Here is a 111738-nt window from a genome sequence, read left to right as displayed (position 1 = left end):
CACGGCGTCGGATCACCGGCTCGCACACCTTGTCCATCTCGATCGCCGACTGCACGCGGGTCGGCACGCCAAGCTGCTCAAGCGCCGACTGCATTGCCAGCGCGTTCATCACCGTGGCGAGCATGCCCATGTAGTCAGCTTGGGCGCGATCCATGCCCTTGGCAGCGCCCGCCATGCCGCGGAAGATGTTGCCACCGCCGATCACCAGGCAGATCTCGAGGCCGCTGTCGCGCGCGTCCTTAACTTCCTGCGCCACGCGGGCGACATAGTCCGTGTCGATCCCGAACTGCTGTTCCCCCATCAGCACTTCGCCCGAGAGCTTCAGGAGGATGCGCTTGTAGCTGGGGACGCTCATGGATCGGATGCACTCGTAACCAAAGGGAAGTGGTCGCCCTTATAGCCCTGTGAAGGGGCCTGCCAAGGGCGCAGGCATAACAATCCCCGCACCGACGGACCAGATAACCGGTCCGTCCATGCGGGGATCGTTTGATACAGACTTACTTGATGCCGGCGGCAGCAGCCACTTCGGCAGCGAAGTCGGTCTCTTCCTTCTCAATGCCTTCGCCGAGCTGGAAGCGGACATAGTCCTTGAGCACGATCTTCGTGCCGGCTTCCTTGCCAGCGGCATCGACGACCTGCTGGATGGTCGACTTGTTGTCCATCACGAAGATCTGCGAAAGCAGCGCGTTTTCCTTGGCGTACTTGGCGACAGCGCCGTCGACCATCTTCGCCTGAACTTCGGCAGGCTTGCCGCTCTCGGCTGCCTTTTCAGCCGCGATCTTGCGCTCGCGGGCGATCAGTTCGGCGTCGAGCTGGTCGGCGGTCAGCGCCTGCGGGAAGGCAGCAGCGATGTGCATCGCGATCTGCTTGCCGAGTGCTTCGAGCTTGTCAGCCGCAGCTTCGGATTCGAGCGCAACGAGCACACCGATCTTGCCGAGGTTGGTGGCGGCCGCGTTGTGCATGTAAGGCACGACAACGCCGTTCGACACTTCAACGTGCTTGATGCGGCGCAGCTGCTGGTTTTCGCCGATGGTGGCGACGTTGTTGGTCAGCTTGTCGGCAACCGAACCACCGTCCGGATAGGCAGCAGCCTTCAGCGTCTCGACGTCAGAAGCGCCTGTGGTCAGCGCAACTTCGGTGGCCTTGCGCACGAAGTCCTGGAACTGATCGTTCTTGGCGACGAAGTCGGTTTCCGAGTTCACTTCGACAGCAACGCCCTTGGTGCCCGAAACGGCGACGCCAACGAGGCCTTCAGCCGCGGTACGGCTCGACTTCTTGGCAGCGGCAGCCAGACCCTTGGCGCGCAGCGCGTCCACGGCGGCTTCGAAGTCGCCGCCGGCTTCGTCGAGAGCCTTCTTGCAGTCCATCATGCCGGCGCCGGTGCGCTCGCGCAGGTTCTTCACGTCAGCGGCGGTGTAAGCCATTGCGTTGATCCTTTATCTTGAAAACACAGGAAGGCCGCAGCACTGCCGCGGCCCGTAAATCGCATCCGGGTCAGTTCGGTGACGGCCCGCCATTGCAAGCGGGCCGTCACTCGAAAAACCGGATCAGGCTTCAGCCGTAGCTTCTTCAGCCTGCGGCTCGGCCATGGCGCCGAGGTCGGCACCCGAAGCGATCGCAGCGTCACGGCCACCCTTGGTGGCGGCTGCGGCAACGGCTTCGCAGTACAGGCGGATGGCGCGGCTTGCGTCGTCGTTCGCCGGAACCGGGAACGCGATGCCGTCGGGCGAGACGTTCGAGTCGAGGATCGCGACGACCGGGATACCGAGGACGTTGGCTTCCTTGATCGCCAGCTCTTCCTTGTTGGCGTCGATCACGAACATAACGTCCGGAATGCCGCCCATGTCGCGGATGCCGCCCAGCGACAGCTCGAGCTTGTCGCGCTCACGGGTCAGCTGCAGGACTTCCTTCTTGGTCAGACCGGCAGTGTCGCCCGCCAGCTGCTCTTCAAGAGCCTTGAAACGCTTGATCGAGCCCGAGATGGTCTTCCAGTTGGTGAGCATGCCACCCAGCCAGCGGTGGTTGACGTAGTGCTGACCGGCAGCGCGCGCGGCCTGAGCGATCGGCTCCTGCGCCTGGCGCTTGGTGCCGACGAACAGGACCTTGCCGCCAGCCTGGACGGTCGCCGAGATGAACTCGAGCGCGCGGGCGAACAGCGGAACGGTCTGCGACAGGTCGAGGATGTGGATGCCGTTGCGGGCGCCGAAGATGTACGGCTTCATCCGCGGGTTCCAGCGGTGGGTCTGGTGGCCGAAGTGGGCCCCGGCTTCGATAAGCTGATGCATCGTGACGACTGGTGCCGCCATGGGTAATTCCTTTCCGGTTGTGCCTCCGGGACGCTGGAACCGCTGCGGAGCCCCCGCTGGCGGCACCGGTGAAAGTGCATCCCGTGTGGATTGTTCGCCTTGTTCTGCCAGCACCATGCCAGACAGCTTCAAGCGAACGCGCCGCCGTTAGAGGATGGCGGGGGAAAAATCCAGCATTGAATCGCTGACGCCTCCTCACGCACCGCACGATGCTTGATCGAGATTAATCCGCCCAGGAGGCAAAAAATACGCCCGTCAAATCAGGAAGTTGGTGGGACTCACGGCGAACTCGGGTGCAGCACGCCTGTTGCGGCTTGACGGAACAGAACAAAACAGGAACATTAGCTCCATATCCGAATCAGTCATCGGACAGTCAGGAACGATAGCTCAATCCACAGGTTATCCACAGGCGAATCGTAAAGAGATTCTTAACCAGGTGGATCTGGCAGAACGCAGGGAATGGTCCAATGCTCGCTCTTGTTTGCACAGTCGTCTTCGCAGCCGCAGCCACCTTCGCCGTGGGCGTGATCTTCATGACGATGCAGGGGCGCAAAGAGCAGATCGTTGCCCTTCTGGCTGAATATCGCTCGCTTGAGCGTGACCGCGAATTCCTCGTCCGCATCACCAGCCACGAAGCCGAATCGCCGCGTGCCTTTGCCGCCCCGCAACTGCGCCGCACTGCGCGCCGCGCATTCAAGCAGGCGGAAGCGGCTCGCTCCGCACGCTCGCTGCGCGCTGCCGCCTGACCCGGGCATAGCGCACTACACCAACCGGGATCAGCAGCAGGTAAACAATGCAGATCCCGGATAGCGTCAGCCAGGGTTCGCTCAACAGCGCCGCAATCACCAGGCCAAACAAGGCGATCAGTTCGAGCCGCACGCTGCGCCGCGGCCGAAGCGACGACCAGCTCAGCGTAGCCAGATTGGAAATCATCAGGAACGCGACGAGCACGAGCCATGGCCCGACCAGCAACGGCTCGCGGAACACTGGATTGTCAGTGGCGATCCACAGGTAGAGCGGCAGGAACGCCAGGCCTGCCCCTACCGGTGCCGGCACACCCGTCAGGAATCCAGCTGACTTGTGCGGTTGTTCCTCGATGTCGATGCGAGCATTGAATCGGGCCAGCCGAAGTGCGCAAGCGATCGCCACGGCAAGAGCTGCAAACCAGCCCACTCGCGGCGCCTCCTGCAAGGACCACAGGAAAAGAATCAACGCGGGCGCGACGCCAAACGAGACGTTGTCCGCCAGACTGTCGAGCTCTGCGCCAAAGCGCGATTGTGCGTTAAGCAGGCGGGCGATCCGGCCATCGATACCATCGAGCAGACCTGCGATAATGACAGCAGCAACAGCCTTGCGCCAATCGTCGGCAACCTGCAGCGGATCGGTGCCGGACGCTGCAGTAACCGCGAACCGTATGCCGGTAAGGCCCGAGCAAAGCGCCGCAGTGGTAATCGCATTCGGGGCCATGGCCCGCAGCGTAAGGCCGCCGGGCAGGCGCCCGCGACGGAGGCGAGCCGCCCTGCCCTCGTCGATCATTGGCCGATGCCTTCGATCATCGGAGCTTCGCCGATCTCGGCAAGGATCGTCTCCCCCGCCACGCACTTCTGGCCCATGAGCACTTTCGGCTCGGTCCCGGCCGGCAGATAGACATCAACGCGGCTGCCGAAGCGGATCAACCCCACGCGCTGTCCCACCGCCACGATGTCGCCGCCCTTCACGAACGGCACGATGCGGCGTGCTATCAGACCGGCGATCTGCGTAAAACCAATCTGCACCCCATCGCCGCGTTCAACGAGGAAGTGCTGGCGCTCGTTCTCTTCACTCGCCTTGTCGAGGTCTGCATTCACGAATTTGCCGGGGATATAGACCACCCGTCGGATCGTCCCGGCGATCGGAGAGCGATTGATGTGCACGTCGAACACCGACATGAAGATCGAAACGCGGGTGACCGGTTCCGGGTCCATGCCACGAACGCCCGAGCCATCGTCGGCGCAGAGTTCGCGCGGCGGCGGCACCTTCTGAATCAGGGTGATCAGGCCATCAGCGGGAGACACAACGAACTTGTCGTCCCTTGGCGTCACGCGCACGGGATCGCGGAAGAAAGCCAGCACGCCCAAGGTCAGGAAAGCGAGCGGCCAGGCAATCGTTTCCCAGGCCATGAACGCTGCACCAGCGCTCAAGGCTGCGGCAATCAGGCCAAACTTGCGACCTTCGGGATGGATGGATGGCCATGACCAACCGGCGGAACCGCGACCACGGTTATCGAGAATTTCTCCGGACATGCGTCCCATCTAGGCGTTGGCTCGCGCCAGAACAAGCAATCATCCCTGCTTCTGCCACGGGGCGGACACCCTTGGCGGCATGACCCGCCCGAGAAATGCAATGACCGCCTCGTTGAAAAGGTCGTTGCGATCGCCCGCGACCATATGCCCCGCACCGCCAATATCGGCCACTTCCAGATGAACGATCCGCTCTGCCAGATGGTCCACGCCTTCATCGGTGACGATGTCGGACTTCATGCCGCGCACCAGCAAGCTTGGGACCGACTGTGTCCAGTCCGCTGCGGCAATCATCTCTTCGAGGGAAATACCCGGGTTCCCGCCAGTCAGGAACTTTGGGTCCCAATGCCAGTAGAAGCGCCCATCGCTTCCCTCACGCAGATTCTTGCGGAGGCCGTCGAGCCGCGCCGGGCGCTTGCGATCCGGGTAGTAGGCAGAGATCGCATCAGCAGCCTCTTCCAGCGATGCAAAGCCGTTCGGATTGGCGGACATGAAGCCGACGATCCGGTCGACGCCCGATTCGGACAATCGCACCACGACATCGACAAGCACCAATGCCGCCGGAACCGTGCCATGGCAAGCCGCAGCCATTGACGACAGACCACCCAGCGATGCGCCTACGAAGGCAAACGGCCCTCGTGCACGCTTGGTAATTCTGGCGAGGTCGCCCGCCCGTCGCTGCAGCGAATAGTCACCGTCCGGCTCCCAGTCGCTCTCGCCATGACCGAGGAGGTCGTAGTTGATCACGTGATAACCGGCCGAAGCCAGTTCCTGACCGGCCCGATCCCAGCTGTGCCGGGTCTGCCCGCCGCCATGCCCAAGGATGACGGTCGGCGCATCGGGATCACCCAGCTCGTCTGCAACAATGGACAAGTTGCCTGAAACAGGGATGCGGATCTTCGTCATGCTGCGCAGCGTTGCGCAACTGCCATCGCAGCGCAACCACAATTAATTGGCCGATTAAGGCCCGGCTATATGGGGGGGCGCTCTCCAGCAGGAGCAAAGGGCTGGTGGTGGACAGGGCTAGATTCGAACTAGCGTACGCTTGCGCGGGCAGATTTACAGTCTGCTGCCTTTAACCACTCGGCCACCTGTCCACACCAGTGCTGCCGGTGCCGGTTCTTCCCGAAGAAAGACCCGATTTTCGAAGTCTCCGAGGAGACCGTCCGGCCGAGTGGCGGCCCCTTTGGCGAAGCTGGACTTGCCTGTCAATGGGCAGGCTGGCATGCGCGACACGAAATTTTTCAACAAGCTTGCAGAGAAGGTCTCCCGATGCCCCGCAATGACGATCAACCGAAGGGCCGTGCGCTGCGCGGCCGCGCCGGCCGCAACAGGGGTGGACGCGGCTCGGGCCGGGGCAGCGCGGGCTCGATCCGCCTGTGGGGTCGGCACGCCATCGAGGCTGCGCTGACCAATCCCAACCGCGATGCCAAGAAGCTGTGGGGCACGCGCGAGGCGATCCAGGCCATGCTCGACGATCACGACGCCGAATTGCCCGCCTCGCTTCCGGTGGAATATGCCCAGGCGGCAGACCTTGCGCGCCTTGTCGCCAAGGACGCACCACACCAGGGCCTCGTGCTCGATTGCGCCCCGCTCGACGATGTCGCGCTCGACGACGTTCTCGACGAATCCGAGGGCCGCACCATCGTCGTGCTCGATTCTGTCACCGATCCGCACAACGTCGGCGCGATTCTCCGCTCCTGCGCCGCCTTCAATGTCGCCGCACTCGTCACGCAGGACCGTCATGCGCCGCCCGAATCGGGCACGCTCGCCAAGTCGGCTTCGGGCGCGCTGGAGATCGTGCCGTGGGTCCGCGTTGTGAACCTGTCGCGCGCGCTCGAGCGGATGAGCGAGGAAGGCTACTGGCGCATCGGCCTCGACGGCGATGGCAAGGCAGTATTCCCCTCCGCCGTTCCCGCAGGCCCGGTCGCGCTCGTCCTTGGCGCCGAGGGCGAAGGGCTGCGCCACAACGTTGCCCAGCACTGCGACGCGATAGCGCGCCTGCCGATTGCTTCGGCCATCGAAAGCCTTAACGTGTCGAACGCCGCGGCCATCGCGCTCTATGCGGTCGCCACGCGCGAGGGATAAGCACGACAGGAGGGGCAGATGCGGCGTTATTGGGCTTTGGCGGCGGCAACGCTCGCCACACTGCTGCTGGCAGGCTGCCTGCTCCTCCCCGGCAAGTTCACCTCAGGCATAGACCTGCGCAAGGACGGCAGCTTCAGCTTCACCTACAAGGGCGAGATCCATGTCCTCGCCCTGTCGAAGCTCGCCGCCGAAGAGCGCAACCGCAAGAACGAGACCGCGACTTTCGAACCTTCGACCTGTTTCGATGACGAGAAGGGCGAGGAACGGACCTGCACCGCCGACGAAATCGCGGAGCAGAAAAGGGTCTGGGAGGAAGACGTTGCCGCCAGCAAGGCTGCAGCTGAGGAAAAGAAGAAATCCGACGAGCAGATGGCCAAGGCCATGCTCGGCGGCATCGACCCATCCGATCCACGCGCCGCGCAGGAGTTCGCCGAACGCTTGCGCCGTCAGAGGGGCTGGAAGTCGGTCATCGACAAGGGCGATGGCAAGTTCGAAGTCGAATACGCGATCACCGGCAAGCTGACCCATGATTTCAGCTTCCCGATGGTGGAAAAGCTGCCGATGGTAATGCCCTTCGTCACAATGATCCGTCGTGCTGATGGCAGCGTGCGCATCGATGCACCGGCATTTGCCTCGGGCGCGGCAAGCTCTCCGATCATGGGCATGGCCGCCATGGCCGCCGATGAAAAGAGCGGAAAGGCCGGTGGCGATGGCATGCCCGTGCTCGACGGCGTGCTGACGCTGACCACCGACGGCGAGATTCTAGCGAACAATACCGACGAGGGTCCTGCCATGTCGCCTTCGGGCAGGACGCTGCAGTGGAAGGTCAACGAACGCACCAAGGAAGCGCCGACCGCCCTCATCCGCATCGTCACATGAAAAAAGCCGCGCCGGTCTGGCTGACCGACGCGGCTCCAAAATTCCCCGGGCCTGAAGTCCCGGTCAGTCAGCGATCAGTTGACCGCGTCCTTGAGGCCCTTGCCAGCCTTGAACTTGGGTTGTGCCGAAGCCTTGATCGACATCGGCTCACCGGTACGCGGGTTGCGACCGGTCGATGCCTTGCGCTTGGCCACCGAGAAGGTGCCAAAACCGACCAGGCGCACTTCGTCGCCCTTGGCCAGGGCACCGGAGATCGATTCGAAAACGGCCTCGACGGCCTTGGTCGCATCGCCCTTCGACAGGCCGCTGACATCGGCGACGGCGCCGATCAGATCGTTCTTGTTCATTGCGGAACCCCCTAAGTCTTTTGTCTTGGGTTGAATGGAATTGAGTCGCCTTTCGGGTGCACGGAAACAAGCCGAGAAACAATCACCTGTCAAAGGCTATTCGGCTCTGCCCAGCCCGGAATCACCTCATTTTTAGCCACTTTTCAGAACAGGAAAGGGGTGCACGCAACAATTGTGCGCACACCCCTCCAGAACTTGCACTTAACAAAGGTTAGTGGGCAGTCGGCGCAGCCCCTGTCGCGCCGGCCGGTGCGGTCGGCTGCGAGGCAAGATCGTCAGCCTCGGTCCACTCGATCGCCTGCGGCACCGATGACAGCGCGCGGGCCAGCACCTCGTCGACATGGCTGACCGGCACGATTTCCAGACCTTCCTTGATGTTGGCCGGAATCTCGGCAAGATCCTTGCGGTTCTCCTCGGGGATCAGCACCGTCTTGATGCCGCCACGCAGCGCCGCAAGCAGCTTTTCCTTCAAGCCACCGATGGCCAGCACGCGGCCACGCAGCGTGACTTCACCGGTCATTGCCACTTCTGCGCGCACCGGAATACCGGTCAGCGTGGAGACCATGGCGGTGACCATGCCGATACCCGCGCTCGGCCCGTCCTTTGGCACGGCGCCCTCTGGCAAGTGGATGTGCAGGTCCTTGCGATTGAAGATCGAAGGCCGGATGCCATAGGCCGGGCTGCGTGCCTTGACGAAGCTGAACGCCATCTGGACGCTCTCGCTCATCACCTCGCCCAGCTTGCCGGTGGTCTTGACCGCGCCCTTGCCGGGCACTGTCACGCTTTCGATCGTCAGTAGTTCACCGCCCACCTCGGTCCAGGCGAGGCCCGTGACGGCGCCGACCTGATTCTCCTCGTCGGACACGCCGTGACGGAACTTGCGTACGCCGGCAAAGTCCGAAAGGTTTTCCGGCGTGATGGTGACCGACTTGGTCTTGCCTTCAAGGATCTGTCGCAGCGACTTGCGCGCAAGACGCGCCACTTCACGCTCCAGCGTGCGCACGCCAGCTTCGCGGGTGTAGTAGCGGATCAGGTCGCGCAGCGCTTCGGTCTCAAGCGTGAACTCGCCCTTCTTGAGGCCGTGCGCCTCAACCTGCTTGCGCACCAGATGGCGCTCGGCGATCTCGACCTTCTCGTCTTCCGTGTACCCCTCGAGCCGGATGATCTCCATGCGGTCCAGCAGCGGCTGCGGCAGGTTCAGGCTGTTCGCCGTGCAGACGAACATCACGTCCGAAAGGTCGAAATCGAGCTCCAGGTAGTGGTCCTGGAACTTCGCGTTCTGTTCGGGGTCGAGCACTTCCAGCAGCGCCGAGGCCGGATCGCCCCGGAAGTCCTGACCGAGCTTGTCGATCTCGTCGAGCAGGAACAGCGGGTTCGCAGTGCCAGCCTTCTTGAGGTTGGTCACGATCTTGCCCGGCAGCGAGCCGATGTAGGTGCGGCGGTGACCGCGGATCTCGGCCTCGTCGCGCACACCGCCGAGCGACTGGCGCACGAACTGGCGCCCTGTCGCCTTGGCGATCGACTTGCCGAGCGAGGTCTTGCCAACGCCCGGAGGCCCGACAAGGCACAGGATCGGCCCCTTCAGCTTGTTGGTGCGCGCCTGCACCGCAAGGTACTCGACGATGCGGTCCTTGACCTTGTCCAGCGCATAGTGATCCGCATCGAGCACGGCCTGTGCAGCCGGAATGTCCTTCTTCAGCTTGCTGCGCTTGCCCCACGGCAGGCCCAGCAGCACGTCGAGGTAGTTGCGGATGACGGTCGCCTCGGCGCTCATCGGCTGCATCGTCTTGAGCTTCTTCAGCTCAGCCGTCGCCTTGGCCTTGGCTTCCTTCGACAGCTTGAGAGTGTCGATCTTCTCCTGAAGCTCGGCAATCTCGTTGGCTTCCTCGCCATCGCCGCCACCCAGTTCCGACTGGATCGCCTTGAGCTGTTCATTCAGGTAGTATTCGCGCTGGGTCTTTTCCATCTGGCGCTTCACGCGGCCACGGATCTTGCGCTCCACCTGCAGCACGCCCAGCTCGCCCTCCATGAAGGAAAGCACCATCTCGAGCCGCTTCATCGGGTCGGATTCGGAAAGTACTGCCTGCTTGTCGGCCACCTTGGCTGCAAGGTTCGCCGCAACCGAATCCGCAAGCTTCCCGGCATCCTCGATATCGCCAAGCTGGCCGCCGGCATCCTGCGGCAGCTTCTTCGAAAGCTTCGCGTATTCGGCGAACTGATCGACGACCGAGCGCATCATCGCGGAAATCTCGGTACTCTCGGCCACCACGGCTTCCTGCGGCTCGACCTGCGCAACCAGCATCGCGCCATGCGTCGTCGTCTCTTCGCGCAGGCCTTCAAGGACCGCGCGATCACGCCCTTCGACGAGCACGCGCACCGTGCCGTCTGGCAGCTTCAGCAATTGCAGCACACTGGCGATTACGCCGGTATCGTAAAGATCGTCGCGATCCGGATCGTCGCAGCCCGGATCGAGCTGGGCGAGCAGGAAAATGTCCTTGTTGCCGGCCATGGCCGCTTCCAGCGCCGCTACCGATTTCTCGCGCCCGACAAAGAGGGGCACGACCATGCCGGGGAAGACGACGATGTCGCGAAGGGGAAGCAGGGGATAGAGATTCATGGGCACTTCGTTTCCGTCCTGCCGGGCACGCCGCCCGGCGCTTTCCCGGGATATGGGGAGCGCGCGCGTCTGTCGCAATGGCTTTTGCCATATCGGCTGTGGATCACGACAACTCCGGCGCAGTCTGATCCTCTTCCCGGCGAAAGCCGTAAACCGGATGTTAGGTATAAATACGCATTGGAAGTCGGGGACGGGAAAGGTTGCCACACCGGATGCTGCGTACACGAACAACACTGATCGTCGGCGCAGGCGCGAGCGCCGAACTGCAATTTCCGACCAACGCGGAACTTCTTGCCCGCATCATCCAGGGCTATGACTTCAAGCGCGCCAACTCGGAAACGTCGACGCGCGACGGCCAGTTGCTTCTGCGCAACATCTACAAGCTTGCGGAAAGGTTGAACAAAAAGGTCGGCGACGTTGCGGCGGCCGCCGAACGCCTGCGCAATGCCTGCCGCCTCGGTCGCTCGATCGATACCGTGCTCGAACAGTATGATCATGACCCCCTCGTCGTCGCCTGCGGCAAGCTGGCGATCACGTTCTTCATGGGTCAGGCCGAATCACGCAGCAACCTCAAGGACGCTCCCCGCGTCGAAGGGGAATTGCCGTTGCAGGGCAAGATCGCGGAATACTGGATCTATCAGCTCGGCCAGTTGATCACGTCGGGCGTGCCGCGCAGCAAGATTGGCCAGACGCTCGAACAGCTCACCATCATCAACTTCAACTACGACCGCTCGGTCGAGCATTTCCTGCCCTACGCGCTGGTCATGGCCTATGGGATAGAGCTCAAGGAAGCGCAGCAGGTCATTGCCGAAAAGCTCGACATCGTGCACCCGCATGGCTCCATTGGCCGCCTGCCATGGCAGAAGGGCGAAGCACCCCAGGCCGAATGGGGCGTTGAGCAGCCGTGGAACATCCACGCTATCGCTGCCCAGTTGAAATCGCTCAACGAACGCAGCACCGATCGCAATGCCTTGCGCGATATCCGCCTGTCCGTGGCCAGTGCGAAGCGCCTCGTGTTCCTGGGCTTTGGCTTCCAGCCCCAGAACGTCGACTTGCTGTTCGAGAATACGCTATCGCATAACCCCGAAGTGCTGATCTCCACTTACGGCATGAGCAGCGGCAATGCCGCAACCGTCGCCCAGATGATCCGCCGCCTTGCCGGGCTGGAAACCGCCGACCAGTTGATGATCTCGCCGAACAAGGCCTGGGAAGTCCTGCGGGATTTTTCGCTGCTGCTGGAGAGTTGAGGCCCCCGGCTGCACGGGGGAGCAATCTCAACGTGCGGAAGGCAGCGGCTGCACCACCGGTTCAGAGACGAATATCGGAGCGGGCGGCGCAGCAGAAACCGGCTCGCTGGCCGCAGCAGGCATCGCGGGCGGCGGTGTCGGCGTGATCGCCGGCAGGACTATCGACCCTTCCTTCTGGAAGTCCGCCTTGCCCTTCAGCGCGTCGATCTCGGCCTGCCGGGTCTTGAGGTAAAGCTCGCGATAAGACGCGTAAGGGTTCGATTCCTCGCGGATGCGCTTGAACAGTTCGTCGTTCGCCACACGCTCGTCTAGCGAGCGGATGACGAAGCTGCCGTAGACATAGCCCGGATTGCGCAACGGACCGCCGACGGCAAACGGCATCAGGAAACGATCAAGCCCAAGCCCGATCACGTCGCGAAGCGTCGTCGGGCCGACCAGCGGCAGGAACATGTAAGGTCCCGGCCCGATGCCATAATAGCCGAACGTATAGGCAAACCCGTTGCGACGATACGGCAGGTTGAAAGGCTTTTTCTTCGCAACGTCAATCACGCCGCCGACGCCGATCGTCGAATTGATCGCGAACCGGCCGACAGTCTCGGCGGCCTTCCCCGGTTTCAGTTGCAGAAGATAGTTCAGCGCGACGATCGGCTCGGTCAGGTTGCGCAGGAAGTTCCTGAGACCCATGCGGATCGGGCGCGGCACGCCCTTTTCGTAAACGTTGGCAACCGGCGCGATCACCGCGTCGTCCACCGCCTGCACCGCGTCGTAGCTCGCCTGATTGACCGCCTGCATCGGGTCCTGCTGCGGCGTCTTCTCGCCCGACACCACGATCGCCTGGTCATCCTGCTCGATCTGGTCGAGCGATGGGGCCGCGGCCTGCGGCAAGGCAACGGGTGTTGCGGGCTGTGGTTCAGTGGGTGTTTCGGCAGGAAGCGGCGTTGCTGCACCGGAAGCGGCGCCTTGTGCATCCTGCACCAGCGCGACCTCCGGTTCCGCTGGCCCATCCACCACGGGAACGGCAAGCAGGGCAGCGCTGGCAAGCAAGGTCACACTCAAGCAGGAATTCCTGTCCGGTTCTTCAGTTTACCGCACAGCCTTGGCCTGCCCCCAGCCATGCCGCAAGTCATCGAATCGCAATTCATCGCCAGCCCGCACCGGCCTGACTGGTCAAACCACTGGTCAGAACGGCAGCTTGAAGCCCGGCGGGATGCCCGCAGCCATCTGTACCTTCTGCATTTCCTCTGCGGCTGCGGCATCGGCCTTGCCGCGCGCGTCGTTGAACGCTGCCGCAACCAGGTCCTCGAGGATGCCCTTCTCGGAGGGTGCCAGCAGGCCCTCGTCAATGCTGACGCCGATCACCCGCCCCTTGGCCGAGGCCTTGATCTTCACCAGCCCACCGCCGGCCGCACCCTCGACTTCGATATTGTCGAGCTTGCCTTGAGCGTCTTCCATCTGCTTCTGGATGGTCTGCGCCGCCTTCTGGGCGGCCTGGATCATCTCTTCCATCGACTTCATGCGCGTTTGCTCCAGGGTCTCTTCTCGTGCTCTCGCGAGCTTTCCTCATCAATGATCACCGCGCCCGGAAAAGCTGCCAGCGCCGCCTTGACCAAAGGATCTTCCTTCATCGCCGCGTCCGCCGCTGCCACCTTCTCGGCCTTGGCTTCCTCGAGGCTCGGGCGGGCATCGCCCTCCCCGCGCTCGATGATCCACGCCTCGCCAGTCACGTGATTCAGCGCGCGCCGGATATCCGCCGCCGGATCGTTCGGCAATCCCGGTGCCAGCTGATAGCGCAGCAAACCCGGCTTCAGTTCCACCACCCGCACGCCCAGCCGCATCGTCGATCCAACCAGCGGCGAGACATGCTCGACCTGCTCGACCAGCGCCTCCCAGTCCATCGACGGCGCGGCAGGCGCCTGCGCCACGGGAGCCGAAGCAGCGCCGCCGTCAGCGGCCTGCGCCACCACGACGGGCCGCGAGGCGATCTCCTCCAGCTTTTTCACCAGCCCGCCCGGATCGGGCAGGTCCGCCGCGTGCATCACCCGCAGCAGCGCCATCTGCGCCGCCACCAGCGGATCGGGCGCGACCTTCACTTCCTCGTAACCCTTGAGCAGCAGCTGCCACAGCCGGTGCAACTGCCCTGCCGAAAGCGCCTTTGCCCAGCCTTCCAGCGCCTCGCGCTCCTCGGTCGAGCGCACATCCGGCCCCACGCCGCCGATCTGCGTCACCGTCACGCGGTGGACGACGTCCATCTGCGCCCGCATCATCGCGATCGGCTCGATCCCCAGCGCATACTGCTGCGCCACTTCGTCGAGCACCGTGGCGCCCTTTCCGGAAAGCACGGCATCAAGCAGGCGGCGCTGCATGGTCTTGTCGGCCAGGCCCAGCATCTGCCGCACCTGTTCCGCCGTCACCCGCGTCTTGCCGTCATCGCTGCCGACAAGATCGGCATGGCTGATCGCCTGGTCGAGGATCGAAAGGCCATCGCGCACCGATCCTTCGGCAGCAGCGGCGACCATCGCCAGCGCCTCGTCCTCGGCCTCGACACCTTCCTTGCCGCAGATCATGCCGAAGTGGCTGGCGAGCAGCGGGGCGGGAATGCGCTTCAGGTCGAACCGCTGGCAGCGCGACAGCACCGTCACCGGCAGCTTGTCGACTTCGGTTGTCGCAAAGAGGAACTTCACATGCGCCGGCGGTTCCTCAAGTGTCTTGAGCAAGGCGTTGAAAGCATTGCGCGACAGCATGTGGACTTCGTCGACGATGTAGATCTTGTAGCGCGCCGAAACCGCCGAATAGCGAACCGCCTCGATGATCTCGCGCACGTCATCGACGCCGGTATTCGACGCCGCGTCCATCTCGATCACGTCGATGTGGCGACCCTCGGCAATTGCCCGGCACGGCTCGCACACCCCGCAAGGATCAATCGTTGGCCCGCCCTGCCCGTCCGGGCCAATGCAGTTGAGCGCCTTGGCAATCAGGCGCGCGGTCGAGGTCTTGCCGACCCCGCGCACCCCGGTCATCAGGAAGGCATGGGCCAGCCGGTCACGCTTGATCGCGTTGGCCAGCGTCTGCACCATCGCGTTCTGCCCGATCAGTTCGGCAAAGGTCTGCGACCGATACTTGCGCGCCAGCACGCGATAGGGCTGCGCAGTTGGAGCGGTGGGGGGCGCGGGTTCAGGCTCCCGCGCAACAGGTTCGGCAACATGGGGTGGCGCTTCAGCCACCGGCGCAGGCGGCGCGGCAACCGGCGCCGGATCACCAAACATCGAGCTCTGCCCCGCCGCTTCGAGTTCGGCAGCGGAAGGCTTGTTCTCCTCCTCTTGCGGAGGATCGCCAAACATGTCGGTGGAATCGGCCATTGCTACCTTAGGTAAGCACTCGCAGCCCGAATGTCGAATGCCCGACAAACGGGAATCGGTGGATTGACTCATAAGTTGCAAAATGCAACCTTAAAGCCATGACAAAAGTGCTTCCAGGCCGCCTCACCGCCGATTTTGACCGCTCGCTGGTGGTCTTCGTCATCGGTATGCGCATCAACCACTTCCACAAGGTGGGCAAGTGGCTCCCCGTCGCCCGCGCCATGGGTCCGATGATCAGGGAATTGGCGGGCAACCCGCAAAGCGGCTTTCTTGGCGTCGAGACGATGCTGCGCGGACCACGCACGGTGGTGATGATGCAATACTGGCGCGATTTCGACAGCCTCGAAGCCTACGCCCGCGATCGTGACCAGAAGCACTGGCCAGCCTGGACCGCGTTCAACAAGGCCGTGGGCAGCGACGGCACGGTGGGCATCTTTCACGAGACCTATGCCGTCTCGGCCGGGGCCTATGAAACGATCTACGGCAACATGCCGCCGTTCGGCCTAGGCAAGGTAGCCGGGCTCATCCCCGCCACCGGCAAGCGCAACGAGGCGCGCTCGCGCATGAAAGCTGCAACTGAGGGGTGAAATAGGAGCCGGCCGACCCGCCGCAACCCGTTGTGGCTGCTTCCTTCCGGACCTGACCAGGTTGGCGGACGCAAGCGTCCGACCGACTCCCGGCGCGGCATATGGAGAGGAAGCAGGGGCTTGTCCAGCCCCCAAGTGCTGTTCAGCGGCAGCGGCCCGCTCCTCCGGCCCGGCTACCTGTCGAGGTATGCTTCGGGTGGCCGGGCCGGGGGAGCGGGCCGGTGCCGCAAGCCTTCCGCGGATGCGGAAGGCGCACCTGACTAACGAAAATTGTCCGCGTAGCTCTGCAGCTTCAGCTTGCGCGGCGGCGTCGGGATCACCCGCACCTCGATGCCGTAGCGATCAGCATAGGCCTGCGCTTCTTCCTGCGAATTGAACGCAAGCGTCACCTGGCTGTGCGTGTCGCCCGAACCGGCCCAGCCCATCAGCGGATCGGGGCGGCGTGCCTCGGCGGGTTCGAATTCGAGCAGCCAGTCGCTGGTCCGGGCCTTGCCGGACTGCATGGCGTTCTTCGGGCGCTGATAGATGCGTGCTGACATGGCTTCGCGCTTGCACACGAATCAGGCTGCAAATCAAGTCCGCTTTTGCGCGTTAAAGGCGTTCTTGGTCTTGAGGCTCGGGTCCTCGGCCCAAGGCTCGTCCGGCCAGCGATGCTTGGGGTAGCGGCCCTTCATGTCCTTGACCACATCGCGCCACGATCCGCGCCAGAATCCGGGCAGGTCGGCCGTCGTCTGGATCGGCTTGCCGCCGGGACTGGTCAGGCTGAGCAACAGCGGTCTTGGCGGTTGCCCCACGCAAGGATGCCGCTCCAGCCCGAACAGCGCCTGCACCCGCAATTCCACGCAAGGCCCGCCTTCATGACCATAGTCGATCGCGTGGCTGGTACCGGCAGGCGAGCGGAACTCGGCCGGGGCCAGCTTGTCGAGCGCCTGCCGCTCGTTCCAGTCGAGCCGGTTCAGCAGCGCTTCGTGCAGCTTGCCTGCGCCCACTTGCAGATCGCGTCGACCCGCCAATAGCGGACCCAGCCAGTCCTCTAGCCCGTCGAGCAGCGACTGTTCCGACAATGCCTCCAACCCCGCATACCCTGCCCGGACGATCAGCGCCTTCGCTGCGTCACCAAGTGGCAGCAATGACAGACCACCCTCGCGCACTACTTGAAGCAGCTTTGCCGCCACCGCATCGCCATCGGGCTTGGGATCAGGCACCCGCGCCAGCACGATCGCACCCAACCGTCGCTCGAGCCGCGCTTCCACCCGCCCGTCAGCGGCATTCCACGTCAGCGAATGCCGCTCCTCCATCCGGTGCGAGAGGTAGCGCGAGACCTCCTCGTCCTCCAATGCCACCGCCGCCGTGATCCGCGCACCCTTGGCCTCGCCCTGCGCATCGCCAATCACCAGCCACTTCGCTGTCGCCAACGGCGATGCCGGATCAAGACGATAGCCGCGTCCACCCGATGCTAGCCACTCCTCGCCCAAAGACCCCCGCGCCCGCGCAATCCTGTCCGGAAACGCCTCGGCCAGCAGCACGCCCGACGGGGTTTCCGCATCGTTCCCCCGAGCCACCAACTTGCTTGCCATGTGCGCCCACCGAGCCGCCAGCTTACGCGATCCCTCGGAGCGCGCCCCACGCTCACCAGCCCAGCGATCCAGTCGCCGCGCGAGATCCTCGCCGCGTCCGCCAAGGCCACGCTCCTGCAGCAACAGGGCAAGTCGCGCCGCCTCGTCCGCCTGCCCGCGCTCGGCTGCAAACAGCAGCATGTGCGCCAGCGCCGGCTCCATCGGCAGCCGCGCCATAGCACGCCCGTGCGCCGTGATCCGCCCCTCGCCGTCCAGCGCACCCAAAGCCTGCAAGGCTCCCCGCGCCGCCGCCATTGCCGCCACCGGTGGCGGATCAAGCCAAGCCATCGCCGCCACATCGCCAGCGCCCCATTGCGCCAGGGTCAGGGCCAGCGGCGCAAGGCCGCTCGTGACCACCTCGGGCGGATCAAACGCCGGTCGCCCCGCGTGTGCCGCCTCTTCCCACAGGCGATAGGCCACGCCCGGCCCCTGCCGCGCCGCACGCCCCGCCCGCTGCGCCGCCGAAGCCTGGCTCGCCCGCGTCGTCAGCAGCCGCGTCACCCCTGCGGCCTTGTCGAACTCCGCCCGCCGCGAAAGGCCCGCGTCGACCACCACTGATACGCCATCCAGCGTCAGCGAGGTCTCGGCAATGCTCGTCGCCAGCACGATCCGCCGCCGCCCTTGCGCATCACGCCGGATCGCCGCGCGCTGCCCTGCGGGCTCCACCTGCCCATGCAGCGGCAACACCAGCGCCTGCGGCAAGCGCTCAGCCAGCAGTTCTGCCGTCCGCTCGATCTGTGCGACGCCCGGCAGAAACGCGAGGATATCCCCCGTCTCCTCCCGCCACGCCGTCTGGATGGCAGAGGCCATCGCTGCCTCGATCTTGACATCGGGCCGCGCACCCAGCCACTTGACCGTCAGAGGATGCGCCTTGCCTTCGCTCTCCACCACCGGGGCATCGCCAAGCAACGCGGCGAACCGCGATCCGTCGATGGTCGCTGACATCACCACGATGCGCAAATCCTCGCGCAGCACCCCTTGCGCCTCCACCGCCAGCGCCAGCCCGAGGTCGCTGTCGAGGTGCCGCTCGTGCGCCTCGTCGAACAGCACGGCGGAAATGCCCTGCAATTCCGGATCGTTCAGGATGGTCGAGACGAAGATCGCCTCGGTCATCACGATCACCCGCGTTCGGGCAGAGCGCTTCGCATCGAGGCGCGTAACATAGCCAATCGTCTGCCCGGCCTCCTCGCCCAGCAGTTCCGCCATCCGCTCAGCCGCCGCGCGCGCCGCCACGCGCCGCGGCGACAGCACGATGACCTGTCCGCTGCACCACGTCTCGCCCAGCAAGGCTGGCGCAACCGCGGTCGTCTTGCCCGCCCCCGGCGGCGCGATCAGCACCGCGCTCGGCCCCGCGCGCAGGGCAGAAAGCAGGTCGGGCAGCACGGCGTGGATCGGCAGGTCGTTCACGCCATGCGCCTTAACGGCCTTTGCCCGCCCAAGGCAACGCTCCGGGAAACGCAGCCCCTTACAGATCGTTCATGGTCGATACCGAGCAAGCATGTTAGGGCCGGGAGAGATGAAGAGCACGCTGGAATTCGTCGTGGCGCTGACCACCGGCCTGCTGTTCAGCGGCGCGATGATCGGCGCCGTCATGCTTGGCGTCGGCGCTGTCTGCGGCGGCAGTTGCTACTGGTTGTGGCGGCGATTTGGCAGGCGCAAGTAACCTCAGCCCATGGGGTAAGGTATTTCGCGGCTAACCTTGTCGATTGCCTTCATCACATCGTCGCTCAGCACCAGATCGGCAGCGGCGAGGATCGCGTCGAGCTGACCTTCGGCCCCGACGCCGACGATGGTCGAAGCGACGAAGTCGTGTTGTTTGGACCAGGCCACGGCCATCGTCACCGGATCAAGCCCGGCCTCTGCGGCAACGCCCATGAATCGTTCGGTCGCGGCGATGCTGCGATCGTTGACGAAGCGCTTGCCCATCTGCGCCTGCCGCCCCTCCATCGCGAGATAGCGTGAGAACCGCGCGCCCTCGGGCCTTGCTCCACCGTTGTACTTACCCGAAAGCACCCCGCCAGCGATTGGCGAATAGGGGATCAGGCTTACGCCCTCCTTGCGGCACACCTGCGCCAATTCGTCCTCGAAGCGGCGGTTGTTAAGGCTGAAATTGTTCTGGATCGTCTGGTAGCGCACTGTGCCAAGCCGTTCGGCGGTGGCCAGCGACTTCATCAGGCCCCAGCTCGTCTCGTTCGAACAGCCGGTGATCCGCACCTTCCCCGCCTGCACCAGCTCGTGCAGCACTTCCATCGTCTCGTCATAGGGCGTGTCGTGGTCGGGCCAGTGGGTCTGGTACAGATCGATGTAATCGGTGCCGAGCTTATTCAGGCTCGCATCTATCGCCGTTTCGATGTTGCGCCGGTCGAGCGCAGTCATGCCGCTGCGGCAGGGTGAGCCGAACCACACGTGGCTCGGGCCGGAAACCTTGGTTGCCACCACGATGGCATCGCGCGGCTTGGTCTTGAGCCATTTGCCGACAATCTCTTCCGTCCGCCCCACCCACTTCACATCCGGCGGCACCGGATAGCCTTCGGCGGTATCGTAGAAGTTGATCCCCGCGTCATAGCAGCGATCGAGCACCCGCAGCGCTTCGGCCTCGTCCACCTGGCTGCCGAAGGTCATCGTCCCCATGCAGATGTCGGAAACGACAATGGCCGACCGGCCGAGGCGACGATGCTGCATCAGGCTCTCCCGTTATGTTTATGAAACTGGATCAGAATCTCCGCGCCACGGCGAAGAGCGCGGCTTCGGTCATGGCGACCTTGGCCGCACTGGCCGGGAAAGCGGCAATCGCATCGATCGCCCGCTGCGCATACATCCGCGCCCGCTCGCGCGTGGCGTTCACGGCATCGTGCCGGCGGATCAGCTCGATGGCGTGGGCAAGGTCTTCGTCCGAAGAGCGGTCGCCCGCAATCGCCTCCTGCCAGAACTTGCGCTCCTCGGCGTCGCCCCGCGCATAGGCGAGGATCACCGGCAGGGTCATCTTGCCCTCGCGGAAGTCGTCGCCCTGATCCTTGCCCATTTCGGCGACTTCGGAATCATAGTCGATCGCATCGTCGGCCAGCTGGAACGCGATGCCAAGGTTGCGCCCATAGGAATCGAGCGCCAGCTCGTCAGCCTCGTCACGCTCGGCCACCACCGCGGCGATCCGGCACGCCGCCGAGAACAGCGCAGCCGTCTTGGCCGCAATGATGTCGAGGTACATTTCCTCGGTCGTTTCGATCTGCCGCTGCGCCACCAGCTGGTCGACCTCGCCCTCGGATATCACCGCCGAAGCGTTCGAGAGGATGCGCAGCACCTTGAGGCTGCCGTCCTCGACCATCAGTTCGAAGCTGCGGCTGAACAGAAAGTCGCCCACCAACACCGTGGCCGGGTTGCCATAGACGATGTTCGCGGTCTTCTTGCCGCGCCGCATGTCCGAACCGTCGACCACGTCATCATGCAGCAGCGTTGCGGTGTGGATGAACTCCACCGCCGCCGCCAGCTTGTAGTGCCGCGATCCGCCGTATCCCAGCAGTGAGGCGCTGGCGAGCGTGAGCATCGGGCGCATGCGCTTTCCGCCACCGGCGATCAGGTGCCCGGCCAGGGTCGGGATCAGCGGAATGCGCGATTGCATCCGGTCGAGAATCACGGCGTTGACGCTGTTCATGCCCTCGGCAACGAGGGCCATCATCGGCGCCAGCGAAGGTTCGGCCTTGCGCGGCAGGGTGTGGACGGTGGCAGTCATCGGCTAGACCGCTTGGCGACAAGGCGGGCGCTTGGCAAGACGCAACTTGCACTGTAGCGGCGCGTTACGACCTTTGGACGGGGAATGGGAATGAGCGAAGATCCGGTTCTGGCAGGTTATCGCCAGTCCATCGACAACATCGACGCGGCGATGATCCACATCCTTGCCGAACGCTTCCGCATCACCCAGGCCGTCGGCGCCTACAAGGCTGCCAACAAGCTCCCTGCATCCGATCCGGGTCGTGAAGAGCGCCAGATCACGCGCCTGCGCAAGCTTGCCGAGGACGCCAAGCTCGATCCCGAGTTCTCGGAAAAGTTCCTGCGCTTCATCATCCAGGAAGTGATCCGCCACCACGAACGCGCGGCGTCTTCGTCTTGATCCGCCCCTGACATCCGTCAGGGACTTGCGGCACCGGCCCGCTCCCCCGCCCGGCCAACCACGAGAGTACCCTGAATGGGTGGCCGGGCGGGGGAGCGGGCCGGTGCCGAAAAGCTATCTGCGGATGCAGATAGCGTACTCAACAAAAGCCGCTTTCAATCCTCCAGCGGAACGCCCGGCACCTGCTTTGCGGTGCGGATCGTCAGCGAGGTCTTGACGCTCGCCACGTTGGGCGCAGGCGTCAGCTTGCTGGTCAGGAATTCCTGGAAGCTCTGCAGGTCGCGGCTGACGATCTTGAGGATGAAGTCGATCTCGCCATTGAGCATGTGGCATTCACGCACTTCGGGCAGCGTGCGCATGTGGTCTTCGAACTGGCGCAGCGATTCCTCGGCCTGGCTCTTGAGGCTGACCAGCGCGAAGACGGTGATCGCAAAACCCAGCTTCGAGGAATCAAGATCAGCGTGGTAACCGCGGATAACGCCGGCATCTTCCAGTGCGCGTACCCGGCGCAGGCAGGGCGGCGCGGTAAGTCCGACGCGCTGCGCCAGCTCTACGTTGGTCACCCGGCCCTCGGCCTGCAATTCGGCAAGCAGGCGCCGGTCGATACCATCAAGGGTTGCCATTCTTCGTGTTCGTCCGTTTCGTTTGACCCCGGTCGGGGAATTCGGAAAGAAGCGTGAGTCGCAACTTTCCGCACAAAATCTACCGTCCAAGATAATTTTATTGTTTCATACTGCAACCGTCCCACATTGCAACGCAGTGGATAGTCACCTTCACGCCACCGGCACGATTTGTTAGCCTTCTCCGGGCTAGTTCAGCGGACTAGCAACCTGTCCGGAGCTTCACGCTACGGTGCATGAAAGGCCACACGCGGAGCTCTGATGATCGTTGACGACCGCCTTGAGACCGTGCTGCGCACCCACGCGGCCGGCAAGACGGCAGCCAGAACGCAGCTGCGCCAGTTGGTCGATCTGCTCGGCCCGGTGCCGCTCGCCGCATGGAATCGGCAGCATGCGGGCGCGCTCCAGCGCATGGATTCGCTTTGCGCCATGTTGACCGACGAGGAATGCGCCGCCGTTCTTCGCTCAGCCCCGCACCGCTCTGCCGTCCTGGTTTACCATTTTGCCCAGGGCGGCCCCCGCACCGCAGCCGCCGCAGTATCGGCCGCGCGGCTGACCGACGAGGACTGGCTCGCCGTGATCCCGCGCCTGCCGGTGCAGGCACGTGGCTTCGTACGCCATCGCGCCGATCTGGGGGAGCCGGTTCGCCAGCTGCTCTCGCGCCTCGGCATCAACGATTTCCTCCTGCCCCAGCCGGAGGCGCCGGACGCAGTCGAACACGACCGCCCTAAAATCAAGGCCGCTCCGCTGCCCGAACCGGAAGCCCCCTCGCCGCTCCTGTCCGATGCCGCCCCGCCTTTGCCCGAACCCGTTTCGGCAGACGATGGCATCGGCGCAATCGTCCGCCGGATCGAAGCTTTCCGTCGCAAGCGCGAGGAACGCGAGGCCACCGCGCCTCAGGCCGCTCGCGGCGACGGGCTTGCCCCGCTCCTGCCATTCGGCGAGGAAAACGCCGCCCCGCGCAAGCCGGTCACTGCGATTGACCTGCGCACGGATGCGCTTGGGCTTGTCGTTCACGCAGGCATCGACCCGCCGGGGGTACTGCTTGGCAGCCACCTGTTCTGTGCCGACGCCACCGCGCCGATTCGGTGCGATGAAACCACTGCTCGTGCATTCCGGCAGCGCCAGCCGATCGAAGCAGGCTTGGTGTCGATCGAGGGGCCCGATCTGGTATCCGGCTCATGGCAGGCCGATGGCACCCCGATCTTCGCGCGCGATGGCGGGCGGTTTGCGGGCTACCACCTGCGCCTGCGCCGCCTTGTCGAAGCGTCGGCACCCGAACTGCCCCCCGCAGTGCCCGCCGCCGCGGTCGAAGCCGATCGCCTGCGCCAGCTACTGCACGAGCTGCGCACGCCGATCAACGCCATCCAGGGCTTTGCCGAGATGATCCAGAGCCAGGTCTTCGGCACCACCCCTCACCAATACCGCGCCATGGCCGCCAGCATCGCAGCCGACGCGGCACAGATGCTCGCCGGCTTCGAAGAGATCGAGCGTCTGGTTAAGCTGGAATCGCGCGCGCTGGAGATCGACACCGGGCTGGCCGATGCGGCAGCGCTGGTCGCAAGCCTGGTCGAACAGGTCTCCCCTGTTCTGTCTGCCCGCAACGTCCGCCTCGCCGTCAGCATGCCGCAAGGCCCGCTCGCCGTGGCATTCGCTGCCGATGAAATCGAACGCAGCGTGTGGCGCCTGCTTTCGGTCGTCGCCACCAGCGTCGCGCCGGGCGAGCGCATCACCATCGCGCTTGAACGGCACGAGCGCTTTGCCGCCTTGGCGGTAACGCTTCCCGCCGCGCTTGACCGGCTCGACGATGCTGCCCTCTTCGCGCCCGAAGCACCGGCTGGTGGCGGGGTGCTGGCCGCCTCGGCAATGCTCGGCAACGGCTTCGCCTTGCGCCTCGCGCGTGCAGAGTTCGAATCCGGCGGCGGAACCCTGCTGCGGGAGCGTTCGCAGTTCGTTGTCAGGATTCCGCTGGCAGACGAACCGCCGGGCGGTACCGTGCCGTTGCAGGCCCGCGCATGATCGCCTCTGCCTCTCCGGAAATCCTCCGCCTGCCATCGCCGGAGGACTTCGTCACCTTCGCACCCGAATTCGGCACCCGTTTTATCCTGACGGTCGATACGGAAGAGGAATTTGACTGGACCAAGCCGCTGGATCGCACCAGTCACGGCCTCGACCACATCCCACGCCTCGCCAAATTCCAGCAGTTCTGCGAGGGCCTGGGCGTTGTCCCGGTCTACCTTGTCGACTACCCTGTGGCGAGCGACCCACGCGCTGCCGAGGTCCTCGGCGCCGCCGTTTCCGCCGGGCGCGCCGAGATCGGCGTGCAGTTGCACCCCTGGGTCAACCCGCCCTATGATGAACTTGTCAATGTTCACAACAGCTTCGCCGGCAATCTTCCGGCTGATCTGGAACGTGCCAAGTTCCGCAAGCTGCGCGACACCATCGAGCAGGCCTTCGGGGTCGGCCCGCTGATCTACCGCGCCGGACGCTACGGTGTCGGCCCGAATACCGCAGCCGTCCTGTCCGATTGCGCCATCGCCATCGACACCTCGGTCCGCTCGCGCTTCGATTACAGCTCCACCGGCGGCCCCAACTTCCGCGATCACCCATTGCGCCCCTGGTGGATCGACCGTCGCAACGGTCTGATGGAAATGCCGCTCACCACGGTTTTCGCCGGGCACCTGCGCCGCCATGGTCCCGCGCTCTACCCATCGATGTGGCGCGTGCCACGCCTTCGCGGCGCACTCGCCCGGCTCGGCTTGCTCGATCGCATTCCGCTCACTCCCGAAGGCGTGACGCTCGAAGAGGCAGTGACCGGCATCGACATGGCTCTGGAAAACCAGCTGCCCCTGCTCGTGTTCTCCTTCCACAGCCCCTCGCTTCGACCGGGCTACACACCCTATGTCCGCAGCGAGGATGACCTCGACCAGTTCTATGATTGGTGGCGCGGCGTCTTCGCCCATCTCGCCCATAATCGCGTCCGTTCGACCTGCGTCCGCGAGATCATCGCCGCCGCGCAAGTCTGACGACCTTCGGCCGCAAGAAGCCCGCTCAAGTGCTTGCAAACCTCGCACCGCCCCGCTAGCGGAAATCGCGATGGGCCTGTAGCTCAGTTGGTTAGAGCTGGCCGCTCATAACGGCTAGGTCGCGGGTTCAAGTCCTGCCGGGCCCACCATCATCCTTAACGATCCTGTGGAAGTCATTCCCGCTGCGCGTGCGCGCGGATGAATTGCCTTGGCCGCAGGCCGCCTCCACCGTAGCATCCACCCCGGCAAATGGTTGGAGGGGGAGGCAGCACTGATGCGAATGCTTTTGGGGATTGTCCCCCTGCTCGTGGGGTTTGGCGCGAGTTCGGCAACCGCGCAACCGGCGGGCCTCGGCGAGGTGCTGGTCAGCGCCAGCCGCAATGACGCCCGCTTCTGGCAGAAGGACCGCCCGGTCGTCGGCCTGCGGCGCCAGGCAGATGGCATGGTCATGAACCTGACCATCGTCTCCGACACCCGCGACGCCGCTACCCGCCGCAGCGAGATCGACGCCGCACTGCTCGCTGCCATCGATCGCGCCGCCGCGTCGGGCTTCCAACTGGTGACCGGCTCCGTGCAGCTCGAACCCGTGACAAAAGCCAACTACCGCAGCCTGCCGCAATTGCCCGCCGGCCGGGTCGATACCAGCAAGGTCGAACTGATGGTCAGGGGCAAGCTCGAGGAATCGTCCCGCGCCACGCAGGACAAGCTCAATGCGTTCATCGCTTCGCTAAAAGGCAATGGCCGCGCGACGGTCGAGACGTCCGCCGTCACCTCGCTCAGCGTCGACAATCCTGACCAGTACCGCGAGAAGATCCTTGCCCTTGTCGCCCAGGATGCGCGCACCACTGCCGGCATCTTCGGGCCGGACTTCACGTTCAGCGTGACCGGTGTGGATGGGCAGGTGATCTGGACTCAGGCCAGCCCCAGCGATGTCTTCCTCTATATCCCATACCGCTACGCGATAACTCCGAGGCAGTTCGATGGGAGGACCGCGCCATGATCCCTCGCACCTTGTCACGCATTGTCGCGCTCGCAATGCTCGCCACACCCCTGCAAGTGTCAGCGCAGGAGGATGACAGCATGGGCGAAGTCATCGTTACGGCGCAAAAGCGCAGCGAGAGGCTGCCGTCGGTGATGACCAGCCTGCCCTATCTCGACCGACGCCCGGCCGTCGGCCTGCGCCGGACAGCAGACGGTGTCGTGCGCCGCATCGAGATCGGCTCGGATTCCCGCAGCGAGGACATGCGCCGAAGCGAAGTGCAGGCCATGCTGCTCGCCGCGCTTGACCGCGCCAGCCGCGATGGCCTCAGTCTTGTCACCGGCGAACTCGAGGTAAAGGAAGTCACGCGAGAGAACTGGCGCACCCTGTTCCCCGCCCTCGCCAGCCCTGCCACCACCTCTGATGACGAGGATGATGACGACAGCTATGACGATGACGAGGACGAAGGCAACGGCAAGGTCCAGCCGGGCTTCGAGGACGACGGCAGTACCGCCACCGCACGGCTGATGATCAAGGCCAAGCTCACCGGCACGATCGACGACGCCCAGCGCAAGGTCTCCGCCTTCGTCAAGGCCGTGCCCGCCACGGGCCGCTCCGAGATCCGCCAGCTCGGCACGATGGCACTGACAATCGTCAACCCGGAGCAGTACCGCGAGGAGATTAACGCCCGCATCGCCAGAAGCGCGCTTCAGGCTGCAAGCCCCTACGGCGCGGGTTACGGCGTCGAAGTCACCGGGCTCGATCGCGCCATCGCCTGGGCACAAGTCAGCAATACCGAGGTGTTTCTCTACATCCCGTATGCCTTTGCGGTGCGGAAGTGAGATAACCCGCCCGGCCTGATGGGTTTCAACTTCGCTTGCCTACACCGGGGGAGTGTGACAGGGACTCGCGCGCCCGAATTTCCCTGAATATCCGAAGCGGACGCGTCCTTTTTCCATGCTTACCATCAACGGCATCACCGTGCGCCTCGGCGGACGCGACATCATTTCCCGCGCCTCGGTCGCCGTGCCGCCACGCGCCCGCGTCGGTCTGGTCGGGCGCAACGGGGCGGGCAAGTCGACGCTGGTCAAGGCGATCATCGGCGAGATCGAGCCGGACGAAGGCGCGATCGAAATGCCGCGCCGCACGCGTCTCGGCTACCTCGCCCAGGAAGCACCCGCCGGAAGTGCCACGCCGTTCGAAACCGTGCTCGCCGCCGATGTCGAACGCACGCAGCTGCTGGCCGAGGCCGAGACCTGCACCGATCCCGACCGCTTGGGCGATGTCCACGACCGCCTGCTCGCGATCGACGCCTACTCCGCTGATGCCCGCGCGGCGCGTATCCTCATCGGCCTCGGCTTTGACGAGACCATGCAGGCCGCCCCGCTCGACAGTTTCTCTGGCGGCTGGCGCATGCGCGTTGCGCTCGCTTCGCTGCTGTTCTCCGCACCCGACGTGCTGCTGCTCGACGAGCCTTCGAACCACCTCGATCTCGAAGCGACGCTGTGGCTGGAGAACTTTCTCAAGGCCTATCCGGGCACGCTGCTGCTGATCAGCCACGAGCGCGACCTGCTCAACAACGTGGCGGACCACATCGTCCACCTCCACGCCGGCAAGCTTACGCTCTACCCCGGCGGCTATGACAGCTTCGAACGCCAGCGCAACGAGCGGCTGGCACAGCAGGCGGCGGCGCGTGCGGCGCAGGAAGCCCAGGCCGACCGGCTCCGCGACTACATCGCCCGCAATTCCGCCCGCGCATCGACCGCCAAGCAGGCGCAGTCGCGCGCCAAGATGCTGGCCAAGATGCAGCCGATCGCGGCAGTGGTCGAGGATCCCTCGCTCAGCTTCGACTTTCCCGACCCCGAGGAACTGCGCCCGCCGCTGATCACGCTCGACCTCGCTTCTGTCGGCTACACCCCCGGCAAGCCGGTGCTGCAGCGGCTCAACCTGCGCATCGATCCGGATGACCGCATCGCGCTGCTCGGACGCAACGGCAACGGCAAGACCACGCTGGCCCGCCTGCTCGCCGCGCAGCTCGCGCCGATGGACGGGGCGATGACGGCGACGGGGAAGATGCAGGTCGGGTACTTCACCCAGTACCAGGTCGAGGAGATCGCCGATGGCGGCACCCCGCTCGAACTGATGACGCGGGCGATGGAGGGCAAGAGCCCCGCTGCGGTCCGCGCGCAGCTCGGCCGCTTCGGCTTCTCGGGCAATCGCGCGACGAGCGCGGTCGGCACGCTGTCGGGCGGTGAGCGCGCGCGCCTTGCCCTCGCCCTCGTCACCCGCGACGCGCCGCACATGCTGGTGCTCGACGAACCGACCAACCACCTCGACATCGACGCGCGCGAGGCGCTGGTGCAGGCGCTCAATGCCTACAAGGGCGCGGTGATCCTGATCAGCCACGACCGGCACATGGCCGAACTGGTGGCTGACCGTCTGGTCCTCGTCGATGGCGGCACTGCCAAGCCGTTCGACGGCAGCATCGAGGACTACATCGACTTCATCCTCGGCCGCAACCAGCCCAACGCCGAGGGGGCGTCCGAACCGCAGGCCAAGGGTGGCAACGCTCAAGACCGCAAGGCAAGGGCGGCGGCGCGCGAGACGTACAAGGCGCTGCAGAAAGCGCAGACCGAAGCGGAAAAGCGCGTGGCCAAATTGCAGGCCGAGCTGGCACAGATCGACCGCGCGATGTTCGAACCGGCCAGCGCCGCGCCGGAATTCGCCAAGCTCACGATGGGCGACCTGTCGCAGCGGCGCGCCAAGGTTGCGCAGGCGCTGGAGGAAGCGGAAGCTGCGTGGCTTGAGGCTGGCGAGGCGCTTGAATCGGCCAACTGACCGTCGCGGTCACCAGCGCCGAGGGCGAGGTTCCGCACCTCAGCGCGCGCAAGGGTTTACGGGGTTTACACGGTTCAGGGGTGGTTTCCCCACTCCCCTCCCCGTCATCCCGGCGGAGGCCGGGATCCATTTCAGCGGTTGACCTCACGACGTCGGCGACATGGGCCCCGGCCTGCGCCGGGGCGACGGGGGTTAGGGTGGGTTCCTCTTCCTCTTCGGCGAACAGCGCGGCGAGGCGGGTTTCGGTTTCGGCGGTGCGGGTGGTCCAGGTCTGGCGGGCGAGTTCGGCGGCTTGCGCGATGTAGCGCTTGTGGGCTTCGTCCCAGTCGTCCCAGGCCTCGTCGGGTTCGTCGTCGGCGGGATAGGGGCAGGCGCGCTTGAAGTCCTGTTCGGCTTCGCGGGCGCAGCGGGCGAGGAAGCGTTCGCGCGCCGGGTCGGCGAGGCCGGTGGCGGCGGCGGTGTCCTCCCCTGCGGCGAGCGCGAGGAGCATGTGGTCGAAGTCCTCGGCGAGATGGTGGACGGCTTGCGGGGCTTGCGCGGCGCGGGCATCGAGCCGGGCGAGGTGCGCCAGCAGCAGGCGCGTATCGAAGCGCCGCCGCTCGCCCACCGCCTCGCCCCGGAACCAGATCGTCTCGGTGGTGCCGTGGAGCGCGCGGGTGGCGAGCACCTGCTCGGCCGCCTCGCGCGCATGGAGCAGCGCAGCGTCCCACGCGGCAGCAAAGGCCGGATCGCGGCGACGGCGGACATAAGCCGTCTGCTGTGACACCCCCGCCACCCGCGCCGCCGCGCGCACCTGCCCGTGACGGCTGAGGTGTTCGAGGAACTTCGCGATGCGAATGGGGGTGAACTGGTTGGGGTGGAGCAGTGATGCGCCGTTCTCCCCTCCCGCAGGCGGGAGGGAGTCCCTTGGTTTCTCCCCTCCCGCAGGCGGGAGGGGTCGGGGGTGGGCCCTTCCTTCTTCTGTGTAGAACCCAAGTTCGCCTGACGGCGAATGCCCACCCCTAACCCCTCCCGCCTGCGGGAGGGGGACGCGAGCATTGCGCCAGGAATCGCCGGGAAGCCCGATATCCCGGCTCGCGGGAATCCACCCGCGCCCAAAGGAGGACGGCTGATGAGGATCGGCGGCATGCGGCATGGGCGGCTCCCGTTTGGAACGAAACAGGAACTTCTAGGCGAGAATGGGTGGTGTAGGAAAATGGTTTTGTGGATTCACGTGGAGGCGTGAACAAGAAGGAAGGCGCAGGGACGTTCCTCTAGACCGTCATCCCGACCTTGCCCTGGGACGCCGCTTCTTACAGCAGGCCATCAGCGAAAGGGTAGGTCACCGGATCATGGCCGGGTGACGGCGGAATGGAGATTGGGCAATTAGTAAACCGTTACCGCTGTTCCCTGCAAAAATCTTAAGCACCGCGACTTGAACAGGCGCTTCTTACTGATAACATAAGATTATACATTCCTGATATCTAGATAAACGAAATTTAGATGGGAAAATATTCTAATCTAGAACAAGGACAAGCAAGTTGCCGGATGTCGTAACTCTAGACGCTATGATTCAGCGGGCAGATTTTGCCATTGGTACACCAGATTCCGCGGGAACGGAGCAAATTCAGACCTTATCAGTCGAGTCACTGTCATCACAATCCATGATTGTGGCAATGCTTAGAAAGCCTGACTTTCAGCGTGAAACTAACCAATGGACCCCCCCCCCAGCTTGTAACCTTTTTGAAGAGCTATCTCGATCTTGAGTTAATTCCCTCTGTCATTTTATGGCGATCACCTGCCCATGTGTTTGTGATTGACGGAGGCCACCGACTATCCGCGCTACGTGCGTGGATTGAGGACGACTATGGAGATGGGTCTATCTCGCGAAAGTATTATGGAAACGAGATTTCGGACGATCAAAAGCGAATAGCCGACCGAGTTCGCAGATTAGTGGAAAAAGAGATAGGTCGATACTCTCAAATAAAGGATGCGTTAGTTAACCCCGAATCATATGATGAAGCGTCTGTACAGCGAGCCAGAAATATGGCCACGCGGTCGCTTTCTTTACAATGGGTCGTAGGTGATGCAGAAAAAGCTGAAAGCTCCTTCTTTAAGATAAACACGCAAGGAACGCCACTGGATAGAACGGAAGAATTGCTTCTTAAAAACAGGAAAAGGCCTGTTGCGATAGCCGCGCGCTCGATACTTCGAGCTGGTACTGGTAATAAGTATTGGTCAAGATTTGATGAAGCTAGTTCTGAGGAGATCGTAAGTCATTCACGAAAGATCCACGAACTAATTTTTAAGCCATATCTGAAACAGCCAATTAAAACTCTGCATCTTCCACTTGGTGGCGGCGCATCTCCGCTGCTTGCTTTAGATTTGCTCATTAAGTTTACTACGCTATGCAACGCATCACAAACAAATCCTTACCCAAAGATCGAAAGTTTCGCAGTAGATATTGATGGCGAAAGCACGAAAGCTACACTTAAGAATTGCTTCAAGGTAGCCTCTTGGTTGACTGGTAATGATGCGTCTAGCTTGGGCTTGCACCCAGCAGTTTACTTTTATACCGACCAAGGTCGACATAGTGCCGATATGTTTCTTGCATTCACAAGTTTGGTAGCGAGGAAGTTGGCATTTAATCAGAAGGTATTCTTTAAGGATTTCACCGACCATCGCAAGAAAATCGAAGATTTCTTAATTCAGTTGAAGCCAATGCTCGCTTTATTAATCAATTCGGTCACAAGCAGCCGTAGGGTACAGAAGTTGTCCGAGTTCGTGGAAGCCGTAGTCGAACAAGCAAAATCGGGCCATGATCTGGAAATAAATTGGGCGATTGATCAGATTTCTCCTAATAGTCGTGCAAAAATATTGACTGCATCGGAGGAAATTACAACTTCAACCTTCACAAAAGATACAAAATCCGCAATCTACCTGCGAGATTCATTGTCAGCGGCAATAAAGTGCCCAATTTGCGGAGGATTTTTAGAGCCTGCTAATTCCGCCTCATATGATCATGAAAAACCTGTACGTGAAGGCGGACTCGGCTCGATTGACAATGGCAAACTCACCCATCCTTATTGCAACACCGGTATAAAATGCTGACTTGGTTCCAACGCTCTTCTGAGGATCAATTACGTTGGCGGCTTACTCAATCCCCAATTAGCCGTCCGCCTAGGCGTTGCCGAGGCACAGCGTGGGCGGGCGATCCTTCGACAGGCTCAGGATGAGCGGGGCTTGGGCTTTGGGGTGCTTTCCACTTGCTTCGTCATGCTGAACTTGGTTCAGGAACCATTTTGCCGATTGGGCCTCCGCATGTGGGGAGAGATGGACCCTGAGCCGCAGGGCAGCGCAGCGAAAGCGTTCAGGGTGACGGGGTTAGTGTTTCGAGGTTGCGCTGTTGCGATGGTGCCCCTCCACCATCCTGCGGATGGTCCCCCTCCCCGTGGCGGGGAGGAACTGGGTGCCCCTCCGTCAGCCGCTGGCGCGGCTGCCACCTCCCCGTTTGCACTTCGTGAAAACAGGGAGGATCTGGTGGCATCCGGCCCGTTTGCACTTCGTGAAAACAGGGAGGATCTGGTGGTGTCGGAGGCGTTTGCGCTTTGTTGAGGGTGCCCCTCCACCACCTTCGGTGGTCCCCCTCCCCCGATCGGGGAGGAAATTCCGGCACTTCCGTCTGCCGCTTCGCGGCCCCCTCTCCCAACCCTCTCCCCTCAAGGGGAGAGGGCTTTTGGGGTCAGCGCTTCAGCAGGGGGGCCATGTATTGGCCGGTGAAGCTGCGGGGGTTTTTAGCCACCTGCTCCGGAGTGCCTTCGGCGACGATTTCGCCGCCGCGGACGCCGCCTTCGGGGCCGAGGTCGATGATCCAGTCGGCGGTCTTGATCACGTCGAGGTTGTGTTCGATCACGACGACGCTGTTGCCCTGTTCGACGAGGCGGTGGAGGACTTCGAGGAGCTTGCGCACGTCTTCGAAATGGAGACCGGTGGTGGGCTCGTCGAGGATGTAGAGCGTCTGCCCGGTGCTGCGGCGGGCGAGTTCCTTGGCGAGCTTGACGCGCTGGGCTTCGCCGCCCGACAGCGTCGTCGCCTGCTGGCCGACCTTGACGTAGCCCAGGCCCACTTCGTTGAGCATGTGCATCCGGTCCCGGATCGGGGGCACGGCCTTGAAGAACTCTTCGGCGTCCTCGATCGTCATGTCGAGCACGTCGGCGATGGAGAGGCCCTTGAACTTCACCTCGAGCGTTTCGCGGTTGTAGCGCTTGCCGTCACACTCCTCGCACGTCACGTAGACGTCGGGCAGGAAGTGCATCTCGATCTTGATCAGGCCATCGCCCTGGCACTTCTCGCAGCGGCCGCCTTTCACATTGAAGCTGAAGCGGCCGGCCTTGTAGCCGCGCGCGGCGCTTTCGGGCAGGCCGGCGAACCAGTCACGGATCAGGGTGAAGGCGCCGGTGTAGGTCGCGGGGTTGGACCTGGGGGTGCGGCCGATGGGCGACTGGTCGATCTCGATCACCTTGTCGCAGTGTTCGAGGCCAGTGACCTTGTCGTGCGCACCGGCGATCACGCGCGCGCCATTGAGCGTGCGGGCGGCGACGGCGTGGAGCGTGTCGATGGTGAAGCTCGACTTGCCCGAGCCGGAGACGCCGGTGACGCAGGTGAAGGTGCCCAGCGGGATCTTCGCGCTGACGTTCTGGAGGTTGTTGGCGCGGGCGCCCTCGACGCTGATGAACAGGCCGTTGCCGGGGCGGCGGTGCTTGGGGACCTCGATCCTGCGCGCGCCGGTGAGGTACTGGCCGGTGAGGCTGTTGGGGTTATTGAGGATATCGTCGAGCGTGCCCTGCGCGACGATCTCGCCGCCGTGGACGCCCGCGCCGGGGCCGAGATCGACGACGTGGTCGGCGGTGCGGATGGCGTCCTCGTCATGCTCGACCACGATCACGGTGTTGCCGAGATCGCGCAGGCGCTTGAGGGTTTCCAAGAGGCGGTCGTTGTCGCGCTGGTGGAGGCCGATGGAAGGTTCGTCGAGCACGTAGAGCACGCCGGAGAGGCCCGAGCCGATCTGGCTGGCGAGGCGGATGCGTTGGCTCTCGCCGCCGGAGAGGGTGCCGGAAGTGCGATCGAGGTTGAGGTAATCGAGGCCGACGTTGTTGAGGAAGCCGAGACGCTCGTTGATTTCCTTGAGGATGGCGCGGGCGATCTGGCTCTGCTGGCTGGTGAGCTGGCTGTCGAGATTGGCGTACCATTCGACCGCGGCGGCGACGGAGAGGCGGGTGACCGAGGAAATATCGCGGCCCGCGACCTTGACCGACAGCGCCTCGGGCTTGAGGCGCTTGCCTTCGCAGGTTTCGCAGGGTTGCGCGGTCTGGAACTTGCCCAGCTCCTCGCGCATCCACGCAGATTCGGTTTGCAGCATACGGCGGTTGAGGTTGCCGATCACGCCTTCGAAGGCCTTGTTGACGGTGTAGCTCTTCTTCCCGTCGATGAAGGTCAAGGGCACGGCCTTGCCGGCGGTGCCATAGAGGATGACGATCTTGACCTCGGCCGGAAGCGCGTCCCACGGCGTATCGAGGCTGAAGCCGAAATGCGCGGCAAGGCTGGCGAGGACCTGCATGTAATAGGGCGACGGCGGGTTGCTCTTCGCCCAGGGGACGACGGCGCCCTGCTTGAGCGACAGGTTCTCGTTCGGGACGACGAGCTGGGGATCGAACAACAGCTTTTCGCCAAGGCCATCGCAGGCGGGGCACGCGCCCTGGGGAGCGTTGAACGAGAACAGGCGCGGTTCGATGGACTCGATGGTGAAGCCGCTGACCGGGCAGGCGAACTTTTCGGAGAAGACGATGCGGTTGGCGGGGAGGCCCGTCTTCTTCATTCCCGCCTTCTGGGCCGCTTTCTTGCCCGTGGCCTCCGCCTCGTCCTCACGCCCCGGAACGACGCCATCGGCGAGATCGACATAGGCGAGGCCATCGGCCAGCTTGAGCGCCTGCTCGAAACTGTCGGCCAGACGGGTCTGGATGCCGTCACGCACGGCGATACGATCGACCACCACCTCGATGTCGTGCTTCAATTTCTTGTCGAGCGCGGGGGCATCCTCGATCGGCATGATCTCGCCGTTGATGCGGACGCGGGTGTAGCCGGCCTTCTGCCACTCCGCGAGCTCGCGGCGGTATTCGCCCTTGCGGCCGCGCACGACGGGGGCGAGCAGATAGGCGCGGGTGCCTTCGGGCAGGGCCATGACGCGATCGACCATCTGGCTGACGGTCTGCGCGGAAATCGGCTCACCGGTGGCGGGGCTGTAGGGGATGCCGATGCGCGCCCAGAGCAGGCGCATGTAGTCATAGACTTCGGTCACCGTCGCCACGGTGGAGCGCGGGTTGCGGCTGGTGGTCTTCTGCTCGATCGAGATGGCGGGCGAGAGGCCGTCGATATGTTCGACATCGGGCTTCTGCATCATCTCAAGGAACTGGCGCGCATAGGCCGACAGCGATTCCACGTAGCGGCGCTGGCCCTCGGCATAGATCGTGTCGAACGCGAGGCTCGACTTGCCCGAGCCGGACAGGCCGGTGATGACGATCAGGCTGTCACGCGGGAGATCGACGTCGATCCCCTTGAGGTTGTGTTCACGGGCGCCGCGGACGGAAATGGTGGTCAAGGACATGCGCGGCGGTGTTCCATATTTGTTCGGTTTTCGCAAGGGATTCGGGCACGGGAGAAGGCCCGGCGATCCTGGCCATGTGGGGAGCGGGAGGACGCGGTGCAATATGGGCTTTGGGGGAGCCGCCCTACCCTGCCCCCACGGTGCCGCGATGAACCGCGCGAGCGCTGCGACCGGCCGCAAACGGTTCGGCGCAAGGTGGATTGTGGCAATGCGCGCGCAAGGCGATCAAGGCCGCAGAACATGAGGGTCAAGGCAATGGACGTACGGACGGTGTGCAGCGCGCTGGCGCTTGGGGTTGTGGCCTTGCCGGGCGTGGCGCTGGCGGATGATCCCTATGACCCGCAGATGCGCACGCAGGCGGCACGCGAACGCGACCGCGCGATCATCCGCAAATTGAACCAGCAGGAACTCGCCCGCGTGCGCGAACGCGATGCCCGCTATGCAGAAGGTTGGGCCGCGTGGCGCGAGCATGACGCCCGCAATGGCCGTTCAGGACGCGACACCGACCGCGCCTATGCGCAAGCCCAGGACGATTACGAGCAGCACATGGCCGAATGGCGCCGCGCCGTTGCAGCGTGCCGGGCGGGGCGCTACGAATACTGCGCGCGGTGAGCGTGGCTCGAGGCGTTCACGGCACGAGTTTGCCCACGACTACCCCCTGCGCCGACAGCACCGGATTGAAGCCGGACGAATCCTTGAAGTGAACGTCTGTGATGCGGAACTGGAACTGTCCGCCCAGTTCAACGCCATCCGGCCCATAAAAGAGCCCGGACATGGAGCCCACCTTCGCGTTGTTCTGAGAAAGATCCGACAGGAAGCTGCGGCCTGAAGCGAAGCCGCTTGTAAAGAGTATGGGATCGTATGCCAGTGATTGCCCGGAGGTGCGATTGATCAAGATCGGCAACATCGAGCCTTCGAAGGTGCTGGCATCAAAGTTCACGAGAAACGTGGCTGCCCCCCTCAAATCCTTCCGGACCTGAGGGCTTAGCCCGGCCATGGCATCGCCATATATCTGGGCATTGTAGGTTGCCTTGCCGTTCCGGGGGCTGTCGAGGATGGTAGGACCGGTAACGCCCATCACCGCGAAATACGATTGTTCGATCGTGCCCGCCCCGGACGCTATGGTCTTCAAGAAATTGCCGAAGGTCGTATAGGACAGCTTGATATCGGGATTGGCGCCACCGGGATTGAACAGCTTGAGCTGCTCTGTCCCATCAGCGACAATCTTGCGGTATATTGTGTAGCGCGCGTCAGACTCGGCCGAAACAATGTCCTTTGCAGCGAGGCTGACCTGTTCCGACGAGCCGGGCTTGTAGGTGTATGAGCCGTCTGCAACGCGGAACTGCACTTTGGCGCCCTGTGTCTCGAACAGCACATCGTAGGGAAGGTCTGGTATGAACCGGTAGAGTTCGGCTGTCGGTCCGGCTTTGCCAATCATGAAGCCGGCGAAAGCGGCGCGGCTGTCAGGCGACTGCCCGTAGAAAGTGGCCCCGACTTCGTTGCCGCTCGGGCCATAAAATGCGCCCTCCCATTTTGCTGAAACACCGCCAAGGGTGAAGTCGCCATCAAAGCTGCTTGATCCGGAACTGATGCGCGAACTACCGGCCCATTCGGGACCTTCCTGATCCGCATTATCGTAGACACGCGTCTGGCGAGCCAGCCCCTGCGTCCGGATCTGTCCTGTCGCAAAGTCAACAACGACGACGCCGGATCCCCTGAGCCGGTACGCCGTATCCGTGACCAGCGTGCCAAACAGGAAAGTGCCAAAAAGCGCCTTGCCGGTCGTCGGTACTTGCGATGGGCGCGATGGGTAGCCGTAAGTGAAGGCCAGATCGGTGGCAGACACTTGGCCAGAACCGTTTATCAGTTTCTCGTAAAGGCCGCCGCCAACATAACTGCAGCAAGTTCCGCCGGAGTTGCTTGTCAGGAACAGGCTTTCCGATGTGTTGCCCGTCTCCTTGCGAAACTCGACCTGACGAAGCCCGGAAGCGATCACATCCGATCGCGCGAAGGACTGGTTTACTCCGTCCCCAGAGATGCGATAGCCGCCGGTTGCTCCGTCGTATGAGATAGAAAGGGGCGTCTTGGCCGCGCTGGCCTGAGTAGTCTGGCCCGTGTCAGAACTCACCACGGTCTGCAACTTCGCCGCAACATTAGCGAACGATTCCGAAACCTTGAGATCGTTCAACGAGGTGTTTGCAGGCGTAGGTGTAGGGGTGGGTGTCGGGGTTGGGGCAGGCGTTGGCGTGGGTGTAGGTGTCGGCGTCGGAGTGGGTGTCGGAACCGGCGTTGGCGTGCTGCTCACACCGCCGCCACTACCGCCGCCGCACGAGGCCAGCAGGAGGGCAAGCGTCGTGGTGGCCGTTGCGGCGAAAATCTTGCGGTTCACGGTTGCCCCAGTTTCTGGTCCGAATCCCTGTATTCGAACACCAATTCGGATGAAGAAATAGCCGGAAGCGATGATAATCGCGAACGTCTATTTGGCTCAATTATGTAATCTTTGTCACATTCTCAAAGGCTTGTTGAGATGGAAACGGGGCCGAAGAACAAATGCCCACCCCCTGCCCCTCCCGCCTGCGGGAGGGGGGAAGTGGTCGTGCTCAGTTCTTCTTGCCGAAGAGGGCGCCCTGGACGCTGAGCGTGGTGTCGGTGGTGCCGTTTAGGAAGAAGGTGTAGCCGGCCTCGACCCCGCGCGGGCCGAAGAAGGCACCGCTGAACGCGCCCGATGCGTTGCTTCCCGACAGCGTGCCGGTGAAGCCCGGGCCGGAACTGCTGATCGTGCCGGTGCCGTCGTAGTTGCCGATCTGGGTCACGGTCGAACTGCCGGGCAGCTTTCCGGCAAGGGCGAGGCTGGTGTTGACCGAATTGCTGCCGAAGTTGGCCGAGAACGTGCCGGTGGACTCTCCAAACAGGACATAGGGTTGCCCGTTCCTGGCCGCGAGCCCTACGACTTGCGTGGAATAGGTGGCGCTGCCGCTGCGCGGAACGTCGGACGCCTGCGTGGGCACGCCGCCGACCAGACCGTAGCTCCGTTCTGCGCCCGGCTGGAAATGCGTCCAGTTTCCGAGCAGGGTATAGCTGAGCTTGACGCCGTTCACGCTGGGACTGGAGATGGACAGGACATCGAGGTTGCCGTTGCCGCTGGGCTTCTGCCAGGTGACCGTGGTATCGTTCTCCTGGGTCACGTTGGCCGGGGTGAATTCGACGACAAGGCCGCTGCCGTTGTTGAGATTATAGGTATCGGTCGCCGCGAAATACTTGATCTCCACGCCCTGGCCGAAAGCAAGCGTGCTTTCGTTCCTGAGTTCCGGGCCGACGGGTACACCGGTGATACCGCCCGACTGGAAGGTCTGGTCGCCGGTCAATTCAGCGAGCGTCTTGTAGGTGACCGGCGGAGGCGTGGATGCCATGCCGCCGCCATCGCCGCCACCGCATGAGGCCAGCAGGGTTGCGAGCGAAAGCGTGACGGTAGCGTTGCGCAGCGTTGTGATCATGTTGCCCTCTGTTGCTGCCCGAATCTCCATTCCGGGCAACCTGATGACAAGAACTAGAAGCAAACCCTTACGGGTGCGAACGTAAAGGCGGGGCAAACATGTGATTTTGATCACAATCCCTGCGTGCGCAAAGGTGCATGATGGTCATGCTGGGCCGAATTTCGTCGGTAAACTACGTAACTTTGTCGAAACCATACAATCGCGCGTGACGAAACTTTGCTACGGCCTGCTAACCAAAGTTAGGGTTTCAGGGCCACCAAGCATGAGCGCCGACACTACAGTTCCAGCCAATCCGCCTGCGCAGAGCCTGTTCTGCCGCAGCGCGAGCGCGCGCGAGGACCGCCCGGCAATTTCGATGCGGGTGCGGGAAAGCTTTGCAGCCTATTTCGCGGCCGACTTCGCAGCGGCAATGACCGAGCATCGGCACGAGAACGACCAGATCGCCCCAACGGCGGCGTAAGACCTTTCTACATCGCCAGCGCCATGTGGCCGGGCTCACCCAGCCAGCGTGCATCGAGATTCCAGACGCGGGCGATGACCTCTTGCGAGAGAGCATCTCGCGGCTTGCCCTGTGCGGCGACGCGGCCGCCATCGAGCACGACGACGTGATCGGCGTGGTTCATCGCCAGGGCGAGATCGTGGACGACGAGTACGACTCCCCGGCCCTCTTCCGCACGCCCGCGCAAGGTGCAGATCAAGGCCTGCTGGTGGGCAAGATCGAGCGCGGCCAGCGGTTCGTCCGCGAGAATCCAGTGCGGCTGCGTGGCAAGGACGCGGGCCAGCAAAGCGCGGGCGCGCTCGCCGCCTGACAGGGTGGAAAGCGCGCGATCGGCCAGCGGTTCGAGCTGCATGGTCGTGATGGCTTGCGCGACGGCTTCGGCATCCTCTGCAGGGCTGGCGCGGTGCGGCAAGCGGCCGAGGCTGACAAGCGTGCGGACCGCGAGGTTCCACGCAACCTCACCCGATTGCGGAAGGTAGCCGATGCGGCGCGCTCGCTCCTGCGCGAGCATCTGCGCAAGCGGCTGGCTGGCAAGGGTGACGGTGCCGGTGGCAGGCTCGATCAGGCCGGCAAGCGCGGCGAGCAGCGTGGACTTGCCTGCGCCGTTCGGGCCGACAATGGCAGTGACACCGCCTGCGCGCAGTTGCGCGGTCACGCCATGCAGGCGGTGCGGGATAGAGACACCGAGTGCTTCGAGCATCATGCCAGTTCCCGCCGCAGCTTGAGGAGCAGGCGCAGGAAGAACGGGGCGCCGGCAAGGCTGAGCGCGATGCCGAGCCGCAACTCCCCGCCTTGCAGCGGAAACACCCGGCACAGGCAATCGGCGACGAGCAGCAGCAGCGCTCCGGCAAGGGCCGATGGGAGCAGGGTCGCCGAAGGGCGCTGGTCGGTGAGCGGGCGGACGAAGTGCGGGACCATCAGGCCGACGAAACCGATCATGCCGGCAACCGCGACGCCGCTGCCGACGATCAGGCCGATGGCGACGATCATCACGCCAAGCAGGCGCACAGGCTCGACCCCGAGCGAGCGGGCGGCGGCCTCACCGAGCGCCAATGCATCGAGCGCGGGGGCGGCGCGCCAGAGGGCGGCGAGGCCCAGCACGGTGAGCGGCGCGGCAAGCCGCAATTCGTGCCAGCCGCGATCGGCCAGAGCGCCCATCAGCCAGGTGACGATCTCGGACAGGGCGAAGGGATTGGGCGAGAGGCTGATGGCGAGGCTGGTCATGGCGCCGGCGAGGCTGGCGATCATCATGCCCGCCAGCGTGAACAGGGCGATGCCGCCGCTGCGCCCGGCGATCAGGGCAAGCAGGGCCATGGCTCCGGCGGCTCCGGTCAGCGCGAAGAGCGGCAGCGTGAGGGCCTGTGTTTCGTAGCCGGTGTAGAAGGAGAGGACCGCGCCAAGGGCCGCAGCGGGAGCGATGCCGAACAGGCCGGGATCAGCCAAAGGGTTGCGCAAGTAGCCTTGCATGGCTGCACCGGCGGCGCCCAGGCCGGCGCCAAGCGTCAGGGCGAGGAGCGCGCGGGGCAGGCGCAGTTCCATGAGGATCGCGGTGGCGTTGGGGACCGGGGGGCCGAACGGGTCAATCCACACCTGTCCGGCGAGGAGCGAGAGCGGGAGGGCGAGCGCGAGGGCGGCTGTGAGAACGATGACGGGGCGGGTCATCGCGAGTGCCCCTCCACCATCTGCGATGGTCCCCCTCCCCGTGCCGGGGAGGAATTGCGGACTTCCGCCAAGCGCTGGGCGGCGGCGATCAGGGTGGGGCCGCCGCAGTATAGGAGTTTGGGATTCAGGGTGGCGCGGCGGGTCTTGTTCAGCGCCTTGAGGGCGGGGTGACTGAGGACGCGGTCATCGCCTTTTCCGGTTTCGGCGGTCTGCCCGGCGACGAGGATCAGTTCTGGCGGGTCGGCGAGCATCTTCTCGAGCGGGAGGAGATCGGCTTGGCCAAGACCGCGCGCGGCGGCGAAATTGGTGTAGCCGGTGCTGCGCAGGAGGTCGACGATGAGGGTGCCGTCGCCGGGGACCATGCCGCCCGACTGCCAGACGACGGTTTCGATCGGGCGCGCTCCGGCTGGCGGGGCAGCGGCGGCGAGTGCGGCGTCGATGCGGGCGATCAGCGCCTCGCCGCGATCCGGGTGTCCGGACAGCGCGGCGATCTGGCGGATCTGGTCGCGGCTGGCCTCGATGGTGCTGGCCATGCCCAGTGTTTCAAGCCGCAGGCCGAGGCGCTGGTAGGCGCTGGCGGTGGCGGGATCGATGAACGTGCTGCCAAGGACGAGATCGGGCTTGAGGGCGAGGACTTCCTCGACCGTGCCACGCGTTGCGGGCAGCGCGCTGGCGAGGCGCGCGTCCATCGAGGCGGAGCGCGGGTCCTTGCTGTAGTGCGAGATGGCGAGGATCTGCGCCGGGTCGGCAACTTCGGCGAGGATTGCGTCGGTGCAGGGATTGAGGCTGACGATGGTGGGGTGCGCGGTCGCGCGAGATCCGGGAGTGGCCTTGCCTTGGGGGATGCAGCTGGCGGTAAGGGACGCTGCGAGCAAGACCACCCCCCGGCCCCATCCTCGGGCGAGGATGGGGCGAAGAGCTTTTGCTTGTGGCGCAAGCCGTTGCATCAGTACCGCGCGCGAATGCCTATGTAGGCAGAGCGTCCCCAGGTGCCGTAATCGGCGACGGTCTGGTAGTTTACGTCGAACACGTTCTCGACACGGCCGTAGAGCTCTACCTTCTCGGTAAGGGGGAAGCTCGCGCGCACGGTGGTCAGCGCGTAGCCATCGAGGCGGCGGGTGTTCGACGCGTTGTCAAAGCTGTCTCCCACGAGGCGCAGATCGGCACCGAGGGTGAGGCCTGCGAGCGGAGATGTCCAGTCGCTCGACAGGGTCAGCGCATGAGCCGGACGACGGGCGAGATCCTTGCCGAAGTTCGCGGTGCCGCGCGTGCGGTTCTCGGTTTCGAGATAGGTGTAGGCGGCCTGCAGGTGCAGCGTATCGGTAGGGCGGGCGCCGAGTTCGGCTTCGACGCCCTGCGCGCGGGCGAGCCCGACATTGTCGTAGAGGCCGAAGGGCCGCGTGGCGCAAGCGTTGAGGCTGGCGCACGAGACGAAGGTGATCAGGTTGCGGCTGTCGCGGCGGAACACGGTAACGGCCGCGTGGAGCTGGCCATAAGGAACGCCCCATTCGAGGCCGGCGTCGTAGCTCTTGCTGCGTTCGGGGTTGAGCGCGGCGTTGCCGTAGTTCGAAAGCAACTGATAGAGCGTAGGGGCCTTGAAGCCTTCGCCGTAGCTGGCGCGCAAGCGGAGGTTTTCGACCAGTTCGAACGAACCGTTGGCGCCGAAGGTCCATGCCGTGCCGAAGCGGCTGTGGTCGTCGACGCGAACGCCGGCGGCGAGGCTGGCGCGATCAGTGCTCCAGCCGAGCAGTGCGTGGCCGCTGGTGAGGTTGGCCTTGGCCTCGGCGTCGAACGTGCTGGAGAAGCGGGTCCATTCGCTGTCGCCGCCGAAATCGAGGGTGAAGCTGGCCGGAAGGTTGAGGCGGCCGGTCAGGTCGACGCGCTCCGAGCGGCCCTTGTAGCCGTAGGACGGATCGGTGCCGAAGGTCGGATCATAGTAGTCGCGCTTGGTGTCGGACAGGGCGAAGCCGGTGTTCAGCGTGAGGTTGCTGCCAGTGTAACGCAGGCCGACGCGGCCCGAGGCCTGGCGGGTGGTCTGGTATTCCGGGGTATCGCCGAACACGAGGTAGGTCGGCGGGCCGAAACCGTCGATGTCGGTACGGGTATCGGCGTAGCGGGCGGTGGCGACGATCGCGAGGTCCTGCGAGAGGTTGACGCGGCCCCGGCCCCCGACGCGCCACTGGCGGAAGCCGTCGGGCTCTGTGCCGACCGCTGCTGACGAGACGCCATCGCTGCGGCTATAGCCGCCGTTGAGGGTAAGCGCGCCGAAGTCTGACGAGATACCGGCAGCGGCATCGGCAAGGTAGCTGTCGTTGGCGCCGAGTTCGGCGCTGGCTTCGATGCCATTCAGGTCACGCGACTGGACGGCGATGACGCCGCCAATGGCCGCGCTGCCCCAGACGATCGAGTTGGAACCGCGCAGGACGTCGATGCGCTCGATGCCGCCGGGAGTCAGGGTGCCGAAGTCAAAGCCGCCCGAGGGGGCCGAGACGTCTTCGAGGCGGACGCCATCGACGAGGACGAGGACTTGCTCTGCGTCCGAGCCGCGCAGGCGCACGCCGGTGAAGCTGCCGGGGCCGCCGTTGCGGGTGATGGTCAGGCCGGGGACGCGTTCGAGAACGCGGGTGATGTCGGGGCCCTGGATCGACTGGATTTCGTCGGCGGTGATGACGGTGACGGGCTGGCCGGTCTTGCTCAGGGCAGTTTCGCTGCCGGTGGCGATGACGGTGATGGATGCCGGATCAACCTTGTAGTCTGCGACGACGACATCATCGGCGCCTTGTGCAAAGGCAGGCACGGCAAAAGCGCCAAAAAATACGGGGGCAGAAACGGAAAGCAGGTACTTCTTCACAGGACGCAACTCCGGCCACGAACGGTTGATGCCGTCCATGGCGAGAGGTGCGCTGGGCCATGAATCTGGCGCGCCTCGTCGCGTGCGCCCGGTTCACCCCGCCCGGCCGCGGAACGACTACCATCGGCAGGTTTCCTGGCTCCCGGGTCATCGCTCGCTGCCCGCCTTCCCAGCGCCGGGGATCGAATCCGGCACCAGTGGCATCACTGGACAGCGCGCTCTCCGGTTACAGTTGCGGGGGCAGCGCCGGATTCAAACCGGCTTCCCTCTTAGCCCGTATTACCGGGCACCGTTGGCGTCGGCGCGGGGAACTAGCGGGAACTTTGCTGCGCTGCAAGAGGAACTACGTACTTCGGGGCAGGTTTGCTGCCCAATTCATTCTCACGCAAAGCCGCAAAGACGCGAAGATGCCGCGCAGGTTTGATAGGACAGCCATCACCTCCTGCGGCGATTATCCAAGAGCATTGCCTGCGGCCGCGCACGACCCCTTTGCGTCTTCGCGTCTTTGCGTGAGGTTTTCCGATTTGAGCGCTAGGCCGTGAGCTTGCCAGTTAACCGGATCGCAGGAGCTTGTGCCGCATCGGGACAGCGGGAAAAGCGGCCGTGCGCGAGGGCGCGCAAAAGGTTAGCGCAATTGAGGATTTTCAGGATTCTGCCCAGCCCCATGCCTCTCGAGCTTGCCTATCGCCCGATCGAACTGCCCGGCGTGGCAGCGACGGCTAATGGCGAGCTGCGCCCGCGCGATTTTGCGGCGCGTATCCGGCGGCGGGACATGCGCTCGATCCGCAAGGCCTTGCGCGCGCCTTCGCTGCTGCGGCAGCGGCTGGGCGGCGTGGCGATGTTCGGCGTGCTGGGGCTGCTGCTCGGGCCGACCGGGTGGGGCGAGCCGGGCGGGGTACAGGCGGCGGTGGCGCGATCCCAGATGGCGGGGCTGCAGCCGTTCGAGCGTGGGGGTGACAGCTTTCCGGGTTCGGCGTTCTATTGGCTCGATACCAGCGACAGCGGGTTGATTGCGCCGACGGAAGCGCAGGCGAAATGGGACCGGAGCCATTCGGATGCCGAGATCCTGTCGGCGCGTCCAGTCTCGGCGGCGGGATCGAGCGAGGATCGCTGGCGGGCGCTGCAGTGCCTGACTTCGGCGATCTATTACGAAGCGGCGAGCGAGCCTGATGCGGGGCAACGCGCGGTGGCGCAGGTGGTGCTGAACCGCGTGGCGCATCCGGCCTGGCCAAACACGGTGTGCGGCGTGGTCTATCAGGGATCGGAGCGGCCGGGGTGCCAGTTCTCGTTCGCCTGCGACGGTTCGCTGGCGCGCAAGCCGATGAAGGCGTTCTGGGACCGCGCGCGGCGCGTGGCTGCCGATGCGCTGGCGGGATACGTCTATGCGCCGGTGGGGCTGGCGACGCATTACCATACCACGGCAGTGCATCCCTACTGGGCGCCGAGCTTATCGTTCATCGGCACGATCGGGGCGCACCGCTTCTATCGCTGGGCCGGCGCTGCAGGGCGTCCGGCGGCGTTTACGGCGCGGTACTTCGGCGGCGAGCCGCTGGCCGCGCCGCATCCGCGCACATGGACGCCCTCGCCTGTCGACATTGCCGATCCACTGGCGCTGGAGAAGGCGTTCGAGGAAGGGCGGATCGTGGCGCCAGTTGCTGCGGCGACGGTTGCTCCGGTGGCGGCGGTCCCGCAGGCTGCGGCGCAGCAGAGCCTTGTCCGGCCGCAGGTGCTGCCAGGCGTGAAGGCGGGTGCGACCAGCGCGCCGGTTTCCGGCAGCGGTTCGGTGCTGCCGGGGTATGAGAACGCCAACAAGTGGATTGCGCAGCCGGGGGCTTGAGAGCTTCCAAGCCTTGGAATGGTTCACGCAGAGGCGCGGAGGAAGAAGCGAGACGCGGAGGAGCGTCGCGCGCGAACCGATGTGCCGGTCTTCAAATGGGAACCGGGAAGCGGCTTTGCCGCAGCTATCTTCTCTGCGTGTCCTTTTTCTCCTCTGCGTCTCTGCGTGAGCAATTCAACGCTCACAGCCTGCACACACCCCTCCACCACCCGCTTCGCGGGCGGTCCCCATCCCCGTTTGTCCTGCGGAGAAACGGGGAGGGTCTGGTTGCGTGTTCTCAATCCGTCGCAAAACCGTTTCAGGACGGATGGTTATTCGTTCCTTTACCGTGTCGTCACACACACTCTTAGCGCTGGTGGGTCTAGGGCGGGGTCGTGGAGAACGGCACCGATTGTCCCCGGCGCCGTCAGAGAGTTGAGGCACCATGCTGCGTTTTGCGCCCCGTTACGGCATCATTTCCCCCTGTCTTTCGCGAAAGATCCAGGCGCGGCACCTGCGGGCGGTAAACGATAATGGGGCAGGCTCAGGGCCAGGCTCGATCTGTCAGGACGAGGCGCTCGATACCGCATTGCGGCTGTTTGCGGCGCATGGCTTCTCGGCGGCGGCTCGCGCACGAGATGCTGCGGTCATTGCAGAACGCAGCGGCGAGCCGGGCCGCGTGGAATTCTGGGTCGAGGTCTGCGCGACGCTCGACCGGCGGATGGCGCGCGACTTCCTGAAGCGCAAGCGCAGCTGATCTGCACCCGGGTTTGCGGAGAGGAAAAGCAAAAGGGTAGCCCCGGTGGAAACGCCGGGGCTTTTTTGCTGCAGATTGCTTGCGTATTGCCTTATAAATCTTCGGCCCGATGACCGACTGTCGGGCAGTTTCCAAGCCATCTTGCTATTGCGAACTGATATCACAAAAACCCCGGATATAGCGGGTTTTCGCGGTTGCATTCGTCTGCGCACGGGCCTAGGGCGCGAGTCATTCTGCCAGAACCTTCCTGTCTCGCGGGGCACGGGAGGGACCTGGGCGAAAGCTCTGCTGGCATTTGTATGCTTGTCCCCGCGAACGGGAAAGGACCGTAGAGCATGGCACGCAAGAAGATCGCGCTTATCGGCGCAGGCAACATCGGGGGCACCCTCGCCCACCTCGCCGCCCAGAAGGAACTGGGTGACATCGTCCTGTTCGACGTGGTCGAAGGCGTGCCGCAGGGCAAGGCGCTCGACCTGTCGCAGTGCGGCCCGGTCGAAGGCTTCGACGCCAAGATCACCGGCACCAACGACTATGCCGACATTGCCGGCGCCGACGTGATCATCGTGACCGCCGGTGTTGCCCGCAAGCCCGGCATGAGCCGCGATGACCTGCTCGGCATCAACCTCAAGGTGATGAAGGCCGTCGGCGAAGGCATCCGCGACAACGCGCCCGACGCTTTCGTCATCTGCATCACCAACCCGCTCGACGCGATGGTGTGGGCGCTGCGCGAATTCTCCGGCCTTCCGCACAACAAGGTCGTCGGCATGGCCGGCGTGCTCGACTCGGCACGCTTCAGCACGTTCCTGGCATGGGAATTCGGCGTCTCGATCCGCGACGTGAACACCTTCGTGCTCGGCGGCCACGGCGACACCATGGTGCCCGTCACCCAGTATTCGACCGTCAACGGCATTCCGGTGCCCGACCTCGTCAAGATGGGCCTGTCGACGCAGGAAAAGATCGACGCGATCGTGCAGCGCACGCGTTCGGGCGGCGGCGAGATTGTCGGCCTGCTCAAGACCGGCTCGGCGTTCTACGCACCGGCCGCCTCGGGCATCGCCATGGCCGAAGCTTACCTCAACGACCAGAAGCGCATCCTGCCTTGCGCTGCCTACGTCGATGGCCAGTACGGCGTTGACGGCCTCTATGTCGGCGTGCCGGTGATGATCGGTGCGAACGGCGTGGAGCAGGTGATCGAGATCGAACTCGACGCCGAAGCCAAGTCGAACCTCCAGGTCTCGGTCGACGCGGTCAAGGAACTGCTGGAAGCCTGCAAGGGCATCGACAACTCGCTGGCTTGAGCTGACACGGATCTGCGCCCTCGCCTGAGCGGGGGCGCAAGCGCCTGACGTTCCGGAGTAATTGATGTCCATTCTCGTCGACAAGAACACCAAGGTCATCACGCAGGGGATGACCGGCAAGACCGGCAGCTTCCACACGCAGGCCGCGCTTGATTACGGCACGCGGATGGTTGGCGGCGTGACGCCCGGCAAGGGCGGCACCACGCACATCGGCCTGCCGCAGTTCGACACCGTGGCCGAAGCCAAGGCCGTGACCGGCGCAACCGCTTCGTGCGTCTATGTGCCGCCTTCGGGCTGCGCCGACGCAATCCTCGAGGCGATCGATGCCGAGATGGAACTGATCGTGGCGATCACCGAGGGCGTTCCCGTGCTCGACATGGTCAAGGTCAAGCGCGCGCTGTCGGGTTCGAAGAGCCGCCTGATCGGTCCGAACTGCCCCGGCGTGCTCACGCCCAACCAGTGCAAGATCGGCATCATGCCCGGTTCGATCTTCAAGGAAGGCTCGGTCGGCGTGGTCTCGCGCTCGGGCACGCTGACCTATGAAGCGGTGTTCCAGACCTCGGCCATCGGCCTTGGCCAGACCACCGCTGTCGGCATCGGCGGCGACCCGGTCAACGGCACCAACTTCATCGACGTGCTCGAACTGTTCCTGGCTGACGAGGCGACCAAGTCGATCATCATGATCGGCGAGATCGGCGGCGACGCCGAGGAGCAGGCCGCGCAGTTCCTGATCGACGAGGCCAAGCGTGGCCGCAAGAAGCCGATGGCCGGCTTCATCGCGGGCCGCACCGCGCCTCCGGGCCGCCGCATGGGCCACGCCGGCGCCATCGTCTCGGGCGGCAAGGGCGATGCCGAAAGCAAGATCGCGGCGATGGAAGCCGCCGGCATCAAGGTCTCCGCCTCGCCCAGCCTGCTGGGTGAGACGCTGGCCGAAGTGCTGAAGGGCTGACGTCAAAAGCTACCGCCCGGATAGGCAACCTTGCGTAAGGGGCCACCGGGCGGATGCTTGAAGTTTTTCAGGTAGGCCCCCGCAACGGAAGCGGCCTGCCGTCGTTACGGATTTTTGCGCAAGCCTTGCGAGGTGCGCGCTGGAAGGGTCGGCTCTGCGAGAGTGGAGCGGAAAATGTCCGAAGCCCCCAACCTCCCCGGGGGGACCAGGAGTTGATGATGGGTTCTGAACTGCACGATTTCGACGTGGATCCGGCTCAGGAAGGTCCGCAGCCCGGTCCTTCGTGGGCGAACAAGCGCTGGCCGATCACCGATGCCGCGGCAGGCGACGACCTGACCCAGGCGATGGACCCGATGGCGCTGAAACTCGTCATCGAGAAGGCCGCCAAGAAGGGCGGCGTCGCGCTCGACGAAGCGGCGCTGCAGCAGGCCGCGATGGATTCGATCCGCGCGATGATGCTGATCCGCACCTATCGCGTGCGCGGGCATCTGGCGGCCGATCTCGACCCGCTTGGCCTTGCCCGCCAGAAGCTCCCGGCCGATATTTCGCCCGAGTACCATGGCTTTACCGCCGCAGACATGACCCGCAAGGTCTATCTGGGTGGTGCGCTCGGCCTTGAATGGGCGACCGTCAATGAACTCGTCGCGATCCTGCGCGCAAACTACTGCGGGCACATCGGCTTCGAATACATGCACATCGCCGACGTGGAGGAGCGCCGCTTCATCCAGGATCGCATCGAAGGCGGCGACAAGTCGGTCGACTTCACCCCCAACGGCAAGAAGGCGATCCTCGCCGCCGTGGTGCGCGGCGAGCAGTACGAGAAGTTCCTTGGCAAGAAGTACGTCGGCACAAAGCGCTTCGGCCTCGACGGCGGTGAATCGATGATCCCGGCCCTGGAAGCGGTGATCAAGTACGGCGGCCAGCTGGGCGTCAAGGAAATCGTCTACGGCATGGCCCACCGCGGCCGCCTGAACGTCCTCGCCAACGTGATGGCCAAGCCCTACCGCGTGATCTTCCACGAATTCTCGGGTGGCTCGGCCAACCCTGAGGACGTCGGCGGTTCGGGCGACGTGAAGTACCACCTTGGAACCTCGACCGACCGCGAGTTCGACGGGACCAAGGTGCACATGAGCCTTGTGCCCAACCCGTCGCACCTCGAAACGGTCGACCCGATCGTGCTCGGCAAGGTGCGTGCGCAGCAGGTGTTCCGCGACGATATCGGTGACGACGTGGGGCCTAACGCGCGCCACAAGCAGGTGCTGCCCGTTCTGATCCACGGTGACGCGGCCTTTGCCGGCCAGGGCATCGTGTGGGAGTGCTTCGGCCTTTCGGGTGTGCGCGGCTACAACACCGGTGGCTGCATCCACTTCATCATCAACAACCAGATCGGCTTCACCACCTCGCCCCAGTTCTCGCGCGGGTCTCCCTACCCGTCGGACGTGGCCAAGGGCGTGCAGGCACCGATCCTGCACGTGAACGGCGACGATCCCGAAGCGGTGACCTTCGCCTGCAAGCTGGCGATCGACTACCGTCAGAAGTTCGGCCGCGACATCGTGGTCGACATGTGGTGCTATCGTCGCTTCGGCCACAACGAGGGCGACGAGCCTTCGTTCACCCAGCCGCTGATGTACGCCAAGATCCGTCAGCACCCGGGCGTCAGCGACATCTACGCCAAGCGCCTTGTCGGCGAAGGCGTGATCGATGCCAACTACAAGGGCGAGATCGAGAGCCACTTCGTGGCGACGCTCGAGACCGAGTTCGAGGCGGCCAAGGGCTACAAGGCCAATGAAGCCGACTGGTTCGGCGGCCGCTGGTCGGGCTTCAACAAGCCGGCCGACCCTGTGACCGCGCGCCGCAACGTCGGCACCGGCATCGACCAGAAGCTGTTCGACAGCCTCGGCCGCACGCTGACCACCGTGCCCGAGGACCTCACCGTCCACAAGACGCTGGGTCGCGTGATCGATGCAAAGCGCGAGATGTTCAGCTCGGGCCAGGGCTTTGACTGGGCGACCGGTGAAGCGCTGGCGTTCGGCAGCCTCGTGTCCGAGGGCTATGGCGTGCGTCTGTCCGGACAGGACTGCGGCCGCGGCACCTTCAGCCAGCGTCACGCGGTGTGGGTCGACCAGAAGGACGAACGCAAGTACGTGCCGCTCAAGACGCTGCCGCACGGCACGTTCGAGGTGCTGGATTCGACGCTTTCGGAATATGGCGTGCTCGGCTTCGAGTATGGCTATGCCAGCGCGGACCCCAAGAGCCTTGTGCTGTGGGAAGCGCAGTTCGGCGACTTCGCCAACGGCGCACAGATCGTTATCGACCAGTACATCGCCGCATCCGAAGCGAAGTGGCTGCGCGCCAATGGCCTCGTCATGCTGCTGCCGCACGGGTACGAAGGACAGGGTCCGGAGCATTCCTCGGCACGCATGGAGCGCTATCTGCAGCTTTGCGCCGAAGACAACATCCAGGTGTGCAACATCACCACGCCGGCCAACTACTTCCACGTGCTGCGCCGGCAGATGCACCGCCCGTTCCGCAAGCCGCTGATCATAATGACGCCCAAGAGCCTGCTGCGCCACCCGTTGGCAAAGTCGGTCGCTTCGGACTTCGTGGGCGAAAGCCACTTCATGCGCATCCTGTCGGACATCAATCCGGCAGCGGACAAGGACACCCGCAAGGTCATCCTGTGTTCGGGCAAGGTCGCCTATGACCTGATCGAAGCGCGCGATGCGGCGGGCATCACCGATACGCAGATCATCCGCCTCGAACAGCTCTACCCCTTCCCCGGCGAGCCGCTGGCCCTGCGCCTTTCGCGCATGCCGAACCTCGAGGAAGTGGTGTGGTGCCAGGAGGAGCCACGCAACAACGGTTCGTGGTTCTTTGTCGAGCCGATGATCGAGGAATCGCTCAAGGCCGCCAAGAGCAAGGTGGCCCGTCCGCGCTATGCCGGTCGCGCCGCAGCGGCATCGCCAGCCACGGGCCTCGCCAGCCGTCACGCCAGCGAGCAGGGCGCGCTGGTTGCCGATGCGCTGGGCCTTTCGGTACGCGGCGAGATCCGTCGCCAGAAGAAGCACTGATTTTCCTTCTCCCCGAGGAACATGTATTATGTCGATTGAAGTGAAGGTTCCGACGCTGGGTGAAAGCGTCAGCGAAGCAACCGTTGGCCAGTGGCTGAAGAAGCCCGGCGAAGCCGTGGCGCTGGACGAGCCGATCGTCAGCCTCGAGACCGACAAGGTCGCGGTCGAAGTGCCGGCTCCGGCGGCAGGCGTGCTCGGCGCGCTGGTGGCCAATGAGGGCGACACGGTTTCGGTCGGCGCGCTGCTTGCGCTGATCGAGGACGGCGTGGTTGTTGCGGGCGCACAGGCCCCGGCCCCGCGCACCGAGGCGCCGGTTGCGCCTGCCTCGGCATCGGAAGCCCCTGCCGCTGCTGCGGCTCCTTCGGGTGACGCCGCCGCGCTCTCGCCCGCCGTGCGCCGTGCGGTGCTGGAATATGGCATCGACCCGTCGACCGTGAAGGGCACCGGCAAGGACGGTCGCCTGACCAAGGAAGACGTGATGGCCGCCGCTGCGGCCAAGCAGGCCTCCCCTGCTCCGGCGGTTTCGGCTCCGGCCGCTGCGCCTGTCGCTGCGGCTCCGGCTGGCGGTCGCAACGAGGAGCGGGTGAAGATGACGCGCCTGCGCCAGACCATCGCCAAGCGCCTCAAGAGCGCGCAGGAAACCGCTGCCCTGCTGACCACGTTCAACGACGTGGACATGACCGCGGTGATGGAAGCGCGCGCCAAGTACAAGGACGTGTTCGAGAAGAAGCACGGCGTAAAGCTGGGCCTGATGTCGTTCTTCGCCAAGGCCTCGGTTCTGGCACTGAAGGACATCCCCTCGGTCAACGCGCAGATCCAAGGCGACGAGATCGTCTACTTCGACTATGTCGACATCTCGGTGGCGGTTTCGGCCCCGAATGGCCTCGTCGTGCCGGTGGTGCGCGATGTCGACAAGCGGAGCTTTGCCGACATCGAGAAGGCGATTGCCAATTACGGCAAGGCGGCGCGCGACGGCACGCTGACCATGGCCGACATGGCTGGCGGCACTTTCACCATCTCCAACGGCGGCGTGTTCGGCGGGCTTATGTCGACCCCGATCATCAACCCGCCGCAGTCGGCCGTGCTCGGCTTGCACCGCATCGAGGACCGCCCGGTCGTCCGCAATGGCGAGATCGTGGTGCGCCCGATGATGTACATCGCGCTGTCCTATGACCACCGTATCATCGACGGTCGCGAGGCAGTGACGGCACTGAAGACGATCAAGGAAGCGATCGAGGACCCGACCCGCCTGCTGATCGATCTTTGAGCGGACAGTACGGAACTGACTTGAATCTGAAGCCGTTCGTGCTGAGCTTGGCGCAGCACGAACGCGCAATGGAGCCGGAAAATGGCTGAATACGATTACGACGTCCTTGTCATCGGTGGTGGCCCCGGCGGTTATGTCGCGGCGATCCGCGCGGCGCAGCTGGGCCTCAAGACCGCCTGTGCCGAAGGGCGCGAGACGCTGGGCGGAACCTGCCTCAACGTCGGTTGCATTCCCTCCAAGGCGCTGCTGCACGGCTCGGAGAAGTTCGACGAGGCGCGGAACGGCACGTTCGCCAGCTATGGCATCAAGACCGGCGCGGTCGAGCTCGATCTGGATGCGATGCAGGCGCAGAAGGCGGATTCGGTGAAGGGCCTGACCGGCGGCATCGAATTCCTGTTCAAGAAGAACAAGGTGACCTGGCTCAAGGGCTACGCTGCGTTCGAGGACGCGCACAGCGTGACCGTGGCTGGCCAGAAGGTTACCGCGAAGAACATCGTGATCGCCACCGGTTCGAGCGTGACGCCGCTGCCCGGCGTGACTGTCGACAACGATGCTGGCGTGATCGTCGACAGCACCGGCGCGCTGGCGCTGAACCGCGTACCGAACCACATGGTGGTCATCGGTGGCGGCGTGATCGGGCTCGAGCTTGGTTCGGTGTGGCGCCGCCTTGGCGCGAAGGTCACGGTCGTCGAATTCCTCGACCAGTTGCTGCCCGGCATGGACGGCGACGTGCGCAAGGAAGCGGCCAAGATCTTCAAGAAGCAGGGCATGGACATCAAGCTCGGCACGAAGGTGACCGGCGTTGCAGTGGAAGGCGGAAAGGCCACGCTGACGGTTGAACCTGCAAAGGGCGGCGAGGCTGCGACCATCGAGGCTGACTGCGTGCTGGTGGCAATCGGGCGTCGGCCCAATGTCGACGGCCTCGGCCTCGACAAGATCGGGCTCGAACTGAACGCGCGCGGTCAGATCGAAACCGACCACGACTTTGCCACCAAGGTCCCGGGCGTTTGGGCCGTGGGCGACGTGATTCCGGGCCCGATGCTGGCGCATAAGGCCGAGGACGAAGGCATTGCCGTGGCCGAGAACATCGCCGGGCTCACCGGAATCGTGAACCATGACGTGATTCCCGGCGTAGTGTACACGATGCCTGAATTCGCCGGTGTCGGTCTTACGGAAGAGGCCGCGAAGGAAAAAGGCGAGATCAAGGTCGGCAAGTTCCCGATGCTCGCCAACAGCCGCGCCAAGACCAACCATGAGCCGGACGGCTTCGTGAAGGTGATCTCCGACGCCAAGACCGACCGCGTTCTGGGCGTGTGGTGCATTGCCTCGGTTGCCGGCACGATGATTGCGCAGGCGGCACAGGCGATGGAATTCGGCGCGACCAGCGAAGACATTGCCTATACCTGCCACGCGCACCCGACCCATTCGGAAGCGCTCAAAGAAGCGGCGATGGCGGTGACGGGCAAGCCGATCCACATGTGATCGGACTCACCTCAGCGAATACGGGGGCCGTCCTTCGGGGCGGCCCTTTTCGTTTGGGTCAGAAGCACTTGGCGTTGCGGCGTGACATTTGCCCCCCGCCCTGCTAGCGGCCAAGCGGAATAAGGAAAGCAAACGAATAACATGGCAGGTTACAAGGAACCCGGTCTTGGCGACCGTCGCGATGCTTCGGCACAGGCACGCGCCAAGGCTATCGAGGCGATGAAGGCCAAGGCGAAGGCGCCGGTGGACCCGGCAGTGCTAGCCGAGAAGATCGCCCGCGCCGAGGCCAAGGAAAAGGCCGAAGCGGAAAAGCGCGAGGCGGCTCGCCTCAAGCGCGAGGAAGAGAAGGCCGAGAAAGCCCGGCGCGCTGCCGAACAGGCCAACGCGCCTGCACCGCCCAGCCCGGAAGAATTGGCCGCTGCACAGAAGGCAGCACGCGATGCCCGGTATGCCGCCCGCAAGGCGCGGAAGAAGTAGGCGTTGGACGCCACCCTCCCGGTTCAGGGAACCTCGCCTGCAGCCCGTCCCCCGATGTGGGAGCTCGAAGATGGTGACGAACTGATCGACACCTGCCGCGTGCCCGATGGCGCGAGGCTGCGGCTGGTACGCAATGGCGAGGACTTCGTCATCCTGCTCGACCGCAACGAATTGATGAGCACCGACGTCTGCGCTTCGGAAGTGCAGCTGGCGGAAATGACCTGCGCGCGCCTTGTCGGCCGTGACGATCTGCAGATGCTGATCGGTGGCTACGGATTGGGCTTCACCTTGCGGGCAGCACTTGCCGTGCTCGGTCCCAAGGCTGGCGTCACCGTGGCCGAGATCGTGCCGGAAATCGTTGCGTGGGCGCTTGGTCCGATGGCGCAGCTGACCGCCGGCTGCCTTGATGATCCGCGCGTGCAGCTGGTGCACGATGACGTGGCCATGCTGATCGATTCCGCGCGTGGTGGCTACGATGCGATCCTGCTCGATGTCGACAACGGCCCCGAAGGGCTGACGCGCATGATAAACGGGTGGCTCTATTCGCCCGACGGACTGGAAGCGGCATCCCGCGCGCTGCGGCCGGGCGGCATCCTTGCAGTGTGGTCTGCCTTCGAAGACCCGGCTTTCGTCGAACTGCTGGAGCAGGCGGGCTTTACCGTTGACGTGGCCAGCGTCGATGCCGGCGAAGAGCCGCGCGAAGGGCGCAAGCCGCTGCATCACGTGATCTTCTTCGCGACGAAAGCCTGAAGCTTTCGTTTGTGCCCTGCGGCCTGTGACGGTAACCGCAGGGTTTGAATCGAAGGAGTGCCACGATGGCCATCAAGCTGACCCTGACCGAAGACGAGACCGAAATCCTGATCGATGCTCTGGAAGCCGATCTCGAGGGCTATGTCGAAGCGGCGAAGGAAGCGCGCGGCAACAACAACCGCGAGGACGTCAAGACTTTCACCGAAGCAGCGACGCGCATCCAGGAGCTGAAGGGCAAGTTGGAAGCTCTGCTGGGCCAGTGAGGCCCGCATGCCCTCCCCGTTGCCCAACGCCGACCTTTCGGCACTGATCGGCCTGCTCGATCTTGTCGGCATTGCCGTTTTCGCCCTGACCGGCGCACTGCTGGCGGCGCAGCTCAGGCAGACATTCGTGACGATGGCGTTCTTTGCGCTGGTGACGGGCGTGGGCGGCGGGTCGGTTCGCGACCTGCTGATCGGCGCGCCGGTGTTCTGGGTGCGTGATCCGTGGGTTGCGCCAGTGTGCCTGGGCGTGGCGCTGGTGGCGTGGTTCACCCCGCACCGCTGGTGGGAGCGGCCAGTGCTGGAATGGGCCGACGCGGCGGGACTTGGCGCTTATGCCGTGTTGGGCACGGCCAAGGCGCTGGCGTTCGGCGTATCGCCTGTGCCGGCCGTGCTGATGGGTGTGATCACCGGCTGTGTCGGCGGGATCATCCGCGACGTGCTGGCAGGAAGGCCCTCGATCCTGATGCGGCCCGAACTTTACGTGACGGCGGCTGCGCTTTCCGCAGGGGTCTGTGCCGGCGGCGCGGCGCTGGGACTTGATCGCGGCATAGTCTGGCCGGTGGCTGCGCTGGCCGGCTTTGCGCTCAGAGGCGCAGCGATCTGGTGGAAGCTGGGGCTGCCGGTCTATACCTCTGGGGAGCGCGAGGGCTGAGCAGGCCCACTCCCAACCCTCCCGCTTGCGGGAGGGGAGGAGCAGTATTCAGCCGATTATTTCTACGACGACCTTGCCCATGGCCTGCCGGTTTTCGAGCAGGGCGATGGCTTCGCGCCCCTGATCGAGCGTGTAGCGCTGCGAGACGCGGGGTTTGATCTTGCCCTCTTCGAGCAGCGCGAAGAGTTCCTCGACCTCGGCCTTGAAAGCGGCGGGTTCGCGGGCGGTCCATGCGCCCCAGAACACGCCGCAGACGTCGCATGATTTGAGCAAGGTGAGATTGAGCGGAAGCCTGGCGATACCTGCAGGGAAGCCGACGACGAGAAAGCGGCCTTCCCACGCGATCGCACGCAGGGCCGGTTCGGAATAATCGCCGCCGACGATATCGTAGACGATGTCCGCGCCATTCGGGCCGCACGCTGCCTTGAACTGTTCGGCCAGCGCCTTGGACTGGGCCTTGTCGAACGGCGGGCGGCCGTAGATCACGACATCGTCTGCGCCGGCGTCGCGTGCGACTTGCGCCTTTTCCTCGCTGGAGACGGCAGCGATCACCCGGGCGCCGAAGGCCTTGGCGAGTTCGACGGCGGAAAGCCCGACGCCACCCGCGGCGCCGAGGACCAGGACCGTATCACCGGCCTTGATGTGGCCGCGATCCTTGAGGCCGTGGATGGTGGTGCCGTAAGTCATCAACAACGAAGCGCCGGTGGCATAGTCGACGCCATCGGGCAGCGGGAACAGGCGCGCGACCGGGGCCACGACCTTTTCGGCCAAGCCGCCGTTGCCGATCATGGCGATGACGCGGTCTCCGACGGCCCAGCCGGTCACGCCCTCGCCCAATGCTTCAATTTCACCCGCGAGTTCGCTGCCCGGAGCGTAAGGCCGCTCGGGCTTGAACTGGTAGAGATCGCGGATCATCAGCGTGTCGGGGAAGTTGATCGAGCAGGCGTGGACGCGCACGAGCACTTCGCCCTTGCCCGGCACCGGATCGGGCAGGTCATCCATGACCAGGGTTTCGGGTCCGCCTGCAGCGTGGGTGCGCAGAGCTTTCATTTCACTTCTCCCAATAGTTGCGGATTCGATCCGCTCCGCATCAGGGAAGCAAGTTTTGCGCGGCTTGGGAAGCCCTGTTAAGCGTGCGGTTAAGCTGCCGCTACGGCATCGGTCCCGCGCGCGAGGAAGGGCAGGCTGTCGCGCATCTTCGCCTCATGCGTGGCAATGGCATCGCCGCGCGCCATGGTCAGGCCGACTTCGTCCAACCCGTTAAGCAGGCAGTGCTTGCGGAACGGATCGATCTCGAAGGTGAAGCGATCCTGGAATGGCGTCGTCACCGTCTGGGTCTCAAGATCGATCGAGACGGGATCGGTCTGCGCGACTTGCATCAGGCGGTCGATCGCCTCTTGCGGCACGACGACCGTGAGGATGCCGTTCTTGAAGGCGTTGCCTGAGAAAATGTCGGAGAAGGAGGGTGCGATCACGGCCTTCACGCCCATGTCGCCCAGCGCCCAGGCAGCGTGTTCGCGGCTTGAGCCGCAGCCGAAGTTGTCACCGGCGATCAGGATCGGCGAGCCGGAAAATTCCGCGCTGTCAAAGATGTTGTCAGGATCGGCGCGCAGGGCTTCGAACGCGCCCTTGCCGAGACCCTGACGGGTGATCGTCTTGAGCCACTTGGCAGGGATGATCACGTCGGTATCGACGTTCTTGCGGCCGAACGGGATGGCCCGTCCTTCGATCTGCTTCACCGGTTCCATGGCCGTCGCTATAGCTTGCCGGTTAGGCGATGCAATGGGCGAGATGGCGCAATATAGTTACGTGTCGGAGAGGTTGTGGATCCCGGCCTGCGCCGGGATGACGGAATTGAACTGTTCCCCGTTCCCCGTTCGTCGCTCCGGCGCAGGCCGCGGCCCATCGCCTGTGCAAACTCAGTCGGTCTCGGGCGCGTCGGCGGGCGGGGTCTTGGGTTCGGTCTTCTCTGCGCGTTCCTTGCGGCGCGACGCATAGAGCAGGGCTGCGGCCAGTGCTGCCGAGCCGATTGCCGCGCCCGCCATGGCTGCCTTGCCGGTCCAGTCCGTCTTCTTGGTCACGCTTGAGAACTCCTTGAAACGTGTAGCCAAGATTGGCCGGGCGTTCTGCGATTGCAAGGCTCAGGCGAGGAATTTCCGCAGCTTCGTCCATTCGCCAAGCTTCGCCTCATAGGTCAGCGAGGCGTGCGCCGGACTGCTGGATGGCAGCCGCAGGAGTTCGAAGGTCCCTCCCCCGGCCAGTTGCTGCGTGCCGATGCTGGCCGACTTGGCACCGTTGAAGGCGATGCATCGCAGTTGCGGGAGGGCGGCTGCAAGAGTGGCCAGCGCATTGGGCGCGACATCACGAATGGCGGTATCGAGGCTGCCCGAACGCGTGGCCGAACCGATCGAATCCCACAGGCCGATGCGATGGGCGAGCAGGGTTTCGAGGCGGCGTTCATAGTCCTGCGCGACGAGATCGACGTCGATCACTGCGCCGACCAGCCGCCAGAACTGGTTGCGCGGATTGGCGTAATAGCGCGCGGCGGCAAGGCTCGCTTCACCCGGGAGACTGCCGAGGATGAGAACCCGGGTGTGCGGATCGGCGACCGGAGCGAAAGAGGATTTGCGGGTCGTCACGCAGGCGCCGGGGCCACTCCCGCCTGCGCGGCTTCATCCTTCGCGGGCGTGCCGCAGGTCATGCAGAAGCGGAAGAAGGCCATCTTGCGGGTGTTGCAGCTGTGGCAGTGGTCGAACAGGGTCATGCCGCAATGAACGCAGAAGTTGGCTTCGGCATCGCCGGTGGTCGAGATCGGGCGGTCGCAGCCGGGGCAGACCTTGGCGGCCATCTTCTTGAACGCCTCGTCATGGCTGACGCGGGCGCGGCGTTCCTTTTCGGCTTGCGCCTCGACTTCCTGCCGGTGCGCGAGATAGGCGCGCATGTTCTTGATGAGGAAGTGCCCGGCGGCGAAAGTCAGGATGATGCCTACGGCATAGCGGATGTAGCCGCCGTAGCTCGGCAGGTAGGGCACGAGCTCGACGAAGAACACGAACACGGCGGCAAGCACGAAGCCGCGCATCAGCGGCCAGTGATCGCTCTTGCGCTTCTTCACCACCATCCATGCGGCCAGGCCAAGCATTGGCAGGGTGATCAGCAGCCGCAGGCCGAAAACCCGCAGTTCCTGCCAGAACATCGCGCGCTCCTGCGCCGGGATAGCGTCGGAGATCAGCTGGTTTTCGCGCAGGCGCAGCGTGCTTTCGCGCTGGTCGAGCGGGGCGCGCTCGTTCTCGAGGTTTGCAATCGCCTGCTGGATGCTGCGTTCGTTGGCCTTGAGCTGTTCGAGTTCGCGGGTGCGGGCGAGAACTTCGGGGTCCTGCGCCGGATTGGTCGTGGCGGTGCGCGCGGCGATCCATGCCTTGAAGGTTTCGTTGGCGGTGCTGGACTGGCGCTGTGCCTGATCGAGCTGGAGGCGCTGGATTTCGAGCTTGTCGTCGATGGCAGTCTTGCTGTCGCCGATCTTGCGGATCTCGTCGCGGACCTGCCGGATCGCAGGGGAGTCGTCGGCGGGGGCGGTGTAAACCTGTTCCTCGACCATCGGCAGATCGCCGATGACGAGGTTGCCGAGGCCGACGATGAAACCGGCAAAGACGATGGAAACCGCCCAGAGCACGCCGCGATAGACGCGTTCGGGCACGCGCACGCCCTTGATCATGTCCATGGCTCACCCCTCCTTGGTTGAGGAGAGGCTAAGCTTCGACTGGGGTGTTGTAAATTGCTGGCAATAGCTGCCACGCAGTTCCCCCTCACACCGCTCACCCTGAGCGTGTCGAAGGGTGCTCCCGCGGCCGCTGCGCCGGATGCTTCGACAAGCTCAGCTCGAGCGGGTTTATTGGGGTTTGAGCAGGCTTACTTCTGGACCAGCGGGCTGACGGGATCGCGGGAGGATTCCCATTGCTGCCACTTGTCGCCAAGGCCAGTGTGATCAAGCGCGCCTTCGCGCATGGCGGCGGCGGCCTGTGCGGCGGGGAGCGGCGGGAGCGGGCCGTTGTCACCGAGCATGAGTTCGTCACCCAGCAGGCGGAAATCCTGCGGGCCGGGACGGAAGGCCTGCACCACGGTCATCACGCTGCCGCCGTACTGGACGACATCGATCACCAGCGCATCGACTTCGCCCGTGGGCGTCTCGACCTTGACCTGCCGGGCAATGGCGCAATCGGGCCATTGCGCCGCGCCGCCTCCGATGAAGGCGCGGGCGGCAGCGTCCTGATCCTTGGGGCTGGCGCCGTCAAACGTCTGAAGCTGGCGGCTGCCATCGGCGCGCATGCACAGCGACTGTGGCTGGTAGTGGCCGCCGGGCGGCAGGTCCGACGCCGTCCAGAACGCGTGGGCCATGAGGAACCCGGCTAGCTGGAGCGCGGCTGTCGGAAGGCCTGCCACGGGCGCGTCAGTCGATCAGCTTGCGCACGTCGGTCAACCGGCCGGTGACGGCGGCAGCAGCGGCCATCGCGGGGCTGACGAGGTGCGTACGGGCGCCGGGGCCTTGCCGTCCGACGAAGTTGCGGTTCGAGGTCGAAGCGCACCGTTCGCCTGCCGGGACCTTGTCCGGATTCATGCCGAGGCAGGCCGAGCAACCGGGTTCGCGCCATTCGAAACCGGCCTCGGTGAAGATCTTGTCAAGCCCTTCGTCCTCGGCCTGCTGCTTGACGAGGCCGGAGCCGGGGACAACGATTGCCCACTTGACGTTATCGGCCTTCTTGCGGCCCTTGAGGATGGCGGCGGCGGCGCGCATATCCTCGATCCGGCTGTTGGTGCACGAGCCGATGAAGATGTTCTGGACCTCGACGTCTTCCATGCGCTGGCCCGGCGTCAGGCCCATATAGGCAAGGCTCGCCTTGGCGGCTTCCTGCTTGGAAGGGTCGGCGAAGCTTTCCGGCGCGGGGACGAGGCCGCTGATCGGCAGGACGTCCTCGGGACTGGTGCCCCAGGTGACCGACGGCGCGATATCCTTGGCGTCGATCACCACGACCTTGTCATACGTGGCGCCGGGGTCAGTGGCGAGGCTCTTCCACCAGGCCACGGCCTTGTCCCAGTCCTCGCCCTTGGGGGCATAGGGGCGGCCCTTGAGGTAGGCGAAGGTCTTCTCGTCGGGCGCGCACAGGCCGGCGCGGGCGCCGTGTTCGATCGCCATGTTCGAGATGGTCAGGCGGCCTTCGATGGAAAGGTCGCGGATGACCTGCCCTGTATATTCGATGACCGAGCCGGTGCCGCCCGCCGCGCCGAGCACGCCGGTAATGTGCAGGACGACGTCCTTGGCGGTGACGCCGGGCATCAGCGTGCCTTCGACGCGCACTTCCATCGACTTCGACTGCTTGAGCAGCAGCGTCTGCGTGGCGAGCACATGCTCGACCTCGCTGGTGCCGATGCCGAAGGCCAGCGCCCCGAGGCCGCCGTGGCAAGCGGTGTGGCTGTCACCGCAGACGATGGTTGCACCGGGGAGCGAGAAGCCCTGCTCCGGCCCTACAACGTGAACGATGCCTTGTTCGGCGTCGGCATCGCCGATGTAGCGGATGCCGAAAGCGGGCGCGTTGCGCTCCAGCGCTTCGAGCTGCTGCGCGGACTCAGGGTCGGCAATCGGCACGCGCTGGCCGTCAGCGGTGCGGCGCGCGGTGGTGGGCAGGTTGTGATCGGGCACCGCAAGCGTGAGATCGGGGCGGCGCACCTTGCGACCGGCGGAGCGCAAGGCCTCGAAAGCCTGCGGGCTGGTCACTTCGTGGACGAGGTGACGGTCGATATAGATGAGCGCGGTGCCATCGTCGCGCTGTTCGACGACGTGGGCGTCCCAGATCTTCTGGTAGAGCGTGCGGGGGTTTGCGGTGTTCGACATGGCACAAGCGGTTAGGCCCGCCCTCCCCGCAATTCAAGCAGGAAAGGGCGGGCCGAGAGGCCCCAAGGCGCAATTTTGTTACGCCCCTGGAACATTATCCGCCAATCGATCAGCCGCGGCGCCCGTCACGATCCCACTTCTCGGCGCGAAGGCGCTGGGTAATGTTAGCAACGCGGCGTTCGAGCGTGCGGTATTCTCCCGACGACAGGCCGCGATCGGCGTAGCGGTTGTAGGTGGCCTTCAGGTCACGGGCATCGCGGCGCAGGCCCTGGGCTTCGCGCGGCGAGATGGCGCGGTTGCGCTGGGCGCGGTCGATGCGGTTGTCGAGCTGCCAGATGTCGCGGCGGATGTCAGCATTGCGGCCAGGCGTCATGTAGGCGGCCTCGGCGCGGTTGCTGCCGGGATAGCGGTCCTTGTCATGGGCGAGCGCCGGGGTGGCGACGCCTGCGACAAGGGTGGAAAGGACAACGGCGAGAACGGTCTTGCGCATGGGATAAGCTCCTCATTGGTCTGTGAGGAGAAAGTGCCGTCCGGCGGCTGAACGGCAGAAAAACGAGCCGTCGCGACTTTCGGGCAAAGTGTAAGAATGTGTCGCGGGGGCCGACGAGGCGGTGTAAGGGAGCGCCATGCAGACGCTTGTTGCCTTGTTCATCATTGTTGCCACGGTGCTGGTCATGGAATTCGTGGCATGGTCGAGCCACAAGTATGTGATGCACGGGTTCGGCTGGGGCTGGCATCGTGACCATCACGAACCGCACGACGGGTTCTTCGAGAAGAACGACCTTTACGCCGTGGTTGGGGCCGCGATCTCGATCAGCTTCTTCATCCTCGGCAGCCCGCTGGTGATGGGCGCGGAGGCATGGTGGCCGGCGACGTTCATCGGGCTTGGCGTGATGGCCTATGGCGCGATCTATACGCTGGTGCACGATGGCCTCGTCCACCAGCGCTGGTTCCGCTGGGTGCCGAAGAAGGGCTATGCCAAGCGGCTCGTGCAGGCGCACAAGCTGCACCATGCGACGATTGGCAAGGAAGGCGGGGTGAGCTTCGGCTTCATCTTCGCGCGCGATCCGCAGGTGCTGAAGAAGGAACTGCGAGCGCAGCGCGAGCGGGGGATTGCGGTGCTGCGGGACGCGGTGGATTGAGGCCCTAACTCGCCCAGATAAAGCGCACTACAGCCATAAATAACGCAAACACGTAGGCATATCCGAACCTGTCAAGGCGGACGAGCAGCCGACCACGCTTGTTTCGAGCCTTTCCAAGCAACGCCATGACGGCAGCGATTGCGAGCGGTGTGACTGCAAGGTTGATCGCGCGGAAAACGGGATTCCGGATCGCCGAGGCCGGAAACAGAAACAGGCTGATCGCGCCAGCGATCGCCCCCCAGAGAGCGTAACCGACAGTTGAAAGTACGGGCGAACGCGGCTTGCGCAGCGGATCGGCCATTGCTCGCAAGCCGAAATCTGCAAGTATCTCGGCGAGCACCTGCACGATAAGTTCGCCGAAAAACTGCAAGAAAATTTCGAAGAAAAACTCCATGGCCGGGCTAGATACTTAGGTTCTTAGATTCCACAAAGACCTGTTATTGCGATTTACGCCAACCTGATCTCGTTCAGGACGCCCTTGGCCAGATTGCGGAAGCGCAGGGCGTCGGAGACGGAGATGGCCTGATCGTGGGCGGCGGCGTTGCGCAGACGCCGCATCTCTTCGATCATGCCGACGGTGCGGGCGGGCAGGACGCCTCGCTTTTGCAGGCTGCGGCCTGCTTCGGAGGCATCGACGCTGGCGACAGCGTGTTCGCTGGCGAGCGATTGCAGCGCCTCCTCCACCCCCGCCCATGAATCGAGCACGGCGGCTCCGGGCGACAGGTCGAGCAGCTTGAGGAAGCGGGCGTGGTCGCCGGTCAGGGCGATTTCGGGGCCGTCAGGCTCGGGCGGCGCGGGACTGGCTTCGGACTCGAGGCGGTCGAGTCGCTGCGCAAAGCGGGCGGACTTGTCCCCCCAGCTCAGTTCATCGAGCCGCGCCAGCAGCGCGAGCAGCGGTCGGCGGAAGATCAGCGCGATGACCAGTGCGGACAGTGGCCAGGCAAGTGCGGTGACGAGACTGGCCGCAAAGGCGGGCCAATCGGTCCCTGAACCGGCGCTCTCGAGCGTGAGTTTGAACATGCCGACTCCGTAATCCGAGCAGGCAGGCAATCTATCTGAAATGGAACAAAAAGAGAACTTGCAATTCAGGCTATGGGTGCGACCCGGCTTCTCAGCCACTGCGAAAGCGGCCTTTCGAAAAGCAGATGGACAATCACGGCAGCAACGAGAGACATGACAAGAACCAGAACGACGAAGATTGCTTCCTCGGTTGCGCCGTAGGGCAGGCGAAAATGCCGCCAGACCATCTGGCTGACCATCATCACCGGCATGTGGACGATATAGAGGGCGTAGGAGATATCGCCGCCGAAGTTCCAGAACCGGGCATCCGATCCCCCAGATCTGGTGGGCACCAGCACCATCGCGGCAAGCAGAAGCCAACTGCCGCCGCCCCAGAACAGAACGCGCAGCCAGCCGCTCATGTCCGCCCCTGGCATGACGAGGGGCGAGAGGAGCAGGCTGGCGGCGAGCGCTAGCGCGCACAGGCGCACGCGCGGCTGGAATTGCCACCCTCCCCGGTAGATCAGCGCCAGCATCGTGCCGCCGGACAGTTCGAGGATGATCGGCGATGACCAGTTGGCGAGGGGCTGCGGCAGATCGAGCAATGATCCAGCCAGAACCAGCAGGAACAGGATGAATGCCGTGCGTCGGACAGTGGCAGAAGCATCCTTCGCCATTGCCAGCGCGACAACGAAATAGAACAGCATCTCGAAGTTCAGCGTCCAGCCCACCTCGAGCGGCGGCACGATGCGCCCGTGAGCGGTGTTCGATGCGTAAGGCACGAACAGCATGGCATGCACCATGCTCTGCCAATCGGGTGCGGGCGGGAAGCGCAGGCTCCACAGCAGCACGAACAGCAACCCCGCCCAGTACAGCGGAACCACGCGAATGATCCGACGCAGGGCAAATGTGCGAACAGCGCCGGCTTTGCCGAACAGTTTTTCTGACGACAGCACGATCACGAAACCGGAGATCACGAAAAACAGGTCGACGCCGAAGTTGCCGATCGCGGCCAATGCTGGTCGCTCCAGGCCGACACCGACGAACTGCCCGAGCCAGAATGCAAATATCTCGGCATGCATGCCGGCAACGGCAATGGCAGCAATGAAGCGGAGTGCCTGAATCGCAACGATGCGCTCCTGGCTCACTCTGCCCGCGTCCATATCCAGGTGCCGGTGATAGCCATGACCGCAGAGGGAATGAGCACCCAAGGCCAGCCTGCTGTCACGCCGGTCAGGACCACGCTGACGCCCATGGCGATCAGCGCGCCGGTCTTGGCCTTGCGCGAAATCGCGCGGCGCTCACGCCATTGGCGCAAGGGTGGGCCATAGCGCGGGTGGTTGAGCAGGCGCTGCTCCCAGGCGGGGTTGGAGCGGGCAAAGCAGAAGGTGGCAAGAAGCAGGAACGGGACCGTCGGCAGGATCGGCAGGAATGCGCCGATGGCCCCGAGCGCCACGCTGATCACGCCGCCTGCGAGATAGAGGTGGCGGCGCAAGTCCCCTGCCCTGCTGTCAGGCCGTGGCGGCGATGCGCGCGGCGTGCTCGCGCACCAGTGCGATCATGTTGGGAACGCCTTGGGTGCGGTTGGACGAGAGTTGCTTCTTGAGATCGAAGGGCGCGAGTTCTTCGGCAATATCCGTTTCGGCAACCTCGGCGGCGGGCCTGTCCTGTACGGCGGCAAGGACGAGCGCGACGATGCCCTTGGTGATCGCGGCGTTGCTGTCGGCCAGGAAGTGCAGTTTGCCGCCCTCGGCTTGTGTCGGATAGACCCAGACGCTGGCAGAACAGCCGCGCACCAGCGTGGCATCGGTCTTGAGCGCATCGGGCATGTCCTCAAGCTCGCGCCCGAGCTCTATCAGCAGGCGATAGCGTTCGTCGCCGTCAAGGAATTCGTACTCTTCGAGGATGTCTTCAAGGCTGCGCATGGGCACGCATTAGCGGTCAGTGCCGGGTGCGTCCATGGGCTGAGTGGGCAGAATCGGTTAGCACTTTCGAGCGTCATCCCGGCGAAGGCCGGGATCCACTCCGCTGACGTCATACCTAACCGCGAGGTCATGGGCCCCGGCCTGCGCCGGGGCGACGATGGTTGAGAGGTTGCACGCTAGCCAGAGATGCCACCGGGACGCGTGAGGGCGTACCAGATCACGTAGATCCACGAAAGCACGCCGTGGACCAGCGCCCAGACGATCGACTTGTGCAGGCTCCACGAAATGGTGATTGCGATGGCCGAACCGAGGCCGATGCCGGCCTTGGCGGCACCTTCGGTGTGACGGCTCACAGGTCCACGCCCGAGGCGATGGCCTCAAGCTTGCGCAGGCGTTCGCGCATATCGGCAAGTTCTATGAGGCTTCCTGCATCGCCAGTATCGGCGCGTTCGAGTTCCATGCGCTTGAGGGCCAGCCAGCCGTCCCAGCCGCGCAAGCCGGCTAAGGCGACCATGGCAAGGCCGGTGAGGCCCGACAGGGAAAGAACGAGATCGGAGGACATCAAAATGCTCCTTTCGTTAGCGGTAGCAGATTACCGATCGCGCAGGGATTCGATCTCGCGCGAGAGGCGGCGGGTTTCGCCTTCGTCGGTGGCAATGCGTTCGAGGACTTCGAGCCGCTTGCGCAAGTCCGAGACTTCACGTTCGAGGCTGGCGGTGTAGGCGGGGTCGATCGGCGGTTGCTGCATGATGCCCGCCCGATAGCGATCCCGGTTGGTGCGAATGATGACGAAGGCGATGATCGCGATGACCGCGACGATGGTTGATCCGGGGCCCACTTGTTGCGTCCTCAGTTGACCTTGACGTCGCGCAGGTTCTCGATCTGCAGCGCGAGGTCGGAATTGTTCTCGGTGGCGATACGTTCGAGCACGCGGACGCGCTGTTCAAGGCGCTCGGCCTGGGCGGCGTATTGGGCGGCCTTCTCGGCTGTCTGCTTCGAGAGCAGTTCCAGTTCGCGTTCCCTGAAAGCGAGACGACGCTTGTAGATGTCCGAGCCGATACCGAGCACGATCGGCAGGACGATGACCATGAACACCAGCGCCAGGATGACATCTTCGTTCATTGCATCTTCTCCTGAGCGGGGCGCAGTGCCTCGATCTGGCGGGAGATATCGAAGCCGCTGTCGGTGACGATGGCTTCGACATTGGCAAGGCGCTGGTGAGTCTTGTCCAACTGGTCGCGCAGGAAGGCGTTCTCCTCGCGGAGCTTGGCATAGGCCTCCTGATCGGCGCGATCGGTCTTGCCGCCCCATTCGTCCTCAAGGGCATAGCCGTGGCGCGCACGGATCCAGTTGTTGATCACCCAGCCGCCCGTGGAGATGGCGATGATTGCCAGGACGAATTCGGGGCCAGCCCAGTTCATTGCGGCCTCCGGTCTTCGAGCGCGGCCGTATCGCGGCGGAGCGCTTCGATCTGCGCGGCGGTATCGAAGCCCTTGTCGGTGACGATGGCTTCGAGGACACGGACGCGCTCTTCGAGTGCCCGGGTGTGCTGGGCGTATTGCGCGGCCTTCTCTGCGCTCAGTTCGGCTGTCGCATTGATCTGCATCTCCGCAATCTTGGTGCGGTGCTTGGTCCAGATCGCCACGATCGGGATCATCAGTGCGATGATCGGAATCAGAGGCCCAATAGTTTCAGGTCCCATGGCTCAAGTCCCCCTCAGGACGGTTGTGTTCTTAGCGCAGCTTCTCGATTTCGGCCGAGAGGCGCGGGTTCGAATTGACGTAGAAGCTTTCAACGTCGGCCAGGCGGCGGTCGATATCGCGGAATTCGGCGCGGACTTCGCGGGCGGTGCGGGCGGGCGACTGGCGGACGCGCTGCCAGAACTGCTGCTCCTGACGGTCACCGTAGAGGTTCGCAGGCTTCTTGTTCGCAAGGAAGCCGAGGGCAAAGTAGACCAGGAACGGCCAGCCCATCGAACATGCCAGGATCAGAAAGCCGAGGCGGACCCAGAGCACGTCAACCCCGGTGTAATCGGCAACTCCGGCGCAGACGCCCATGAACTTGCCGTTGACCTTGTCGCGATAAAAGCGGGTGCGGGGGCTGTTCACTTCGAGGTCCTTCCCTGTTCGGCGAAAAGGCGATCCAGTTCGCGCAGTTTCTGATTGTCGGTTTCGCGATCATGCACGATGCGTGCAGGCCGGAATTCGGGATTGTCGGCAGCGACGAGGCGCTCGACCGTGTCCATGCGCTCATCAAGGCGGCGGGCGAGCTGGTAGAGTTCTTCCAGCAGCGCCTCGTCCCCGTTGGTCAGCGTGGCTGCCGTTTTCCACTTGGTGATGTAGTGGAAAATGATCCACGGGAGGCCAAGGAAAATGGCAGCAATTGCAACGACGTCTTCCATGGCTCAGCCTTCCTTTCCGAGCTGGCGCTTCATCGCTTCGAGTTCCTCGTCGATCTTGTCCTGGCCGGCGAGCGCGGCGATCTCGTCCGCAAGGCTGGGGCGGGAATTGCCATCGGCGAGGCTGAGCGCATCGGCGCGGCCTTCGGCATAATCGACGCGGCGTTCGAGCTGGTCGAAGCGAGCCATGGCTTCATCGACGCGCTCGTTGGCGAGCAGCGAGCGCAGGCGGACGCGGTTCTCGGCGCTTTCGAGGCGCGCGGCGATCGCGGTCTGCCGGCTGCGGGCTTCGCGCAGGCGGGTCTGCAGCTTCTCGATGTCCTGCTCGTAGGCGCGCATCGCATCGTCGAGCACGGTGATCTCGGTCTTGAGCTGGTCGGCCATGTCGGCGGCCTTCTTCTTCTCGACCAGAGCGGCACGGGCAAGGTCCTCGCGGTCCTTCGACAGGGCGAGCTGGGCCTTTTCCGCCCAATCTGCCTGGAGGCGTTCCAGCTTGGACACGTGACGGCCCATCTCCTTCTGATCGGCGATGGTACGGGCAGCCGAGGCGCGGACTTCGACCAGCGTCTCCTCCATCTCCATGATGATCATCCGGATCATCTTGGCAGGATCGTCAGCCTTATCAAGCAAGTCGTTGAAATTGGCTGCAATGATGTCGCGCGTCCGCGAGAAGATACCCATCAGGTTTACTCCGGGATTGAAGAGGGGGCGGGATTGGCCATTCCCGCCACCATTGCTGAAATTGCGCAGGCGATCCAGTTCCGCATCGAGGCGGGTGGTGCGGGCACCTTCCACGCGCTCGGAGCGAATCGGGGTAAGTTCGTCGGCCATCATGCCAGCTCACCGGTGATGGCGGCGGTGGAAGCCATGACGCTGGGAACCGCGTTCACCTGCTGGGTCAGGGCAAAGCAGCACATCACGACCATCGCACCGATGCTGGCGAGGCTGGCGCGGCCGAGCGAGGTGGAGAAAAAGCGGGCGGTGTACATTTTCGTGACCTTTCGGCGGGTTACTTGTCAGTTGGTCCGGCTTGCCGCCGGGTTGTTCATGGTAGAGCAAGGGGTGTGCCAAACTGCGAAGGGCGCAGAATTCCGCCACTTTTCACGTGTCACCCACCTTTAATGTTGGGAATTCTTGCTGAGACTTGGGAAAATGCGCTAAACATGCGGCATGGACAGGGAGGTTCAATTTATTGGGCAATCGGGCGCGTTCCTCGACGCGGTCGAACGCGCCAGCCGCGCCGCACCAATGCGCCGCCCGGTGCTCGTCATCGGCGAACGCGGGACCGGCAAGGAACTGATCGCCGAACGCCTCCACCGCCTGTCGACGCGCTGGCAGGAACCGCTGGTAACGATGAACTGCGCGGCCCTGCCCGAAACGCTGATTGAGGCCGAACTGTTTGGACATGAGGCGGGCGCGTTCACGGGCGCGACGCGGGCACGAACCGGTCGGTTCGAGGAAGCCGACAAGGGCACGCTGTTCCTGGACGAACTGGGCACGCTTTCGATGGGCGCGCAGGAGCGCTTGCTGCGCGCGGTGGAATATGGCGAGGTTACGCGGATCGGTTCAAGCAAGCCCGTGCGCGTCGACGTGCGCATCGTGGCGGCGACCAACGAGGATCTGCCCAAGCTGGCCGAACAGGGCCGCTTCCGCGCCGACCTGCTCGACCGGCTGAGCTTCGAGGTGATCACCCTGCCCCCGCTGCGCGTGCGCGAGGGCGACATCGCTGTGCTGGCCGACTACTTCGGGCGGCGCATGGCGGCAGAACTGCACTGGGATTCCTGGCCTGGTTTTGCAGCATCGGTGCAGAAGGCGATGGAAGACTACCTCTGGCCCGGCAACGTGCGCGAATTGCGCAACGTGGTGGAACGCGCGGTATATCGCTGGGACGACTGGACGCAGGCCATCGGCCACGTCCAGTTCGATCCGTTCGAAAGCCCGTGGAAGCCAGCCGCATCGATGCGGCCGGAGGTGGCGGAAAGCGAGGCTGCGGCACCGGTGCGCGTTGCCGCTCCTTCCGCCGACTTCGACAGCGTGGCCGACTTGCGCGCGGCGGTTGATGCGCACGAACGCGCCATCGTCGAGCATCACCTCGGCCGCAACCGCTACAACCAGCGCCAGACCGCCAAGGCGCTGGGGCTGACCTACGACCAGTTGCGCCATTGCATGAAGAAACATGGCCTGAGTGACAAGACTTGAGCGAGAAGGCCTGAGCGACAAGACTGGAGGTTTCGCTTGTCGCGCAAACCCACTAACGCCTCAAATCGATGTCTCTCACCCGCCTGACCTTGCGCGATTTTCGCAACCATGCCGCGACGCGGCTTGAGGGGATGCGCGCGTTCAACGTGCTGGTGGGGGAAAACGGAGCGGGCAAGACCAATGTGCTCGAGGCTATCAGCCTGCTGGCGCCGGGGCGCGGGCTGCGGCGGGCGCAGCCTGCCGAGATGGCGGGGCGCGATGGGTCTGGCGGGTTTGCAGTGGCGGCGGAGATCGAGGACGGGGCCGTGCAGATCGGCACGTCGACCGCGCACGAGGCGCCAAATCGCCGGTTGGTGCGGATCAATGGTGCGGAAGGGCCGGCGGCACGGCTGGGGGAATGGCTCTCGATCACCTGGCTGACGCCGGCGATGGACCGGCTTTTCGCAGAAAGCGCCGGATCGCGGCGGCGCTTTCTCGATCGGCTGGTGCTGGCGCGCGAGCCTGCCCATGCGCGCAATGCCACGCGCTATGAAACCGCACTGCGCGAGCGCAACCGGCTGCTGGGCGAGCCTGTCGAACCTGATCCGCTGTGGCTTGACGGTATCGAGACGCAGATGGCCGAAAGCGGTGCAGCCATGGCGGCGGCGCGGGCCGCACTTGTGGCAGACCTTGGCCGCGTGCTGGAAAGCGTTCCCGAACAACCCTTTGCGCGGCCTTCTTTGGTCTATGCCAGCGATGTGCCGGTCGAGGCCGATGCCCTGCGCAACCTTTTGCGCGAGGGGCGGCGTCGGGATCGCGCGGCAGGGCGATCGCTCAGCGGCCCGCATCGCGATGATCTTGCCGTGACGCTGGCGACCAAGAACGCGCCTGCCGCCGATTGCTCTACGGGTGAGCAGAAGGCAATGCTGATCGCCATTGTCCTCGCCCACGCGGAACTGACGGCGGGGGAGCGCCCGCGCCTGCTGTTGCTTGACGAGATTGCCGCGCACCTCGACCCGGTCCGGCGCACGGCACTGTTCGAGCGGCTGGGATCGAGCGGAGCGCAAGTGTGGATGACAGGGACCGAGATGGCACCGTTTGCCGAGATCGCCGGGTCAAGCGCCGTGTGGGCGGTGCGCGACGGGTTGGTCGAGCGAGTCTGAGCGCTATTCCGCAGTGGCCGCTTTAAGCGCCTCTGCCACCTGGCCCCTGGTCGCCGCGACGATCCTGTCAACGCCCTGGGCGTTAGGGTGGACATTGTCTTCCAGCATCAGGCTCTTGTTGCCAAGGACGGGGGCGAGGAAAAACGGGACGAGGCCTGCCTTGTGCTTCTTGGCCAGATCGGGCCAGATCGGGTTGAATTGCTTCTGGTAGTCCGCGCCCAGATTTGGGGCAGCGAGCATTCCCGTAAGCACCACGGGGATGCCGCGCTTGTCGAACTCGGTCAGGATTGCATCAAGGTTGGCGCGGGTCTCCGCCGGGGGCAGCCCCCGCAACATGTCGTTGCCACCGAGGCCGACAAGCGCGAGGCTCGGTTTCACCGGTTGGTTGTCGAGCGTGAACTGGAGGCGCTGAAGGGCCGCCGCGGTGGTATCTCCCGAGACACCTGCATTGACGACTTTGACGGGAACGCCGCCCGCATTGAGCGCCGCTTCAAGGCGCGGCGGATAGCCCTCGCCCGGATCAAGCTGGTATCCCGCATAGAGGCTGTCGCCGAATGCGAGGATGACAGGGGCATTGGCCGGAACCGGTGCCTGTGCCTGCTCCTGCGCCTGTGCGGCTTTGGTGGCGGCCGGTTCAGGGGTCTTCTCGGGCGAGCAGGCGGCAAGAACAAGGGTTGCGGCAAGAGCGAAGCGGCGCATTGAAACTCCATGGGCGCGCCCCCAAGTGCCGGTTGCACGCTGCAACCAATCTATGCCACGTGAGGCCTGTGACAAGCTCCCCCCTTTCAAGTTCATCGGCGCCGGTAATCGCCGCTTCGGCCCTTACCCTATCGCTCGGCAGCGGGGAGGCAGAGGTTCAGATCCTTCGCGGCATCGACCTGACGGTGGGCGCGGGCGAGACGCTGGCGTTGCTGGGGCCATCAGGCTCGGGCAAGTCATCGTTGCTGGCGATCCTGTCCGGCCTGGAGCGCGCGAGCGGCGGGTCGCTCAATGTCGCCGGGGCGGATTTCACCGCGCTGGACGAGGACGGCCTTGCCGCCGCGCGGCGCGGGCGGATCGGCATCGTGCTGCAGGCTTTCCACCTGCTGCCGACGATGACCGCACTCGAGAATGTAGCGACGCCGCTGGAACTGGCGGGCCAGACCGACGCGATGACACGCGCCGAAGCGGAACTGGTAGCTGTCGGCCTCGGCCATCGCCTGCACCACTACCCGACGCAGCTTTCAGGCGGCGAGCAGCAGCGCGTGGCGATTGCGCGGGCACTCGCGCCCAGTCCCGCCATTCTGTTCGCCGACGAGCCGACCGGCAATCTCGACCATGCGACCGGCGAAGCGGTAGCCGACCTGCTGTTCGCGCGGGCAGCGCAGGCGGACGCGACGTTCATCATGGTCACCCATGACGAGGCGCTGGCGGCGCGCTGCGGGCGCATCGTGCGGCTGGCCGATGGGCAGATCGCTTCGGACGTTTCTTCGTGAACCTTTCGTGGAGTGCCGCCTGGCGGCTCGCGCGTCGCGGACTGGACTGGCGGTTCAAGGGACTTCGCCTGCTGCTGGTGTGCCTGGTGCTGGGCACGGCAGCGCTTTCGGCCATTGGTACGCTGACCGGCGCGATCGAGCGCGAACTGGAGACGCGCGGGCGCGAGATGCTGGGCGCGGATCTCGAATTCACCTTGGCAGCGCGCCAGCCATCGGCAGAGGAACGGGCAGCCATCGCCGCGATGGGCGAGCTTTCCGAAGGCGCGCGGTTGCAGGCGATGGCACGGGTGCCGGATGACGAGACGCGCACGACGCCGGTCGAGTTGAAGGCAGTCGATGCAAAGTGGCCGCTTTACGGGCGGTTCACGCTGGAGGGCGGCAAGGTTGCCGGCGCGCCGGATGGCATGACTGCATGGATAGCACCGGGTGTTGCCGACCGGCTTGGCGTGAAGATTGGCGACAAGCTGCGCGTGGGCGAGGCCGAACTTGTCGTTGGCGGGGTGATCGGGTCGGAGCCGGACCGGCTGGCTGAGGGTTTTTCGCTCGGGCCGACGGTGATCGTCAGCAAGGGCGCGCTTGCGGCATCCAAGCTGGTGCAGCCGGGATCGATGGTGCGGAGCAAGCTGCGCCTGAAGCTGCCGGCGGGCGCCGACGCGCTGGCGCTGGGCGAGAGGGTGAAAGCGCAGTTTCCGCTGGCGGGCTATGAGGTGCGGACGCGCGACAAGGCCTCGCCGGGACTGGACCGTTTCGTTTCGCGGATGGGGCAGTTTTTGGTGCTGGTTGCGCTCGCGGCGCTGGCGATTGCCGGCATCGGCATCGGCAACGGGGTGAATTCCTACCTCGAAGCGCGGCGCGGGAGCATTGCCACGCTCAAGATCCTCGGCGCTTCGAGCCGGGACATTGCGCGGATCTATCTGCTGCAGTTGGCCGCCGCTGCGTCGCTGGCCATTCTCGGCGGACTGGTGATCGGGGTGAGCATCACGCCGTTGATCGCCAGGGCGCTGCAAGGGCTGCTGCCGATCGAGGCAGGGTTTGTGCTCGATTGGGGCGCTCTGGCGATTGCTGCGGCCTATGGGGCCTTGATTGCGCTGACTTTTGCCGCTCCGCCCTTGACCAGGGCCAAGGCGTTTCCAGCGATGGCACTGATGCGGGCGCGGGTAAGTCCATTGGCGGGCGGCTGGAAGGGCGCAGCACTCCCGGTCGCGCTCGGGCTTGGCGGGATTGTGGCGCTGGCGGTGCTGACTGCACCGCAGAAGCTGCTCGCCGCCGGATTTCTGGGCGGGGCGGCTGTGCTGTTCCTCCTGCTGTCGGCGCTCGGGTGGGGCCTGCAGCGGCTGGCAGCACGGCTGCCCCGGCCCAAGGGCGCGATTGCGCGGATGGCGCTGGCGAACCTGCACCGTCCCGGCGCGCAGACTTCGGCGCTGGTGGTGGCGTTGGGCTTTGGCCTCGCCGCCTTCGTCCTACTGGCAGGCGTGCAGACCAGTCTTGACGGCAATATCGCATTGCGGGTGCCTACCCGCGCGCCGGACTACTTCGTTCTCGACCTGCCGCAGGGCAAGACCGGCGAGTTTGACCGGATCGTTCAGCGTGCCGCGCCCGAAGCTATGGTTCGCAAGGTCCCTGCCCTGCGCGGTTCGATCGTTGGCTATGGGCCAGCAGATGCGATGACGCGGGTGGCCGATCTCAAGGAAATACCCGACAACGCTTGGCCCCTGCGCGGCGATCGCGGGCTGACTTATGCCGACGAAGTGCCCGAAGGCAATGTGCTCACTGCAGGTGAATGGTGGCCCAAGGCCTATTCTGGCGAGCCATTGGTGTCGGTCGACGACGACCTGCGCGAGGCGCTCGGGCTGAAGCTGGGCGACCGGATCGCGGTCTCGATCCTCGGGGTCGAGCGCAGTGCGAAGATCGCCTCGTTCCGCCGGATCGACTGGGAGAACATGGGCTTCAACTATGTGCTGGTGTTCAGCCCCAACGCCATTGCCGATGCTCCGCACAATCTGGCTGCCACGATCAGCCTCCCGGAAGGCGCGAAGACACCGGACGTGCGCCGAGCGATCCTTGGCGGGCTGGTCAAGGCCCTGCCTTCAAGCTCGGTGATCGAGATCGGGCCGGTGCTGGGGCAGGCGCGCGAGATCCTGTCGCAGATGGGAGCGGCCATCCTTGCCGCGGCGAGCGTGGCGATCCTTGCCGGGATGGCCGTGCTGGCAGGCGCGATTGCCGCCGCGCGCGAACGCAAGACCTACGACAACGTCATCCTGCGCGTGCTGGGAGCGAGCCGCAGACAATTGCTGGTGCTGCTCGTGGCCGAATACGGGCTGCTCAGCGCGCTTCTGGCGGGCGTGGCGCTGATGCTGGGCACGGGCGTGGCCTGGAGCGTGATCGTGCTGCTGTTCGAATTCGACTGGCTGCCCGACTGGCCGCGCATCCTGGGCGTTCTGGGCGCGGGCGTGGCGCTGGTGATGGTGCTGGCGGTTGCCGGCTCGGTCGGGCTGCTGCGAACCCGACCGGCACAGGTGCTGCGCGAGCTTTAGGAAAATACGTCCGCTGGCGTCGGGTTCTTGGGATCAGGTCCGAAGCGGTTCGGGCCGCGCGTGCCATCGAGGCACATCAGCACGAAAATGGCGAACCAGCCGAGGAACGGGATGATCCACAGCAGCAGAAGCCAGCCGCTGCGGTCCTGATCGTGAAGGCGCCGCACCGACACGGCAAGACCCGGAACGATGGAGGCGAGCCAGAACAGCCCGCCGATCCATCCTCCTGCCCCGACCAGCCGGGAACCGTACACGAACGCGCCCTCGCCTTGTGTCACTTCGTTGGTGCCGAAGACCACGTTCAGCGCCACCATCACCAGCACATAAAACAGTGTGAAGCCCCAGTATTCCCTGCGCCGTGACCGGCCGGCAAATTCGGCGTAGCGGCGATAGGGCAGGATCATCCAGTTCATCGCAAAGTCGCCTTGCCTTGGATCACCCGAACACGTCGTAGCCAGCGGGGTTCTTCGGATCATCGCCAAAGCGGTTCATGCCCGTGGTGCCAGGCAGACACAGGATCACCAGAAAAGCGATGCTGGCGATCCAGCCCACGAACGGGATCATGCCCAGCACGATGAAACCGAGATACCACCAGCCAGACATGTCGCGATCATGCAGGCGGCGCACGATCACCGCGATGCCGGGCACCAGAGTACCGAGGAAGAACACCATCATCAGAACGGCACCAATCCAGAACGAAACCCCGAACTGGGGATCATCGACGCCTGAAAGTGCTGTACCAAGACCGCCGGCAAACATGAATGCAGCAATCAAGGCGTAGACGATCACCGTGAACAGGGTGAACATCCAGTATTCCTTGCGCCGCGAGCGCCCCGAGAATTCAGCGTAACGCCGATAAGGCATCAGCATCCATTCCATGACTTTCCCCCTTTGTTGTTTATCCGCAGGACCATTGCGGTTTCACCAGTGACCATCATTTGGCAGCGACTGCAAGTGCGGCAAGCGTTTTGCATTCAATTGCCGACCAGCACGAATGGTGCCCACGTCGCGGGATGCGCGCCGCCCGGCACTTTGGCATCGCGCAGGATGGCGAGCTGGGCGCGACGCAAGCCTTCGGCGCGGGACAGGCCCTTGCCAGCACCTTTCAGGGTGTCGAGTGTCAGGCGGCTGGCCACGTCATCCCGCACCGGCCAGTGCGACAGCAGCAGCGAACGCGCACCGGCGGCAACAAAGGAGCGGGCAAGGCCCGAGTAGGTCGGCGCGCTTTCGCCATCGCCAGCACTGGTATCGCAGGCCGAGAGGATTACCCAATCGGCATCAAGCCGCAGCTTGGCAATTTCCGAAGCAGTGAGCAGGCCGTCGTCGGTCTCGCTCGGCTGTTCGGGGGGCGTGAGAACAAGTGCGGGTTCCACGAGATCACGGAAGGCCCCGCCGACAAGACCGTGCGTGGCGAAGGCCAGGACGCTGGCCTGTTCCAGCGGCGCTGCCTTGACGGCTGCTTCGGTGGCGTCCGCACCGATCAGCAAGGCTGGCTTGCCGGAGAAAGCCGTTGCCATCGCCCGCAACTCGTCAGCCGCGCCCGGCAGGCTGGCCAGCTCGCGCAGGGCCTTGGTGCTGGTATCGCCCGAGCGCAGCAGAGGCGCAGCACGGGTGGCCAGTCGAACGGGCTGACCCAGGATCGGCGCGCCAATGCCGGCGAAGGTCACTTCGCGCTTGCCGCCCGCGCGCTGAGGGAGCGGCGTCGCGGCGAGCGGGACAGAGACCGCGTGGTCCAATGCCAGCCAGTGCGTGTTGCGCAGGGCCGCAGGTGCGTCATCCGCCCCTTCTGGTGCTTGCGTGACCAAGGCGGAAAACGGCAGCGCGGCAAGGCCACCAGGGGCAAGTATGCGCAAGTCGGGCGCAGCCTTGATGGCCTGCCGGATCGGTGCCGGGAAGAGCAGTTGGTAAAGTTCGAATGCAGCTTTCCGATCGAAGCGTCCTGCACCGTTGTTGACGAGACCAAGGTCGATCGAGCCGCGCATGCGCTTGATCAGTTCAAGCATTGGCCGCGGAGCAATCGCACTTTCCGCAACCACCGCCTTTTCCGCCGTGACGGCAAGGACGATCAGGCCGTCCTCATCTTGCCCGAAGAGCACAAGGGCCTGCCCCTTGGCCAAGGCCTTCTGGGCAGCGGAGAGAGCGGCGGGCTCGACGGCGGTCTGCAGAGAATAGCCGGGGATCAGTTCGGCCAGCCGGGCGTCCTCTTGCCGGATCTTCGCATCGATTTCTTCAAGCTGGCGGTTGATCGCGTTGACGGTGTCACCCTTCCCCGCTGCGACTTGTGCGTTGAGCGTGCGGCGCAGTCTTGCGCCATCGCTGGCCAGAGACTGATAACGCCGGATGACCTCGGTCGCCTCGGCGCCATTGCCGTCACGCAGCATGGCCAGGCTCGACATGGCGCTTTGCAGATCGCCAAGGTTGGCCAGTTGCAGTGCCTCGAACGCTTGCGCTGGGTCATTCGCACCTGCCGCAAATCGCGCCTGCTGGACGAACAGGAAGTGATACTGCTCCGCCAGCCTCATGACCTCGCCGCGCGGCGTCGCGCGGTCGAGCAAACGCGCTCGCGCTGGTGCCAGAATCTGAACGGTTCGGGTGAGCGCTCCTGCTACATCACCGCGAGCCGCAGCTATCTGCTCGGCGAAGATCAGGCCGCAAAGCCGGCGAAAGTTGGCGTCGAGCGCTCGCTGCCGGAAAGCGGCGTTGGCATGATCCAGCAGAACCGACGCCTCATCCAGACGGCGGTTCGCGATGTATTCGCGCGCCAGATTGACCTCTGCCAGCAGCACGTCCGGATGTTCTGCAGAGGCCGCCCGCTTTCGCCCCACTTGCAGCGCTTTTTCACGCAGGGCCAACGATTGCGCCTTGTCGCCACGCCAGGCGGCAAGGCGCGCCAACTGGCCAATGACCGTAGCGCCTACCGTCTCCTTGCGTTCGGTGCTGCTGTTTTCGAAAATTTCGGCAGCCCGCTCATAGAATGGAAGCGCCTCGTCCTTGTGCCCCGAATTATCGAGCGCAAAGCCCAGCGCGCTGAGCGAGAAGCCAATATCCTGATGCCCTGCAGGGTAGGCCTTCATACGCAGATCAAGGGTCCTGCGTATCACCGGAATGGCTTGGGCATAGAGCCCGGATTCACTGAGCGATGCGCCCAACTGGTTAAGGGCAGCCATGGTAACACGATGGTCCTCGCCCAGATGCGTTTCAGCCCATACCGCTGCTTCACGAGCCGGCTCAATCGACGACGCGGTATCACCCGACTGGATCAGAAGAGCTGCCAAGCTCAGCCCGAAAATTGCGGGCTGTTCGACATCATCACCGGTGCGGTTCGCATGGGAGCGGGCCAGACGCAGCGCCTCGCGCACGCGCGGCAGTGCTTTCAAGGGCTCTCCCCGCCGGAACTCGACCAGAGCCATGCCATAAAGTGCCGAGGCATATTCGATGCTCTCGGTACCAGCTGTCTGCGCAGTCAGATCAAGCGCGCGCAGCTTGTAGCGGCTGGCTTCTTCAAGCTTGCCGAGGGAGGAGTAGAGCGAACCGATATTGTTGACGAGCTCGGCCCGGTCGGGGGTCATCGCGTACTTGCCCGAGTCCAGTTCAGCTTCGAGCCTGTGGTAGATTCCCAGAGCCTCGTCATAGCGGTCGAGCCAGAACAGGGCATTGGCGCGGCTGGCTTCGGCGTAGATCATGTCCAGCCGATCGATACCCTTCGCCTTGCGGGCGCGTGCGAGGACGACATCGATCCTGGCCAGCGCCTCTGCAGGCTTTCCGGCCGTGTCCATCGTCTTGAGCGCCTTGACCTCTTCGGCAAGGCTTGGCGCGGATGCTGGTGCTGGCTCCGCCGCTTGCGCGACACTTGGCACCCCTGTCGCCAAAAGTGCCGCCAACCAGATCGATTTTCCCATGCCCCACCCTTGAAAGATCCAATCCGGAAGCAAGGGTTAATGGCGATTTAGCGAAACAACAGTGCCTATTCGCACATTTTCATTTGAGCCAGCCCGCCTCGCGGTACCACGCGGCCGTGGCGTGAAGTCCCATCGCGGTTTCGACTTGGGGCATCCAGATGGCGGGCGGCGGCTGGTTGCCCTCGCCCGCGCGCCAGTCCGGGTGGCACATGTAGCCAACGCGATCGAGCGTGAGCTTGGCGCCCTTTCCGCGGAACGTGGCGTCAAGCTTGGCGCCCAGGCGCAGAATGCTGGCAGGGAGGTTCACTGCGGTGGCGCGCCTGCCCACGGCCATGCCGATGGCCTTGGCAAGATCGTTGTGGGTCCATCCTCCCGGGGTGCCGTCATCGGGTTCGAAGGTCAGGTGCGTAACCTCCTCGCCTCCGGGGATCAGGGCGAGCAGCAGGCGGGCGAGATCACCCACGTGGATGATCGAAAGATGTCCCTGCGGCGGGAGCGGCACGATTCCCCTTCGCGCCAGCTTGAACAGCTCGAACATCTCGGTATCGCGCGGGCCGTAGACGGCCGGCGGACGCACCACGGTCCAGTCAAGACTGCTGGCCTTGACGATCTTCTCTCCGCGCAACTTGGACCGACCATAGACCGACAGGCCCGGTTCGCGCGCCGAGAGAGACGAGACGTGGATGAAGCGCGGGACCCCCGCCTCCAACGCGGCGTTGACGACGTTGAGCGTGCCCCAGACGTTGCCGTCCTCGAAGCCCTGCTCGTCGGGCGCGTTGACCACGCCGGCGATGTGCAGGACGACGCTGGCCCGGCCGACCAGGCGCTGGAGGGCGCGCTTGTCATTGAGATCACCCTGAACCCATTCGACGCCAACGCGCGCATCCTGCGGGCGGCGGGCAAGCGCGCGGACCTCGATCCCGGCGCGGGCGGCATAATCGAGCACGGCCTGGCCGACGAAGCCGGTGGCTCCGGTAATCGCCAGCAGTTCCGCAGCCATTACAGCAGCACCATCTGGTCGCGATGGATCAGCGCCGAGCGGGGAGCATAGCCGAGGATACCCTCATGCTCGCGGCTGTGATGGCCCTTGAGGCGCGCGCATTCGGCAGCATCGTATTCCGACAGCCCCCGCGCCAGCGTTGCGCCATCAGGTCCGATCACGGCAATGGCATCGCCTCGCTGGAAATCCCCTTCGACTTGCTTGATGCCCGCAGCAAGCAGGCTGGAGCCACGCGCGAGTGCGGCGGCGGCCCCGGCATCGACATGGACGCTCCCGCGCATGCGCATGCGCCCGCCCAGCCACGCCTTGCGCGCCTGCTTCCGGCCGCGCGGCAGGAACAGCGTGCCACGCTCGGCGCTCAGCGCAGCGTGGATCGGCGAAACGGGCTGACCATCGATAATGGCCAGCGCCATGCCGGCAAGCTCCGCAATCTCGGCAGCCTGCAGCTTGGAGGTCATCCCGCCCGAGCCCAGGCCAGATGACGATCCCCCCGTGGCCATGGCATGAATTTCCGGAGTAACGCCCCTTACCACTGGAATACGCGTAGCTCCGGGTTCGCGCGGATCCCGGTCATAAAGCCCGTCGATATCGGACAGCAGCAGAACGCCCGAAGCCCCGGCCGCCTGCCCGACGCGGGCGGCAAGTCGGTCGTTATCGCCGAAGCGGATTTCCTGCGTGGCGACGGAGTCGTTCTCGTTTATCACCGGCACTGCCCCTGCGGCCAGCAGAGTGCCGAGCGTGGCGGTCACATTGAGGTAGCGCCGACGATCCTCGAGGTCCTCGAGCGTAAGCAGGATCTGGGCGGCGGCCAGGCCATGTGCCGCCAGCAATTCAGCCCACAGGCCCGCAAGCGCGATCTGGCCGACCGAGGCGGCGGCCTGGGCGTCGGACAGGCTGCCGCGCCCACCCTTGGCAAGGCCGAGCCTGCGGGCGCCCAAGGCGATAGCGCCGGAGGAGACGACGATGACTTCCTGCCCCGCAGCGCATGCCGCCGCAATCTCGGCAACCAGCGCGGTCAGCCAATCACGCCGCGGCGCACCATCCCTGCCCACGAGCAGCGCCGAGCCAACCTTGACCACCAGGCGCGGACAGGCAGAGGCATCGGTCAGGTGGGCAAGCTGGCTGATCTTCATGAGGGCCGCTTAGGGCAATTGTGACGGATCGTGAAGGGCTGTCAGTCCCGCTGGCAGAGCGCTTGGGCGATCAGATCGGCGACCATGGCTTCTGGTCAGTCTCTTCCTCGACTTCGCCCGTCGGCCGTTCGGTCGCCGTGGCAAGAGGCAGGTGTTCGAGCACTGCATCGAGCAGGGCATCCATGCCCTTCCCGGTCGCGCCGGAGATCGGATAGACCTTGCGTGCGCCTGCCTCGCGCAGTTCCTTGGTGAAAGCCTTGACCAGTTCTGCATCGACCAGGTCGATCTTGTTGAGGGCGATCAGGCGGGGCTTTTCATCAAGCCCGGCACCGTAGGCCTCAAGTTCGCTCTCGACGATCTGCATGGCTTCGGCGGGATCGGTCTCGCTGTGGATGTCGATGAGGTGAATCAGCACGCGGCAACGCTCGATATGACCGAGGAAACGGTCACCAATGCCGGCACCGTCGGCGGCCCCCTCGATCAGGCCGGGAATATCCGCCAGCACGAATTCCCGGTTGCGATGGCGCACAACGCCCAGTTGCGGGCGCAGCGTGGTAAAGGCGTAATCGCCAACCTTGGCCTTGGTGTTGGTGATCTGATTGATGAAAGTGGATTTGCCCGCGTTGGGCAGGCCGACAAGACCGGCATCCGCCAGCAGCTTCAGCCGCAGCCAGACGTACATCTCCTCGCCGGGCCAGCCGGGACCGTGCTGGCGCGGGGCACGATTGGTAGAGGACTTGTATGAGGCATTGCCCCGGCCGCCATCGCCGCCGCGCAGAAGGACCTTCTGCACGCCCACTTCGGTCATGTCGAGCAGGACGGTCTCGCGGTCATCGTCAAGAATCTGGGTGCCGACCGGCACCTTGATGACCAGATCGTTGCCGCCGGCACCGGTGCGGTTCTGGCCTGCGCCGCCGCCGCCGCGCTGCGCCTTGAAGTGCTGGGTATAACGGAAATCGATCAGGGTGTTGAGGCCGGTCACGGCTTCGAAGATGATGTCGCCGCCCTTGCCGCCGTTGCCGCCGTCGGGGCCACCGTATTCGACATACTTCTCACGCCGGAAGCTGACAGCGCCGGGGCCGCCCTGTCCTGAGCGAATGAAGATCTTGGCCTGATCGAGAAAATGCATGCGGGTAACTGTTTCCAATGACAGGCCCGGAGCAAATGCAACATGCAGCCCCGGAAGCGAGCCTTTTACCCGTTCATGGAGAGCTTGTAACGCCGAACCGCGAGGCGCCTGCCATATCAGGCGGTTCGGTGATACCTGGTGGAGCCGAGGGGGATCGAACCCCTGACCTCGTCATTGCGAACGACGCGCTCTCCCATCTGAGCTACGGCCCCGTTCCCGGTATCGCCCCACGGTGTGCCACCGCAGGGAGCGCCGCCATTAGCGCAGCGCTCCCTTGCTGAAAAGAAATTTTTTGCCGCTCCAGTCCGGCTCAATGCCCTGCGGCAGTACCGTCCGGAACAGGCGCCGCCGTGATTTGCACCGCCTGCTGCGGCGGATTCACAAGGTTGCCGTACTGCGCCTGCCAGATGGCAAGATCCGTGCGGTAGACCTCGTAGCGACGGTAGAAATCATCGAACACGACTTCGATGTTGGGCAGGCTGCGCACGGCGAAGGCTTCAAGATTGGCCGGTGTAACGGCAGCGCCATCCCGGCTCACGGCCATGACGGCATCGCAGAAGTCGGACAGTGTCGGCGGCAGCGCAAAGTGGTTGTAGACTTGCGTGATGTACGCCTCGCGCGGGGCAATGAACTTGGCGCCGTACTTCGCCTTGAACTCGACATCGAGGCGCTTGTTGATGGCGTTCAGAACCTTGTTGTGGGTGGTCAGGAACGCCTTGTAGCGGGGCAGGATGTCCGCATGGACCGGTGCGTTGCAATTCAGCGCAGCCACGTTGTAGGCCGAGCGGAGGTTCCACACCATCTGCGCGGACGAGATGTTGCGGTTCAGCGACTGGCGCAGGCCATTGGCATCAGCGGGCGGAACCAGAATATTGTCCGAAGCGCCATTGGGCGCCTTCGGCTTGGGCGGAATGACAACAACCTTCGGCGGCGGCAGGGGTGGCGGCGGCGGCGGCGGTGGCGGCTTCGGCGCACAGGAAGCAAGGCCGATAGCCAACCCTGCAGTGATAAGGCTTGGCGCGACGATACGCCGGAAACGAAACATTGGCATTCCCCCAATTCCGATCCCTAAAAGGACCGTGACAGGCAGATGGTCCCTTGCTGCAGTGTGTCAAAATGCTGCGCGAACCATCCTGTATGCAAGATGAAGACGAGCGTAGCGTCGGCACAGACAAATGAGAATCCCCCAGGCAATAAAAACCCGGCGAACCGTTGCGGCCCGCCGGGTCAATCTGGTTCAGTTCGGGTGCTTTTCAGATCAGCGGCGATCGCCCATGAACTGCAGCAGGAACTGGAACATGTTGATGAAGTCGAGGTAGAGGCTCAGCGCGCCGAGAACGACGGCCTTGCCCGCGAAATCGGTGCCAGCGACGTAGGCATACTGCTCCTTGAGCTTCTGCGTGTCATAGGCGGTCAGACCCGCGAAGATGAGCACGCCCAGGAAGCTGATCGCCCAGCCGAGGCCCGACGACTTCAGGAAGATGTTAAGCAGCGAGGCGATCAGGATGCCGAAGACGCCCATGATCAGGAAGCTGCCCATGCCCGACAGGTCCTTCTTGGTGGTGTAGCCGTAAAGGCTCAGACCCGCGAAGGCGCCAGCAGTGGCAAAGAAGGTCGTCGCGATCGAGGCGCCGGTGTAGACGAGGAAAATCGTCGACAGCGACAGGCCCATGGCCACCGCAAAGCCCCAGAACATTCCCTGGAGAGCCGTGGTCGAGAACTTGTTGGCGCCAAAGCTCATGAACATGACGAAGGCGAGCGGGGAAAGCATCACCAACCACATCAGCGGCGTGCCGAACAGCATGAGCGTGAAGCCGGTGGTTGCCGACAGCAGCGCAACGACGCCAGAGAGCAACACGCCCGAGGCCATGTAGTTGTAGATCGACAGCATGTGACGGCGCAGGCCCGCGTCGAACACTTCGCCGCGAGCGGAGACGCCGGAAAGGCTCGGAGACGCGCCGAAGCCCGTTCCGGTGGGCCGAGGGTCGTTCCAGTTTGCCATTTTCAAAGCTCCGTTCTGTGGCCCCAATGGCCACGTACACGGAATATCGGCGCTTTGGCCCGCGCTTTCAAGTGAAACCGGACCAGCCGACAGGTCGCCAACTGTAACGAATTGTTGCGGCGTTCAACCCGCCTTGCGCGCCTGCTCGGTCATCTCGGCGCTGCGATCGCGCGCGCCACGCAACGTGTCTTCCATGAGGCGGACCAACCGGTCATCGGCATCGAGCACGTCGATACCGACCTGCGTGACGCCTCCGGGGCTCGCGACACGGCGGGCAAGCTCGCCCGGTGCGTGCTCGGACGCTGCCGCGAGCATCGCTGCGCCTTCGACCATCGACAGCGCCAGCCGATCCGCCTGCTCGCGCGGCAAGCCGAGCACAGCAGCACCTTGTGCCAGCGCATCGATGAAGCGATAGACAAACGCGGGGCCCGAGCCGGCAAGTGCGGTTACCAGGTCCATCTGGTCCTCACCACCAAGCCATTCGGCCTGGCCAAGCGGCACCATCAGAGCTTCGGTTTCAGCGCGCGCGGCTTGGTCCGCATCGCCGACCAGCGCAATCGGCGACTTGCCAAGCGCTGCGGCAAGGTTCGGCATGACGCGGACGATGGCGCGGGCCTCAGGGAAGCTGGCGCGCAAGGTGGCAAGATCGACACCCGCCAGAATCGAGAGCAGGAGCGTGTTCGCGCCGACGAATGGCCGGACCGAAGCGGCCGCATCGGGCAACTGCTGCGGTTTGAAACCCAGCAACACGACATCGAATGCCCCCTCGCCTTCGGGCGCGGAACCGAGCAACCGCGTACCCGGCGGCGCATTCTCCAGATACGGGTCAACGATTGTGAAGATCTCAGGCGCAATGCCGCCAGCCAGCCAGCCCTTGAGCATGGCTCCGCCCATGTTGCCGCAGCCGAACTGGAGAAAAGTCTTGGTCATGGAGCGGTTCCCTCGAAGCGCATCTGCTGAGTCGCGCTTGGCCGCTCAATGCCGAGCCGCCCTGCCTACCGCAAGCGCTGAAAGCCGCAGCTCAAGCCTCGCCTGCCGCATCCACCATGGCGCTGGCCAGGGCATCGGCCGGGCTCTTGTCGCCCCACAGGATGAACTGAAACGCCGGATAGAACCGGTCGCATTCATCCACTGCCGCCTCGATCGCGGCCTGAGCCTGGCTGATGCTGAGCAGACCTTCGTCACCAAGCATGAGCCCATGACGGTAAAGCAGGACGGAACCGTTGGACCAGATGTCGAAATGGCCGATCCAAACCTGCTCGTTGATCATCGCCATCAACTCGTAGACAGCGGGCTTCTTGTCATCGGGAATGCGAATGTCGGGCAGGCAGAGAATCTGGAGGACGTGATCCTCGACGCGCCAGATGGCACGCAGCTGATAATTGGCCCATGAGCCCTGGATCTCGCCGGTGACCTCATCGTCTGAGACGAACTCGCATGGCCAACCGCGCGCCTCGAAAAGCGAGGCGATCATGTCGACAGGCGCTGCCTCCTCGCGCTCGTTGTCGTCATGGCCGGTCCGCATGGTACGTCCCCTGAACATGTGATCGGGCCTCCTCGGCTGGTTGGCCCGGCAGGGCGATCTGCCCTGACTGCTGCTCAAAACGTCAATGGCGGTTCACACCCCCGCCCGACAATCGCGGGTTAACAGGCGGTTGGGCAAAACTCGACAACCTTGTGGGAAAGCTGTGGACAAGGAGTGAACAGGAATCTCGGACAGCGGTTCCGCCCAGTCCCCTTATTTGAGCGAAAGCGTATCTACCGCCTGGCCGGCAGGGCTGGTCCACTGGTAACTCGAAACCCCGTCCTTCTTGAGTTTCGTGACGAAATCCTGCGCGTCAGCCTCGCTGTCGAAGGGACCGGTCAGAAGGCGGAAATTGCTGCGCCACGGCGAAAGATAGGGCTTGCGCGAGCGCAGCAGCGTCGGCGCCTCCTTCACGAGACGACGCCACTCGCTGTCCATGACGCCCTTGTTCGCACCAGTCAGCACCTGCACCCAGATACGGCTTGGGTGGCTGGGAGCGGCCTTCTTGGCCTTCGCCTCTTGTGCGTCCTTTGCGGCAGCCTTGGGATCCTTGATCGGCTTCCCGTCCTTGCCAAGTTTCACCGCATCCCTGGCCGCTGGCTTCTGCAGCTCCTTGGCGGGCGTTCGCGACACATCGGTCGGGCCGTCAGGCCGTTCACCGCGAGGGTCAGGCTTGGCACCCTTGGCGGCGGAACCGGGGGCAATGCGCGTGATGTCGACCGCCGGAACCGACGAAACGCGCTCCTCCGGCGGGGGAGTGAACGATTTGAACAAGGTGGCCAGATCACGCGCTGGCGGAGGCGTGTCAGCCGATGCCGCCTGCCCTGGCGGCGGTAATGGCACCGGCGCGACCGTTCCGGACGCAGCAACTGGAGCGCTTGCGGGGGCAGAAGCGACACCGGGTGCTGATCCCGCTGTAGATGCCGAAGCCGCCGCAGTGGCAGGCGGGGCAGCGGTTACCGACCCGACCTTCGCCAGATCAAACCCGCTCGCCGATGCAAGCGACGGCGCTGGCCGAACATTGCCCGCAGGAGAGGGCGACGTTGGCTGCGCAGAGGACGTGGCGCTCGCTGTTCGGGCAACTGCCGTAGTTGGCGCGGCAGTCAGATCCTGCTGGAAGCCGGGCTTCGCAATCGGGTTTGGCGATGGCGCGATCGTCGTCGTAGGAGCCGGGGTTGTCAGCGGCCGGGTGACCGACGGCTGGACCGATGCCGATTGTGCAGGCCGGATCGGCGGAACAGCAGGACGCACAGACCCGGGCGGTACGTCGAGCGCTGAAAGCACTGTCGGGCGGGGAACTGTCGGGCCGGGTACTGCCGGGGTCATACTGGCCGGAGGAGCTGACTGCACTGCTGGCGCGGCGCTCGCATAACTCTGGACCGGCGGCAGCTCTGCCGGAGGTGATGTGCGCACGGCTGGACGTACGACAACCGCCGAAGATGCGGCGCCATCGCTCTTGCCGGGACGGCGGCGCTTCTCGCGGCTGGGCTTTTCGCTGGAGGCGACGGATGGGCCGAGGGGCGCACCTGCCGGAATCAGGCCCGCTTCCGCTGTGCGCGGCGCGCGCGGGTTGAGCGCAGCATATTGCACCACGCGCGGATCATCGCGCCCGATGTCTGCTGCACGGGGAAATCGCCCGAAATTTGCAGCGGCGGCCTGCTGCGCCGGCGTAAGGCGCGGCATATAACGCAAGTAAGGCGCAATGCCCGATGCCAGATCTTGCGGCATCGAGGCGTAGGCGATGGCCACTGCCTCGTCCGGCCCGCCAGTCACGGCCATCGCAAACGTGCGGGTCCGCCATGCTGCGCGATCCTGCTTTTCGATCAACGGCGAAAGCAGCGCCTCGGCGCCGCGCCGATCGCCCGATATGGCAAGGCTCATCGCATAGCGGCGCGTGATTTCGTCGTCCCCGCCCCGGCTCAGCGCAACCTGATACCACCGCTGTGCGCGGCCATTGTCACCAACGAGATCGTAGGCAAGCGCCCGGTCCGCAGCCATGGCAAATGTATCAGCGCCAGCCCGTTCCGCCTCATCAAAGGAGCGGATAGCCTCGACCGGATTTTCCGCGACAAGCTGGGCCTTGCCGAGCAGGGCCTTGGTTCGGGCATTGCCCGGCTGGACCTCGTCAGCCCGCGCCAGAAACCCGATCGCAGCATCGCTGTCACCCAGCTTCAGTGCAGCGCTGGCTGCATCGAACAGCGCGGCAACATTGCGTGGATCGGCAGCAAGTCGTGCCAATGCGGCATTGAGCTCGCGGCTGGGACTGGGGGCCGTAGACTGCACCACGGGGCGCGATACCGTGGCGGGGCCATCAGGATCGTCATCCACCTGCGCGAATGCCCGTGGCGCTGCAGCGCAAAACAGGAGCGCCAGAGCGAGCCTTAGACGCGATGAGCCCGAGAACTGCGCGATGGGGAGCCGATTCGTCATCCTGCCGCGCTCTTTACCGTCTTGAAGATGAAGCGGCGGCAACAGCCGCCGCCGCTCGCACCTGATTACTGGTTGTTCTGGCGGCCGAGGAAGCGCGGAATATTCAGCGAACCGCCTTCATCGCCATCGTCATCGCCGGTGGGGGCACGATTGCCGCGAGAGAGATTGGCCATACGCTCGAACAGGGTGCTGCCGCCGGCAGGCTTTGCGGGCTCCTGCTCCGGCGCGCGGCCGAGGCGGGGCATCTGCGGCGCAGGTTCCGGCGCGGGCGCGGCTACTGGCGGTTCGGCAGGAGCCTCAATGCCACCCAGAAGCAGTTCATCCGAGGCAGGTTCCTCCTGCGCGGCGGAAAGGTCGAGCGTAAGATCGAGCGGCTCCGGCTCGGGCGCGGCTGGCGCTTCGGGCTGGACCTGCTCTGCCGCAGGCGTCCATGCCGGTTGCGCAGGCTCCGGAGCGGCAGCAGGCGGCGGCGTGTAGACAGGTGCCGCAGGTGCAGCCGTTGGCACGGCAGGGCCGCGCGCGCTGCTCGGGATCGAGACCGGACGCGATGCGATCTCCGCCTGTTCCTGGCTCTGTTCGATGCCGGTTGCGACAACCGAAACCCGGATTTTGCCATCAAGATCGGGATTGAAGGCCGAACCCCAGATGATGTTCGCGTTGGGATCGACCAGTTCGCGGATGTGGTTGGCGGCTTCGTCAACCTCGAGCAGCTTCATGTCGTCGCCACCGATGATCGAGATGATCACGCCCTTGGCGCCCTGCATCGACACGCCATCGAGCAGCGGATTGGCGATCGCGCGTTCGGCCGCTTCCAGCGCGCGGTTCGGACCTTCGCCCTCGCCCGTGCCCATCATCGCCTTGCCCATCTCGCCCATGACCGAGCGGACGTCGGCAAAGTCGAGGTTGATCAGGCCCGGCATGACCATGAGGTCGGTGATCGAGCGGACGCCTTGCTGCAGCACTTCGTCGGCGAGCTGGAACGCTTCCTTGAAGGTCGTCTCCGCCTTGGCCACCAGGAACAGGTTCTGGTTCGGAATGACGATGAGCGTATCGACGTGCTTCTGCAGCTCCTCGATGCCGCTTTCGGCCGAGCGCATGCGGCGCGTGCCTTCGAACAGGAACGGCTTGGTCACCACGCCAACAGTGAGCACGCCCTTGCGACGGGCAGCTTCGGCAATGACAGGAGCCGCGCCGGTGCCGGTGCCGCCGCCCATGCCGGCGGCGATAAACACCATGTGCACGCCTTCCAGGGCGCGCTCGAGTTCCTCGATCGTCTCTTCCGCAGCAGCGCGGCCCACTTCGGGGCGAGCGCCCGCACCAAGGCCCTGCGTGATGTCCGGGCCGAGCTGGATGCGGTTTTCGGCGATAGAATTATTGAGCGCCTGCGCATCGGTATTGACGACGATGAACTCGACGCCCTCGATCTGCGCGTTGATCATGTTGGCGATGGCATTGCCGCCTGCGCCACCAACCCCGATCACCGTGATCCGGGGACGAAGTTCGTCAATTGCCGGCGGTCCGATGTTGATGCTCATAGTCGGTCTCCCAATCGGGTCATATGTCTCGTTGCTGGCTGGAACGCGCACCAAACGAGATTGGAAAGCTTCACATTAACCTGTTGCACAAGGCTGCGCGGCGAATCAAAGGCGCAGCAACCTTTTCCACAGGTTGCAACACCATGACGGGCCAAGTTCGCACGTCGAGAGCGCTGAACCGGGCCAAAAGGCCGTTCAAAAGTAATCCTTTATCGCCCGCACAAGGCGAATCAGCAGCTTCTTGCCGCCGTAAGCTCCGCCGACCGGATCGTTGGCTGGGCCGATGGCGCGAATGTCCACTGGATCGGCCGCTGCAAACAGCACGAGTCCCACCAGTGTGGAGGAGCTTGGCGTGGCATGGCCCGGCGGAAGGCCGAGCATCGTCGGCGGCGAACCGATGCGCACAGGCCGACCGAGCGCCGATTGCGCATAGTCGGCAAGGCCTGGAAGTTGCGCGCCCCCACCGGTCAGCACGACCTGCTGCCCGGTCTGGCCAACGAAGCCCATCGACTTGAGTGATTTGCCCACTTCCTCGGTGAAGAAGCCGAGCTGCTGGGTGATGACCGAGATCAATTCGGCACGAGGAATGCGGTTCTTGTCGTCGGCATGGCGGGCGACCGGGCCGCCTTCGGGGTCACCCGGCGCGTTGACCGGGATCATCTCGCGATGGTCCGCCGGGCTGGCGATGGCCGAGCCGGACATGCACTTGAGGCGCTCTGCCTGATAGCGACGGATGCCGAAGGCCGAGGCAATCGCATCGGTGATATCGCCCGAACCGTACTGGATCACCTGCATGCCAAGCAGCATGCCGGCCGCGTAGACCGATACCGTCGTGACCTCTGCTCCGAACTCGACCAGCGCCACGCCCAGTTCACGCTCTTCCGGCGTAAGGCATGCGTGGCCAGCCGCGACCGGCGATCCGACGACAGCTTCGACCTCGAGATGGGCGTTCTGCACTGCCTCCCGAAGATTGCGAACCGGTGCACCATCGGCGAGCATGACGTGGATATCCACCGCAAGCCGTTCGGCATGAAGGCCCTTGGGATTGGGCACGCCGTGGGCACCATCGAGCGTGTAGTGCGCTGGCTGGGCGTGGAGCACGGTGCGGCCATCGGGCTGGATCACGCCGCGCCCGGCCACCAGCAGATGCTCGATATCGTCCTGCTCGATGCGGCGTCCGCCGACTTCGACCTCGACCCGCGCGGTGGTGCTGGCAAGGCCTGCACCTGCGCAGCCGATCCAGACCTTCTGGATATCGACATTGGCCATCTTCTCGGCCCGCTCGATCGCATCGCGCACCGAATGGGTCGCAGCCTGCATGTCGGTGACATAGCCGCGCTTGATCCCCTGCGCGGCGCGGTGCCCGGAACCGAGCACCACCATCTCGCCCGTTTCCGAAAGCCCCGCGATCATCGCAGAAACGCGGAACGAGCCGATGTTCACGGCAGCAAAGACTTTGGTGATGCGGGGCGTCGCCATGTCGCTGGATCAGCCTTCGTCGCTCTTGGCCGCAGCCGCGATGCGCTTGGCTTCGGCCTTGGCCTGATCGGCGGCGCGCTTTTCCGCCGCAACTTCCTCAGCATGGCCAGGCACGCGCATATAAACGCGGTCGGGCGCGCGCATGTCGAAGGCGGCAACCTTGCCGCCGAGCAGCCGGTTCACCCCGTCCATGCGCGCAAAGCTCAGCAGCGCTCCGGCAGACTTCTCGTCGCCCTCAGGCAGAGCCAGCACCTGCCCGGTCTTGAACGTGAGGTTCCAGCGGCGGTTGCCGACCCACTCGGCTTCCGAAACCTGCGGTTTCAAGGCAGGCGCGGCATCAAGCAGTCGCGTGAGGTCCTGAACGCGCTGGCCAACGCCGAGGCCGGACAGGACGAGCATGCCCTTGGCCTTGTCAGGCTTTACCGTTTCGAGCTCCACGCCGGTATCGTCGATCAGCACCATGCGATCGGGCTTGCGTAGCACGGCGTGCGGATTACGCTCGACGATGTCGATCACCAGCGTATCGGGCAACTTGCGCGAAACGCGGGCATCCTTGACCCACGGCAGCTGGTTGAGTTCGTCTCGCAGCGCCGCGAGATCGAGCGTGGTCATCGCACGATCGTTCTGGCCAAGCACACGCTCGTAAATGCGCTGCTCGTTCATGCGGTTGACGCCGCGCACCTCGAGATGGCTGACCTTGAACCCGGCATCGGACGCGATAAGTGCCGCCTGTTCGGAAGCAAGCGTCGGGATGCCGGCCATGACCGCCACGGTCCACACCAACCCTGCTGCTGCCCCCAGGATCAGCGTCATCAGGATGCGGTGCAGCGTCTCCTCGCTGAACGGCAGCCAGTGCATCACGGTGTCGAGCACCGATCCGGTCTGTTGGCGCGCTGCCTGGACCTTGCGCTGCGTCGTCCGCGCAGCCGCTGCCCGCCGCACGCCCTTGCCGCCCCGCTTGATCGTCTGCGCCATGGTTCAGGCCCTTCCTGAGTCCTTGCCCGAGTCTTTCAGGCTTTCCGCAATGATCGCCTCGACCAGATCGGGATAGTCCATGCCCAGCGCCCTGGCCTGTTCGGGCACGAGGCTGAGCGGGGTCATGCCAGGCTGGGTGTTGACCTCCAGCAGGAACAGCCCTTCGACGCCCTGCTCGTCGTCCCAGCGGAAGTCGGAGCGGCTGGTGCCCTTGCAGCCCAGCAACTGGTGCGCGCGCAAGGCGATCTGCTTGCACGCCTCGGTGATTTCGTCCGGAATCTCGGCCGGGCAGATGTGATCGGTCATGCCGTCGGTGTACTTGGCGTCGAAATCGTAGAAGCCGGACTTGGGCTTGAGCTCGGTGACGAGCAGCGCGCGGTCGCCGATGACGGCGGTGGTCAGTTCGCGCCCACGAATGAACGGTTCAGCGAGAAGCTCGTCGAACTCCTGCCACGGACCGCGCGAATCCGCGTTGATCGGGTTGCCGTAGTTGCCGTCAGCCGTGACGATGGCGACGCCAACCGATGAGCCTTCATTGACCGGCTTGAGCACGTAAGGACGCGGCAGGGGATCAGCCTTGTAGAGCTCTTCGGTGCGTACGATGCGCCCGCCTGGCATCGGAATGCCATGCGGCACGAGCGCCTGCTTGGTCAGTTCCTTGTCGATCGCGATGACCGAGGTGGCAAGGCCCGAATGGGTGTAGGTCAGGCCCATGATGTCCATCAGGCCCTGGATCGAGCCATCCTCGCCCGGCGTGCCGTGCAGCGCGTTGAACACCACATCGGGCTTTGCTTCAGCCAGACGCAGGGCAACCTCGCGATCCATGTCGATCCGCGTGACCTTGTGGCCCTTGGACTCAAGCGCCTTGGCCACGCCCTCGCCCGACATGAGCGAAACCGGGCGCTCGCTTGACCAGCCGCCCATCAGCACCGCGACATGGAGTTTAGGTAGCGTCACGCCCAGTTCCTCCCCGGCACCGGGAGGGGAATCATGAGAAGCATGGTGGAGGGGCACCGGCCGGAGTGCACTAGCGAGAGTGCCCCTCCACCACCTACGGTGGTCCCCCTCCCCCGGTGGGGGAGGAACTGGTGCAAACCCGTCATGCTCTGCCAATCCTCTTGATTTCCCATTCGAGCTCGACGCCCGACATGTCCTTCACGCGCTTGCGCACTTCCTCGCCCAGCGCCTCGATTTCGGCGCTAGTAGCCTCGCCGGTGTTGATCAGGAAGTTGGTGTGCTTCTCGCTGACTTGCGCGCCGCCCATGGTAAGCCCACGGCATCCAGCCTTGTCGACCAGTTCCCAAGCCTTGCCGCCGTCCGGGTTCTTGAAGGTCGAACCGCCGGTCTTGGAGCGCAGCGGCTGCGAAGCCTCGCGGGCAGCGCTGATGCGGTCCATTTCGGCCTGGATGTCGTCCGGCTCGCCGGGGTGGCCGCGGAAACGCGCGGCGACGACAATCGATCCGTCAGTGAGGTCGGAATGACGGTAAGTGTAGCCAAGCTCGCTGAGCGGCAGCGTGACGATCTCGCCCGAGCGGATCACTACGTCGCAATCGACCAGCACGTCCTTGACCTCGCGCCCGTAGGCACCGCCGTTCATGCGCACGAAGCCGCCGACCGTGCCGGGGATCGAACGCAGGAATTCCAGCCCGGCAATGCCGTTGTCGCGCGCTGTGCTGGACACCAGAATGCCCGATGCACCACCGCCGCAATTGAGCGTGATTTCATCAACCTTCTCGACCTTGGCGAAGGCCTTGCCAAGACGAACGACCACCCCCGGAACGCCGCCGTCGCGCACGATCAGGTTGGAGCCAAGGCCGAGCGCCATGACCGGCACGTCCGGAGCGAGCCCCGCCAAAAAGTCCTGCAGGTCGGCGACGTCCTTTGGCTCGAACAGCCAGTCAGCCGTGCCCCCGGACTTGAACCAGACCAGCGGCGCAAGCGGGGCGTTCTGCGTCAGCTTGCCGCGAACCTGAGGCAGCGTGAGGGTGGTCACCCCTGCCCCCTTTCTCGCGCGATCGCATCGGCAAGCCCAGCGGCCCACTTGGTGATGTCACCGGCGCCAAGGCACACGACCATGTCACCGGGCTGCGCCGTCGCAGCAAGTTCCTTGGCCAACGCGTCGGCACCGGCTGTCAGGTGCGCGCTGCGATGCCCGCGCGCCTTGATGCCGTCGACCATCGCCGCGCTATCCACGCCTTCGATCGGCTGTTCACCTGCAGGGTAAACCGGCGCGGCATAGACCACATCGGCGTCGTTGAACGCACCCTGGAAGTCTTCCATGTGATCGCGCAACCGGGTGAAACGGTGCGGCTGGACGACTGCGATGACGCGGCCTTGCACACCTTCGCGCGCGGCAGCGAGAACAGCGCGGATTTCGACCGGGTGGTGGCCGTAATCGTCGATGACCGTCACGCCATCCACCTCACCGACCTTGGTGAAGCGACGCTTAACCCCGCCGAACTTGCCGAAGCCAGTGCGGATAAGTTCGTCTGAAACACCCATTTCCACTGCGACTGCAACGGCGGCGAGCGCGTTCTGGACGTTGTGACGGCCCGGCATCGGCAGTTCGATGCCCTCGATGCGGCGGAACGAACCATCGCGCTGGCGCAGCACAGCGGTAAAGCGGTTGCCGCCGGGGATCGGCGTCACGGCCTCACCCCGCACGTCAGCCTGAGCGGAGAAGCCGTAGGTCACCACGCGGCGGTCCCGCACCTTGGGAATAATTGCCTGCACTTCGGGGTGATCGATGCAGAGCATGGCCGCGCCGTAGAACGGCACATTCTCGATAAACTCGACGAACGCCGACTTGACCTTCTCGAAGCTGCCGTAGTGATCGAGGTGCTCGGGATCGATATTGGTGACGACTGCCAGCGTGCCGTCGAGACGCAGGAAAGAACCGTCGCTCTCGTCGGCCTCGACGACCATCCATTCGCTGTCACCCAGACGCGCGTTGGAGCCATAGGAATTGATGATCCCGCCGTTGATCACGGTCGGATCGATCCCGCCCGCATCGAGCAAGCAGGCAACCATCGAGGTCGTCGTGGTCTTGCCGTGGGTACCGGCGACCGCAACCGTGCTCTTGAGGCGCATCAGTTCGGCCAGCATTTCGGCACGGCGAACCACGGGGATGCGGTTTTCCAGTGCGGCAACCACTTCGGGATTGTCGCGCTTCACGGCGGTCGAGGTCACGACCACGGCGACGCCATCGACGTTCTCGGACTTCTGCCCGATCATCACCTTGATACCGCGCGAGCGCAGTCCATCGACGACATAGCTTTCCGCCATGTCGGAGCCCTGCACCGAATAGCCCATGTTGTGCATGACCTCGGCAATGCCGGACATGCCGATGCCGCCGATGCCGACAAAGTGGATCGTGCCGATCTCGGTGCCGACGCCCTTCATGCGAGTTGCTCCTGCCCTGACGGCGCGGCGCTGCGGGTGTCGACGCGGATCACGTCCATGATCGGCTCACCGCCAAAGCTTTCGACCAGATCGGCCAGATCGCTGACGGCGTTGGGCAGCCCACAGTTCCACGCGGCATGCGCGGCATTGGCAAGGGTATGCGGGTGCTGGGCCATGGCCTGAATCTGTTTCGCCAGTTCCTTGGGGGTAAAGCCGGTCTGCCGGATCGCGCGCGCGCCGCCTGCCGCAACCATCTCGCGCGTGTTGGCGGCCTGATGATCATCTGTCGCGATGGGCAGCGGGACGAGGATCGCCGGGCGTCCCACGGCAGTCAGTTCGGCAATGGTCGATGCGCCGGCGCGACCGATGAACAGGTGCGTTCCGGCAAGGCGAGACTGCATGTCTTCGAAGTACGTGCCAAGTTCAGCCGGAATCTCATGTGCGGTATAGCGGGCGCGAACAGCCTCGAGGTCCTCCGGGCGGCACTGCTGAGTCACCTGCAAGCGATGGCGTAGCGCGGGCGGCAGCATCGCCAGACCATCGGGTACGACTTCCGACAAGACCGAAGCGCCCTGGCTCCCACCTGTCACCAGCACACGGAACAGGCTGTCTTCGGTGAACTCGGGGAACGGCTCGCCTCGCAGCGCCAGTACTTCGGGCCGCACAGGATTACCGACGCGGTGGACCTTGCCCCACAGCTTCGGCGCAAGCCGATCAACCTCGCGGTAAGCCGTGGCGATGGCGTCAACGCGCTTGGCGAGGAAGCGGTTTACGCGTCCCAGCACTGCGTTCTGCTCATGGATCACCGTCGGGATCTTCGCCGAATGGGCTGCCAGCAGTGCGGGAAGCGCAGGATAACCGCCAAAGCCGATCACGCAGGAAGGCTGGAAGCTTTCGAACAGCCGCAGCGCCATCGCCCGGCCCTGCCAGATCGCGCGCAGCCCCTTGAGCAACGCCACCGGGTTCTTGGCGAGACGGCCTGCGGGCAGCACGTGCGCCGGCATGAAGTCCGGCTTGCCGGGAATCTTCGCGCCGCGCTCATCGGTTACCAGCGCGACATGATGGCCGCGCCGTTCCAGCTCGACCGCCAGCGCGAAAGCCGGAATGAGGTGTCCACCCGTGCCGCCTGCCGCGAGCACGTAATGCCGAGAAGCGCCACTCATTTGCGCACCAGTTCCGTAACGTCGAACTTCTCGCGCGAAAGGTAGGGGTTGCGCCGCGTGATCGCGAGCAGCAGCCCGACGCCCATGAGCAGCGCGATGGTGGAGGATCCGCCGTAGCTGATCAGCGGCAAGGTCATGCCTTTCGAAGGGAAAAGTTGCAGGTTCACAAGGATGTTGATGAACGCCTGACCGACCAGCTGCGCGGTCAGCCCGGCTGCCGCGAGGATGGTGAACAGATCGTCCTCATCAAGCAGGCGCATCAGCACGCGCAGCGCGATCGCGCAATAGATCGTGACGATCACCGCGCAGGCGATCAGCCCGAATTCCTCACCAACCACCGAAAAGATATAGTCGGTGTGCGCTTCGGGCAGCGCATTCTTGCGGCTGCCGAGCCACAGGCCGGTCCCGCTCCATCCGCCGTTCATCAAGGTGCGCATGGCAAGGTCGACCTGATCGAACTCGCTGCCCCCCGAAATGAAGTTGTCGATACGGTGCGTCGCGTTCGGGTAGAAGAAGTACGCGGCAATGACCACGAGGATCAGCCCGCCCATCGCATATATGATCTTGTTGACCGACAGACCCGAAAGCAGCGCCAATACGAACCATACACCGCCGAACAGCATGGTGGAGCCGAAGTCGGGCTGGGCCATCAGCAGGATGCCCACCAGCCCCATGATCGCCACCGTGATCGGGATGACGGGGATATTCGGATCGCGCACCCGCCACGACAGGATCCAGGCCAGGGCAATGGCAAATCCGGGCTTGAGAAATTCCGAAGGCTGCAGGCTGAAGCCGATCCACAGCCAGCGCTTCGCCCCTTTGACCTCGCTACCGACAAGCGGCACGAGCACGAGTGCAAGGACCATCGCAGCCGCGAGCAGGATGGCTCCGCGTCGTGCCGCCTCCTTGGGGAGGACAGATGCAAAGAACATCGCGATCAGCCCCAGCGCGACCCAACGCAGGTGAATCCAGAAGAAGTAGAGATCGCCGAGCGACTTCTGGTTCGTGGACAGGCGATGCGCCGAGGCGGGGGACGCAGCGGCAACGGCGATGCAGCCGATCGTCACCAGTGAAAGGATCAGGGTGAGCAGCACGCGATCGATCTCGCGCCACCAGATCAGCAGTTCGCTGCGACGGCTGCGGCGAAAACGCGCGCCATGGCCAACCACCCGCACGCCGCCATCGGGCATGGTGGTGGTGACGAGGCGGGTGGGCGTGGGCGTAGTGCTCATGAACCAATCCCCGGCGGACAGGGTGCATCGGAATCGGCAATCAGCGCCTCGACAATCTGGCGAAAGCTGTCGCCGCGCGCCTCGAAATCGCGGAACTGATCGAAGCTGGCACACGCTGGCGAAAGCATCACCACGTCGCCGGGCTGCGCTGCCTGCATCGCCTGACGCACGGCATCGCACATCATCTCGCTGCGGTTGACCGGCATGATGGGATCGAGGATGTCGGCAAACATCGGCCCTGCCTCGCCGATCGTGTAGGCGGCGACAACGTGGTCGAAGTAGGGCGCGCACTCATCGAGGTTGTCGCTCTTGGGCAGGCCACCAAGGATCCAGTGGATACGCGGATAGGCGCCGAGCGCAGGCGCGGTCGAGGCCGGATTGGTAGCCTTGCTGTCGTTGACGAACAGCACGCCATTGGCCTCGGCCACGCGCTCCATGCGGTGAGGTAGGCCGACGAAGCTGGCAAGAGCGGGGCGCCATACCTTCTCGGCGATGCCCAGATAGCGCGCGATTTCAACGGCAATCGCCGCGTTCTGAAGATTGTGGGGGCCCTGGAGCGATGGCCAATCCGCCTGGCCTGCCAAAGCATCGGGCTGCACCACATGCACGAAACCTGCGTCATGCGTAGCGGAAGCCTCACGCGCAATCTTCAGAGTGTGCTTGTCCCCGCACCCGAACACGGCATGGTGCTGCCCAGACTGCATCTGGAACAGCCGCGCCTTCGCGTCAGCGTAACCTTCAAAGCCATCGTAGCGGTCAAGGTGATCGGGACTGAGGTTGATCAGCGCGGCGACATCGCAATCAAGGCTCTGCGTCAGGTCGATCTGGTAGCTGGACAGTTCGAGGACATAGACGCCGCCTTCGGGCAGCGGCTCCTGCCCCAAGACGGGCAGGCCGATATTGCCGCCAAGCCGGGCTTCGAGACCAGCCGCCTTACAGATGTGGTGCACCAGCATCGTCGTCGTCGATTTGCCGTTGGTGCCAGTGATGCCGACAACGCGATGCGGCGGCAGGTCAGCGCGGGCTTGCGCGAACAGTTCGATGTCGCCGATAACCGGCACGCCGCATGAAGCGGCATGGGCGGCAATCGGATGGCGATTGAGTGGCACCCCGGGGCTCACCACCACGCCCGCAAACCCGGTCAGGTCGGTCGCCAGTGGATCGGCGATAGTGCAGCGCCCTTCGTAGGCTGCGCGCGGTTCCTCGCGGCTGTCCCATACGGTGACGTCCGCCCCGCCCGCCAGCAGCGCCTCGACGCTCGCCTGCCCCGAACGGGCAAGGCCGAGCACGGCGAAGCGTTTGCCGGAAAAGGCGGGCGAGATGATCATCGCACCTTCAGCGTGGCGAGGCCGATCAGCGCCAGCACGATCGACACGATCCAGAAGCGGATCACGACGGTCGATTCCTTCCAGCCGAGCTGCTCGAAGTGGTGGTGGATCGGGGCCATGCGGAACACGCGCTTGCCGGTGCGCTTGTAGACCGCGACCTGGACGATCACCGACACGGCCTCCATCACGAACAGCCCGCCGACAATGGCCAGCACGATCTCATGATGCGCGGCGACGGCAATCACGCCAAGAGCGCCACCGAGCGCGAGGCTGCCGGTATCGCCCATGAACACGGCGGCAGGCGGCGCGTTGAACCACAGAAAGGCGAGGCCCGCACCCATCATTGCCGCACAGAAGATCGCCAGTTCGCCCGCACCCTTGACGTGCGGAATGCCGAGGTAGGTGGAATAGTCCACGCGCCCGGCCAGATAGGCGATGATAGCGAAGGTGCCAGCCGCGATGATCACCGGCATGGTTGCAAGGCCGTCCAGACCGTCGGTCAGGTTCACCGCATTGCCCGCGCCGACGATCACGAAAATCGCGAAGAGGTAATAGAACGGCCCAAGCGGCACGTAGAGATTGCTGAACAGCGGAACGTAAAGGTGCGTTTCGCCGACTGCCAGCCACGCAGCGATACCGGCCACCACGAACTCACCGGCCAGGCGAACCTTGGCGGGCACGCCCTTGTGCGCGTACTTTGTAACCTTGTCGTAGTCATCAAGAAAGCCGATCAGCCCGAAGCCGAGCGTCACGACAACGCAGGACCAGACGAGGCGACTGGTCACATCCATCCACAGCAGCAGCGACAGCGTGAGCGACGTCACGATCATCAATCCGCCCATGGTCGGCGTGCCGCGCTTGGCGAGGTGTGACTGCGGGCCGTCCTCGCGGATCGGCTGACCCTTGCCCTGGCGCACACGCAGCATGTTGATGAAGCGCGGACCGATGATCAGGCCGATCATCAGCGCGGTCAACAGCGTCGCGCCCGCGCGGAACGTCTGGTAGCGGATGAGGTTGCTGAATCCCTCGAAATGCAGCCACTCGGCCAGCTGGTAGAGCATTCACCGTTCCCTGGTGGTGAGCGAACGCACGATCGCGCCCAGTCCCACCGAATTCGACCCCTTCACGAGGATCGCATCACCCCCGCGCACACCGTCCGCAGCCAGACATTCCGCCGCTTCCGAAGCTGTCTGCACATGCGCCACATCGATTTTACCGGCAAGCGAGAACGGCCCGCTTTTCCCCAGCGCGTCGGCCAATGCCGCCATTTCGGCGCCTACCAGCACCAGCTTGTCGACCTTGCCCTCGGCGACGGGCCCGGCGAGTTCGGCGTGATAGCGTGCCTCGGCTTCGCCCAGCTCCTTCATCGCGCCAAGAATGGCAACGCGGCGGGTGGCGGGTGTCGCACCAAGCTGGCGCAGGGTGACGGCCATCGAGGCAGGATTGGCGTTGTAGCTTTCGTCGATCAGCAGGGCCTTGCCCGAACCGTCGCCACCGGTGGCGGCAATCTCGTGGCGGGCCCCGCGCCCAGCAAGGCCTTCCATTTCGGCCAGAGCGAGTCCGGCAGCGCCCAGATCGCCCCCGATCGCTTCGACAGCGGCCATGATCGCCAGCGAGTTGGCAACCCAGTGTTCGCCCGGTTGCGAGATCGTGTAGCAGACCTTGCGGCCCCCAAGGTCCGCCGTAACCAGGGTACCGCCCCCTGAGGCCGCCACCGCATCGATCAGCCGGACGCTTGCGTCGGCATGGCGACCGAAGCTGATCACGCGCTCGGCATGTTGCGCGGCCTTGGCCCGCAGCCGTTCGAAATGGCGGTTGTCAGCGGGAATGATGGCGACGCCACCATGTTCAAGACCTTCGAAGATCTCCGCCTTGGCATCGGCAATCGCTTCCTCACCCGAAAAGTGGCCGATGTGGGCGGGCGCAATGGTAGTGACGATGGCGACGTGGGGACGGACCAGCCGGGTCAGCGCGGCCAGCTCGCCCGCATGGTTCATACCCATCTCGAACACGCCGAAGCTGGTGCGCGCGGGCATCCGCGAAAGGCTTAGCGGAACGCCGACGTGGTTGTTGTAGCTCTTGACCGAACGGTGTGCCCGGCCCCGACTGGCGCGGTCGAGCGCGGCATAGAGCGCTTCCTTGACGCCGGTCTTGCCGGCAGAACCCGTCACCCCGATGATCCCGGCATCGACGCGCGCGCGCGCCGCCCGGCCAAGGTTCTCAAGCGCAGTCATCGTGTTGCCGACCAGCACGTGCGGGCCGAACGTCGCATGTTCGACCACCGTGCCCGCCGCGCCGCGCCCGTAGGCGCCCTCAAGGTAGCGATGACCGTCCGAAGCCTCGCCCTTCAAGGCGAAGAACAGGTCGCCTTCCACCACCTCGCGGCTGTCGATCTCGACGCCGGAGACCGCGAACTGCGCGCTTGCCCGGCCACCCGTTGCCGCAGCGATTTCCTCGCTCGTCCAAAGCGCAAGACCCGCCGCGTCGGACGGGTCCTCTGGCCCTGCGATAAGCGCGGGATGGGCGGTCATGTGGTGCACTCCCTGGCGACCTGAACGTCGTCAAACGGCAGGATACGGACAGCATCGCCCCTGCCCACGATCTGTCCCTGTTCGTGCCCCTTCCCTGCAACAAGGACAATGTCTTCACGGCCCGCCTCGGCAATCGCGGCGGCAATCGCGGCACGACGATCGCCGATCTCGCGGGCCTTTTCGTCGCAGCCCGCCATGATGGCGGCGCGGATTTCCGCGGGATCTTCACCACGGGGATTGTCATCCGTGACAATCACCAGATCCGAGCCGGCACAGGCAGCACTTCCCATCTCCGGACGCTTGCCGCCGTCGCGGTCACCGCCAGCACCGAACACGGTGATCAGGCGCCCGGACGTATGCGGGCGCAGCGCGGCAATCGCCGCTTCGATGGCGTCGGGCGTGTGCGCGTAGTCGACATAGACCGGCGCCCCGGCACGATTGATCGCTGCGCGCTCCAGCCGCCCCCGCACCGGTTGCAACCGCGCCAGCGCATCGAACACCTTGGCCGCATCGGTCCCTGAAGCAATTGCCAGCCCGGCGGAAACCAGCGCGTTCGCCGCCTGATAGGCCCCGATCAGCGGCAGGTTGATCTTGCGCGCCTGGCCTTCGAAATCGATCTCGAGGGTCTGCCCCAGTTGCGTCGGGGTACGGGCGAGCAGGCGGATCTCGGTCCCCTGCTTGCCCACCGAGAGCAGCCGCAGCCCCCTCGCGCGGACATGCTCCACCACCCGTCCCGACCACTCGTCGTCCATCCAGACGACCGCCGTGCCGCTCTCTTCCACGACATGGTCGAACAGGCGCATCTTGGCCGCGAAGTAATCGTCCATCGTCGCGTGGTAATCGAGATGGTCGCGACTGAGGTTGGTAAAGGCCCCTGCCCCCACGCGCAGGCCCTCGTTGCGGTACTGCGATAGGCCATGGCTCGACGCTTCATAGGCGACATGCGTCACACCCTCGCGGGCAAGGCCGGTCATGTTCGAAAGGAACGTCACGATGTCCGGCGTGGTCAGCCCGGTAGAGACGCTTTCGTCTGCCGTGGTCACGCCGAGCGTGCCGATCGACGCCGCAGAATAGCCGGCCATGCGCCAGATCTGGCGCGTCATTTCAACCGTTGAGGTCTTGCCGTTGGTCCCCGTAACGGCAACAACGGTCTCGGGCACAGGCTGGAAAAAGCGCGCGGCCAGCGCGGCAAAGGCGCGGCGCGGCTCTTCATCGGCAACGTGCACCGCCCCTTCGACCTTGGCCTGCGGCCGCGCGACCACGGCGACAGCGCCCGCCTTCACGGCATCGGCAATGAAGTCCTCGCCATTGAAGCGCGTGCCTGGAAAGGCACCGAAGATCGTTCCCGGGGCAACCTTGCGATGATCGATGGCAAAGCCGGTGACGTTCGCATCAGCGTTCTCGCCAGCGAAACCCGCCGCTTCAAGGATCGCGCCGAGCTTCATTCACCCTCTCCGTTGCCGACCAGCGGCGACAAGTCCGAGATGTCGATATCACGAGTGTCGTCAGGCACGACACCGAGAAACGGCCCGATGCGCGGCACCACGCGTCCGACGATCGGTGCGGCGTTGAAAGCAGCCGTACGCTGGTACTGCGAAGCGGCCGTACCCTTCGGTTCGTCAAGCATCGCGATCACCACGTAGCGCGGCTTGTCCATCGGGAAGGCGGCGGCGAATGTCGCGACGAGCGAGGTGCGGTTGTAACCACCCTTGCCGCCAGGCTTTTCCGCCGAACCGGTCTTGCCGCCAACGCGATAGCCTGAGGCGTTGGCGCTCTTGCCGGTACCGTCGACAACGATCATCCGCAGTAGCTGGCGCATGCGCGCGCTCGTCGAAGCCTTGTAGACCCGGCGTCCCTCGGGGATCTGCGTCGGCTCGCGCTTGAACAGCGTCGCCGGGCGCCAGATGCCGCCGTTGACCATTGCGGCATAGGCTGCTGCCAGATGCAGCGGGGTAACCGCGATGCCGTGACCGTAGCTGACCGTCATCGTGGTAATGCGCGCCCAGTCGCCGTTCTTGTTGGTGCCGCGCGGCCAGAGCGGGAAGCCACGCGCCGGCAGTTCGATGTAGGGCCGCTCATTCATGCCGAGCGCCGCCATCGTCTTCTTCAGCGCGGGACCACCCAACTTGTCAGCCACCTGCGCCGTAACGATGTTCGATGAGTGGATCAGCGCTTCGGGCACGTTGAGCGAAGCGCCGAAGCTGTGGCTGTCACGAATGTGAAAACCGCCAATCGCCAGCGGCCTGTCCGAAGGATAGCGCACCGAAAGGTCGGTCACCACGCCCGCGTCGATTGCCGCCGCAACGCTCAGCGGCTTGAAGGTCGACCCGAGTTCGTAAACCTGGTTCGTCACCTTGTTGAACACCAGGTTGTTGAGCGCCTGGTCCGAACGGTTGGGATTGAACGAGGGTAGCGATGCCAGCGCGATAATCTCGCCGGTATCGACATCGAGGATCACACCCGCCGCGCCCTTGGCCTCGGTTTCGAGCATGCCGCGCCCGAGTTCGTCCTCAAGCGCGCCTTGCGCACGCATATCGATGGAAAGCGCTACCGGCTTTCCGCGCTGGGCTGGATCGAGCAGCTGCTTTTCGAGCACCTGCTCCATGCCGACATGGCCATGGCCTTCGCTGTCGACATAGCCGAGCACGTGCGCGCCAAGCGATCCTTGGGGATAATAGCGCTGGTTCTCGCGCGGGAACTCCAGCGCAGGCTCGCCAAGGGCAAAGATGCGGTTGGCATCCTCCGGCATCACGCGCTGGCGCAGATAGCTCGGCTTGTCGGACTTCAGCCGCCGGAGCAAATCATTGTAATCCGCATCGGGGAAGATGGCGAGAAGCGCCTTGGCCACCTCTTCGGGCGACTTGACGAGCGGCGTGCCGTTCTCACCGAAAGCCTTGGGATTGTACCACAGCGCATAGGCCGGGAACGCGCGTGCCAGCGGAACGCCATTGCGATCGGTGATCTCGCCACGCGGCGGAAGCAACGCTTCAGCCAGCGAACGACGTGTCGGCGAGCCTTCGAAAAAGCCGAGTTGGGCAATCCGCGCCAGCGCCGCAAAGCCAAAGAACAGAATGAAGCCGGCCACCACCAGCGCACGAACCTTGGCCTCGACCAGCGAGCGCTGGCGGACATTGGCCAGCAGGACGCGGCCGGAAGCGATGGCGGCTGAGGCGGTGAGTGCGTTCACCGGGCTGCCTTAGCCTCCTTGCCCTTGGTGGCGCGAGGGGCCGAACCGGACTTGGTCTTGCTTGCGCCCGACTTATCCGCAGTTGTGACCGCCTTGGCCTTGGCAGCAGGCTTGCCGGCCGACTTCGCATTCGCGGCCCTGTCCTTCGCAACGACGTCCTTGGCAGCAACCTTCTGCGCCGCCTTCGGCTTGGCAGATGCCGATGCCTCGGCCCGGTCCATCTTGGCGTCCATCTTGGCGTCCAGCTTGGCGTCCTTCTTGGCCGGACGCTCCTTCTCGGAAGCCGTCTCCTTGCGCACCGGACCGCGCGGGCGAGCATCGACAACCTTGCCAAGGCGGTCTTTCAGCGTCTCGACAGCTTCAGCGTGATCGACAGTGCGCGCCGGACGGTCCTCGTCGGTAGCGTCCCCAGCAACCTTGCTGTCATTGCTGGCCAGCGCCTTGCCCGAAAGCGGCGAAACCATCGCCGGGAACGCGGCCGAAGCGATAACACTGTCATCGACGCTGGCGACGCGGATCGGGGCGGGCGCATCCGGCGTGGCGGGCACGCTCAGTGCGGCAAGCTGGCGTTCGCCTTCGATGTACTGGCTGGCGTTGGGCGCGGCATAGCCGAACTCGACATCGTTCCACGCCTTCAACTGCTGCTGGTTCGACCGCGTCTCGAATTCGGTCTCGAGATACATCTTCTCCTGCTTGAGCGCGACAATGCGCGCCTCGGCATGGTGGATCTGGCTCCGCAGGGCATTGACCCGGAATGCCAGTGCCACAACCAGCGCCAGGCACAGGCCCAGCAGGACCAGCCAGCCAACCGAGCGAAGACGGCTTGTGGTCGTGATCATGCCGCAGCCCTCCCCGCACCAGTCCGGGCAGGCGCGGAAGTGCGCACGGCCCAGCGCAGCGTGGCGGAGCGGGCGCGCGGATTGCGCTCCTCTTCCTGGGGCGTCGGACGGATTGCGGCAGACGGCTTTTCGAAGACCGGGTCAACCTTCGCGGCCATTTGCGGAAGGTGGCGCGAACCGGCAGGCACGGCGCCGGCAGCCTCGCGCAGGAACTGCTTGACGATGCGGTCCTCAAGGCTGTGGAAGCTTACTACCGCGATGCGACCGCCGGGAACCAGCACCTTCTCTGCCGCGGCCAGACCTTCGATCAGCTCGTCCAGTTCGCCATTTACGTGGATGCGCACGGCTTGGAAGCTGCGGGTGGCCGGGTCCTTCTGCGCCTTTGGCCCCTTGATGTCGGGACGATAGCCCAGCGCCTTGCGCACGACGGTAGCGAACTGTCCGGTGGTGGTCAGCGGGCGGGCAGCGACGATGGCGCGGGCAATCCGGCGCGATTGGCGTTCCTCGCCGTAGCGATAGAGAACGTCTGCTATTTCCCCCTCGTCCGCTTCATTCAGGAAATCCGCCGCACTTGGACCGTCCTGTGACATCCGCATGTCTAACGGTCCGTCAGACGAGAACGCAAATCCCCGCCCCGGCTGATCGAGCTGCATCGAGCTTACGCCGATGTCGAACACGACGCCCTGAACGCCCGCAATTCCGGCCTCTGCAAGTCCTTCCGCAAGTTCGGAAAAGCGACGGGGATGCAGAACGAGGCGCGGATCTTTTCCACAGGTTTCTCCCCAGAGCCTTCCCGCCGCGATCGCATCGGGATCGCGGTCGAACGCATGAACCGTAGCGCCCGATTCCAGCAGGCGGCGGGTGTAGCCGCCCGCTCCGAATGTCGCGTCGACGATCAGGTCGCCCGGCCTTGCATCAAGGGCCGCGACGACCTCTTCGAGCAGCACGGGAATGTGCGGGGCTTTTGGCGCTGCAGCGGTCACTTGCGCTTCCCCTTGGCAGCTTCGGCCATCTTGGCGCGGCACCCCGCCTTGGCGCTGGCCCAACCATCGCCCTGCTCGAACAGGATCTGCGGGTTCCAGATGGTGATCTGCCGGCCGCCACCATGGAAATAGAGACCGTCTTCCACCTGCCCCAGTTCGGACAGGTATTCGGGCAGGACAAAGCGACCGCTCTCATCGAAGCTCACGCGGGTGAAGCCATAGGCCTGCGCCTCGGCCATGTCGCGGTCGAAGTCCTGGTTGAGGCGGAGCCTCTTCTCTTCCTCGCGATCGATCTCTGCAGCCAGTTCGTCCAGGCGGGACAGGCCGAATCCGGTCAGGCAAGGCAGGCGGGGATGCTTGTCGAGGCAGAGAATGCGCTGGTTGGCGGAAGCTGCGTAGATGTCGGAGCGGAAGTCGGCAGGCAGGACGAAGCGGCCCTTTTCGCCACGCGGCGAAAAGCCCTGTCCCACCAGATTTACCGGCCCTCCCGCCACGCTGGACACCCCGCTCGCGGACAAAGCTCCATCGCTCGACCCCGCGCCATCGCGCGTTGCCGACTCATCCCCCGCGGATGCGATTGGAGTTCGTCCCGATAACCCACACTACTAACGCGGGACGGGGCGGGCGAAAAGGGGAAAATGCGGGAAAATGCGGACTAGCTATGATTCCGTAGCATTTTCTCTACATCTTACCGCTTGAGTAACCATGACTTGCTGCAAAAGTAATCGCGCAGATGCGGGCGTTTCGACGAAGTCCTCCGTGCAGAGCAGGACCTTACCCGCATTTTCCCGCGAACAAAAGGAGATCATTGCGCCATCACCCCGTCGAGCAGGCGCTGCAGCTGAATTTCCGGCCGGTCTGCGGTGGCTTCCCGCTCCAACAGCGCGGCGTCCGCCACCAGCGTTGCCCGCCCTTTCCCGATCGTGCAGCGCGAAATCAGCCCGTCCTTGGCAATCGCGCAGTTCGCCTCATGCCCGCCCGCAATGGCCTTGAAGGTGCCTGCCAGATTGATCGGCAGCCCCTCGCCCGCACTTTCCCGCAATCCGCCGGGCTGCGTATCGTCGAACTGCAGTTCCAGCCCCCACCGCGCCAGAATCGGCGAAACCAGCGCCACGTCCTGCGGCCGGCGTCGGTCACCCAGCGCAAACGCGCTCTCCTGCGTCAGCATCGGATCGGCGAACATCAGCAAGTGCCCGCCCGCGCGCACCCAGGCATCAAGCGCCACATTCTCTTCGGGCACGAGCGGGCGCGGCTGCGCCACGACCAGAAAGTCCACAGACTCAAGCTGAAGCAGCGTATCGAGCGGGATCACCTTGCCGTTGGACTCCAGCACGGCGCGTGCCCAGTGCGGCGCGGATGGGGGGTCGATCATGCCCTTGATATCATCCGCCTCGTTCCACAGGATCGGCAGGCTGGTGAACAGGCCCACAGTCCTGTCAGGTGTGCGTGCCGGTGAAAACGCCCACCACCCGGCCAGCGCAACAATCGCTGCCAGCACGGCAAGAGTGATCCGGCGATGCACTCAGTTCTTCGGCGCGTTGACCGAAGGGGCCGGGACCGAAGGGGCGGGCGTCGGTGCAGGAGGCGCGGGCGAGATCGTGACGGTCGGCTGTTCCTTGGCCGTCACCGGCAATTGTGGGGCCACGCCCATGTCAGCCAGCGGGTCCTTCGCAGACGTCTCGCTCGCCTCGACCGTCGGCGCGGCTGTATTGACCGCACTGGCGTCGATGAACTTGGCCCGGTCCATGATCACGTTGGCAAGGCTTACCAGCAGCAGCATTCCGGCCAGACCGAACAGCCCGACCTGCAGCCGATGAACCGCCTGCGCCCGCAGCTCGCGCGTGGTCGGCGGCACGTGGGCAAGGGCGCTGGCAGCGGCGATGTCCGCCTCGGTCGGGGCGGAAGCCTGCTTGCCTGCGGGGAAACCGAACAGTGCCATGGCCGCAGCCTAGCCTATTGCTCCAGCCAAGGGAACACCGGCAATCCCTTGGCCTTGAGCCACTCGGGATTGTAGAGCGACGACAGGTAACGGAAGCCCGTATCGCACAGGATCGTCGCCACCCGGCTGCCCTTGCCAAGCTGCTTGGCCAGCGCCACGGCGCCCGCCACGTTGATCCCGCTCGACAGGCCAAGGCACAGGCCCTCATCGGCCAGCAGCCGCTCGACCCAGTACAGCCCTTCCTCGTCCGAAATGCGGAACTGCGTGTCGATCGGCGCGCCTTCGAGGTTGGCGGTGATGCGGCCCTGCCCAATGCCCTCGGCCACCGAAGACCCTTCGGCCTTCAACTCGCCATTGGCGTAATAGTTGTACAGCGCCGCGCCATGCGGATCGGTCAGCGCGATCGTGATGTTCTCGTCGAACGCCTTGAGCCCAAGGCCCACGCCCGCAATCGTCCCGCCCGTTCCCGCAGCGCAGGTGAACCCGTCGATCCGGTGCTCCATCTGCTCCCAGAGTTCAGGCGCGGTGCTCTCGATATGAGCGCGGCGATTGGCAATGTTGTCGAACTGGTTGGCCCAGACCGCACCCTCGGTCTCCCCGGCAATCCGGCGCGAGGTGTGGACGAAGTGGCCGGGGTTGGAGAACGGCGCAGCCGGCACCAGCACCAGCTCGGCGCGCAGCGCACGCAGCGTGTCCATCTTCTCGCGCGATTGCGTCTCGGGCATGACGATGACCGACTTGTAGCCGCGCGCATTGGCCACCAGCGCAAGGCCGATGCCGGTATTGCCCGCCGTGCCTTCGACGATCGTTCCGCCCGGCTGCAGGACGCCGCGCTCCTCGGCATCGCGCACGATCCACAGCGCGGCGCGGTCCTTCACCGAAGCGCCGGGGTTGGCGAACTCGCACTTGCCGTAGATCTCGGCGCCTGCCGCCTCACTCGGCCCCTTCAGCAGGACGAGCGGCGTGTTGCCGATGAGCGAAATGGTATCGGATGCAATCGATGGTGCAGTCATGGCCCCGAGTTAGGGACACTTGGCGCAATTGCCAACGAATTTGCGCTTTGCGGCGTGCAAGCCCTGCTCGCGGCCTTATTCGCGTCCGGCCCTGATCGCCGCACCGCCCGCGAACGGGGCGACCGCCAGTGCCACAAGGCTGCACGCCCCCAGCAGCAGCAAGCCCCCCTCACCCCCCGGTTGCAGCGATCCTGCGCCAAAGATCAGGAGCGGCACCGCCAGCGGGATCGCCAGCAACCCGCCCAGCGCAGAGCCAGCCCGCAAGCCCGCCGTCAGCGCGGCTATGGTCACGCCGATTGCCGCCAGCCCCGGAGTGCCAAGCAGCAGCCCGACTTCCACCGTCCACAACTGCTGCCCGTCAAGCCCCAGCAGCCCTGCCGAGATCGGCGCTGCCAGCATCAGCGGCACGCCAAAGCTCAACCAGTGCGCCAGAATGCGCACCATCAGCAGCGCCTCCTCGGCAATGCCGCGCAAGGCCCACTGGTCGAACATTCCCGC

General features: G+C 64.6%; 110 protein-coding genes, 3 tRNA genes, 1 other RNA gene and 1 riboswitch (2 of these 115 cut by a window edge). Of the genes, 32 read left to right on the top strand and 82 right to left on the bottom strand.

All coding sequences use genetic code 11. The annotated features are described in order from the left end of the window. The 3 genes from pyrH to rpsB form a co-directional block, all read right to left on the bottom strand. Positions 1 to 355: the beginning of a UMP kinase gene (gene pyrH, locus HGI46_RS07960; protein WP_168903737.1), read on the bottom strand. Its footprint begins 368 nt before the window's first position; 355 of the gene's 723 nt are visible here — the first part of the coding sequence; it begins with the start codon at positions 353 to 355; its stop codon lies off the left edge, out of view. A gap of 142 nt (positions 356 to 497) precedes the next feature. Continuing rightward, positions 498 to 1424 (bottom strand): translation elongation factor Ts, encoded by a 927-nt coding sequence (tsf, locus tag HGI46_RS07955; protein WP_118073462.1) that lies wholly within the window; start codon positions 1422 to 1424, stop codon positions 498 to 500. Between the two features lie 123 nt (positions 1425 to 1547). Next, positions 1548 to 2306 (bottom strand): 30S ribosomal protein S2, encoded by a 759-nt coding sequence (gene rpsB, locus HGI46_RS07950; protein WP_168903736.1) that lies wholly within the window; start codon positions 2304 to 2306, stop codon positions 1548 to 1550. 467 nt (positions 2307 to 2773) lie between these two features. On the opposite strand from rpsB, the gene HGI46_RS07945 reads away from it, so the two are divergent. Continuing rightward, complete coding sequence (locus HGI46_RS07945) at positions 2774 to 3052, top strand: hypothetical protein (protein ID WP_168903735.1); 279 nt, start codon at positions 2774 to 2776, stop codon at positions 3050 to 3052. Here HGI46_RS07945 and HGI46_RS07940 read toward each other — a convergent pair. From HGI46_RS07940 to HGI46_RS07925, 4 genes are all read right to left on the bottom strand, one after another. Continuing rightward, entirely contained in the window at positions 3000 to 3842 is an 843-nt protein-coding gene (locus HGI46_RS07940) for a phosphatidylcholine/phosphatidylserine synthase (RefSeq protein ID WP_168903734.1), read from the bottom strand. The genes HGI46_RS07945 and HGI46_RS07940 overlap by 53 nt on opposite strands. Continuing rightward, on the bottom strand, positions 3839 to 4588 hold the full coding sequence (locus tag HGI46_RS07935) for a phosphatidylserine decarboxylase (protein ID WP_118074707.1): 750 nt from the start codon (positions 4586 to 4588) through the stop codon (positions 3839 to 3841). Before HGI46_RS07935 ends, HGI46_RS07940 begins: the two co-directional genes overlap by 4 nt. 39 nt (positions 4589 to 4627) lie before the next feature. Then, complete coding sequence (locus HGI46_RS07930) at positions 4628 to 5491, bottom strand: alpha/beta hydrolase (RefSeq protein WP_168903733.1); 864 nt, start codon at positions 5489 to 5491, stop codon at positions 4628 to 4630. A gap of 105 nt (positions 5492 to 5596) precedes the next feature. After that, positions 5597 to 5682: transfer RNA gene (locus HGI46_RS07925), tRNA-Tyr, on the bottom strand. A 175-nt stretch (positions 5683 to 5857) separates the two neighbouring features. Between HGI46_RS07925 and rlmB the strand changes: the two genes are divergently transcribed. Further along, on the top strand, positions 5858 to 6673 hold the full coding sequence (gene rlmB / locus HGI46_RS07920) for a 23S rRNA (guanosine(2251)-2'-O)-methyltransferase RlmB (RefSeq protein ID WP_118073459.1): 816 nt from the start codon (positions 5858 to 5860) through the stop codon (positions 6671 to 6673). An 18-nt stretch (positions 6674 to 6691) separates the two neighbouring features. Continuing rightward, entirely contained in the window at positions 6692 to 7552 is an 861-nt protein-coding gene (locus tag HGI46_RS07915) for a hypothetical protein (RefSeq protein WP_168903732.1), read from the top strand. A gap of 74 nt (positions 7553 to 7626) precedes the next feature. On the opposite strand, the gene HGI46_RS07910 is transcribed toward HGI46_RS07915, so the two are convergent. Then, on the bottom strand, positions 7627 to 7899 hold the full coding sequence (locus HGI46_RS07910) for an HU family DNA-binding protein (protein WP_039337436.1): 273 nt from the start codon (positions 7897 to 7899) through the stop codon (positions 7627 to 7629). A 211-nt stretch (positions 7900 to 8110) separates the two neighbouring features. Then, entirely contained in the window at positions 8111 to 10516 is a 2406-nt protein-coding gene (gene lon / locus HGI46_RS07905) for an endopeptidase La (RefSeq protein ID WP_168903731.1), read from the bottom strand. 212 nt (positions 10517 to 10728) lie between these two features. Between lon and HGI46_RS07900 the strand changes: the two genes are divergently transcribed. Next, positions 10729 to 11763: an SIR2 family protein gene (locus HGI46_RS07900; RefSeq protein WP_168903730.1), complete on the top strand. Its 1035-nt coding sequence runs from the start codon at positions 10729 to 10731 to the stop codon at positions 11761 to 11763. A 27-nt stretch (positions 11764 to 11790) separates the two neighbouring features. Here the strand turns inward: HGI46_RS07900 and HGI46_RS07895 are convergent, their stop codons facing one another. The 3 genes from HGI46_RS07895 to HGI46_RS07885 form a co-directional block, all read right to left on the bottom strand. Continuing rightward, positions 11791 to 12813 (bottom strand): VacJ family lipoprotein, encoded by a 1023-nt coding sequence (locus HGI46_RS07895; RefSeq protein ID WP_346766696.1) that lies wholly within the window; start codon positions 12811 to 12813, stop codon positions 11791 to 11793. Between the two features lie 129 nt (positions 12814 to 12942). Then, the gene (locus HGI46_RS07890; RefSeq protein WP_168903729.1) at positions 12943 to 13278 is read right to left on the bottom strand and encodes a YbaB/EbfC family nucleoid-associated protein; all 336 of its coding nucleotides are present in this window, start codon (positions 13276 to 13278) and stop codon (positions 12943 to 12945) included. Further along, the gene (locus tag HGI46_RS07885) at positions 13275 to 15119 is read right to left on the bottom strand and encodes a DNA polymerase III subunit gamma/tau (protein WP_168903728.1); all 1845 of its coding nucleotides are present in this window, start codon (positions 15117 to 15119) and stop codon (positions 13275 to 13277) included. Before HGI46_RS07885 ends, HGI46_RS07890 begins: the two co-directional genes overlap by 4 nt. 98 nt (positions 15120 to 15217) lie before the next feature. On the opposite strand from HGI46_RS07885, the gene HGI46_RS07880 reads away from it, so the two are divergent. Further along, the gene (locus tag HGI46_RS07880) at positions 15218 to 15706 is read left to right on the top strand and encodes a DUF4188 domain-containing protein (RefSeq protein ID WP_168903727.1); all 489 of its coding nucleotides are present in this window, start codon (positions 15218 to 15220) and stop codon (positions 15704 to 15706) included. On the opposite strand, the gene ffs is transcribed toward HGI46_RS07880, so the two are convergent. From ffs to hrpB, 3 genes are all read right to left on the bottom strand, one after another. Then, positions 15705 to 15799: signal recognition particle sRNA small type (gene ffs, locus HGI46_RS07875), an RNA gene on the bottom strand. The two genes, HGI46_RS07880 and ffs, sit on opposite strands and share 2 nt — an antisense overlap. Before the next feature lie 167 nt (positions 15800 to 15966). Further along, a complete protein-coding gene (locus HGI46_RS07870; RefSeq protein ID WP_168903726.1) occupies positions 15967 to 16245 on the bottom strand; it encodes an ETC complex I subunit in 279 nt (92 codons plus the stop codon). Between the two features lie 33 nt (positions 16246 to 16278). Further along, a complete protein-coding gene (gene hrpB, locus HGI46_RS07865; RefSeq protein WP_168903725.1) occupies positions 16279 to 18729 on the bottom strand; it encodes an ATP-dependent helicase HrpB in 2451 nt (816 codons plus the stop codon). 109 nt (positions 18730 to 18838) lie between these two features. Between hrpB and HGI46_RS07860 the strand changes: the two genes are divergently transcribed. Then, positions 18839 to 18985, top strand: coding sequence for a hypothetical protein (locus HGI46_RS07860; RefSeq protein ID WP_162895993.1), 147 nt, complete (start codon positions 18839 to 18841; stop codon positions 18983 to 18985). A 2-nt stretch (positions 18986 to 18987) separates the two neighbouring features. On the opposite strand, the gene HGI46_RS07855 is transcribed toward HGI46_RS07860, so the two are convergent. Beyond that, complete coding sequence (locus tag HGI46_RS07855) at positions 18988 to 20004, bottom strand: aldo/keto reductase (RefSeq protein ID WP_168903724.1); 1017 nt, start codon at positions 20002 to 20004, stop codon at positions 18988 to 18990. A gap of 31 nt (positions 20005 to 20035) precedes the next feature. Further along, the gene (locus HGI46_RS07850) at positions 20036 to 21049 is read right to left on the bottom strand and encodes a polyprenyl synthetase family protein (protein WP_168903723.1); all 1014 of its coding nucleotides are present in this window, start codon (positions 21047 to 21049) and stop codon (positions 20036 to 20038) included. 90 nt (positions 21050 to 21139) lie between these two features. Here HGI46_RS07850 and HGI46_RS07845 point away from each other — a divergent pair, with 90 nt between their 5' ends. After that, entirely contained in the window at positions 21140 to 21427 is a 288-nt protein-coding gene (locus HGI46_RS07845) for a chorismate mutase (protein ID WP_168903722.1), read from the top strand. A 155-nt stretch (positions 21428 to 21582) separates the two neighbouring features. On the opposite strand, the gene HGI46_RS07840 is transcribed toward HGI46_RS07845, so the two are convergent. Continuing rightward, positions 21583 to 22050 carry an Lrp/AsnC family transcriptional regulator gene (locus tag HGI46_RS07840; RefSeq protein WP_118073449.1) on the bottom strand — a complete coding sequence of 156 codons (468 nt, stop codon included), beginning with the start codon at positions 22048 to 22050 and terminating at the stop codon, positions 21583 to 21585. Positions 22051 to 22308: 258 nt separating this feature from the next. Here HGI46_RS07840 and HGI46_RS07835 point away from each other — a divergent pair, with 258 nt between their 5' ends. The 6 genes from HGI46_RS07835 to HGI46_RS07810 all read left to right on the top strand — a co-directional run bounded on the left by HGI46_RS07835 (position 22309) and on the right by HGI46_RS07810 (position 28890). Further along, on the top strand, positions 22309 to 24066 hold the full coding sequence (locus tag HGI46_RS07835) for a HAMP domain-containing histidine kinase (protein WP_168903721.1): 1758 nt from the start codon (positions 22309 to 22311) through the stop codon (positions 24064 to 24066). Continuing rightward, positions 24063 to 25073 carry a polysaccharide deacetylase family protein gene (locus tag HGI46_RS07830; protein ID WP_118073446.1) on the top strand — a complete coding sequence of 337 codons (1011 nt, stop codon included), beginning with the start codon at positions 24063 to 24065 and terminating at the stop codon, positions 25071 to 25073. Before HGI46_RS07835 ends, HGI46_RS07830 begins: the two co-directional genes overlap by 4 nt. A 72-nt stretch (positions 25074 to 25145) precedes the next feature. Then, positions 25146 to 25222: transfer RNA gene (locus HGI46_RS07825), tRNA-Ile, on the top strand. 125 nt (positions 25223 to 25347) lie between these two features. Beyond that, complete coding sequence (locus tag HGI46_RS07820) at positions 25348 to 26073, top strand: TonB-dependent receptor (RefSeq protein WP_168903720.1); 726 nt, start codon at positions 25348 to 25350, stop codon at positions 26071 to 26073. Continuing rightward, the gene (locus HGI46_RS07815; protein ID WP_168903719.1) at positions 26070 to 26894 is read left to right on the top strand and encodes a hypothetical protein; all 825 of its coding nucleotides are present in this window, start codon (positions 26070 to 26072) and stop codon (positions 26892 to 26894) included. The genes HGI46_RS07820 and HGI46_RS07815 overlap by 4 nt, the downstream gene beginning before the upstream one ends. Before the next feature lie 115 nt (positions 26895 to 27009). After that, positions 27010 to 28890 (top strand): ABC-F family ATP-binding cassette domain-containing protein, encoded by a 1881-nt coding sequence (locus HGI46_RS07810; RefSeq protein WP_168903718.1) that lies wholly within the window; start codon positions 27010 to 27012, stop codon positions 28888 to 28890. Here HGI46_RS07810 and HGI46_RS07805 read toward each other — a convergent pair. Beyond that, complete coding sequence (locus HGI46_RS07805) at positions 28784 to 29656, bottom strand: hypothetical protein (RefSeq protein ID WP_168903717.1); 873 nt, start codon at positions 29654 to 29656, stop codon at positions 28784 to 28786. The genes HGI46_RS07810 and HGI46_RS07805 overlap by 107 nt on opposite strands. Positions 29657 to 30612: 956 nt before the next feature. On the opposite strand from HGI46_RS07805, the gene HGI46_RS07800 reads away from it, so the two are divergent. Then, entirely contained in the window at positions 30613 to 31980 is a 1368-nt protein-coding gene (locus HGI46_RS07800; RefSeq protein ID WP_168903716.1) for an HNH endonuclease, read from the top strand. 631 nt (positions 31981 to 32611) lie between these two features. On the opposite strand, the gene uvrA is transcribed toward HGI46_RS07800, so the two are convergent. Continuing rightward, positions 32612 to 35530, bottom strand: a complete 2919-nt coding sequence (gene uvrA, locus HGI46_RS07795; protein ID WP_168903715.1) for an excinuclease ABC subunit UvrA — start codon at positions 35528 to 35530, stop codon at positions 32612 to 32614. 240 nt (positions 35531 to 35770) lie between these two features. On the opposite strand from uvrA, the gene HGI46_RS07790 reads away from it, so the two are divergent. Further along, entirely contained in the window at positions 35771 to 36142 is a 372-nt protein-coding gene (locus tag HGI46_RS07790) for a hypothetical protein (protein ID WP_240946636.1), read from the top strand. Positions 36143 to 36158: 16 nt separating this feature from the next. On the opposite strand, the gene HGI46_RS22435 is transcribed toward HGI46_RS07790, so the two are convergent. After that, a complete protein-coding gene (locus HGI46_RS22435; RefSeq protein WP_206065596.1) occupies positions 36159 to 37919 on the bottom strand; it encodes a transferrin-binding protein-like solute binding protein in 1761 nt (586 codons plus the stop codon). 211 nt (positions 37920 to 38130) lie between these two features. Further along, positions 38131 to 39024, bottom strand: coding sequence for a transferrin-binding protein-like solute binding protein (locus tag HGI46_RS07780; RefSeq protein ID WP_162895987.1), 894 nt, complete (start codon positions 39022 to 39024; stop codon positions 38131 to 38133). A gap of 262 nt (positions 39025 to 39286) precedes the next feature. On the opposite strand from HGI46_RS07780, the gene HGI46_RS07775 reads away from it, so the two are divergent. Beyond that, the gene (locus tag HGI46_RS07775; protein WP_168903714.1) at positions 39287 to 39484 is read left to right on the top strand and encodes a hypothetical protein; all 198 of its coding nucleotides are present in this window, start codon (positions 39287 to 39289) and stop codon (positions 39482 to 39484) included. A 7-nt stretch (positions 39485 to 39491) separates the two neighbouring features. Here HGI46_RS07775 and HGI46_RS07770 read toward each other — a convergent pair whose 3' ends face one another. From HGI46_RS07770 to HGI46_RS07755, 4 genes are all read right to left on the bottom strand, one after another. Further along, on the bottom strand, positions 39492 to 40226 hold the full coding sequence (locus HGI46_RS07770) for an ABC transporter ATP-binding protein (RefSeq protein WP_240946635.1): 735 nt from the start codon (positions 40224 to 40226) through the stop codon (positions 39492 to 39494). Beyond that, positions 40223 to 41185: an iron ABC transporter permease gene (locus HGI46_RS07765; RefSeq protein ID WP_168903713.1), complete on the bottom strand. Its 963-nt coding sequence runs from the start codon at positions 41183 to 41185 to the stop codon at positions 40223 to 40225. The genes HGI46_RS07770 and HGI46_RS07765 overlap by 4 nt, the downstream gene beginning before the upstream one ends. Further along, positions 41182 to 42066 carry an ABC transporter substrate-binding protein gene (locus tag HGI46_RS07760; protein ID WP_346766691.1) on the bottom strand — a complete coding sequence of 295 codons (885 nt, stop codon included), beginning with the start codon at positions 42064 to 42066 and terminating at the stop codon, positions 41182 to 41184. Before HGI46_RS07760 ends, HGI46_RS07765 begins: the two co-directional genes overlap by 4 nt. A gap of 65 nt (positions 42067 to 42131) precedes the next feature. After that, the gene (locus HGI46_RS07755) at positions 42132 to 44075 is read right to left on the bottom strand and encodes a TonB-dependent receptor (protein ID WP_206065595.1); all 1944 of its coding nucleotides are present in this window, start codon (positions 44073 to 44075) and stop codon (positions 42132 to 42134) included. Between the two features lie 68 nt (positions 44076 to 44143). Continuing rightward, positions 44144 to 44345: riboswitch (cobalamin riboswitch) on the bottom strand. A gap of 355 nt (positions 44346 to 44700) precedes the next feature. On the opposite strand from HGI46_RS07755, the gene HGI46_RS07750 reads away from it, so the two are divergent. From HGI46_RS07750 to HGI46_RS07700, 11 genes are all read left to right on the top strand, one after another. After that, the gene (locus tag HGI46_RS07750; RefSeq protein WP_168903711.1) at positions 44701 to 45873 is read left to right on the top strand and encodes a cell wall hydrolase; all 1173 of its coding nucleotides are present in this window, start codon (positions 44701 to 44703) and stop codon (positions 45871 to 45873) included. A gap of 424 nt (positions 45874 to 46297) precedes the next feature. Then, a complete protein-coding gene (locus HGI46_RS07745) occupies positions 46298 to 46609 on the top strand; it encodes a hypothetical protein (protein WP_168903710.1) in 312 nt (103 codons plus the stop codon). 335 nt (positions 46610 to 46944) lie between these two features. Then, positions 46945 to 47907 carry a malate dehydrogenase gene (gene mdh, locus HGI46_RS07740; protein ID WP_168903709.1) on the top strand — a complete coding sequence of 321 codons (963 nt, stop codon included), beginning with the start codon at positions 46945 to 46947 and terminating at the stop codon, positions 47905 to 47907. Positions 47908 to 47971: 64 nt separating this feature from the next. Continuing rightward, positions 47972 to 48856, top strand: a complete 885-nt coding sequence (gene sucD / locus HGI46_RS07735; RefSeq protein ID WP_168903708.1) for a succinate--CoA ligase subunit alpha — start codon at positions 47972 to 47974, stop codon at positions 48854 to 48856. Positions 48857 to 49074: 218 nt separating this feature from the next. After that, a complete protein-coding gene (locus HGI46_RS07730; RefSeq protein WP_168903707.1) occupies positions 49075 to 51927 on the top strand; it encodes a 2-oxoglutarate dehydrogenase E1 component in 2853 nt (950 codons plus the stop codon). A 28-nt stretch (positions 51928 to 51955) separates the two neighbouring features. Next, entirely contained in the window at positions 51956 to 53194 is a 1239-nt protein-coding gene (odhB, locus tag HGI46_RS07725; protein WP_168903706.1) for a 2-oxoglutarate dehydrogenase complex dihydrolipoyllysine-residue succinyltransferase, read from the top strand. An 81-nt stretch (positions 53195 to 53275) separates the two neighbouring features. Next, entirely contained in the window at positions 53276 to 54676 is a 1401-nt protein-coding gene (lpdA, locus tag HGI46_RS07720) for a dihydrolipoyl dehydrogenase (RefSeq protein ID WP_168903705.1), read from the top strand. A gap of 141 nt (positions 54677 to 54817) precedes the next feature. Beyond that, on the top strand, positions 54818 to 55153 hold the full coding sequence (locus tag HGI46_RS07715; protein WP_168903704.1) for a DUF6481 family protein: 336 nt from the start codon (positions 54818 to 54820) through the stop codon (positions 55151 to 55153). Positions 55154 to 55207: 54 nt separating this feature from the next. Then, positions 55208 to 55903 (top strand): spermidine synthase, encoded by a 696-nt coding sequence (locus HGI46_RS07710; protein WP_118073429.1) that lies wholly within the window; start codon positions 55208 to 55210, stop codon positions 55901 to 55903. 65 nt (positions 55904 to 55968) lie between these two features. After that, positions 55969 to 56166 carry a hypothetical protein gene (locus HGI46_RS07705; protein ID WP_118073428.1) on the top strand — a complete coding sequence of 66 codons (198 nt, stop codon included), beginning with the start codon at positions 55969 to 55971 and terminating at the stop codon, positions 56164 to 56166. Positions 56167 to 56173: 7 nt separating this feature from the next. After that, the gene (locus HGI46_RS07700; RefSeq protein WP_168903703.1) at positions 56174 to 56818 is read left to right on the top strand and encodes a trimeric intracellular cation channel family protein; all 645 of its coding nucleotides are present in this window, start codon (positions 56174 to 56176) and stop codon (positions 56816 to 56818) included. Positions 56819 to 56866: 48 nt separating this feature from the next. Here HGI46_RS07700 and HGI46_RS07695 read toward each other — a convergent pair whose 3' ends face one another. The 8 genes from HGI46_RS07695 to HGI46_RS07660 form a co-directional block, all read right to left on the bottom strand. Further along, positions 56867 to 57868, bottom strand: a complete 1002-nt coding sequence (locus tag HGI46_RS07695; protein WP_168903702.1) for an NADPH:quinone oxidoreductase family protein — start codon at positions 57866 to 57868, stop codon at positions 56867 to 56869. 89 nt (positions 57869 to 57957) lie between these two features. Beyond that, on the bottom strand, positions 57958 to 58566 hold the full coding sequence (leuD, locus tag HGI46_RS07690; RefSeq protein ID WP_168903701.1) for a 3-isopropylmalate dehydratase small subunit: 609 nt from the start codon (positions 58564 to 58566) through the stop codon (positions 57958 to 57960). Positions 58567 to 58737: 171 nt separating this feature from the next. Next, positions 58738 to 58899: an LPXTG cell wall anchor domain-containing protein gene (locus HGI46_RS07685; protein ID WP_162895829.1), complete on the bottom strand. Its 162-nt coding sequence runs from the start codon at positions 58897 to 58899 to the stop codon at positions 58738 to 58740. Between the two features lie 60 nt (positions 58900 to 58959). Further along, positions 58960 to 59457, bottom strand: a complete 498-nt coding sequence (locus HGI46_RS07680) for a DNA-deoxyinosine glycosylase (RefSeq protein ID WP_168903700.1) — start codon at positions 59455 to 59457, stop codon at positions 58960 to 58962. Continuing rightward, entirely contained in the window at positions 59454 to 60536 is a 1083-nt protein-coding gene (locus HGI46_RS07675; protein ID WP_240946633.1) for a zinc ribbon domain-containing protein, read from the bottom strand. The genes HGI46_RS07680 and HGI46_RS07675 overlap by 4 nt, the downstream gene beginning before the upstream one ends. Positions 60537 to 60724: 188 nt before the next feature. Continuing rightward, positions 60725 to 61255: a hypothetical protein gene (locus HGI46_RS07670; protein WP_162895986.1), complete on the bottom strand. Its 531-nt coding sequence runs from the start codon at positions 61253 to 61255 to the stop codon at positions 60725 to 60727. 7 nt (positions 61256 to 61262) lie between these two features. After that, complete coding sequence (gene leuC, locus HGI46_RS07665; RefSeq protein WP_168903699.1) at positions 61263 to 62702, bottom strand: 3-isopropylmalate dehydratase large subunit; 1440 nt, start codon at positions 62700 to 62702, stop codon at positions 61263 to 61265. 109 nt (positions 62703 to 62811) lie between these two features. Further along, complete coding sequence (locus tag HGI46_RS07660; protein ID WP_168903698.1) at positions 62812 to 63192, bottom strand: hypothetical protein; 381 nt, start codon at positions 63190 to 63192, stop codon at positions 62812 to 62814. Positions 63193 to 63328: 136 nt separating this feature from the next. On the opposite strand from HGI46_RS07660, the gene HGI46_RS07655 reads away from it, so the two are divergent. Then, complete coding sequence (locus HGI46_RS07655; protein WP_168903697.1) at positions 63329 to 63844, top strand: sterol desaturase family protein; 516 nt, start codon at positions 63329 to 63331, stop codon at positions 63842 to 63844. Between the two features lie 4 nt (positions 63845 to 63848). Here HGI46_RS07655 and HGI46_RS07650 read toward each other — a convergent pair whose 3' ends face one another. From HGI46_RS07650 to HGI46_RS07580, 15 genes are all read right to left on the bottom strand, one after another. After that, positions 63849 to 64238: a hypothetical protein gene (locus tag HGI46_RS07650; RefSeq protein ID WP_168903696.1), complete on the bottom strand. Its 390-nt coding sequence runs from the start codon at positions 64236 to 64238 to the stop codon at positions 63849 to 63851. Between the two features lie 53 nt (positions 64239 to 64291). Then, complete coding sequence (locus HGI46_RS07645) at positions 64292 to 64864, bottom strand: hypothetical protein (protein WP_168903695.1); 573 nt, start codon at positions 64862 to 64864, stop codon at positions 64292 to 64294. A gap of 65 nt (positions 64865 to 64929) precedes the next feature. Next, complete coding sequence (locus tag HGI46_RS07640) at positions 64930 to 65991, bottom strand: acyltransferase (RefSeq protein ID WP_206065594.1); 1062 nt, start codon at positions 65989 to 65991, stop codon at positions 64930 to 64932. Continuing rightward, positions 65988 to 66338, bottom strand: coding sequence for a YbaN family protein (locus HGI46_RS07635; protein WP_168903693.1), 351 nt, complete (start codon positions 66336 to 66338; stop codon positions 65988 to 65990). The genes HGI46_RS07640 and HGI46_RS07635 overlap by 4 nt, the downstream gene beginning before the upstream one ends. Positions 66339 to 66354: 16 nt before the next feature. Next, entirely contained in the window at positions 66355 to 66768 is a 414-nt protein-coding gene (locus tag HGI46_RS07630) for a SufE family protein (protein WP_168903692.1), read from the bottom strand. Positions 66769 to 66944: 176 nt separating this feature from the next. After that, positions 66945 to 67121 carry a hypothetical protein gene (locus HGI46_RS07625; protein WP_168903691.1) on the bottom strand — a complete coding sequence of 59 codons (177 nt, stop codon included), beginning with the start codon at positions 67119 to 67121 and terminating at the stop codon, positions 66945 to 66947. Then, the gene (locus HGI46_RS07620) at positions 67118 to 67330 is read right to left on the bottom strand and encodes a hypothetical protein (RefSeq protein WP_118073414.1); all 213 of its coding nucleotides are present in this window, start codon (positions 67328 to 67330) and stop codon (positions 67118 to 67120) included. The genes HGI46_RS07625 and HGI46_RS07620 overlap by 4 nt, the downstream gene beginning before the upstream one ends. 30 nt (positions 67331 to 67360) lie before the next feature. Continuing rightward, the gene (locus tag HGI46_RS07615; RefSeq protein WP_118073413.1) at positions 67361 to 67606 is read right to left on the bottom strand and encodes a hypothetical protein; all 246 of its coding nucleotides are present in this window, start codon (positions 67604 to 67606) and stop codon (positions 67361 to 67363) included. Between the two features lie 11 nt (positions 67607 to 67617). Next, positions 67618 to 67890 (bottom strand): hypothetical protein, encoded by a 273-nt coding sequence (locus HGI46_RS07610; protein ID WP_168903690.1) that lies wholly within the window; start codon positions 67888 to 67890, stop codon positions 67618 to 67620. Continuing rightward, positions 67887 to 68189 carry a hypothetical protein gene (locus tag HGI46_RS07605; RefSeq protein ID WP_168903689.1) on the bottom strand — a complete coding sequence of 101 codons (303 nt, stop codon included), beginning with the start codon at positions 68187 to 68189 and terminating at the stop codon, positions 67887 to 67889. Before HGI46_RS07605 ends, HGI46_RS07610 begins: the two co-directional genes overlap by 4 nt. Then, on the bottom strand, positions 68186 to 68470 hold the full coding sequence (locus HGI46_RS07600; protein WP_118073410.1) for a hypothetical protein: 285 nt from the start codon (positions 68468 to 68470) through the stop codon (positions 68186 to 68188). Before HGI46_RS07600 ends, HGI46_RS07605 begins: the two co-directional genes overlap by 4 nt. A 31-nt stretch (positions 68471 to 68501) precedes the next feature. Next, complete coding sequence (pspC, locus tag HGI46_RS07595) at positions 68502 to 68876, bottom strand: envelope stress response membrane protein PspC (protein ID WP_039337341.1); 375 nt, start codon at positions 68874 to 68876, stop codon at positions 68502 to 68504. After that, a complete protein-coding gene (gene pspB, locus HGI46_RS07590; protein WP_039337340.1) occupies positions 68873 to 69169 on the bottom strand; it encodes an envelope stress response membrane protein PspB in 297 nt (98 codons plus the stop codon). The genes pspC and pspB overlap by 4 nt, the downstream gene beginning before the upstream one ends. A gap of 3 nt (positions 69170 to 69172) precedes the next feature. Continuing rightward, positions 69173 to 69997 (bottom strand): phage shock protein PspA, encoded by an 825-nt coding sequence (gene pspA, locus HGI46_RS07585; protein ID WP_346766690.1) that lies wholly within the window; start codon positions 69995 to 69997, stop codon positions 69173 to 69175. Next, positions 69997 to 70155, bottom strand: coding sequence for a hypothetical protein (locus HGI46_RS07580; protein WP_162895982.1), 159 nt, complete (start codon positions 70153 to 70155; stop codon positions 69997 to 69999). The genes pspA and HGI46_RS07580 overlap by 1 nt, the downstream gene beginning before the upstream one ends. Positions 70156 to 70336: 181 nt before the next feature. Between HGI46_RS07580 and pspF the strand changes: the two genes are divergently transcribed. Together pspF and recF are read left to right on the top strand one after the other, a co-directional pair. Next, positions 70337 to 71365, top strand: a complete 1029-nt coding sequence (gene pspF, locus HGI46_RS07575) for a phage shock protein operon transcriptional activator (RefSeq protein ID WP_168903688.1) — start codon at positions 70337 to 70339, stop codon at positions 71363 to 71365. A 68-nt stretch (positions 71366 to 71433) separates the two neighbouring features. Beyond that, positions 71434 to 72507 (top strand): DNA replication/repair protein RecF, encoded by a 1074-nt coding sequence (gene recF / locus HGI46_RS07570; RefSeq protein WP_168903687.1) that lies wholly within the window; start codon positions 71434 to 71436, stop codon positions 72505 to 72507. Positions 72508 to 72510: 3 nt separating this feature from the next. Here recF and HGI46_RS07565 read toward each other — a convergent pair whose 3' ends face one another. Continuing rightward, a complete protein-coding gene (locus tag HGI46_RS07565; protein WP_168903686.1) occupies positions 72511 to 73206 on the bottom strand; it encodes an arylesterase in 696 nt (231 codons plus the stop codon). Positions 73207 to 73274: 68 nt separating this feature from the next. Here HGI46_RS07565 and HGI46_RS07560 point away from each other — a divergent pair, with 68 nt between their 5' ends. Both HGI46_RS07560 and HGI46_RS07555 read left to right on the top strand, forming a co-directional pair. Further along, positions 73275 to 73982 carry an ATP-binding cassette domain-containing protein gene (locus HGI46_RS07560; RefSeq protein WP_168903685.1) on the top strand — a complete coding sequence of 236 codons (708 nt, stop codon included), beginning with the start codon at positions 73275 to 73277 and terminating at the stop codon, positions 73980 to 73982. Further along, positions 73979 to 76516 (top strand): FtsX-like permease family protein, encoded by a 2538-nt coding sequence (locus HGI46_RS07555; protein WP_168903684.1) that lies wholly within the window; start codon positions 73979 to 73981, stop codon positions 76514 to 76516. Before HGI46_RS07560 ends, HGI46_RS07555 begins: the two co-directional genes overlap by 4 nt. Here the strand turns inward: HGI46_RS07555 and HGI46_RS07550 are convergent. The 32 genes from HGI46_RS07550 to ccmB all read right to left on the bottom strand — a co-directional run. Continuing rightward, positions 76513 to 76929 (bottom strand): DUF805 domain-containing protein, encoded by a 417-nt coding sequence (locus tag HGI46_RS07550; protein ID WP_168903683.1) that lies wholly within the window; start codon positions 76927 to 76929, stop codon positions 76513 to 76515. The genes HGI46_RS07555 and HGI46_RS07550 overlap by 4 nt on opposite strands. 22 nt (positions 76930 to 76951) lie before the next feature. Continuing rightward, positions 76952 to 77395, bottom strand: a complete 444-nt coding sequence (locus tag HGI46_RS07545) for a DUF805 domain-containing protein (RefSeq protein WP_168903682.1) — start codon at positions 77393 to 77395, stop codon at positions 76952 to 76954. A gap of 95 nt (positions 77396 to 77490) precedes the next feature. Continuing rightward, complete coding sequence (locus HGI46_RS07540) at positions 77491 to 80415, bottom strand: CHAT domain-containing tetratricopeptide repeat protein (RefSeq protein WP_168903681.1); 2925 nt, start codon at positions 80413 to 80415, stop codon at positions 77491 to 77493. A 79-nt stretch (positions 80416 to 80494) separates the two neighbouring features. Continuing rightward, positions 80495 to 81415 (bottom strand): NAD-dependent epimerase/dehydratase family protein, encoded by a 921-nt coding sequence (locus HGI46_RS07535; protein ID WP_118073402.1) that lies wholly within the window; start codon positions 81413 to 81415, stop codon positions 80495 to 80497. Then, positions 81415 to 82548, bottom strand: a complete 1134-nt coding sequence (proB, locus tag HGI46_RS07530; RefSeq protein ID WP_168903680.1) for a glutamate 5-kinase — start codon at positions 82546 to 82548, stop codon at positions 81415 to 81417. The genes HGI46_RS07535 and proB overlap by 1 nt, the downstream gene beginning before the upstream one ends. A gap of 70 nt (positions 82549 to 82618) precedes the next feature. Continuing rightward, positions 82619 to 83677, bottom strand: coding sequence for a GTPase ObgE (obgE, locus tag HGI46_RS07525; protein WP_118073401.1), 1059 nt, complete (start codon positions 83675 to 83677; stop codon positions 82619 to 82621). Between the two features lie 136 nt (positions 83678 to 83813). Then, positions 83814 to 83889: transfer RNA gene (locus HGI46_RS07520), tRNA-Ala, on the bottom strand. Positions 83890 to 83987: 98 nt separating this feature from the next. Next, positions 83988 to 84722 (bottom strand): hypothetical protein, encoded by a 735-nt coding sequence (locus HGI46_RS07515; protein ID WP_168903679.1) that lies wholly within the window; start codon positions 84720 to 84722, stop codon positions 83988 to 83990. Positions 84723 to 84935: 213 nt separating this feature from the next. After that, positions 84936 to 85679 carry a Bax inhibitor-1/YccA family protein gene (locus tag HGI46_RS07510; RefSeq protein WP_168903678.1) on the bottom strand — a complete coding sequence of 248 codons (744 nt, stop codon included), beginning with the start codon at positions 85677 to 85679 and terminating at the stop codon, positions 84936 to 84938. Between the two features lie 123 nt (positions 85680 to 85802). Then, positions 85803 to 86609 (bottom strand): pyrroline-5-carboxylate reductase, encoded by an 807-nt coding sequence (locus HGI46_RS07505; RefSeq protein ID WP_168903677.1) that lies wholly within the window; start codon positions 86607 to 86609, stop codon positions 85803 to 85805. Positions 86610 to 86700: 91 nt separating this feature from the next. Then, a complete protein-coding gene (locus HGI46_RS07500) occupies positions 86701 to 87222 on the bottom strand; it encodes a YbjN domain-containing protein (RefSeq protein WP_240946632.1) in 522 nt (173 codons plus the stop codon). A gap of 195 nt (positions 87223 to 87417) precedes the next feature. Further along, on the bottom strand, positions 87418 to 89634 hold the full coding sequence (locus HGI46_RS07495; RefSeq protein WP_168903676.1) for an SPOR domain-containing protein: 2217 nt from the start codon (positions 89632 to 89634) through the stop codon (positions 87418 to 87420). A gap of 65 nt (positions 89635 to 89699) precedes the next feature. Next, positions 89700 to 91169 carry a cell division protein FtsZ gene (ftsZ, locus tag HGI46_RS07490; protein ID WP_168903675.1) on the bottom strand — a complete coding sequence of 490 codons (1470 nt, stop codon included), beginning with the start codon at positions 91167 to 91169 and terminating at the stop codon, positions 89700 to 89702. 195 nt (positions 91170 to 91364) lie between these two features. Further along, a complete protein-coding gene (gene ftsA / locus HGI46_RS07485; RefSeq protein ID WP_118073394.1) occupies positions 91365 to 92648 on the bottom strand; it encodes a cell division protein FtsA in 1284 nt (427 codons plus the stop codon). A gap of 9 nt (positions 92649 to 92657) precedes the next feature. Continuing rightward, a complete protein-coding gene (locus HGI46_RS07480; RefSeq protein ID WP_168903674.1) occupies positions 92658 to 93623 on the bottom strand; it encodes an FtsQ-type POTRA domain-containing protein in 966 nt (321 codons plus the stop codon). A gap of 3 nt (positions 93624 to 93626) precedes the next feature. Then, positions 93627 to 94580 (bottom strand): D-alanine--D-alanine ligase, encoded by a 954-nt coding sequence (locus HGI46_RS07475; protein WP_118073392.1) that lies wholly within the window; start codon positions 94578 to 94580, stop codon positions 93627 to 93629. A 142-nt stretch (positions 94581 to 94722) separates the two neighbouring features. Further along, positions 94723 to 95616 (bottom strand): UDP-N-acetylmuramate dehydrogenase, encoded by an 894-nt coding sequence (gene murB, locus HGI46_RS07470; RefSeq protein ID WP_346766689.1) that lies wholly within the window; start codon positions 95614 to 95616, stop codon positions 94723 to 94725. Next, positions 95613 to 97025, bottom strand: coding sequence for a UDP-N-acetylmuramate--L-alanine ligase (gene murC / locus HGI46_RS07465; protein ID WP_168903673.1), 1413 nt, complete (start codon positions 97023 to 97025; stop codon positions 95613 to 95615). The genes murB and murC overlap by 4 nt, the downstream gene beginning before the upstream one ends. Next, positions 97022 to 98188: an undecaprenyldiphospho-muramoylpentapeptide beta-N-acetylglucosaminyltransferase gene (murG, locus tag HGI46_RS07460; protein ID WP_168903672.1), complete on the bottom strand. Its 1167-nt coding sequence runs from the start codon at positions 98186 to 98188 to the stop codon at positions 97022 to 97024. The genes murC and murG overlap by 4 nt, the downstream gene beginning before the upstream one ends. Beyond that, positions 98185 to 99378, bottom strand: coding sequence for an FtsW/RodA/SpoVE family cell cycle protein (locus tag HGI46_RS07455; protein WP_168903842.1), 1194 nt, complete (start codon positions 99376 to 99378; stop codon positions 98185 to 98187). The genes murG and HGI46_RS07455 overlap by 4 nt, the downstream gene beginning before the upstream one ends. 38 nt (positions 99379 to 99416) lie before the next feature. Next, entirely contained in the window at positions 99417 to 100748 is a 1332-nt protein-coding gene (murD, locus tag HGI46_RS07450) for a UDP-N-acetylmuramoyl-L-alanine--D-glutamate ligase (protein ID WP_168903671.1), read from the bottom strand. Next, positions 100745 to 101809, bottom strand: coding sequence for a phospho-N-acetylmuramoyl-pentapeptide-transferase (mraY, locus tag HGI46_RS07445; RefSeq protein WP_039334147.1), 1065 nt, complete (start codon positions 101807 to 101809; stop codon positions 100745 to 100747). Before mraY ends, murD begins: the two co-directional genes overlap by 4 nt. Continuing rightward, on the bottom strand, positions 101810 to 103279 hold the full coding sequence (gene murF, locus HGI46_RS07440) for a UDP-N-acetylmuramoyl-tripeptide--D-alanyl-D-alanine ligase (protein ID WP_168903670.1): 1470 nt from the start codon (positions 103277 to 103279) through the stop codon (positions 101810 to 101812). Next, positions 103276 to 104724 carry a UDP-N-acetylmuramoyl-L-alanyl-D-glutamate--2,6-diaminopimelate ligase gene (locus tag HGI46_RS07435; RefSeq protein ID WP_168903669.1) on the bottom strand — a complete coding sequence of 483 codons (1449 nt, stop codon included), beginning with the start codon at positions 104722 to 104724 and terminating at the stop codon, positions 103276 to 103278. The genes murF and HGI46_RS07435 overlap by 4 nt, the downstream gene beginning before the upstream one ends. Next, the gene (locus HGI46_RS07430) at positions 104721 to 106466 is read right to left on the bottom strand and encodes a penicillin-binding protein 2 (protein WP_168903668.1); all 1746 of its coding nucleotides are present in this window, start codon (positions 106464 to 106466) and stop codon (positions 104721 to 104723) included. Before HGI46_RS07430 ends, HGI46_RS07435 begins: the two co-directional genes overlap by 4 nt. Further along, the gene (locus tag HGI46_RS07425) at positions 106463 to 107305 is read right to left on the bottom strand and encodes a hypothetical protein (protein ID WP_168903667.1); all 843 of its coding nucleotides are present in this window, start codon (positions 107303 to 107305) and stop codon (positions 106463 to 106465) included. The genes HGI46_RS07430 and HGI46_RS07425 overlap by 4 nt, the downstream gene beginning before the upstream one ends. Next, complete coding sequence (rsmH, locus tag HGI46_RS07420; protein ID WP_168903666.1) at positions 107302 to 108288, bottom strand: 16S rRNA (cytosine(1402)-N(4))-methyltransferase RsmH; 987 nt, start codon at positions 108286 to 108288, stop codon at positions 107302 to 107304. Before rsmH ends, HGI46_RS07425 begins: the two co-directional genes overlap by 4 nt. Continuing rightward, the gene (locus HGI46_RS07415) at positions 108285 to 108782 is read right to left on the bottom strand and encodes a division/cell wall cluster transcriptional repressor MraZ (protein WP_240344526.1); all 498 of its coding nucleotides are present in this window, start codon (positions 108780 to 108782) and stop codon (positions 108285 to 108287) included. Before HGI46_RS07415 ends, rsmH begins: the two co-directional genes overlap by 4 nt. Positions 108783 to 109093: 311 nt before the next feature. Next, the gene (locus HGI46_RS07410) at positions 109094 to 109810 is read right to left on the bottom strand and encodes a DUF4350 domain-containing protein (protein WP_168903665.1); all 717 of its coding nucleotides are present in this window, start codon (positions 109808 to 109810) and stop codon (positions 109094 to 109096) included. Beyond that, positions 109811 to 110227: a hypothetical protein gene (locus HGI46_RS07405; RefSeq protein ID WP_240946631.1), complete on the bottom strand. Its 417-nt coding sequence runs from the start codon at positions 110225 to 110227 to the stop codon at positions 109811 to 109813. 14 nt (positions 110228 to 110241) lie between these two features. Further along, entirely contained in the window at positions 110242 to 111240 is a 999-nt protein-coding gene (locus HGI46_RS07400) for a cysteine synthase A (protein WP_168903664.1), read from the bottom strand. Positions 111241 to 111315: 75 nt separating this feature from the next. After that, a protein-coding gene (gene ccmB / locus HGI46_RS07395; RefSeq protein WP_346766688.1) for a heme exporter protein CcmB crosses the window boundary here: on the bottom strand, positions 111316 to 111738 show its 3' portion. Its footprint extends 240 nt past the window's final position; the window shows 423 of its 663 coding nt (coding positions 241–663); its start codon lies beyond the right edge, outside the window; it ends in the stop codon at positions 111316 to 111318.

Source organism: Novosphingobium sp. ERW19, assembly GCF_012641315.1.
GTDB lineage: Bacteria > Pseudomonadota > Alphaproteobacteria > Sphingomonadales > Sphingomonadaceae > Novosphingobium.
This window is presented reverse-complemented; position numbering and strand designations above follow the sequence as displayed.

Excerpts from the sequence above, each read along its gene's own strand:
- ftsZ (WP_168903675.1), bottom strand. The coding sequence starts at position 91,169 with ATGAGCATCAACATCGGACCGCCGGCAATTGACGAACTTCGTCCCCGG.
- HGI46_RS07630 (WP_168903692.1), bottom strand. The coding sequence starts at position 66,768 with ATGCGCAGCCTTGAAGACATCCTCGAAGAGTACGAATTCCTTGACGGC.
- sucD (WP_168903708.1), top strand. The coding sequence starts at position 47,972 with ATGTCCATTCTCGTCGACAAGAACACCAAGGTCATCACGCAGGGGATG.
- murG (WP_168903672.1), bottom strand. The coding sequence starts at position 98,188 with ATGAGTGGCGCTTCTCGGCATTACGTGCTCGCGGCAGGCGGCACGGGT.
- pspB (WP_039337340.1), bottom strand. The coding sequence starts at position 69,169 with ATGGAAGACGTCGTTGCAATTGCTGCCATTTTCCTTGGCCTCCCGTGG.
- HGI46_RS07550 (WP_168903683.1), bottom strand. The coding sequence starts at position 76,929 with ATGAACTGGATGATCCTGCCCTATCGCCGCTACGCCGAATTTGCCGGC.
- HGI46_RS07400 (WP_168903664.1), bottom strand. The coding sequence starts at position 111,240 with ATGACTGCACCATCGATTGCATCCGATACCATTTCGCTCATCGGCAAC.
- HGI46_RS07580 (WP_162895982.1), bottom strand. The coding sequence starts at position 70,155 with ATGTACACCGCCCGCTTTTTCTCCACCTCGCTCGGCCGCGCCAGCCTC.
- HGI46_RS07930 (WP_168903733.1), bottom strand. The coding sequence starts at position 5,491 with ATGACGAAGATCCGCATCCCTGTTTCAGGCAACTTGTCCATTGTTGCA.
- HGI46_RS07910 (WP_039337436.1), bottom strand. The coding sequence starts at position 7,899 with ATGAACAAGAACGATCTGATCGGCGCCGTCGCCGATGTCAGCGGCCTG.
- HGI46_RS07810 (WP_168903718.1), top strand. The coding sequence starts at position 27,010 with ATGCTTACCATCAACGGCATCACCGTGCGCCTCGGCGGACGCGACATC.
- pspF (WP_168903688.1), top strand. The coding sequence starts at position 70,337 with ATGGACAGGGAGGTTCAATTTATTGGGCAATCGGGCGCGTTCCTCGAC.
- HGI46_RS07675 (WP_240946633.1), bottom strand. The coding sequence starts at position 60,536 with ATGGACATGATCAAGGGCGTGCGCGTGCCCGAACGCGTCTATCGCGGC.
- HGI46_RS07695 (WP_168903702.1), bottom strand. The coding sequence starts at position 57,868 with ATGAAAGCTCTGCGCACCCACGCTGCAGGCGGACCCGAAACCCTGGTC.
- HGI46_RS07435 (WP_168903669.1), bottom strand. The coding sequence starts at position 104,724 with ATGAAGCTCGGCGCGATCCTTGAAGCGGCGGGTTTCGCTGGCGAGAAC.
- HGI46_RS07745 (WP_168903710.1), top strand. The coding sequence starts at position 46,298 with ATGCTGCGTTTTGCGCCCCGTTACGGCATCATTTCCCCCTGTCTTTCG.
- HGI46_RS07700 (WP_168903703.1), top strand. The coding sequence starts at position 56,174 with ATGCCCTCCCCGTTGCCCAACGCCGACCTTTCGGCACTGATCGGCCTG.
- ftsA (WP_118073394.1), bottom strand. The coding sequence starts at position 92,648 with ATGGCGACGCCCCGCATCACCAAAGTCTTTGCTGCCGTGAACATCGGC.
- HGI46_RS07500 (WP_240946632.1), bottom strand. The coding sequence starts at position 87,222 with ATGTTCAGGGGACGTACCATGCGGACCGGCCATGACGACAACGAGCGC.
- pspA (WP_346766690.1), bottom strand. The coding sequence starts at position 69,997 with ATGGCCGACGAACTTACCCCGATTCGCTCCGAGCGCGTGGAAGGTGCC.
- HGI46_RS07775 (WP_168903714.1), top strand. The coding sequence starts at position 39,287 with ATGAGCGCCGACACTACAGTTCCAGCCAATCCGCCTGCGCAGAGCCTG.
- HGI46_RS07660 (WP_168903698.1), bottom strand. The coding sequence starts at position 63,192 with ATGCGCAAGACCGTTCTCGCCGTTGTCCTTTCCACCCTTGTCGCAGGC.
- HGI46_RS07935 (WP_118074707.1), bottom strand. The coding sequence starts at position 4,588 with ATGTCCGGAGAAATTCTCGATAACCGTGGTCGCGGTTCCGCCGGTTGG.
- HGI46_RS07425 (WP_168903667.1), bottom strand. The coding sequence starts at position 107,305 with ATGATCACGACCACAAGCCGTCTTCGCTCGGTTGGCTGGCTGGTCCTG.
- HGI46_RS07710 (WP_118073429.1), top strand. The coding sequence starts at position 55,208 with ATGTGGGAGCTCGAAGATGGTGACGAACTGATCGACACCTGCCGCGTG.
- leuC (WP_168903699.1), bottom strand. The coding sequence starts at position 62,702 with ATGTCGAACACCGCAAACCCCCGCACGCTCTACCAGAAGATCTGGGAC.
- HGI46_RS07845 (WP_168903722.1), top strand. The coding sequence starts at position 21,140 with ATGAGCGAAGATCCGGTTCTGGCAGGTTATCGCCAGTCCATCGACAAC.
- HGI46_RS07835 (WP_168903721.1), top strand. The coding sequence starts at position 22,309 with ATGATCGTTGACGACCGCCTTGAGACCGTGCTGCGCACCCACGCGGCC.
- HGI46_RS07850 (WP_168903723.1), bottom strand. The coding sequence starts at position 21,049 with ATGACTGCCACCGTCCACACCCTGCCGCGCAAGGCCGAACCTTCGCTG.
- HGI46_RS07880 (WP_168903727.1), top strand. The coding sequence starts at position 15,218 with ATGACAAAAGTGCTTCCAGGCCGCCTCACCGCCGATTTTGACCGCTCG.
- uvrA (WP_168903715.1), bottom strand. The coding sequence starts at position 35,530 with ATGTCCTTGACCACCATTTCCGTCCGCGGCGCCCGTGAACACAACCTC.
- HGI46_RS07870 (WP_168903726.1), bottom strand. The coding sequence starts at position 16,245 with ATGTCAGCACGCATCTATCAGCGCCCGAAGAACGCCATGCAGTCCGGC.
- HGI46_RS07480 (WP_168903674.1), bottom strand. The coding sequence starts at position 93,623 with ATGGCGCAGACGATCAAGCGGGGCGGCAAGGGCGTGCGGCGGGCAGCG.
- HGI46_RS07610 (WP_168903690.1), bottom strand. The coding sequence starts at position 67,890 with ATGAACGAAGATGTCATCCTGGCGCTGGTGTTCATGGTCATCGTCCTG.
- HGI46_RS07455 (WP_168903842.1), bottom strand. The coding sequence starts at position 99,378 with ATGCCCGATGGCGGCGTGCGGGTGGTTGGCCATGGCGCGCGTTTTCGC.
- murF (WP_168903670.1), bottom strand. The coding sequence starts at position 103,279 with ATGACCGCCCATCCCGCGCTTATCGCAGGGCCAGAGGACCCGTCCGAC.
- HGI46_RS07545 (WP_168903682.1), bottom strand. The coding sequence starts at position 77,395 with ATGGAATGGATGCTGATGCCTTATCGGCGTTACGCTGAATTCTCGGGG.
- HGI46_RS07650 (WP_168903696.1), bottom strand. The coding sequence starts at position 64,238 with ATGGAGTTTTTCTTCGAAATTTTCTTGCAGTTTTTCGGCGAACTTATC.
- HGI46_RS07820 (WP_168903720.1), top strand. The coding sequence starts at position 25,348 with ATGCGAATGCTTTTGGGGATTGTCCCCCTGCTCGTGGGGTTTGGCGCG.
- HGI46_RS07940 (WP_168903734.1), bottom strand. The coding sequence starts at position 3,842 with ATGATCGACGAGGGCAGGGCGGCTCGCCTCCGTCGCGGGCGCCTGCCC.
- HGI46_RS07600 (WP_118073410.1), bottom strand. The coding sequence starts at position 68,470 with ATGGGACCTGAAACTATTGGGCCTCTGATTCCGATCATCGCACTGATG.
- HGI46_RS07840 (WP_118073449.1), bottom strand. The coding sequence starts at position 22,050 with ATGGCAACCCTTGATGGTATCGACCGGCGCCTGCTTGCCGAATTGCAG.
- HGI46_RS07915 (WP_168903732.1), top strand. The coding sequence starts at position 6,692 with ATGCGGCGTTATTGGGCTTTGGCGGCGGCAACGCTCGCCACACTGCTG.
- HGI46_RS07770 (WP_240946635.1), bottom strand. The coding sequence starts at position 40,226 with ATGATGCTCGAAGCACTCGGTGTCTCTATCCCGCACCGCCTGCATGGC.
- HGI46_RS07495 (WP_168903676.1), bottom strand. The coding sequence starts at position 89,634 with ATGACGAATCGGCTCCCCATCGCGCAGTTCTCGGGCTCATCGCGTCTA.
- HGI46_RS07765 (WP_168903713.1), bottom strand. The coding sequence starts at position 41,185 with ATGACCCGCCCCGTCATCGTTCTCACAGCCGCCCTCGCGCTCGCCCTC.
- lpdA (WP_168903705.1), top strand. The coding sequence starts at position 53,276 with ATGGCTGAATACGATTACGACGTCCTTGTCATCGGTGGTGGCCCCGGC.
- murC (WP_168903673.1), bottom strand. The coding sequence starts at position 97,025 with ATGAAGGGCGTCGGCACCGAGATCGGCACGATCCACTTTGTCGGCATC.
- rlmB (WP_118073459.1), top strand. The coding sequence starts at position 5,858 with ATGCCCCGCAATGACGATCAACCGAAGGGCCGTGCGCTGCGCGGCCGC.
- HGI46_RS07780 (WP_162895987.1), bottom strand. The coding sequence starts at position 39,024 with ATGATCACAACGCTGCGCAACGCTACCGTCACGCTTTCGCTCGCAACC.
- HGI46_RS07900 (WP_168903730.1), top strand. The coding sequence starts at position 10,729 with ATGCTGCGTACACGAACAACACTGATCGTCGGCGCAGGCGCGAGCGCC.
- HGI46_RS07750 (WP_168903711.1), top strand. The coding sequence starts at position 44,701 with ATGCCTCTCGAGCTTGCCTATCGCCCGATCGAACTGCCCGGCGTGGCA.
- HGI46_RS07535 (WP_118073402.1), bottom strand. The coding sequence starts at position 81,415 with ATGGCTGCGGAACTGCTGGCGATTACCGGAGCCACCGGCTTCGTCGGC.
- proB (WP_168903680.1), bottom strand. The coding sequence starts at position 82,548 with ATGAAGATCAGCCAGCTTGCCCACCTGACCGATGCCTCTGCCTGTCCG.
- HGI46_RS07565 (WP_168903686.1), bottom strand. The coding sequence starts at position 73,206 with ATGCGCCGCTTCGCTCTTGCCGCAACCCTTGTTCTTGCCGCCTGCTCG.
- HGI46_RS07605 (WP_168903689.1), bottom strand. The coding sequence starts at position 68,189 with ATGAACTGGGCTGGCCCCGAATTCGTCCTGGCAATCATCGCCATCTCC.
- mdh (WP_168903709.1), top strand. The coding sequence starts at position 46,945 with ATGGCACGCAAGAAGATCGCGCTTATCGGCGCAGGCAACATCGGGGGC.
- HGI46_RS07655 (WP_168903697.1), top strand. The coding sequence starts at position 63,329 with ATGCAGACGCTTGTTGCCTTGTTCATCATTGTTGCCACGGTGCTGGTC.
- HGI46_RS07715 (WP_168903704.1), top strand. The coding sequence starts at position 54,818 with ATGGCAGGTTACAAGGAACCCGGTCTTGGCGACCGTCGCGATGCTTCG.
- HGI46_RS07885 (WP_168903728.1), bottom strand. The coding sequence starts at position 15,119 with ATGGCCGATTCCACCGACATGTTTGGCGATCCTCCGCAAGAGGAGGAG.
- HGI46_RS07945 (WP_168903735.1), top strand. The coding sequence starts at position 2,774 with ATGCTCGCTCTTGTTTGCACAGTCGTCTTCGCAGCCGCAGCCACCTTC.
- rpsB (WP_168903736.1), bottom strand. The coding sequence starts at position 2,306 with ATGGCGGCACCAGTCGTCACGATGCATCAGCTTATCGAAGCCGGGGCC.
- HGI46_RS07505 (WP_168903677.1), bottom strand. The coding sequence starts at position 86,609 with ATGACCAAGACTTTTCTCCAGTTCGGCTGCGGCAACATGGGCGGAGCC.
- HGI46_RS07620 (WP_118073414.1), bottom strand. The coding sequence starts at position 67,330 with ATGTCCTCCGATCTCGTTCTTTCCCTGTCGGGCCTCACCGGCCTTGCC.
- HGI46_RS07890 (WP_168903729.1), bottom strand. The coding sequence starts at position 13,278 with ATGAAGTCGATGGAAGAGATGATCCAGGCCGCCCAGAAGGCGGCGCAG.
- HGI46_RS07540 (WP_168903681.1), bottom strand. The coding sequence starts at position 80,415 with ATGGGAAAATCGATCTGGTTGGCGGCACTTTTGGCGACAGGGGTGCCA.
- HGI46_RS07830 (WP_118073446.1), top strand. The coding sequence starts at position 24,063 with ATGATCGCCTCTGCCTCTCCGGAAATCCTCCGCCTGCCATCGCCGGAG.
- lon (WP_168903731.1), bottom strand. The coding sequence starts at position 10,516 with ATGAATCTCTATCCCCTGCTTCCCCTTCGCGACATCGTCGTCTTCCCC.
- recF (WP_168903687.1), top strand. The coding sequence starts at position 71,434 with ATGTCTCTCACCCGCCTGACCTTGCGCGATTTTCGCAACCATGCCGCG.
- HGI46_RS07645 (WP_168903695.1), bottom strand. The coding sequence starts at position 64,864 with ATGTTCAAACTCACGCTCGAGAGCGCCGGTTCAGGGACCGATTGGCCC.
- HGI46_RS07790 (WP_240946636.1), top strand. The coding sequence starts at position 35,771 with ATGAGGGTCAAGGCAATGGACGTACGGACGGTGTGCAGCGCGCTGGCG.
- obgE (WP_118073401.1), bottom strand. The coding sequence starts at position 83,677 with ATGCATTTTCTCGATCAGGCCAAGATCTTCATTCGCTCAGGACAGGGC.
- HGI46_RS07515 (WP_168903679.1), bottom strand. The coding sequence starts at position 84,722 with ATGTTTCGTTTCCGGCGTATCGTCGCGCCAAGCCTTATCACTGCAGGG.
- mraY (WP_039334147.1), bottom strand. The coding sequence starts at position 101,809 with ATGCTCTACCAGCTGGCCGAGTGGCTGCATTTCGAGGGATTCAGCAAC.
- HGI46_RS07815 (WP_168903719.1), top strand. The coding sequence starts at position 26,070 with ATGATCCCTCGCACCTTGTCACGCATTGTCGCGCTCGCAATGCTCGCC.
- murD (WP_168903671.1), bottom strand. The coding sequence starts at position 100,748 with ATGATCATCTCGCCCGCCTTTTCCGGCAAACGCTTCGCCGTGCTCGGC.
- HGI46_RS07510 (WP_168903678.1), bottom strand. The coding sequence starts at position 85,679 with ATGGCAAACTGGAACGACCCTCGGCCCACCGGAACGGGCTTCGGCGCG.
- HGI46_RS07855 (WP_168903724.1), bottom strand. The coding sequence starts at position 20,004 with ATGCAGCATCGTCGCCTCGGCCGGTCGGCCATTGTCGTTTCCGACATC.
- leuD (WP_168903701.1), bottom strand. The coding sequence starts at position 58,566 with ATGGAACCGGTGAAGCAGATCGAAGGACGGGCCATCCCGTTCGGCCGC.
- HGI46_RS07860 (WP_162895993.1), top strand. The coding sequence starts at position 18,839 with ATGAAGAGCACGCTGGAATTCGTCGTGGCGCTGACCACCGGCCTGCTG.
- HGI46_RS07405 (WP_240946631.1), bottom strand. The coding sequence starts at position 110,227 with ATGGCACTGTTCGGTTTCCCCGCAGGCAAGCAGGCTTCCGCCCCGACC.
- HGI46_RS07755 (WP_206065595.1), bottom strand. The coding sequence starts at position 44,075 with ATGGACGGCATCAACCGTTCGTGGCCGGAGTTGCGTCCTGTGAAGAAG.
- odhB (WP_168903706.1), top strand. The coding sequence starts at position 51,956 with ATGTCGATTGAAGTGAAGGTTCCGACGCTGGGTGAAAGCGTCAGCGAA.
- HGI46_RS07705 (WP_118073428.1), top strand. The coding sequence starts at position 55,969 with ATGGCCATCAAGCTGACCCTGACCGAAGACGAGACCGAAATCCTGATC.
- tsf (WP_118073462.1), bottom strand. The coding sequence starts at position 1,424 with ATGGCTTACACCGCCGCTGACGTGAAGAACCTGCGCGAGCGCACCGGC.
- HGI46_RS07730 (WP_168903707.1), top strand. The coding sequence starts at position 49,075 with ATGGGTTCTGAACTGCACGATTTCGACGTGGATCCGGCTCAGGAAGGT.